A 110,599-nucleotide genomic window follows, 5' to 3' on the forward strand; every position below is an offset into this window, starting at 1 on the left:
TCGCCGCCCGGTCGGTGACGTTCGCGCACCAACGGGTGCGGATTCGAATAAAGGGTGCGGCTGGGGTTTGTGGTCATTGGGGGGCCTCGGCGGAGATGCGGTCGATGACGGGTTGGAGGTCTTCGGCCAGGAGGGGGCGGAGGTAGACGGCCGCGACGCGGTGGGCGCGGTCGAGGACGAGGGTGGTGGGGATGACGCTGGTGGGGAATTTGCCGCCCAGGGCGAGGAGGCTGCGCATCTCGGGGTCGTAGATGGAGGGGTAGCCGATGTGGTTGCTGATGACGAAGTCGCGGGCCTTGTCCTGCCGGGTGTCGCGGACATTGATGCCGAGCAGGGTGACGCCGCGGGCCTTCGACTGTTCGTAGACCTTCTCCAGCGCGGGGGCCTCGGCGCGGCAGGGGCCGCACCATTGGCCCCAGATGTTCAGCACCACAACCTGATTCGGGAAGTCGTCGACGGAGACCGTCTTGCCGTCGGTCATGAGATCGGGCCCGGAGAGGTGGCCGATGGTCCCACGGGAGGCGGGCGGGTCGTAGAAGATCTCGGTCTTGCCGCCGGGCGAGACGAAGTCGAACGTGCCGCCGGTGGCGACGGCGTCCTTTCCGGTGGAGCAGCCCGCCAACACGACCACGAGGGCGAGGCAGGCGACGAGAAGGGCGGGCACCCGCCGGGATCCGCGGGCGTGCACCGCGGCGACCGACACTCGCCGCGCGGCAGTTCCCCGCCGCGCGGACGACCCGACGCCTCCCCCGTTCACGCCCCCGTCACCCGCGGATCCGAACCCCCCGCGGGCTCGGAATAGACAATATCGATCAACGTATCCCCTTGATACACAAGGGAAGTCAGCGAAGCCAGCGAGCACTGCCGCTGCCGCGGATCGTGCCAGAGCCGCTTGCCCTCGAGGAAGCGGCGCAGCGTCCAGACCGGCAGTTGATGGGAGACCAGCACGGCCTCGTGCCCGGCGGCCTCCACGCGGGCCTTGTTGACCGCGGCCAGCATGCGATGCGCGATCTGGAGGTAGGGCTCGCCCCACGACGGGGTGAACGGGTCGCGCAGCTTCCACCAGTGCCGGGGTTTGCGCAGCGCGCCGTCGCCGACGGAGACGCGCAGGCCCTCGAAGGTGTTGCCCGCCTCGATCAGGTTGTCGTCGGTGCGGACGATCAGTTTGTGTTGTCCCGCAACGGCTTCCGCGGTCTCCTGGGCGCGTTGCAGGGGGGAGGCCACCACCAGGGTGACGTCGTGGTCGGACAGGGCGCGGGCGACGGCGGTGGCCTGGGAGCGGCCGCTGACGGACAGGCCGAATCCGGGCAGGCGCCCGTAGAGAATGCCCTTCGGGTTGTGCACCTCGCCGTGCCGCATGACGTGCACGATGGTCTCGGGGGTGGATCCGGTTGCGTCCGGGGATGATTCGAGCTGCTGCGGGTCGCTCACGCGCTGGGTCCTTCGGGTGTGGCGGCGGCCGCGGCCGCTGCGGCGGCTGGCAGGGCGGCGGCGATTCGGTCGAACGCGTCCTCGTCGAGTGCGGCCGAGACGAACCACGCTTCGAACGGGCTCGGCGGCGCGTAGACGCCGCGGTCGAGCAGGGCGTGGAAGAACGCCGGGAACCGCCAGGTCTGGGAGCCCTTGGCGGCGGCGTAGTCGGTCACCGGACGGTCGGCGAAGAACACGCTCACCATATTGCCCGCGAATTGCACCACGTGCGGGACCCCCGCGGCCGACAGCGCCGCGGTGAGCAGACCGCCCAGGCGATCGGCATTGCGATCGAGCGCGGCGTACACCTCGTCGTCGGCGGCGCGCAGCGTGGCGAGCCCGGCCGCGACCGCGACGGGATTCCCGGACAGGGTTCCGGCCTGGTAGACCGGGCCGATCGGCGCGAGGCGGTTCATGATGTCGGCCCGGCCGCCGAACGCCGCGGCGGGCAGACCGCCGCTCATCACCTTGCCGAAGGTGTAGAGGTCACCGGCGACGCCGTCGAGCCCGTACCAGCCCGCCGGGCTGACCCGGAAGCCGGTCATCACCTCGTCCATGATCAACAGCGCGCCGTGCTCCTCGGTCAGGCGGCGCAGGCCCGCGTTGAATCCGGGCAGCGGCGCGACCGCGCCCATGTTCCCGGCCGCGGCCTCGGTGATGACGGCCGCGATCTGGCCCGGGAATTCGGCGAAGGCGGTCTCGACGGCGGCGAGGTCGTTGTACGGCAGCACGATGGTGTCGGCGGCCTGCGCGCCGGTGACGCCGGGCGAGGTCGGCAGGCCGAGGGTCGCCACGCCCGAACCCGCGTCGGCGAGCAGCGCGTCGACGTGCCCGTGATAGCACCCGGCGAATTTGACGATCTTGGCGCGTTCGGTGAAGCCGCGCGCCAACCGGACCGCGCTCATGGTGGCCTCGGTGCCGGAGTTGACCAGCCGCACCCGCTGCACCGGCTCGACCCGCGCGGCGATCGCCTCGGCCAGCTCGATCTCCGCCTCGGTCGGCGCGCCGAAGGACAGGCCGCAACCCGCGACCCGGCGCACGGCCTCCACCACCTCCGGGTAAGCGTGGCCCAGGATCATCGGACCCCACGAGCAGACCAGGTCGACGTAGTCCTTGCCATCCGCGTCGGTCAGCGCCCAGCCGCGGGCCGAGGTGATGAACCGCGGCGTTCCCCCGACCGATTTGAACGCCCGGACCGGCGAGTTCACCCCGCCGGGAATGACGGCGGCGGCGCGATCGAACAATCGGGCGGAGCGCGGGGAGGAACTCACGGCACCCAGTGTCGCAGCCCCTCGGACACCGGTCGACGACAGGGTGTAGTGCGGTGAGCCACCCCACATCCGCCGCCGCGAAAACCACAGCGGCCGAACGCAACCGCAACACGCCGGGAGCGGTTTTCGGCCGCTTCGGCACCGGATCGATCACCGGTGCGTACGCTCGGGCAGTCAGACGTCCACGGCCGGGAGGGAATTCATGCGGACCATCCTGTTCAGCGCCACCCTGATCACCATCGCGGCCGCCGCGACCGTGGGCGGTATCGGCACCGCCGCGGCCGCCACGCCGATCGCGCAGCCCGAGGAGGGCCGGATCGGCCTCAACCTCTCGCACGAGGAGACCGCGGCGCTGGCCGACGGCCCGCTGCCCGCGCTCGTCGGCATGGTCGTGCCGCCCAGCCGGATGGGTGCGGGCCTGCGCCCGGATACCCAGCTCTACAAGGACGAGAACGGCGGTATCCACGCCTCGCTGCGGCAGGTGATCATGGAGGCCGCCGATCACCCCGACGGCTCGGTCACCGTGTACGTCAACGTAACCGGAGCCCACGGCCCGCGTCTGGTGGACATCTACCAGCGCTGGAACTGAGCGCTCAGTCCGCCCGCCGCGCGCAGCGGACCACCAGATCCACCACCGCCAGCCCGGCCGCCGCCACCAGCAGGGCGGCCAGCCCCAGCCACGGCCCCGAATAGCGCGTCGCCTCGAAGGCGGGCAGATCGCCCGAGGCCGCGAAGGCCGTGGTATGCACGCCGTGCCGCCAGCTCGGCACCGCCGCGCCGACACAGAGCACGATCAACACCAGATCGACGACGATCCACACCCGCCGCATCACCACGCCTCCTGATCCTCGCCGAGCAGCGACTCCGAAACCGCGCACGGCCGCCTCACCGCGCCCCATCTCCATCGGGCAGCCGTTCCAGTGCCGCGCTCAGTTCCTCCCGCAACCGGTGGTGGTCGCGGGCCCATGCCTGGACGATCGCGCCGTCGCGGAGTTTCAGGCCGATGCCCTTGCGACGGCGGGGGACGCCGGTGAGTTCGCCCAGGGCGCGGGCGGATTCCCAGTCCTCGTCGTCCCAGGCGTCGGGGTCGCGTTCGGGGAGGACCTCGGCGATGTCGCGTAGCGGGAGGACCTCGGTGCCCTCGCGGAGGGTGGTTCCGGTGAGTTCCACGCTGACGTGGCGGCGGCCCGCGATGACCTGCAACCAGACGAATCCGGCCAGCAGCACGGCACAGAAGGCCAGCCCGAACCAGTGCACCGGGGCGCGCAGCGCGAGTTCGAGGATCAGCACGACCAGGCACAGCAGCGGGCCGTAGGCGATGCTGCGCCAGCGCGCGCCGGGCTCGGCGAACAGAACGGTGGGCTCGGTATCGGTCAAACGAGAGATCTCAGGCGATCACGCTGGGAATCAGGAGTCCCGCGAGGGTGAGCAGACCGAACAGGATGAGCAGACTCAGCACGAGCACATCTCGCCGAAGGCTTTGCGGTTGCTGAATCACCACTCGCATCGATGCCTCCGCTCCTCCGGAGCGAGTACCGACACGAGATCGAAAGACCAACGTGCGAACCACAACTCCGTGTTCCCAAGTCCGCTGTGACAACCCTCACGATACATCCTGCCGCGCCCGGGACAAATTCGGCCCGTGTCTCACCGGACGTTCCCGCGGAAGTGAGGTTCGGATTCGCCTCGGTGACAAAGGAATACGGCCCCGGCGGCGAGCACCGCCTGTAGGATCGCCGCCGCGCCGGCGAGCAGCTGCGCGGTCCCCGTCACCGCGCCCAGACCGAACAGCGCGCCGAGCGCCCCGAACACGAGCACCATCGCGGCGACGTCGAGCAGCGCCCGCGCCCAGAGCCGCCCGCGCCGCAGCTGATGGACCACGGCCACCGCGCCCGCGGCCAGGCCGAGCCCGAACACGACGATCACGACCTCGAGCAGCGCGACCATCATCTCGATCTCGGCCAGCCCGACCTCGGGCTGTTGCGCGTGCAGCTGGTCGTAGAGGCGGCGGGTCAGCTCGTGCCGATCGGCGAACTGACCGACGGCGGTGACGAGCAGCCGCAGCACGCCCAGACCGATGACGCCCCACCACAATTGGGACGCGGTGCGCACATCGGTCGGCACCGCCACCGGGCCGGGCGGCGGGCCCGGCGGAGTCCACGGATTCACGACAGCCAGTGCGCGGCCTCGGTCGCCCAGTAGGTGAGCACGATGTCCGCGCCCGCCCGGCGGATGCCCATGAGCGATTCCAGGATGGCTCCACGCCGATCGATCCAGCCGCGCTCGGCGGCCGCGGTGATCATCGAGTACTCACCGGAGATCTGATAGGCCGCGACCGGCACGTCGGAGCGGTCGGCCACCTCGCGCAGGATGTCCAGATACGACATGGCCGGTTTCACCATGACGATGTCGGCGCCCTCGGCCAGATCCAGGTCGAGTTCGCGGAGCGCCTCGCGGCGGTTGGCCGGATCCTGTTGGTAGGTGCGGCGATCGCCCTGCAACGAGGAGGCCACCGCCTCGCGGAACGGGCCGTAGAACGCGGAGGCGTATTTGGCGGCGTAGGCCAGGATTCCGGCGTCCAGCAGCCCGGCCTCGTCGAGCCCGGCGCGGATCGCGCCGACCTGGCCGTCCATCATGCCGCTGGTGCCGAGCAGATCCGCGCCCGCCTCGGCCTGGGCGATCGCCATCTCGACGTAGCGGTCCAGGGTGGCGTCGTTGTCGACCGAGCCGTCGGCCGCGAGGACGCCGCAGTGGCCGTGGTCGGTGAATTCGTCGAGGCAGGTGTCGGCCATGACGACCGTCGCGTCGCCCACCTCCTCGGCCAGCGCGCGCAGGCCGCGGTTGAGAATCCCGTCCGGATCGCTGGCCCGGCTGCCGATCGGATCCTTGTCCTCGGGCTTGGGGACGCCGAACAGCATCAGACCGCCCACGCCCGCGGTGACGGCGTCGACGGCCGCCTTGCGCAGCGAGTCCATCGAATGCTGATGCACACCGGGCATCGAGCCGATCTCGCGCGGTTCGCCGAGCCCGTCGGCGACGAACATCGGCAACACCAATTGCCTTGGTTCCAGCGTCGTTTCGGCTACCAGACGACGCAGGGCGGGGGTACGACGCAACCGCCGCGGGCGGTCCATTCCGGTCATGAACCGCACGATACGCCGCGTCCGGACGCACGTCTTCGCCGCCTCGGCCAGCCGAGCGGGACCGAGAACGGCATACTCCGAACGAGGACTGAAACGGGAGCGAACATGTCCGATCGCGAGGAACGACAGTACGGGGTGGACGACGAGGCCGCGGTGCGCGCGCTGCGCGCGGCGGCGGAGCGGGGTGATCTCGCGGCCGTCGAACTCCTGGCACAACGACTGGGGGAGGCGGGTGAACGGGCCGAGGCCGAGCGCTGGTTACGCCGGGCGGCGGAGCTGGGCAGCGTGGCGGCGCTCGGGCGGCTGGGCGAATCGGCGTGGCAGGACGGGCGGGTGGCCGAGGCGATGGAATGGCTCGAACAGGCCGCCTACGCCGGGCTGACCTCCGCGGAGTACCAGCTCGGCGCGATCCATCTGGAACGCGGGAATCTGGACGCGGCCGAACCGTGGCTGCTGCGCGCGGCGGAGGCCGGGCTGCCGGAGGCCATGTGCAATCTGGGCGCGCTGGCCGATCGGCGCGGCGAGGACGAGCGGGCCGAGCAGTGGTACGAGCGCGCGACCCTGGCCGGAAACGCCACGGGCATGCGCAATCTCGGCCTGCGCTACGCCCGGCGCGGCGAGATCGACCGGGCCACCGAACTTCTGGTGGAGGCCACCCGTCGCGGGCGCACCGACGCGTACGCGGTGCTGGGCGCGGTCTGCCTGGAACGGGATCGGGCCGAGGACGCCGAACGCTGGCTGCGGCGCGGCGCGGCGGTCGGCGACGCGGAGTCGATGTTCCACCTGTCGCAGTTCCTGGAGGCGGAGCCGACCACGCCCGCGGCACAGGCGGAATCGCGCGAGTGGCTGGAACGATCGGCGGCCCTGGGACATCCGCGCGCCCTCGATCTGCTGCACGGAATGTGAGCGCGCGGAACGGTTTTCTGTCGGTACCCCTCGGTAGAATCGAAGATGTGTTCGAGGAACTCCGGTTCCGATCCGAGGGGAGGATCACGTGGCCACCACAACCACGCTCATCGACCGACCGTACGTCCCGCTCGAGAAGCGCCGCCTGCCGCCGGGGCGCCCGCGGTCGTGGTACGTCACCCACAACCGACGGCTGAAGGCCATGCGCCTGGCCATCGCGCTACTCGACTCCGGCGTCTACCGCGCCGCCCTGGCCGACAACGAAACCATCCGGCGCACAGCCGATCTCGTGGGCATCCGCCCGCCGTCGGACAAGACGTGCCGCCTGGTCCGTGACCTCATGCGCGCCCGGCGCTGAGTCACACCCGGCGGCGGCTCTTCTTGCGCGGCGGGGGCAGCAGGCCCTCGGCGCGCAGGTGGGCGGCGTGTTCGGCGAGGGCGTCCACGAGGGGGCCGACCTGGGCGATCTCCGGCTGGACGTCCACGCGCAGGCCGAATTCGATTGCCGTCTCGGCGGTTTTGGGGCCGATGCAGGCGACGATGGTGCGCGCGTGCGGCTTTCCGGCGATGCCGACCAGGTTGCGGACCGTCGAGGACGAGGTGAACAGGACCGCGTCGAAGCCGCCGGTCTTGATCATCTCGCGGGTCTCGGCGGGCGGCGGCGAGGCGCGCACGGTGCGGTACGCGGTGACGTCGTCGATCTCCCAGCCGCGATCGCGCAGGCCCTCGGCCAGGGTCTCGGTGGCGATGTCCGCGCGCGGCAACAGGACCCGGTTGACCGGATCGAAGACGTCGTCGTAGGGCGGGAAATCGGCCAGCAGGCCCTCCGAGGACTGCTCCCCGCTGGGCACCAGTTCGGGGTTGATGCCGAACGAGCGCACCCGGTCGGCGGTGGCCTCGCCCACACAGGCGATCTTCACCCCGGAGAACGCCCGGGCGTCCAGGCCGAATTCGCCGAACTTCTCCCAGACCGCCCGCACGGCGTTGGTGGAGGTGAACACCACCCACTGGTAGCGGCCGTCGACCAGGCCCTTCACCGCGCGTTCCATCTGGGCGGGGCTGCGCGGGGGCTCGACCGCGATGGTCGGCACCTCCATCGGGATGGCGCCGTGCATGACGAGCTTCTCGCTCATCTCCCCGGCCTGCTCCTTGGTGCGCGGCACGAGCACGGTCCAGCCGTACAGCGCGCGCGACTCCCACCACGACATCTTCGAGCGCTTCTCGACCTCCTTGCCGACCGTGACCACGAGCGGTCCGACCAGTTCGGAGGCGGCGCTGTTGAGGGTGGCCAGCGTCGCCTCGATGGTGCGCTGCTGGCGGGTGGTGCCGCGCACGGTCACCGCGACCGGGGTCTGCGGGGCCAGACCGTGTTCGACCAGGGCGCTGGCGGTTTCGGCGAGATGACCCGAGGTGGCGTGCAGCACCAGCGGGCCGGGCGCGGCCGCGACCGACGCCCAGTCGACCTCGCCGCGCACGTCGACCTCGGTGTGCTTGGAGCCCAACGCGATTCCGGCGTAGGCGGGCACCGTCGTGCCGGACGGCAGGCCGGGCAGCACCTCGAACGCCAGATGCGAGCGGGTGACGGCGTTGACCTCGGCGATCACCGAATCCGTGGTGAGCGGATCGCCGGACACCAGCCGCACCACGTCGTTGCCCGAACGGGCCTCGGCGACAAGGGTTTTGGCCACCTCGGCGGGTTCGCCGAGCGCCGGGCGGACGTCGACGGCGGGCTCGCCGTCGGGGCCCGCCTCGACCGCGGTGCCGACCAGCGCGAGCACGCCCTTGTCGACATCGGGATCGGTGAACGCCAGCGTCGCCCGGCCGAGCACCTGACGGGCCCGCACGGTGAGCAGTGCCGGGTCACCGGGTCCGGACCCCACGAACAGGATCCGACCAGGGTGCTTCTTAGTGGCTCGGCTCATTATTCGTTCTCCATCGGGCTGGGATCGGGCAAGTCGGAGGGCGACGGGTTCACCGCCCGCGCGGGTTGGCCGAGCAGGTCGCGCGCCCCCAGCTCCAGGAGCTCACGCGCCAGGCCGCGGCCCAGCCGCTCGGCGTCGGCGAGCGCGCCGACCGCCGAGGCCCGGATCACATCCGAGCCGTCGACCGCCGCCGCGCAACCGCGCAGCGACAATTCCTCGACCACCCTGCCGTCGTCGTCGAGCGACTCGACCACCTCGGCGAGCGCGCCGACCGGTGCGGTGCATCCGGCCTCGAGCTCGGCCAGCAGCGACCGTTCGGCGATCACCGCGGCACGGGTGCCGGGATCGTCCAGGGTGGACAGGATGGTCACGAGATCGCCGTCCTCGCGGCGGCATTCCACCGCAAGCGCGCCCTGCGCCGGTGCGGGCAACATCTGCACCGGTTCCAGGGCCTCGGTGACCGCGTCGAGGCGGTCGATGCGGGACAGCCCGGCCCGCGCGACCACCACGGCGTCGAGTTCACCCTCGGCGACCTTACGAAGTCTGGTATCGAGATTGCCGCGCAACGGCACGACGTCGAGCCCGAGCCCGAGCGCCCGCAGCTGGGCGGCGCGGCGCGGCGCGGAGGTGCCCACCCGCGCGCCGGGGGGCAGCTCGCCGAGCACCAGTCCGTCCCGGGCGACGACCGCGTCGCGCGGGTCCTCCCGGCCGGGGATGGCGGCGATGGTGAAGCGCGGATCGGGTGCGGTCGGCAGATCCTTGTACGAGTGCACCGCGATATCGATCGCGCCCGAGGCCAATTCGTCGCGCAAGGCGGTGGTGAACACCCCGACGCCGATCTTCTCGACCGGATCGGACGACTTGTCGCCCGCGGTCTTCACGATCACGAGTTCGGCGTGCTGGCCCACCCCGATCAGCGCGTCGCGCACGGTTCCGGCCTGGGTGAGCGCCAGCAGACTGCCGCGCGTGCCGATGCGCCAGGGCAGGTCGGCGCTCCCGCGTCGAATGTCGATGTGCTGCCGCACCGTCGCCTCCGTCATGCGTGGCGCCCCTGTTCGTCGGAGTGGATGTGGCCGGGCGCGAAGTCGTCGGCGAGTTCGCCGCCCAGGGCCGCGATCTCCATCGGGGCCGCAACCGCTTGGGCCGCACCGGGTTTCAGTTCGAAGAGTTCGCGCAGCGCCTCGGCGTAGCTGCCGCCGCCGGGGGTCGAGGCCAGTTGCTTGACCCGCACGGTGGGCGCGTGCAGCAGTTTGTCGACCACGCGGCGGACCGTGCGGGCGACCTCCTCGCGTTCGGGATCGCCCAGGTCCGGCAGCTTCGACTCGAGCCGCAGCAGTTCGGCCTCGACCACGTCGGCGGCGCGCTGGCGCAGCGCGGCGACGGTCGGCGTGACCTCGGCCATGCGTTGTCCCGCAAGGTATTTCGTGAGTTCCTCGGCGACGATGGCGCGGGCCGCGGTGGTGTCGGCGGCGGCCGCCAGCGCGGCGGGATCGCGTTGCAGGGTCTCCATGTCGATGACCGTCACATCGGGCAGGCCCGCGACGGCGGCGTCCACGTCGCGCGGCAGGCCCAGATCGCAGACGACCAGCTGATGCCCCGGCCGGGAGGCGTTGAGCGCGCGATGCGCGTCGGCGAGGGTGACCACCGCGCCGACCGACCCCGTGCTGGTGATGATCAGATCGGCGTCGGCCATGGCCTCGACCAGACCCGACAAATCGGTGGCGGTGGCGGCGACGCCGTGCATGTCGAGCGCCGTGCGGGCCAGCCGCCGCGCGCGCTCGAGCGTCCGGTTCACCAGCACGATCCGCTCGACGCCCGCGCGGGCCAGGTGCGCGACCGCGAGCCCGCCCATCGCGCCCGCGCCGACCACCACGGCGGTGCGGCCGGCCAACTCGCCGAGCACGGTGCGCGCCCGCTCCAGCGCGACCGAGACCACCGAGGCGCCCGCCCGGTCGATGCCGGTCTCGGTGTGCACCCGCTTGCCGACCCGCAGCCCGTGCTGGGCCAGTTCGTGCAGGGTGCGCCCGGCGGCCTGCTGGGCGTCGGCGGCGGCGTAGGCCGCGCGGATCTGGCCGAGCACCTGCTGTTCGCCGACCACCATCGAATCCAGGCCGGAGGCCACCGCGAACAGGTGTTCGGCGGCGGCCTCGCTGTAGCGGACGTAGGCGTGCCGGGTCAGTTCCGGCAGCGGCAGGCCCGAGTGCCGGGCGAGCAGATCGCCGACCTCGGCCAGGCCGCCGTGGAAGGCGTCGACCACCGCGTAGATCTCGACCCGGTTGCAGGTGGAGACGATCATCGCCTCCGAGATGTGCTGCGATTCGAGCATCTTCTCGGTGAGCTTGGGCCGATCGTCCTCGGTGACCGCGACCTTCTCCAGCACCGCGACCGGCGCGCTGCGATGCGAAATACCGACTAGAAGCACGCTCATGGTGCGACCACCGATCCCTTGCTGGTTGGCTCCGTTGCCGAAATTCCCACGTGTGCGGAGGCCGAGCGGTTCGCCAGCCGCCGGCCGATGGGAGTGGAGACGGCGTGCACGGTCTCACCGGCCGCCACACCGCGCTCCTCGCGCGCCTCGGCCTCGGCGATCCGGGCCCGCTCGAACGACAGCATCTGCATCTCGACGGCCAGATCCACTCGCCGCACCTCCACCGCGGGCGGGGCGTCGAGCACGACCGGGGAGAAGCTCAGGATCGACCGCACCCCGGCCGCGACCAGTTCGTCGCACACGGCCTGGGCGGCGTCGTCGGGCACGGTGATGACCGCGATGGTCGGCTGGAGTTCGGTCACCGCCGCCGCCAGCCCGGCCACATCGCGGATCTCGATGCCGTCGATGGTCTCGCCGATCAGCCGCGGATCGCGGTCGAAGACGCCGACCATGCCGAAACCGCGCCGCGCGAAGCCGCCGTAGCCGACCAGCGCCCGGCCCAGATTCCCGGCGCCGACGAGGATCACCCGGTGCCCGTCGGACAGGCCGAGCACGTCCTCGATGCGGGCGCGGAGTTTGGCGACGTCGTAGCCGACGCCGCGAACCCCGTTGGGGCCGAGGAAGGATAGATCCTTGCGCAGCTTGGCCGAACCGACACCCGCCGCGACAGCCAGTTCCTCACTCGATACGATGAGCACACCCTCGTCGGCAAGGACGGCGAGGACACGCAGATAGGTCGCCAGCCGCGCGACGGTGGCCTGGGGAATGTCCTTCTGCTGGGTCGGACGCAGAGCCCTGCCGGAGACGCCGCCTGGCGTCTCATGCTGCTCTGTCACGTCGTTCGGCTCCTCGTCCGGCCGGGGATAGGTGTCCGGTATCGCTTGTCGACCGTCGGCGCCCGGGCTGGCACCGGTAGCGGCTCGACAGGGTTCGGGGTAGCTCCGCTGCCCGAAGCAGCGGGTTGCGTGTCACCACCGTAACCGCTTGTGAAGCCCTGCACAAAGTCGGTGAATTCGGTCACGCGCGGGTAGCCCGGCCCGGCCCATTGAACCCGCAATAGCCGGTGATATTCCACACAACGCGCCGCGCGCCCGCGGGTACGCCGGTCAACGCGACAAATCGGCCCGCAACCGGGGCTCGTCGACATCGAAATAACTGTGTTCACGCCCGTCGAGCAGCACGACCGGGAGCCGATCGCCGAATTCCGCGCGCAGCGCCGGATCCGTCGCGGCCGCCTCGTCCACGTCGATCGTGCCCGGTTCGATCCCGTAATCGGCACAAATCGCGCGCAGTTGTTCCAGGGCCACACCACACAGCCCGCATCCCGCGCGCGTCAACAGGGTCACCGAATGGGAGGAGTCGCTCATGTGTCAATTAAACGGGTCGGCGCCCTGGGCTAGTGTGGGTGTGTTCGCGCGGACAGCGGAGGTACTGGTGCCGGATCGATCGAAAGAGGCGAGGACCGGGTTCATCGCGGGGAGGTTCGGCGAATTCCCGGCGCGCTGGAGTCAGGGGCTGTCCGATCAACTGACCCGCATCGCCCGCAGCCCGTTCGGGCCCAGCGAGGAGGAGGTGCGCGCCAACCTCGCCGGTGAGGCGAGCGCCGACGCCGCTCTCGCGCTGCACGACGCCGAATTGGCGGAATCCGGTGTCGGCGATACCGATTCGGAGATTCCGCGCGATCTCACCGCGGCCGCGTTCTTCGATGTCGACAACACCATGGTGCAGGGCGCGTCGATCGTGCACTTCGCCCGCGGGCTGGCCGCGCGCAAGTACTTCAAGACCTCCGATCTGGTCGACATCGCTTGGAAGCAGGTCAAATTCCGGGTCACCGGCAAGGAGAGCAAGGGCGATATGGCCAGCGGCAAGGAGAAGGCGCTGTCGTTCATCGCCGGCCGCTCCACCGCCGAACTGGCCGCGCTCGGCGAGGAGATCTACGACGAGATCATCGCCGACAAGATCTGGCCGGGCACCCGCTCGCTGGCCCAGATGCATCTCGATGCGGGACAACAGGTTTGGCTCGTGACGGCCACCCCGGTCGAACTCGCGCAGGTGATCGCCAAGCGGCTCGGGCTCACCGGCGCGCTGGGCACGGTCGCCGAGAGCGTCGACGGCGTGTTCACCGGGCGGCTGGTCGGCGACATCCTGCATGGGCTGGGCAAGGCGCACGCGGTGCGCACGCTGGCCATCCGCGAGGGCCTGAACCTCAAGCGCTGCACAGCCTATTCCGACAGCCACAACGACGTCCCGATGCTCTCGCTGGTCGGCACGGCGGTCGCGATCAACCCGGATTCGGATCTGCGCGAGGTGGCCAAGAACCGGGGCTGGGAGATCCGCGATTTCCGCACCGGCCGCAAGGCCGCCAAGATCGGCGTGCCGACCGCACTGGCCCTCGGCGCGGCCGGGGGCGCGGCGGCCGCGGTGTTGACCCGCAAGCGGGACGAGAAGGGCTGAAGCCGGGGTGGACGAGAAGGGCTAACCGGTGAAGGGATTGCGCCGCCGGGCCAGCAGTTTGTAGAGCGTCTGCTGGATCGTCTCGCGCACCTGATCGGTGACCTCGAACATTGTCATCGGATCGTCGGCCGCCTCCGGCTCGAACGCGCCCGTGCAGATCGGCGTGCCGAATTCGATGTACCACTTCGACGGCAGCGGCAGCGCGCCGAGCAGGCCCAGATGCGGAAACAGCGGCGTCACAGGGAAATACGGCAGGCCGAGCAGCCGGGCGAGCGGCTTCAGATCGGCGAGCTTGGGGTAGATCTCCTCGGAGCCGACGATCGAGACCGGGATGATCGGCACGCCCGTCTTGACCGCGGCCGAGACGAATCCGCCGCGCCCGAACCGCTGCAACTTGTACCGCTCGCCGTAGGGCTTGCCGATGCCCTTGAACCCCTCCGGGAACACCCCGACCAGTTCGCTCGCGCGCAGCAGCCGCTCGGCGTCGGCGGGGCAGGCCAGGGTGTGCCCGGCCTTGCGCGCGAGCCCGCCCACCACGGGCATGTCGAAGACCAGATCCGCGGCCAGCAGCCGCAGCGCGCGATGGCCGGGATGCTCGTCGTGCACGGCGAGTTGCAGCATCAGCCCGTCGAGCGGGAGCACGCCCGCGTGATTGGCGACCAGCAGCGCGCCGCCCGTGGCGGGCACGTTCTCGATACCGCTGACCCGCACCCGGAACCACAGCTCCGACAACGGCCGCAGCGCGGGCAGGATCACCGACTCCAGCAGATGTTCGTCGAGGCCGAACTCGTCCACGCGATAGTCGCCGGTGAGCCTGCGGCGCGCGAAATCGGCTGTGCCACGGATGCTTTCGGCGAGCTTGCCGCGCAGCAGATCGGCGAGGCCGACCGGTTCGGGGGGCGTCGCCTCGGCCAGCCGCTCGGTCAGCGAGGTGACCGGGGTCGGCGCCGTCTCGCCCGGCCAGCGCCGGGACTGCGGTCGCTGCCGCGCCTCGAAGTCGATGTCGTGCAGTTGGATGACCTTGGCCACGTCATTCATCGGTTGCTCCCGCTCCGGCCCCGATCAGGCCGAGAAGTTTGGTTTCAGCGGTGTCGATCCACCGTGGATCGATGACGGGTCGCAACGCTGCGCCCCCAACGAAGTCGTCGAATGCTTGCACCGTGGTCCAGCGTGGCTGGAAACCCAGTTCGCTGCGCATCCGGGTGGTGTCCAGACCGCAACCGAAATGGAAATAGTCGATCTGTTCGACCGTGAACTCCCGCATGACCGGACCCATCAGGGACCTGCCCACGGTGCGAAAGGCCGCGTACGGCACCGGGATCGCGATCCGGCCCGCGCGGCGGATGGCCTGCGACAGCGCCAGCGCGCCGTCGCCCGCGACATTGAACGTGCCGCCCGGCGCGTGCCGCGCGGCGTGCACGAGCGCGGCGATGCCGTCCTCCTCGTGCAGCAGTTGCAGCCGCGGATCCCGGCCGAAGATGGTCGGGGTGATCGGCGACCGCAGATAGCGCACCCCGCGTCCGGCCAGCCGGGGGCCGACGATCGGCGGGAAACGCAGGATGGCCGTGGCGATGTCGGGCCGACGGCGGGCCAGGCCGCGCACGTAACCCTCCACCTCGATGAGATCGCGCGCGTATTCGCCGCGCGGCGGGGTGCGCGCGCTCATCTCCTCGGTGAAGCGCGCGGGATCCTTGGCACTACAGCCGTAGACCGCCGAGGACGACCGCACCACCACGCGCCGCACGCTGGGCGCCTTCTGACAGGCCGCGACCAACTGCATCGTGCCGAGCACGTTGAAGTCCTTCATGACCGCCCGGCCCCCGCTGGACGGCGGGCGCGACAGCATCGCCGAATGCACCACGGTGTCGACCTGGTTGGCGTCGATCACCTTGCGTATCAACGGGTTTCGAATGTCGGCGCGGACGAATTCGGCGCGGCCCAGGCGGCGGGTGAGATCCCGGTCGGGCATCCGCGTGTCGACGGCGACGACGCGCTCGACGGCGGGGTCGGCCGTCAGCCGCGCAACGGTGTCACCGCCGAAGAAGCGGCTGGCGCCCGTCACCAGCACGACCTTGGGGCTATGCCCGTCCCGCACGCTCACGCCCACGCCGGATCCCGCCTGTACAGCCCCCCTCCACCAATTCCCGCATTCCAGCGTAGCCCCTGACATCGGCGGATCAACGGCTTTAACCCGGATCCAACAATGACTTCCACCACTGGTAACACGAACCTTTAAAACGGCTCGATTTCAAAATGAAAGGCCCGGCACCGATCCGGTGACGGGCCCCGAGCCTCGGACCTACTTGCCGAGTTTGCGACGCTGCACGCGAGTGCGGCGAAGCAGCTTGCGGTGCTTCTTCTTCGACATGCGCTTACGGCGCTTCTTGATCACAGAACCCATAGGGTTTCCTCGCGTTCTCTCTCTAGCTCGGCGCGCACGCCGGTTACGTACGCCCAGTCGTGTTCGGCGGCCTGCGTCCACGTCCGTCGCCAGTGCCCGCCTGCCGGTGCGGCCCGCGCCACCGGCAGGCAACACAACGGTGGTTCATCGTACCGGGCCGACGGTCGGCGAACGAAAACGGGCACCCGCGCGGGCGCCGCGAGCAGGCTGGATCGACCGGCCGGACACGCCGCCCGGCCGGTCGATCCTCGGGCTCGGACTACCCGGCGTCGAAGTAGGACGTCTGCAGATAGTCGTGCACGGCCTTGGCGTGCACCCGGAACGACCGACCCACGCGAACCGCGGGCAACTCGCCGGAATGCACCAGCCGGTACACCGTCATCTTGGAGACCCGCATCAGCTTCGCCACCTCGGCGACGGTGAGGAACTGGGTCCCTCCACCGAATACGGGATTGGAACTCGCAGAGCTGTTTCCAGACATCATTGCGCCACTGACCTCCGGCACGTCCGCGCCGCCGGCTTCCCCACCGGCGGAACAGACACGCACGTGCTCCTTGCAGCTTAGCGGGACCAGTGGGATTACTGCGACGGGTGGGAGAAATAGGATTCGCCGCGCCGGAACCTCCCGGTCAGACTGCGTTCATCGGCGGCACGATCCTCAGACCTCCGGACCGCCCTGTTCGGCCGCGCGGCGCTGGGCCGCGTGCAGCGCCTCGATGAAGGCCGAACGGACCCCGGCCCGTTCCAGTTCGCGCACCGCGGCGGCCGTCGTCCCGGCGGGCGAGGTGACCGCCGCGCGCAGTTCGGCGGCGTCCTGTTCGGACTCCTCGAGCAGCGCGGCCGAGCCGAGCATGGTCTGCACGACCAGCTGCCGGGCCACGTCCCGGCTCAGCCCGAGCCCGACCCCGGCCTCGACCATGGCCTCCACCACCAGGAAGAAGTACGCCGGACCCGAGCCGGAGACCGCGGTGATGGCGTCCAGCTGCGCCTCGGCGACCGTGACGACCTTGCCGACGGACTCGAGCACCTCGGTGACGAGTTTCAGCTCGTCCTTGCGCGCGTAGCGGCCCGGGGCGATCGCGCTCATGCCCTGCCCGACCAGCATCGGGGTGTTCGGCATGACCCGCACGACCGGGAAACCCGCGGGCAGTTTGGCCTCGAGCCGGGTCGTCGAGACGCCCGCCGCCATCGACATCAGCACCTGATCGCGATCGCTGTCCGGATCGGCCTTGCCCAGTTCGGTCAGGACGGCGTCGACGTCATGGGGCTTGACCGAGACGACCAGCAGATCGGCTCCCGTCGCGGCCTCCGCGATCGAATCGGTGACCCGGATCCCGAACCGCTCGGCCAGGAACTCCGCCCGCGCGGCCATGGTCTCCACGACGACCAGATCCTTGACGGCCTGCCCCGACTCCAACAGCCCGGCGATCAACGCCTCCCCGATCCGCCCGCCACCGATCACCGCAATTCTCGTCATGGCGCCAAGGCTATCGGCCCACCTCCCGCTGTCGCGGGATCAGGGCCATCGACCCACCTACCGCTGCTGCGGGATCAAGGCCGACCAAAGCCATCGCCCACCTACCGCCGCTGCGGGATCAGGGCCAGCTGCCGCGATTGGGCGACCACCGCGCCGGTCGAGTCGAGCACGAGCTGGTCCTCGTCGAACATGCGCTCGCCGACCGCGTGGGTGGTCGCCACGACCCGGAGCCAGCCGGGCGCGGGCCGGCGCCGCAGGTAGGTCGTCATCTGCACGGTGGGGGCCCAGCCGACCTGGCCGAGGTTCATCGGGACCGGCGGGCTCATATCGGCGGCCATCATGGCGAACCAGGAGGCCACCTCCGGATCCCGCTCGTCGCCGGGCCGGGGCCGGATCCACAGCCGCAGCCGCGGTTCGCCCGTCTCGCCCGTCAGGAACCGCGCCCAGGCCGGATCGATGGCCACCGACGCGCCCCGCGCGACGTGCACGAACTTGCCCATCGGCGAATCCGGGGTGTAGCCCAGCGCCTCGGGCGACGGTTCGGCGGGCAGATCGGTGTAGCTGCCGGGCGCGTAGATCGGCGCGGTGTCGTCGAGGTGGCCGAAGGTGAGGGCGGTGTGGACCAGCGTGCGCCCGTCCTGCACCAGCCCCACGTCGACCAGGCAGATCTGGCGGCCGGTCTTGCGGATGCGGACCTCGTAGTCGACCTCGCCGGGCGCGGGCGCGCCGAGGAAGTCGGTGCTCGCCGAGATGGCGAACATGTCCCCGGCCTCGGGGTGCCGCGCGCGCAACCAGCGGGTGGCCGCCGCCGCGCTGCTCGCGACCATGGTCCCGCCGTGCACCTTCGGGCCGATGGTCCAGATCGGGTCGATCGTGCCCCGATAACGCCCCACGTCCCCCGCGCCGCCCGCGTCGCGCAGATCGCAGACGCGGGCGAAGGGCGCGTCGTCGCGGGCGTCCTCCGCCCGTCCGGTCTCGATGGCCAGCTCCGTCACGAGCCGCTCCTTCCGTACAGTCCGCTCTACACTGTATAACGGACCGGAACGAGCACCTTCCCAGCCGCCATCGTAACCCCGAAAGCCTTGCGCCCCAACGAGTTCGGTGCGACCGGGCACGATCTATCGGAACCGTTGCGCCCCGGTCGTTTCCGGCGCGCCCCGGCCCGCGCGGGGGCCGTTGAGATGGGTCCGCGCGAAGGTGAGCGCGCGATGCAGCATGGCCGCCCGGTCCAGCGTGGTGCGGGCGTTCTGGGTGTTCACCTCGATGACGGCGTGACCGCGGAAACCGTTGCGCGCCAATCCCGCACACACCTCGGCGCACGGCTGGGTGCCCTCGCCCGGAATGAGGTGCTCGTCGTGCGCCGCGCCGCGCCCGTCGGCCAGGTGCAGGTGGGTCAGGCCCGCGCCCATGCGCTCGGCCAGGGCCAGCGCGTCCGCGCCCGCGGTCGCGGTGTGCGACAGATCCAGCGTGTAGTGCCGGAAACCGGTGTCGGTCGGATCGTAGGACGGGCTGAACGCGGTCAGCGAAAGGCCCGGTCCGCCACGGCGTTCCAGCCGCCGCGCCGCGCCCGAGCGCCGCCCGAACAGCGTGTCGGCCCGCATCGGGAACATGTTCTCCACCGCGACGGCCACCGCGCTGGTCTCCTCGAGCTCGGCGACCTGGTCGGCGAAGCCCTCGGCGTAGCGGCGCTGCCAGCGGAACGGCGGATGGATCACCACCGTGCTCGCGTCCAGCGCCTCGGCGGTGTGCACGCTGCGCTCGAGTTTCGCGGCCGGATCCGCCCCCCAGACCCGTTGCGAGATGAGCAGGCACGGCGCGTGCAGCGCGAGCACCGGCATTCCGTAGCGGCGCGTGTAGCTCTGCACGGTGGCGATGCTCTGACTGGCCGGTTCCGCCCAGACCATGAGTTCGACGCCGTCGTAGCCGAGTTCGGCCGCGTACCGGAACGCGGCCTCGGTGTTCTCGGGATAGACCGAGGCCGTGGACAATCCGACCCGGATGACGTTGCCCGACTGCTCGTTGTCCACCGCGGCTCCGGTCAATTGGTGCTGAGCAGGAACGCCAGCGGTCCGAGCGTCACGAAGATGCCCACGACGACCGCGATGACGGTGCTGAGGATGTCGTCGGTGCGGCGCAGCACCCGGACCAGGGCCACCAGCCCGAGGATGACCACCATCGCCAGCAGCAGCGCGACGAACGGCAGCAGATCCCACATCTTCTCGAAGCCCTTGAACAGCACCATCCCGCCGATCGCGGCGCCCGCGGCCTGGCCGCCGAGGATCATCCACTGTTTGCGGTTGGCGTCCTCGTCGGCCTTGCGCGCGCCGCGAGAACGCTTGGGCGCGAACGACGTTCGGGCCCGGCGGCGCGGAGTGGGCTCGTCGAGTTCCTCCTCGTCGTCGAGATCGTCGAGGGGTTCGTCCAGATCGTCGTCGAGCGGCCGGAGCAATTCGGTGCGGTGCTCGGACTCCGGGAGCGGCCCGCCACGCCGCGCACCCCGGCGGTCGCGTTCGTTCGCCTCGCGCAACAGATCCCCGGCGACCGTGGGCCCGGACACCAACTGCTGATCGCGCTCGGCCAGCGACCACACCGCGGTCTGCGCCCCGACCTCCTCGGGCGCGGCACGCCCGTTCCGGACCGGGAGCTCCTCGGGTGCCGCCGCACGGCCATTGCGGAGCGGGGGCCGATCCGGCTGCGCCCCGAGGTCCTCAGGGGCCGCACGCCCGTTGCGGAGCGAGGGACGGTCCGGCTGTGCCCCGATCTCGTCGGGTGCCGCACGGCCGTTGCGGAGCGGGGGCCGATCCGGCTGCGCCCCGAGGTCCTCGGGGGCCGCACGGCCGTTTCGAAGCGAAGGCCGTTCGGGCGCGGGCGGTTCCGGTGGAGTGCGTCTTCGGGCCGACCACGCGGGCAGGCCGCCGGGGGGCGGCGGCCCGTCGGGGCGCCTGCCGTTGCGCGGCGGGCCGCCGGGCTCGCCGCGATCGAAACCGGGTTCGCCGAACTGCCGCTGCGGCGGGCTCGGTTCGGGGGGACGCGGGGGCGCCCACGGCGCGGTGGGCGGGCCGAGATCCTCGTTCTGCGGCAACGGACCCCGGTACGGCGAGACCTCGGTGGTCTCCTCGTCCGGCTCGCGCCGCCGTCGCCGACCGGAACGCGGCGGGTCGGAAGCCGGTGCGGGAGCGGCCAGATCGGCCACCGACAGCCCCTCGGCCTCCTGTGCCAGCGCCTCCATTCGCTCGCGGCGCGCCCGGCGGCCACCCGTGGGGGCCTGCGCGGCCGGGGAGGGGGGCCAGCCGAACTCGGGCGTGGCGCGCGGCTCCGGCTCGGGCGGCGGATACGAGGGTGGCTCGAAGGTGGGGGGCGCGAAGGAGGTCGGCTCGAAGCGCGGCGGATCGAAGGCGGGCGCCTCGTAGACGGGCGCGGCGGGCGGATCGTAATTCGGTGCGGGCGCGGCATTTCGGGCCAGCGGATCGTAGAAGGAGATGGGCCCGGAGGCCGGGGAGTACGAGGACTCCTCCGGTTCGGGGGCGGCGTGCGCCGAGGAGCCCTCGGGCACGGCGGGTAGGTCGCCGGTCAGATCGGTCACCGCGATGCCGCGGCCACCGCGCCGACGCCGGCCACCGCCGGTGGTCGGAACACCCTGCCCATTGCGGGCGAGTAGTTCGGCGACCGACAGCTGGGTCGATTCGTCACTCATCGCGACACCGTTTCGGTCGGGCCCGGAACCCCTGTGGGGCGGCCGTTGTCGGCACCGGGTTCGTTCTCGAGGTCGGTATCCAGTTTGCGCAGGATCAGTCCCTCCCGCAGCGCCCATGGGCAAATCTCGAGAGTATCCAGCGATAACGCCCGCATACTCGCCTCCGCGACCAATGCGCCGGCCACCAGTTGCTGTGACCGATCGGAACTCACGCCCTCCAATTCTGCCCGGTCGGCGGCGGTCATTCGGGAGATGAACGCGATCACCTGCCGCAGGCCGGAACTCGTAAGGGTACGCCGCGCGCGCGGTCCTGCCGAGGAGGGGGCCGCGCCGGTGAGCCGGGCCAGCGTGCGGAACGTCTTCGACGTGCCCACCGCGAGATCGGGGCGGCCGGGCTCGAGCAGCCGCCGGGCCGGATCGACCAGTTCCGCGTCGAGCCAGTCGCGCAGCACGCTCACCCGCCGCTTGCCCGGCGGGTCGGCCGAAAGCCATTCGCGGGTGAGCCGCCCCGCGCCCAGGGGGAGTGACAGCGCGACGTCGGGCGCCTCGTCCGCGCCGTTGCTCATCTCCAGCGAGCCGCCGCCGATATCGAGATTGAGGATGCGCCCGGCACTCCAGCCGTACCAGCGCCGGACCGCGAGGAAGGTCAGCCGGGCCTCGTCCGCACCCGTCAGCACCCGCAGATTCACCCCGGTCTCGGTGCGCACGCGGGCGAGCACCTCGTCGGAATTGGCGGCCTCGCGCACCGCGGAGGTGGCGAAGGCCATCAACTCCACGCAGCCGGAAGTCTTTGCGATACCGGCGAATTCGCCGACCGTCCGGGTCAGGCGCTGCGCGCCCGCCGGGGTGATGCAGCCGTCGTCGTCGATGTTCTCCGACAGACGCAGCGCGGCCTTGGTCGAACTCATCGGCATCGGGTGACCACCCCGATGCGCGTCCACCACGAGCAGGTGGACGGTATTGCTTCCCACATCGAGCACACCGAGCCGCACAGGGACACGGTACTGGGTCCACCCCGACCGCCGGGCCACGAACCGTTCATCCCGATTTGCTGTTAGCGTCTGGCGATGTGACGGCAGGAGCATCGGCGAGCGGTCCGACCGGGCTGCGACCAGCGGCGAAGATCGACCCCGCACCCGAGGTGGATCTCGACTTCCCCCGGGAGTGGATCGAATTCGTCGATCCGGCTAACGACGAGCACACCATCGTCGCCGACCTCACCTGGCTGCTCTCGCGCTGGACGTGCGTCTTCGGCACCCCGGCCTGCCAAGGCATCATCGAGGGCCGCCCCGACGACGGTTGCTGCTCGCACGGCGCGTTCCTCTGCGACGACGACGATCGCCGCAAACTCCAGAAGGCTGTGAAACTGCTCACACCCGAGGACTGGCAGCTGATGGACGAGGCCCGCGACGAGTCGGGCAAGGTCCGCAAGAAGCTCTACCTAGAGGAGGACGAGCTCGACGACGAGCCCGCCCTGCGCACCCGCCGCTACGACGGCGCGTGCATCTTCCTCAATCGTCCCGGTTTCGCGGGCGGCATCGGCTGCGCGCTGCACACCATGGCCCTGCGCCGGGGCCTGGAACCGCTGACGGTGAAACCCGAAGTCTGCTGGCAACTTCCGATCCGCCGCACCCAGGACTGGGTGGAACGCCCCGACGGCGTGGAGATCCTGCGCACGGTCATCACCGAATACGACCGCCGCGGCTGGGGTCCGGGCGGCCTGGACCTCAACTGGTATTGCAGCGGTTCGCCGGACGCGCACGTCGGCACCCGCCCGGTCTGGCAGTCCTACGCCCCCGAGCTGATCGAACTCATCGGCGCCCCGGCCTACGAGGAACTGGCCCGGCACTGCAAACGCCGCGAGGGGCTGGGTCTGGTGGCGGTGCACCCCGCGACGGCGGTCGCGCGCCCGCTCACCCCCTGACCCGCGGAATACCGCGCGCCCGCGCGCTCTTGCACGTCCCGTGAGCGTTCGCGTCCTGATGATCTCCGGCAGCACCCGCCCGGGTTCGACGAATACCGCCGCGCTGCGGGCCCTCGAATCCCGTTCGGGGGACGATATTCTCGCCGAGTTGTATACCGGGCTGGAGAATGTGCCCGCCTTCGTGCCCGGGGACGATCCCGATCCGCCCGCGGTGGCCGAATTACGCGAACGGCTGGCCGCCGCGGACGCGGTGTTGTTCTGCGCACCGGAATACGCCGGGTTGATTCCGGGCAGCCTGAAGAATCTGCTGGAGTGGACCGTGGGCGGGGCCGACCTCCACGAAAAGCCGGTGGCGTGGATCAATGTCGCCGCCGAGGGCCGGGGCGAGGGCGCGGTGGCCTCGCTGCGCACGGTGCTCGGATATCTCGGCGCGACGATCGTCGAATCGGCCTGCCGTCGAATTCCGGTGAGCCGCAACGATATCGGCGCGGACGACCGAATCGCCGAGCCGGGCGTGCGGAACGAATTGCGGGCCGCGCTCGCCGACCTGGCGAGAAATTCGGTCCATTGACCAATTTGGACCGGCGGAAGTGGTACTTCTTACAAGACACCGATCCGCCATGCGCGATTCACCTGGCGATGGTAGGTGTCTTACCCATGATGAGGAAATTCTTGGCAACCGCCGTGCTCGCGGCCGGCGCCGCGCTGGCTCTCGCCCCCGTCGCGCAGGCCGACCCCGCCGTCACCCCGAACGACTACTCGCTGATGAACGACAACTTCGTCGTCTACACCGATCCGGCCGCGCTGAACGCCCAGGCGGACGGCAAGCAGGTCATCGTCAGCCCCTACGGCACCTCCCGGCCGATCGCCTGCCGCGACAACACCAATCCGGTGGACGACTGCTGGCAGAAGGACGACTTCGGCTGGTTCCCGTTGCAGCGCCAGGAGCTGCCGCAGATCGGCACCGCCTGGGTGCACGTCGTCTAGTTTCCCCGGGGGCCGGTCGCGCGTTGGCGACCGGCCTCGGCGTTTCGCGCGTAGCGGGCCCCTTCCGGGGAGCGATGATCCACCCATGATGAAGCGACTCCTCGCCGCCGCGGTACTCGCCGCGGGCGCCGCCCTGCTCGTCCCGCAGGCCGCGAACGCCGACCCCTCCCCCGACGATCCGTACGGCTGGAACGCCTACCGCGACCGCACCGACGCCTTCGTCTCCCCGCTGGATCCCGGCGCGTATTTCGATCCGACCAAGGTATTCAAGTACCTGCTGGTCAGCCCGTACGGCAACGGCCACTCCATCGAATGCCGCGGCGACGGGCACTACGTACAGATCCACGACTGCCGTCAATACGACGACAACGGCAATCCGCACGCCCTCACCGAGATCACCAATCCGCTGCGTCGGCTGTTCGTGTACAGCTGATCCCGAAAGTCGTTGCCGCGGAATCGAGGCCGCGCCACCCGATCCGGGGGCGCGGCCCGTCCGTCCGATCAGGCCTCGAGCTTGTAGCCCAGCCCGCGCACGGTCACCAGATGCTCCGGCTTGGCCGGATCGGTCTCGATCTTCGAGCGCAACCGCTTGACGTGCACGTCGAGGGTCTTGGTGTCGCCGACGTAGTCCGCGCCCCACACTCGATCGATGAGCTGCCCGCGGGTGAGCACGCGCCCGGAGTTGCGCAACAGGTACTCCAGCAGATCGAACTCCTTGAGCGGCAGGGTCACCGGCTTGCCGTTGACCTGCACGGTGTGCCGGTCCACGTCCATGCGCACCGGACCCGCCTCGAGCACGCCGCTCTCGCTCGACCCGTCGATGTCCTCGCCCGCGCCGCGGCGCAGCACCGCGCGGATGCGCGCGATCAGCTCGCGCGAGGAATACGGCTTGGTCACATAGTCGTCCGCGCCCAGTTCCAGCCCGACCACCTTGTCGATCTCGCTGTCGCGGGCGGTCACCATGATCACCGGCACGCTGCTGCGGGTCCGCAGCTGCTTGCACACATCGGTTCCGCTCATGCCGGGCAGCATGAGGTCGAGCAGCACGATGTCGGCGCCCGAGCGGTCGAATTCGGCCAGCGCGGACGGTCCGTCGCCGACTACCGTGACCTCGAACCCCTCCTTGCGCAGCAGGAATGCGAGCGGATCGGCCAGCGACTCCTCGTCCTCGACGATCAGCACACTCGTCATCGGGTTGCCTCCACACCGTTTGGTCTGGCCCGCCCTGCCGGGCGCGGGCCGGTTTCCTTCTTGCCCACCTGGATGGCGGTGGGACTCTTCTTCTCCGCCGGGTCGGCGGAACTCCGGTCGTCGGTTTCGACGGCGGGTATGCGCAGCGTGAACGTCGAGCCGGTGCCCAGTTTGCTCCACAGGGTGATCTCACCGTTGTGGTTGGCGGCCACGTGTTTGACGATAGCCAGCCCGAGTCCGGTCCCGCCGGTGGCGCGCGAGCGGGCCTTGTCGGCGCGGAAGAACCGCTCGAACACCCGCTCCTGATCCTCCTTGGCGATGCCGATGCCGCGGTCGGTGACCGCGATGTTCACGTACCCGCCGCGCAGCGACCGGCTCACCGAGACGTGCGAACCCTTCGGGGAGTAGTTGATGGCGTTCTCGACCAGATTCGACAGGGCCGTCATGAGCAGGGTCTCGTCGCCGAGCATCTCCAGACCGCTGTTGCGATCGGTGCTGACGGTGATGCCCGCGGCCTCCGCGGCCGTGCGGGACCGTTCGATGGCCGCGTTGACGACGGTGTCCACATCGACGGCCTCGAGCTGCGGCAGCTTCTCCGCGCCCTGCAGGCGCGACAGCGCGATCAGCTCGGTCACCATCTTGCCCATCCGGCTGGACTCGACCAGCAGCCGCTCGCCGAAATGCCGCACCGAATCGGGATCGTCGGCCGACTCCAGCAGGGCCTCGGCGAGCAGGCTCATCGCGCCGACGGGCGTCTTGAGTTCGTGGCTGACATTGGCCACGAAATCGCGCCGGGTCGCCTCCATGCGGGCCTGCTCGGAATCGTCGTCGGCGAAGAGCACGACGAAGCTGCTCTCCTCGCGCGACAGCGGCCGGGCCACGCCGCGCACGGCGATGCGGCTGCGGCCGGGCACGGGATTCTTGGCCGTCAGATCGAAGTCCACGCTCTCGCCGGAGGTGATCACCTTCTCGACCGCGGCCCACGCGCGCTCGTCGAGCAGCCGCTCGCGGACCAGGCCGAGTTCCTCCGCGCGCGGATTCACCAGCACCACGTCCCGGTACTCGTCGACCACCGCGATGCCGCTCTCCGAGGCGAGCACGATGAGGTCGAGGACCTGGGACATGGTCAGACCGGAATCGGCCTCGCGGCGCTGCGCCTGCCGGGCGTTCACATACGGAATGAGCAGACCACCGACGGCCAGGCCAACGACGGCCGCGAGTACTGCCAGCAGCACGGCCTGGGGAACGCTCACATCTGAATCGTACGATCGCGGACGCGTCCACCATGCCCCGGTCCACGAAGTTTCGCGCAGGTCATGGGCGCTTACGCACCCGTTAGCCGAGCGTTTACGCAGAGTTCGGGCCGCCCGGCGATGTCGTCGCCCGCGTCCCCGCGCACCGGGACTACGATGCCGCGCGCAGCTTTCCTTGCGGCGCCGCCCATCTCACGGATGCGCGACGGGCAGTCGAACTCTCGTCCATTGTGCCCGCGGACGGTGGCCCCGACCGCATCCGCGAACGAGTGTGACATGCGACTCACGCGAGGCGTCGGCGGGTCCGCGGCAACAGCGTCGGCCCGCCCCGGAACGCCCACAGCGCGATCACCGGATCGCAGATCGCGCAGCCCAGCGAGGAGTCGTGCGCGAACGGGATGATCGGATGGCCCTTGAAGTGATGGGCCAGATCCCAGCCGGTGTGCAGCAGCCACGCGACGCCGATCCAGTTCCAGGACCGCAGTCCGCGATAGGCGCACCAGGTCGCGGCCGCGGTGAACACGAACTCCCAGCCGCCGAAGCCACCCCCGCTCAGATACGCCGCGCCCGCGCCCGCGACGAAGATCGCGTTGAACTGCAACCGCCGCGGTTCGGGAATCAGCGACAGCAGCACCACGAGGACGCAGCCGACCAGGATCGGGAGCACAAAAGCCATGCGCCCCAAGTTAATTCGGAACCCACCGTCCGGAAAGACGCATTCCCGCCGACTTCCGACGGGAATGCGCCACGGCTCACCAGCCCGGGTTGCCGCGCACCGGGATGTTCACGAAACTCGGCGTGTCCGGGTCGAGGCGCAGATGTTCGGGCAGCAGACCGGTGTCCACGAGCATCGGCGTGATCGGCAGCCCCTTGGGGAAGTTGCCCGCGAACACGTCGATCCGCAGCCGATGACCGGGCCGCAGCACGGCCTGCGTTCCGGCGAGGGCGATGTCGAGGGTGGTCGCCTCACCCGGGGTGGTCGGCCGCCGCCGATCCAGCGAGTTGTACGGATGCGGATCGGTGTAGTCGCCGTTGGCCGAGCGCGCGCTGGCCGCCTCGTCGATCTCGCGCATCGACGCCATCAGCTGCCCCGAGGACAGCACCGTCGACTGCCCGTCCGGCGCGACATCGTTCACGGTGACGGTCCAGTACCCGTCGGCCGCGTCCTGAATCGTGTTGAGCCGCACCGCGATCGGGCCGGAGATGGTGGTCTCCTCGGCGACCGGCGCGCTGGTGAAGGTGAGGCCGTTGGTCTCGGCGATCCGCGCATCCTTCGCGCAGCCGTCGAGGACCGCGAGCACGCCCGCGGTCGCCTGCGCGGCGTCGTTGGAGCACAACGTGGTCAGGCCGGGCGCGACCGTGAGTCGCGCGGGTTCGGCATCGGGTTCGACGGTCAGCGAGCCGTCGTACAGTCCGTTCGAGGTCCCGCTGCGGATCGCCGAGAGGTACATGCGCCGATACTCGCTCGCCTCGGTCGCGGGCGCGGTGGTCCCGAAGCCGCTCTGGGTGACCCAGCCGCCGCTGCCCTGGTTGTACAGGGTCACCGGACCGTAGCCGTCGACGCCGTTGTCGATTCCCTTGAGCCACTTGTCGAACCACGCGCGTTGCAGCACGTCCAGCCGCGGCGGCAGGCCCGGTCCGCCGTACTCGTTGCCGGAGCTGAGGTGATAGGTGTTGCCCATCAGCAGCTGCTTGCGCCCCGGCGGCAGCGGAATCTCGTTGTAGATCTTGGACTCCGAATAGGTGAACAGGTCGTGCCATCCGCCGACCACGAACGTCGGCACGCCCACCCGGGACGGATCGCCCAGCCACGCCTGCCGCTCGGCCGAGAAGTCGGTGAGCATCCCGCGCACCCGTGGATCCAGATCCTCCATCCGCACACTCGCGTACGCGTTGAGCAGCACATCCATGTAGGTCAGCGGACTGGCCGCCCGATCGTTCAGCCATTGGGTGTCGAACCGCCCCTGCACCAGCGACTGCACGTCCGGAATCCATTTGGTCGCGTTGATCGCGGTGAGCCACAACGGAATGAAGTTGAACCCGAACCCGCTGCCCGGATCGAGCACGTCCTGCACGAGATCGCTGCCCGGCACGACGGGGAAGATCGCCTTCAGCGCGGCCGGATGCTTCTCGGCTGCCTGCACCTGATTGATCGCGGAGTAGGACAGGCCGTTCATTCCGACCTTGCCGTCCGACCACGATTGGGCCGCGGCCCAATCGATCACCTCGACGGAGTCCTGCTGTTCGCGGTCTCGCAGCATGTCCCACTCGCCCTGGGAGAATCCGGTCCCGCGCGCGTCGACCACGACCTGGGCGTACCCGCTCCTGATCAGCTGCCGGTCCACGGAGAAGTTCCGTAACTCGCCGCCGCCGAATGCCTTTGTCAGATCGGTGATTCCGGACAGCGGGGTTCCGGACAGATCGGTCCGGCGGAACAGTTCCAGCAACGCGTCCGACAGTCCCGGCACCGACTGGGCGTGGTCGGCGAGATTGCTGACGAGTTTGGTGTAGGGCGTGATGTTCACGATCACGGGCGTCCGCGTGTCCACGGGCCGCCCGGCATCGTCGGCCGGCCGATAGACATTGGCCTTCAGCACCGTTCCGTCACTCATGGTGATCGGCACGTCCCACTCGATATTGATGTTCGGATACCGCTGCGGCCCGTCCTCGGCCGCGGTCCAGCTCGCCCCCGCCGCACCGCCGTCCGGCCCGCTCGCGACCGGCGCCGCGCTGGCGGACCCGGGTCCGAGGAACGGAAAACTGACGGTCGCGGCGACCGCGAACACGGTGACGCGCAGCGCGTACTTCATCGGACGTGATCCATCTCTCGAGCTGGTCGAATGTCCGGAAGTGTAGCTAGTGGGGGGTTAGTTGCAAACTGTTGGTTACAGTTAATGGGGGAGAGAAAGTTTCAGGGGGTCAGTTTCTCAGAGGGGTGGGGTGAGCTGGGGGGTTGTTGTGGTTCGGGTGGGGGTAGGGGGTTCTAGCGGGGGTTATGTGACTGGGGGCACTGGGTATTTTGTTGTGGGGCAACGTGATAGCTACGGAGGCGTAGACGTGATGAGGGTCACGGGACGCGAACGTTCGGCGGGCTCACGGAATGCGGACGCCGAATCGGCTTACCGGATGCGAACGGCGACTCGGGCTCACCGGATGCCAACGCCGAATCGGCTCACCGGATGCCAACGCAGAATCGGCTGACGGCCGGGGAACGCCAAATGGGCTCGCGGGACGCGAACGCCCAAAGGACTCACGGGACGCGAACGCCGAATCGGCTCACCGGACGCGAACGCAGAATCGGCTGACGGCCGGGGAGCGCCGAATGGGCTCGCGGGACGCGAATACCCAGAGGACTCACGGGACGCGAACGCCGAATCGGCTCATCAGACACAAACGCAGAATCGGCTGACGGCCGGGGAACGCCGAATGGACTCACGGGACGCGAATGCCCAATGGACTCACGACACTTCGAGTCGCGATCACGACCGGCTTTGCGGCGCGTGATCGCGACTCGTCCTCGTAGGTCAGATCAGCCGGAACCCGGCGCCCGGCCCGGCCTGACGGTCGATGTCCCGCAGCACCATCTGAATGTCGGTGGCGGCGTCGGGCTGGTGGATGACGTCGCCCGCGCCCTGGCAGGACGGCAGCGGGACGGTGATCGGCCCCACCTGGAAGTCCTTGCCCGCCACGACCATTCCGATCAGCTGATCGCCGCGCAGCACCGGCGACCCGGAGTCACCGTGATCGGCACACACATGGCTGGCGAACCACGCCGGATGCGTCTCCCACACGATGCCGCAGGTGAAACCGGTCGTACGACCGTTCTTGCAGACATTGTCACCGACCCCCGGCGCGCCCCCGACGCCATTGATCTCCGATTGGGTCACCCGACGCGTCGGCACCACCCGAGCCGGATCGAATTCGATCACGGCCCAATCCATTTCCTCGCTCTTGGCGGTGATCCGACCGACCACACCGGCCTTCGGGTCGTACTCGGCCAGCAACCGCGACCCGACCTGCCCGCAATGCCCCGCGGTCAACCCGACGAGCCGATCCGCCCCGTCCCGCCCCACCGCCGTCAACGTGCAATCCGCGGCCATCCCCGGATCATCCAACTGCTCCACGATGATCCCCGACCCACCCCCCAACGTCACCGGATCCGCCGCCCCGGCACTCCCACCCCCGACCAAGCTCCCGGCCACAGCCGTAACCGCCACAACACCCCACCCGAAAACCCGCCCCACACCGAACATATCCATCTCTTTCCACAACCGATTCCGACCATCGCCGCACAACCCCGAGCTCCCACGCAATGGTTCGAAACCGCCCCTGGCAGAAAGCATTCCAGCATGCCGCAACGCTGAACGGCCGAACATTACCAGCAAACCCACCCCACCCGCACCCCCCAAAAACCACTCCCCCAGGACCACCACCTTCAGCCACAAACCCACTCCCCAGGCGCCCTTCGGAAACCCGCTCGCCCCGGACTACTCCCCACACCCGCTCAACCCCACTCCCCTCGCCCCCTTCCAACCCCCGCTACCCACAGGTTCACCACCCCAGCCGCACCCCTTATCTGGATCCGCACCCCCTGCAAGGTGTGCGAATCCCAACAAGGGGTGCGGCTGGGGTTGCCGAACACAGCACAGCCGCACCCTTTATCAGGATCCGCACCCTCTACAAGGTGTGCGAATCCCAACAAGGGGTGCGGCTGGGGTTGCCGTACGCAGCACAGCCGCACCCTTTATTTGGCGTCGCACACCTTGCAGGGGGTGCGTTTACCGAGAGGGGGTGCGGCTGGGGTGGGGGTTATTTGCCGCCCTGGCTGGCCACCGCGGCGGCGCCGGCTGCGGCGGCTTCCGGGTCGAGGTATTCGCCGGGGCCCGTGGGGCGGAGGTTCTCGTCGAGTTCGTAGCGGAGGGGGATGCCGGTGGGGATGTTGAGGCCGGCGATGTCGTCGTCGGAGATGTTCTCCAGGTGCTTGACCAGGGCGCGGAGCGAATTGCCGTGGGCCGCAACGAGAACCGTCCTGCCCGCGCGCAGTTCGGCGGAGATGGTCGACTCCCAGTAGGGGACCATGCGGGCCACGACGTCCTTCAGGCATTCGGTCGCGGGGACCTCGTCCGCGGCGTACCGGGCGTCGCCGTCCTGGCTGTACTCGCTGCCGGGCTCGATCGGGGGCGGCGGGGTGTCGTAGCTCCGGCGCCACAGCATGAACTGCTCATCGCCGTACTTGTCCCGTACCTGAGCCTTGTTCTTGCCCTGCAACGCGCCGTAGTGCCGCTCGTTGAGACGCCAGTCCCGGATGACGGGAATCCAATGCCGGTCGGCGGCGTCGAGGGCGATATTGGCGGTGCTGATCGCGCGGCGCAGCAGCGAGGTGAACACGATGTCGGGGAGGATGTTCCGCTCGGCGAGCAGCTCCCCGGCGCGCTTGCCCTCGGCCCGGCCCTTGTCCGTCAGATGCACATCCACCCAGCCGGTGAACAGGTTCAGGGCGTTCCATTCGCTCTCGCCGTGGCGCAGCAAAACGAGGGTGTACGTCATGCGGTCATCCTGCCACGGAGCCGATGCCGCTGCTCACCGGCCTACGCGGGTTCGGCCTCGGTGAAGCCGACGACCACCTGGTGCCGACGGTCACACACGGAGACGACCAGACGTAGCTCCTCGCGTTCGGCGTCGACCTCCCGCACCACCCCGCAGACTCCCTGGAACGGTCCGCTGGGCACGAAAACCACATCGCCAGGACAGAATTCGGCAGGCACCCGAGTCACGCTAACCGAGCGGAGTGACGCGAGCCACGCACCGCGCGCGACGAATTTCGCCCGGGCGCGTCGTCGTCACGAGCATGAGCGACACGACCCCCTCCCCCAAGGGCCCCGCCTCCTACTTCCCCTCGATCGAGAAGAAGTACGGCCGCCCGATCGCCGAATGGCTGGAGCTGATCCGAACCTCGGAACTCACCAAGCACGGGGAATTGGTGGCCTGGCTGAAGAGCGAATACGGCCTCGGCCACGGTCACGCCAACGCCCTCGTGGCCCACGCCCGCGCCGCCTGACTCAGTCGTACTCGTCGGCGGTCGCGTGCCCGGCCGCCAGCACCCCCGCGCCGACGAGCGTGGCGCCGTTGGTGATTCGCGACTTGACCACCCGCAGCTCCCGTGTGAATCCCAGCCGCGCGTGCTTGGCGATCACGGCCCGCAGCGGATCCCACAGCGGCGCACCGGATTCCGCGAACCCACCGCCGATCACCACCCGATCGATGTCGAGCAGCGCCGCGGCGGACGAAATCGCCTGTCCCAGAGCGGTTCCCGATCGAGCCAGCGCGGCGAGCGCGATCTCGTCCCCCGCTCGCGCCGCCTCCGACAACTCCACCCCCGTACTCCCGCCCCACCCCCGCGACCGCGCCCACCGCACCGACGACATCCCGCTGGCCACGGCCTCGACGCAGCCCACCCCGCCGCAACCACACGGCTCGTCCCACCCCGGCACCACGATGTGCCCGATATGACCCGCGTTTCCCGTGCGCCCCACCGCGACTCGGCCATCGATGATGATCCCGCCCCCGATCCCCGACGACACCGTCATCGCCAGCCCGTCCCGCAGCCCCCGCAACCCGCCGAGGTGATGCTCGGCCAACGCCAGACACGCCCCATCGATCGCGAACCGAATCACCGCCCCCGGGAACAACTCCTGCACGGCGGCCACGATCGGAAACCCACCCCGCCACTCCGGAATGTTCAACGGCGACGCCACCCCCGACCGCACATCCACCGGCCCTGCCGACCCGATCCCCACCGCCGAAACCCGTTCCGCCCCCGCCACCTCCACCAACAACCCGCGGCAAGCCTCCCAAACCCCCTCCCCCGGCACCTTCACCTGCCGAACCTCCCGCACCGCCCGCCCCCCGTGCACCACCCCCGCCGCCAACTTCGTCGCCCCGATATCGAGAGCCAGCACGGCCATGGCATTCACCTTCCCTCGTCGTCCGGCCATGAGCATGCCGGTACCCGAGACCGATCGCCAGCACCGCAACCCCAGCCGCACCCTTTATTCGGATCCGCACCCGTTGCATGGCCCTGCAAGGGGTGCGGATTCGAATAATGGGTGCGGCTGTGTTCGTCGGCCTGGGGGTCAGGCGTCCTCGTCTACCAGGTGTTCGAAAGCCCGGAGGTTTTTGAGGGATTCGCCTCGGGAGACTCGCCATTTCCATTCTCGGCGGATGGATTCGGCGAAGCCGAGTTCGAGGAGGACGTTGAAGTCGGCGTCCACGGCCTCGAGGATCTGGCCGAAGATGCGGTCGAGTTCGTCGGGGGTGATGGCGTGGGTGGAGGTGCGGCCGACGAGGTAGATGTCGCCCACTCGGTCGAGGGTGTAGGCGACGGCGTAGAGGCGGCGGTTGCGGCGGAGGAGGAATTTGTAGACGCCCTCGAAGTTCTCGTCGGGTTTGCGGCAGACGAAGCATTCGAAGCGGGCGCCGTGTTTGCCGACCGTGAGCATGACGGTCGTCTTGAGTTTGCGTTCGCCGGGGAGGACGACGATGAAGGTGTCCTCGCCCTCGCGGGTGTATTCGATCTCGCGGTCGCGCAGGGTGTCCTCGACGAGGTCGGGGATCGTGTCGTCGCTCACCGGCGCACCGCTCCTGTCCGGCGCCGCCACAGCGCCCGCGATCTGGCTTGATTGCTCTCCGAGAGCAACGTACCCGGCCCGCGCGAGCGCACACCTCGATACCGGGCCAGCGCCTCGGCGTAGCTGTCCAGCAAACCCTCGGCGGTGTGCTCCCAGGAGAATTCGGCGGCGTGGTCCACCGCGGCGATGCCCATGTGCCGCAAGCGAATCGGATCGTTCAGCAGGCGGCGCAGCGCCGCCGCCCACTCCTCGGTGGAGTGGTTGGGCACGAGCAGGCCGGACACACCGTCGCGCACCGCCGTGCCGAGACCGCCGACGTGCGCGGCCAACACCGGCGTCCCGCTGGCCTGCGCTTCGATGGCGACCAGGCCGAACGATTCGTTGTAGCTGGGCACGGCCACCAGATCGGCGGCGCGGTAGATCCGCACCAGCCGCTGCGGCGGTTGCGGCGGCAGGAAGGTGACGCGATCGGCGATGCCGAGTTCGGCCGCCAGCTCGATGAGCGCGTCGGGCCGTTCCAGCCCGGTGCCGGACGGACCCCCCACGATCAGCACCCGCAATGCGCGACCGGGCTCCTCGGCCAGTACTCGCGCGGCCGCGCGGACCAGCACATCGGGGGCCTTGAGCGGCTGGATGCGGCCGACGAACGCCACGACCTGCTCGTGCGGGAGCAGGCCCAGTTCGGTACGGGCGGCAGCTCGGTCGCCGGGGCGGTAGCGGGCGAGATCCGCACCCGGCAGGACCACATCTATGTGTTCGGGATTCGCGCCGTACAGCTCGGTCAGCTGCCGGGCCTCCTCGGCGGTGTTGGCGACCAGCCGATCCGCCTCGGCGGTGATCTGCTTCTCGCCGACCTCGCGGGCGGGCGGTTCGGGGACGTCGCCCTCGGCGAGGTAGGCGTTCTTCACCGCGGCCAGGGTGTGCGCGGTGTGCACGAGCGGCACCCGCCAGCGGTCGCGGGCGAGCCAGCCGATCTGGCCGGACAGCCAGTAGTGCGAGTGGATGAGGTCGTAGTGGCCGGGCAGGTGCCGGGCCTCCTGGCGCAGCACCTCGGCGGCGAACGGGCACAGCTGGGTGGGCAGATCGTGTTTGTCCAGGCCCTCGAACGGGCCCGCGACCACATTGCGGACCAGGACGCCGGGCGCGGCCTCGACGACCGGTTCGTCGTTGGAAGAGGTGGCTCGGGTGAAGATCTCCACCTCGACCCCGCGGCGAGCCAGCTGGATGGCGGTCTGCAGGACGTAGACGTTCATCCCGCCCGCGTCGCCGGTACCCGGCTGCGCGAGGGGCGAGGTGTGCACCGACAACACGGCGATCCGATTCGGCCGTAGGTCCGCGCGTTGACTCACTACTCCAGTGTGCACGTCCGAGGGAATTGCCCGATGCGACCTCCACCACCTAGTGACACCCATCACAAGCCGGGCCGAGCGCCGAATGGGCACGCCCGCACCGAGCTTCCGGCGGACCGACCGGCAAATCCGCAGCGACACAGCGGCGGCCGACGTGCCCGTCCGCGAAACCGGGCTTCGCTCAAGACCTTCGGTGTGTCGGCTCACACCTGTCGAACGATGTCGCGGGGGTCCTGGTTCGAACCGGACCGGCCACGGGCAAAACCTCAGTTCAGCGCGTCGACGAAGCCGCTCACCTCGGCGACGAATCGGTCGGCGTCCTCGATGAACAAGCCGTGCTGCGCGCCCTCCCAGTAGGAGGCGCGCACGTCGGGGGCGGTCGCGGCGATGTAGCGGCCGTTGCCGATCGGGACGACCGGATCCTCCGTGCCGTGCAGCACGAGCACCGGAATGTCAAGGGCGCGAAGGGTTTCGGTGTTGTCGACGGTGCGGTAGAACAGCGCCTTGCGGACCCGGGGCGGGGTCGAGAGGCTGCCGCCGAAGAGCCGTTGCGCGTCCGGACCCTTGTCGACGCCGCCGCCGGTGCCCGAACTGCCGAAGGCCGACAGGCCGCGCACCGCCCGGCCCGCGCGGTCGGAAAAGGCGTCGGGAATGGCCTGCCGCATGGCCGAACCCATCTCGGCCCCGGGGACGTCGCGGCCGATATTGGCCTGGGACCCGCAGTAGACCACGCCCGCGACCGCACCCGTCCCGTAGGCGGTCAGATAGTCGGTGAGCACGATGCCGCCGTAGGACCAGCCCAGCAGCACCGCGCCGGTCTCGATACCCTCACCGGCCAGCACGGCCGCGACGTCGGCCGCCCAGTTCTTCGGGTCGTCGTAGCCGGTCTCGGGAGCGCCCGAGTAGCCGTGGCCGCGCAGATCGACGGCGACGACGCGATAGCGCTGTGCCAGCTCGGCGGCGGCCGCGCCCCAGTTGAGCAGGTTGCCCGCCCAGCCGTGCAGCAGGATCAGCGGACGCGCGTCGGCCGGTCCGGTCACGCGGTAGACGATGCTGGTTCCGTCGGCGCTCACGACTTCCCGAATCATGCCGAATAGGCTAATCGGGACGGGAAACTTTAAGCTCGGGCGCATGAGCACTCGTACCGCTGTCGTGACCGGGGCCAGTTCGGGGATCGGCGAGGCCACCGCCCGTGAGCTCGCGAAACAGGGCTGTCATGTGGTGGTCGGCGCGCGGCGGGTGGACCGGCTGGAGCGGTTGGCCCGCGAGATCGGCGGGACCGCGCTGCCGCTGGACGTGACCGACGAGGATTCGGTGCGGGCGTTCGCCGACGCGGTCGAGCGGGTCGATGTGCTGGTCAACAATGCCGGGGGCGCGAAGGGCCTGGCGCCGGTCGCCGAGGCCGATCTCGACGACTGGCGCTGGATGTGGGAGACGAATGTGCTCGGCACCCTGCGCATGACCAAGGCGCTGCTGCCCAAGCTGATCGACTCCGGCGACGGCCTGATCGTCACGGTCACCTCGGTGGCCGCCCTCCAGCCCTACGACAACGGTTCCGGCTACACCTCGGCCAAGCACGCCCAGGCCGTCCTGCACCGCACGCTGCGCGGCGAACTCCTCGGCCAACCGGTCCGCCTCACCGAAATCGCCCCGGGCGCAGTCGAAACCGAGTTCTCCCTGGTCCGTTTCGGCGGCGACGCCGACCGCGCCGCCAAGGTCTACGAGGGCATCGACCCGCTCGTCGCCCAGGACATCGCCGAGATCATCGGCTTCGTCGCCACCCGCCCCGCCCACGTCAACCTCGACACCATCGTCGTCAAGCCCCGAGACCAGGCCGACGCGGGCCGCTTCGCCCGCCGCAGCTGACCCGCTCGCTTCGCTCGCGGGTACAAGGGGTGGTGCGCCGGTACAAGGGGTGTCGCGCCTGTACAAGGGATGTTGCGCCGGTCCGAGCGGCCGGGTCAGTTCCCCCCGCGCACCGGCCCCGGCGGCACCGGCGTCGCCGAGACCACCGACGACGGCTCCCCGTGCAAGGCGGACATCGTCTGCCAGGTTTCCCAGTCGATCGTCCAGTCGTAGATGTCCCCGTCCGCGGCGGAGAGGGCGATGGAGGTGCCGGTGACTTCGACCGGGTCGCCGTACATGGCGGTGGGGAAGTACTTCTGGGCGTCGGTGGTGCTGAGGTTGATGCAGCCGTTGGTGACGTTGGAATTGCCTTGGGCGGAGGCGGATTCGGGGTTGGCGTGGATGAATTCGCCGTTGTTGGAGATGCGGACGGCCCAGCGTTCGCGGACGTTGGTGTAGAAGGGCGGGTTCGACATCATGAAGTCCTCGTATTTCTCGGTGACGACGTGGATGCCGGAACGGGTGACGTTGCGGGCCTCGTTGCCCTCGCCGTAGCTGCAGGCGAAGTCGAAGATCGTGTCGCCGTCGCGGACCACCTGGACGCGGTGGCTGGGGGCGTTGCCCTTCACGATCTGGGCGCGGCCGATCTTGAACTGCGAGGTGAGGTCGGAGTCGCCGAAGACGCCGTCGGCCAGTTGCAGGCCGTAGAGCTTGGCGGACAGGCTGACCTCGGTGCCGGGGGCCCAGTAGTTGCGGGGCCGCCAGTGGGCGCGGGAGCCGCCGTTCTCGTCGGGCAGCCAGGCCCAGCCGCCCTCGGTGGGCGGGGTGGTGGTGACCGTGAGGGCGCGTTCGGCCGCGGCCTTATCGGCGACGTGCTGTTTGAACTGCAGGATGATCGGCGCGGCGATGCCGACCTCCTGACCGTCGCCGATATTGATGGTCGCGGGCACGGTCTGCTTGGGCGACACCGTGGTGAACTTGCCCTCGATCGGCACGGACTTGTTGTCGGTGCCGACCGCGGTGCCCGACCAGGTGTAGGTCACGCCGTAGCCGAGCGGCTCGGTGATCTTGAAGCCGGTCTTGTCGGGCGAGAGTTCGCCCTTGACCTGTTTGCCGTTCGGATTGTTCAGCGCCACCTGGTCGATCCGGCCGTTGGCGACCGAAACCGACACGGGCGCAGTGGGATTGATGTCCGTGCCGCCGTTGCCGGGATCGAACGTGACCTTGGCCACGGGCGCCTTGTCCTTCGGCGCTGCCTTGTCGCCCCCGCCGTTGCCGCTCGAACATCCGGCGACCAGGGCGGCCGTGGCCAGCTGGGCCATCCCGACCAGCAGGGCACGTCGACTGGTGACTTCTCGAATGCTCACTTCCTCGAATTTACCGTCAGAGCGAGACTCCGACGGTCACGGGCTCGGGCTCGAGCCGGATGCCGAACCTCTCGGCGACCCCGTCGCGCACCGCGCGCGCCAGCTCCACGAGGTCGGCGGCCGTGGCCGCACCCCGGTTGGTCAGGGCCAACGTGTGTTTGGTGGACAGTCGCGCGGGCGCGTCCGGCCCGGGGAAACCCTTGGCGAATCCGGCCCGCTCGATCAGCCAGCCCGCGGAGAACTTCACACCCCCGGCCGCGGGATAGGTGGGAACGGTGACGTCGCCCACGTGCGCCGCGATCGCCGCCCGCACCTGCGCCTCGCGCTCGAACGGCACCACGGGATTGGTGAAGAACGAACCCGCGCTCCAGGTGTCGTGATCGTCCGGATCGAGCACCATGCCCTTGCCCGCGCGCAGCCGCAGCACCGCCGCGCGCGCCTCGGCCGCCGGACGACTGTCGCCTTCGGCCGCGCCCAGCGCCTGGTACAGCTCGCGGTAGCGCAGCGGCGCGCTGGAACCGTCGGTGCGCAGGGCGAATTCGACCCCGAGCACCACCGCGCGGTCGCTGTGCTTGAGAACCGAAGTGCGATAACCGAATCCGAGTTCGTCGGGCGTCACCCAGCGGACCTCGCCGCTCGCCCGGTCCAGCAGCCGCACCCGCAGCAGCAACTGCGCGACCTCGACGCCGTAGGCGCCGACGTTCTGCACCGGCGTCGCCCCCGCGGACCCCGGAATCCCGGACAGGCACTCCAGCCCGCCGAACCCGGCCTCGACGGTCGCGGCGACCACCGCGTCCCAGTTCGCGCCCGCCTCGGCCACGACCCGATCCGGCTCGATATCCACCGCACCGGCCGTGATCCGCACCACGACCCCGCCGAATCCGCCGTCGCCGATGAGCAGATTCGACCCGCCCGCCAGCAACAGCACCGGAATCCCCGCCGCGTCCAGGGCGCGCACGGTGGCGACGAGCGCGTCGATCGAGTCGCAGTCGGCGACGGTCGCCGGGCCGCCGACGCGCAGGGTGGTCAGGTCCGCGAGCGGCACCGAATTGCGCACCCGCGCACCGGTTGCCGTGAGCAGCGCGCTCACTTCCTCGAACGGCACCACCTGGGATGTACGCACGAGCACAGACGGTACCGTGTTCGGTCATGGCGACACCCCTGGCGTACACCGCTCACTACTCGCATCCGGCCGCCGCCGTGCGTGCGGCGATCGCCGACGAGCAGTATTGGAAGGACCGCCTCGCCGAGGTCGGCGGCCCCGGGGCCCGCCTGGACGGATTCGAGTCCGACGGCGAGCGGCTACGGGTGCAGATGGTCCAGTCCATCCCGGCCGCGGAACTGCCCGACGCCCTCACCACCGTGCGCCCGGGGGATCTGATCATCCCCCGCACCGAGACCTACGAGGGCAGTTCGGGCGTCTTCGAGGCCCACGTCGAGGGCGCGCCCGCCCAGCTGCGCGGCACGGTGACACTCACCGGCGACGACAGCTCGGCGACGATCGTGGTCGACGGCTCGGTCGAGGTGAAGGTGCCGTTGTTCGGCAAGAAGATCGAGGCCGTGGTGGCCGAGAAGCTCACCGAACTGCTGGCCTCGGAGGCGGAGTTCACCGGCAATTGGATCGCCGCGAATCGGTAGCGATCGCGCATGACCGGAGCGGCGGCCCGGATCGTGCCGATCGGGCACGGTACATTCAGCGCCCATGGCCCGTCGACTGGACTACTCCGCTCGCTACCGGCTGCACACCACCAAAGAGGTGTACGCGGCTCTCGCCGACCGCGCCTACTGGGACGCGCGCATGGAGGAGATGCGCAAGTACTCCCCCAACGACGTCGTCGCGCTGGACGCCGGGGACGGCGGCATCGAGGTCGTGCTGCGACATGTGCTGCCGCGCGAGATGCTGCCCGACGCGGCGCGGGCGGTGATGCGCAAGGACATGGTGATCACCCGCAAGGAGACCTACGGGCCGTTCGCGCCCGAGGTCACCGGCGAGTACAGCGCGGCGATTCCGGCGGGCCCGGGCAGTCTGGGCGGCACCATGCACCTGTTTCCCACCGACACCGGCTGCACGCTGCGCACCTCCTCGACCGCCAAGGTGTTCATCCCGCTGCTCGGCCCGAGACTGGAGCAGCTGATGTTGATCAATCTCGTCGATCTGCTGCGCGCCGAGGCGGAGTTCACCACGCGCTGGCTCGACGAACGGAATCCGACGGCCTGACCCGTCCGGTGGCATGCGCGATCACGGACAGACCCGGCCCGTCGGGGCGATCACCCGCGGCACCACGGGGCGAAATCGCCTGCGCCGCAGCGACAGATGGCTGACACACCACGACCTCGTGACCGCCCGGCTGCACGCCGCGACCGATCCGCTGGTGGTGGATCTGGGTTACGGCGCGAGTCCGGTGACCACGCTGGAGCTGGCCGCCCGGCTGCGGCGGGTGCGCCCGGACGTGCGGGTGGTGGGGCTCGAGATCGATCCGGCGCGGGTGGTGCCGGGCCGCGACGGCGTCGAATTCGCCCGGGGCGGTTTCGAATTGGCGGGGCTGCGCCCGATTCTGGTGCGGGCGTTCAACGTTCTGCGGCAGTATCCGGAAACGGCCGTGCCCGAGGCGTGGTCGACCGTGCTCGCGGGGCTGGCGCCCGGCGGCCTGCTGCTCGACGGCACCTGTGACGAGGTGGGCCGCCGCTGCGCCTGGGTGCTGCTCGACCGCTCCGGTCCGCTGTCGCTGACGCTGGCCTGGGATCCCTTCACCGTCGAGCGGCCGTCCGATCTGGCCGAACGGCTGCCGAAGGTGTTGATCCACCGCAATATTCCGGGTGAACGCGTGCACGCGCTGCTCGCCGCGGCCGATCGGGCCTGGGCGCACGCCGCGCCGCTGGCCCCCTACGGCCCCCGGGTACGGTGGCGCGCGGCGGCGGAACTGTTGCGGCAGCGGGGTTTTCCGGTGCACGACCCGCGCCGCCGCCTGCGCGACAATGTACTGTCGGTGCCGTGGGCGACCGTCGCGCCGGGATGAGACTCACACCCGTTCGAGCGCGTGCCGGATGCGCAGGGCACTCCGTTGCGGCAGAGTCATTGCGGCCGAACGCAATTCGTTGCCCGCGCAGCGGTTGATGGCGACCGCGTCGGCCACCACCTCGTCGAGCGCGGCCTGCCCGATACCGGTCTCGGCGAGATCGAGGACGGTTCGCAGCGGCGTGGTCACCAGAAACGTTCCGGCGGACTCGACCTCGTCGCCGCGCAGCACCCGGCGCAGCACGACCAGCTTCGGGGCGCTGGGGACGCGGCCGCCCGCCGCGGACAGGTGCACGAATCGCGGTCGCAACCGGCCGATTCCGTGCAGTTCGGCGGCGCTGTGGTGGGAGACGGCCGCCTTGCCCTCGAACCAGGCCGACCACATGGCGAATTCGTCGAGCGGGCCCTCGGGCCAGTCGGCCATCCGCAGCAGGCCCACGCCCGCCCGGAGCACCCGACCGTCCTCGAGGGCCGAGCGGATGCGCTCCTCGCAGCCGGTGCGCAGCACGAGCCCGATGGTGAAATATCCGGCGTGCCGTCCCGCGAGCCGCCGCAGTATCGACCAACCCCGTTCGGGATCACGAATACTGCTGGCGGCGGCTTCCCCGGACATGTGATCCAGGCTACGCCCGGGGTTGTGCGGAATGTCACAATTCGTCCGGCTTCGTCGAATCCCTTCACCAGCCCCACAGAACCGGCTCAGAAAGCTCGGGAAGAATCGCTGCCATGAGTTCGACTCCCCCTGAAGGACGCCCGCGCAACGTGCGACGGATCGTGCTGATCCTCGGGCTAGTCGTCGTGCTCGCGCTGGTCGGCACGGCCGCCGCCGCGGAGACCTACTTCCGCCGCCAGAGCTCGAATTGCATCTCCGCGCAGGTGGAGAAGGAGCTGGGCTCCAAGGTCGACATCCACTTCGGCCCGAAACCACTGCTGCTCACCGCCGTCGACCACCAGGTCCAATACGTCGAATTGACCAGTGACGACGCCAGTTTCGGCCCGGCCCAGGACATGCGGGTGCGCGCCCGGCTCAACGACATCAACCTCATCGACAACGGCCGCGGCGGCGCCACGGTCGACAACTCCAGCGCCGACGCGACCTGGAGCAACGAGGGTATGGCGAAAACGTTGAGCGGCTTGGTCTCCGGCGTCCAGTCCGATCCGAGCACCGGCACCCTGGATGTGAAGGTGCTGGGCGGGCTGGCCGATCTGCGGCTGCTGCCGCGCGTCGTCGGCGACCAGATCCAGGTGACCACCCAATCGGCGCAGCTGTTGGGCCTGGGCCTGCCCACCGATCTGGTCGACGGCATCGTGCAGACGATGACCGAGAGTCTCCAGAGCTATCCGCTCGATCTGAAGCCCACCGACGTCAAGGTCACCGACACCGGCATCGAGGTGAAGCTGACCGGCGGCGCGACCAAGCTGGAGGGCGGCGACGGCCGCTGCTGATCAGGCCGGGAAGCCGTCGAGCACCGCGGCCGAGCGGGACAGCCCGAGCCGGGTGGCGCCCGCGGCGATCAGTTCGGCGGCGGCCTCGGCGGTGCGGATGCCGCCGCTGGCCTTGATGCCCAGCCGCCCGCCCACGGTCTCGGCCATCAGGCGTACGGCGTGCACGCTCGCGCCGCCCGCGGGGTGGAAACCGGTGGAGGTCTTGACGAAATCGGCCCCGGCGCGTTCGGCCGCGCGGCAGGTCTCGACGACGGCCGCGTCGGGCAGCGCGGCCGCCTCGATGATCACCTTGAGCAGGGCCAGGTCCCCGATCGCCTCGCGCACGGTGACGATATCGGCCAGCACGGCGTTGTAGTCCCCGGCGAGCGCGGCCCCGACGTCGATGACCATATCCACCTCGGCCGCGCCCTGATCCACCGCCAGCCGCGCCTCGGTGCCCTTGACCAGCGAATGATGTTTGCCGGACGGGAAACCCGCGACGGTGGCGACAACCAGGCCCGGGGCGCGGACCGGCAGCATCGACGGCGACACGCAGATCGCGTACACGCCCAGGCGACGGGCCTCGGCGATCGTCTCGTCCACCTGTTCGCGGGTGGCCTCGGGCGCGAGCAGGGTGTGGTCGATGATCGCGGCCACCTCCCCGCGGGTCGGCGCGCGATTCCCGGATTCGCTGGAGGTCTCCGCCATGGGGCAGAGTCTGACACATATGCGTTGCGAGCGGCCTCGGCCGTCCCGCACACTCGAAGCAGAGACGGCCCCGGGCGGGCCCATCATCGGGGAGGAGAACGACACGGTGCTGATTCGTCGGGAACGGACCGGCGACATCCCCGCTGTCGACGCGGTCCATCGCGCCGCCTTCGCATCGGGCGGACCGGCCGAACCGGCCGAGGTCGCGCTGGTGCACCGGTTGCGCGGCGATCCGGCCTGGATGCCGACGCTGTCGATGGTCGCGCAGCTCGGGGAGACCGTGGTCGGACATGTGTGCCTCAGCCGCGCCGGAGTCGGGCCGTTCCCGGTGCTGGCGCTCGGGCCGATCGGGGTGCTGCCCAATCGGCAGGGGGCGGGGGTGGGATCGGCGCTCGTGCACGCGGCCCTCGGCGCGGCCGACGCCCTGGACGAACCCCTGGTCGGACTGCTGGGCAGCCTCGACTACTACCCGCGGTTCGGATTCGTGCCCGGCGCGCGGCTGGGCATCGTCCCCGACGAACCGAGCTGGGCGAGCCATTTCCAGGTCCGGGCGCTGAGCACCTACGAGACCGGCATCGTCGGCGAATTCCGTTACGCGGAGCCGTTTTACGCGCTCTGACCCGGCCTCGCCCGGTCGCGCCCGTTCCACCTGCGAGGATGGGGGCCATGAGTGCCCTCCCCGCCGACTCCGACGACCGTCGTTACACGCTCGCCCTGGGCTGCCCGGACCGGCCGGGCATCATCGCGCGCATCACGTCCTTCATCGCCGAATTCGGGGGGTCGATCGTGGAGGCGGGGTACCACTCCGATCCCGAATCGGGCTGGTTCTTCACCCGGCAGGCGCTGGCGGCCGCCACGGTCCCGTTCGGGCTCGACGAGTTGCGCGCCCGGTTCGCGGCCGTCGCGCGGGAGTTCGGGCCGCAGACCGAGTGGCAGCTGCTCGATTCGGCGGTGCGCCGCCGGGCGGTGCTGCTGGTCAGCCGGGACGGGCACTGCCTGCACGATCTGCTGGGCCGCGCGGTCAGCGGCGAACTTCCGGCGACCATCGAGGCGGTGATCGGCAATCATCCGGATCTGGCCGCGATGACCGAGGCGCACGGGGTGAAGTTCCATCACGTGCCGTTCCCGAAGGATCCCGCCGAGCGCGGCCCGGCCTTCGCGCAGGTCCGCGAACTGGTCGACGCGCACGAGCCGGACGCGGTGGTGCTGGCCCGGTTCATGCAGGTCCTCCCGGCCGAGCTGTGCGCGCACTGGGCGGGACGGGCGATCAACATCCACCACAGCTTCCTGCCGTCGTTCGTGGGGGCGCGGCCGTATCACCAGGCGTTCGCGCGCGGGGTGAAACTCATCGGGGCGACCTGCCATTACGTGACGGCGGAACTGGACGCGGGGCCGATCATCGAACAGGACGTCATCCGCATCGACCACGGCGACACCGTGCGCGACATGGTCCGCCAGGGCCGCGACATCGAGCGGGTGGTGCTCGCGCGCGGGCTGCGCTGGCATCTGGAGGGGCGGGTGCTCGTGCACGGCCGCCGCACGGTGGTGTTCAGCTGAGCGGCAGGCCAAGACCGGGCGCCCTTGACCGGCCTTGGCTGGCAACGCGGTCGCCCGTGCTGCCGCCCCGTCCCCCGGCTGACGTCGGGGAAGTCTGCTGCCTCCAGTGTCCGCTTCTCGGACACCGTACGCCCGTTACGATGCGGCGGCACCGCCCGGACGCATCCGCGGCACGGTCGTCTGGGCGACACGGATCAGGCGGCGCAGCTCGGCGTTGAACGCGTCGGGCGCCTCGATATTGGGCAGATGCCCGGTCGGCAGGACGGTGAAGCGGTCCAGGACTCCGTTGGCGGCCAGCAGCTCCGCGATCTCCTCGGAGTGGACGCGCGGCAGCAGTTTGTCGTGCTCCCCGGCGATCACACTGGTCGGCACGGTGATATGGGCGGCGGCCTCGGCGAGGTCGAGGGTGGTCAGATCGCGCGCCACCGCGCCGCGCACCATCGGGTTGCAGGAGCGGATGATCGACAGCCCGAACGCCGCCGCCTCCGCCTCGGCGGTCGGGCCCATGATGCGGTTCTTGAACAGTTCCCGCACCGCGACCGATCCGGGCAGCGGCAGCGGGGCGCCGAACAGCGCCTGCGCCAGCCACACCGGCGCGGGCACCACCTCGTTCAGCAGCGGAATGATCTTGGCGCGCCCGGTGATTCGGCCCGCGGCGGTGGTGGCGAGCATGATCGCCGAGGCGCGCGTGGCGACCTGCTCCGGAAACCGTTGCGCCCACGCCTGAATCGTCATGCCGCCCATGCTGTGGCCGACCAGTACCGCGCGCCGCCCGGGCGGCAGCACCGCGTCCAGGACGGCGGACAGATCCTCGGCGAGCCGGTCCGGGCCGAAACGCTCGGTGCCCGAGGTGGATTCGCCGTGCCCGCGCTGGTCGTAGGCGACCACGCGATAGTCGGCGGAGAATTCGTTGATCTGGGGGTTCCAGTACTCGATGCAGCACGACCAGCCGTGGATGAGCACGATCACATCGCCGTCCGCGGGACCGTAGGCGTGCACCCGCAGGCGAGCCCCGTCGGCGGTGGTGACGGATACGACGTCCGGCGACGGCGCCACGTTCAGCGCGGCCGTGGCGTAGGTGCGCGACCGCAGCCGCGCGCTGTAGGCGGCGTTGAGGGCGTCGACCCCACGGCGGATGCCGGTCCCCGGCAGCTTCACCAGCATGAGCACTCCTTTGTGTCCTCGCGCACACTACCGCGCTAGCCGTAGTGCTTGCTAGTGCAAGCGACAAAAAGATCGTTTCGCCGCCCACATCCCGCTTCCCCCGAATACCCGATCACCGCAAGGCAATTCGCCGGCATCCCCCGGAAGGACGGAGAAGTTTTGTTATCTGGAACACATATCGGAGCGGACCCGGGCGACGCTACGGGCCTCCCCGGTAACGAATCGCGAACGATCGCGGCCGCTGGAGTGGCTAGGCCGTGGCCTCGCGCACCGGCGCGAAGGTCGCGTCGAGCACCTCGCCGAGCTCCTGGTTGAACCGTTCGTACTGCTCGACATTGCCCAGATGTCCGGTGGGCAGGACCACCAGCTTCACGAATCCGCCCGACTCCCGCAGCATCTCGACGATGCGCTCGGAGTGCACGACCGGGGTCATATCGTCGGCGGAACCCGCGATGACGGTGGTGGGCACGGTCAGATTCACCGCCGCGCGGCCGAGGTCGAGTTCGGCGAGCAGGATGCCGAACTTCGCGCGCACCCGCGCGGGACAGGACCGCACGATGGCCATGGCGAAGTCGGCGACGTCCCCGGTCGAGGCCAGGCTCATGATCTGGCGGCGGAACACCCAGCGCACCGCGCGCAGCGGCGGGAACGCCAGCGGCGCGCCGAGCCCGAGGCGACCGAGCAGATCCGGCAGCGCGACCAGGCCGCGGTTGAACAGCGGCACCACGGTCGTCTCGGCGATCAGGCCGTGCGGGGCGGTGTTGGTGAGCACCACGGCGGCCGCGCGCTGGGTGACCTGTTCGGGGTAGCGGCCCGCCCATGCCTGAATCGTCATGCCGCCCAGGCTGTGCCCGACGAGCACGGCCCGCTGGCCCGGCCGCAGCGTCGCGTCGAGGACCGCGGACAGATCGTCGGCCAGCAGATCGGTGTCCACCCGGCCGTCGCCGAATTCGCTCTCGCCGTGGCCGCGGTGGTCGTAGGCGATCACGCGGTAGCGCCCGGCGAACTCGTTGATCTGGGGATTCCAGTACTCGAGGCAGCAGGTCCAGCCGTGGACCAGGACGATCACGTCGCCGTCGGCGGGACCGTAGGCGTGCACCCGCAGCCGTACCCCGTCGACCGCGGTCACGGGCACGACCTCGCGGGGCGCGGTCGGGGGGTTCAGCGCGGCGGTGGCGTAGACCCGAGTGCGCAGGCGGCCGCGATGGACGAGCATGCGCTCGTGCACCCGACGCGCGAGACCCGCGAACGGGTTGGGCGGCGTTGCCGACATCGGGCACTCCTTTGTGTGTTACTCACTGCCACAGTAACTCAAGCCCGAAGTGCTTGCTAGTGCTAGCAGGAGTCACCAGCGCGGCCCGCGCTGGATCTCGTCCACCTTGGGCCGCACGTCGGCCAGGTAGACGCCGGTGGCGACGACCGCGGCGATGCCGATCAGACCCACCGGGGTGCGCGCGAGGAACAACAGTCCCAGCGCCACCGCGAGGATGGTCACCCAGATCGGCTTGGTCAGCTTGTCCACGGCGGTGAAGGCGTCGGCACGCTGCCGGATGGCGTGGACCAGCGCGAAGATGGTCGCCCCCATAGCCGCCAGCCACAGCAGCCAGATGATTGCACTTGTCAGCTGGTACACACTTCCCATGATAGAAGCAACGCCCCCGCGCGGAGTGCTCGCGCGGGGGCGGTAGGGGTCACCCTTTGTTCGCCGTTACTCGGCGGGGGTGGTCTTCTTGGCCGCGGGGGCCTTCTTGGCGGGCGCCTTCTTCGGGGCGGCCTTCTTGGCGGGCTCGGTCTGCTCGGTCACCGAGACGACCTCGGCCTCGACGGCGTCGGCGGCCGCGTCGGCCTCCTCGGCGGCCCGGCCCAGCAGGCCGCGGGCCTGGACGGTGACCTTGCCCAGGATGTCCTCGACCCGGCCGAACTGCTCGTCGAACGCGGTGTTGGTCTCGCGCAGCTTGCCGACCCGCACCTCACCGCGCCCGGCCAGATCCTGGTACAGGTCCAGCAGCTGGTGGTAGTACTGGTCGACGACCCGGCGCAGCTCCTCGGGGGTCAGCTTCTCGCGCAGCTCGGCGACGTCGTCGGGCAGTTCGGCGGGCAGGGCGGCGAGGCGCTGACGCAGCGTCCCGAACTGCTCCTGGGCGTCGGCGGGCAGGTTGGCGAGCCGCTCGCGGGCCTCCTCGACCCGGCCGGAGACGTCGGCGGTGGCCGCGCGCTCCCGGAGCCGGTCGACGGCCTCGGTGACGGCGTTGAACAGGGCGTCGCCCGCGCCGACGGTGGCGTAGAGCGGCTTGGTGACGGTGGCGTTGGCTTGGGTCATGATGTTCCGTCCTCCTGGCGTGGAACTTCGGTCGGTGTGCCATGGGTGGCGTGCTGCGGAACCTCGTTGTCCCTGTCTCCCCCGGGAACGCCCCCCGCCGATTCCGGCGCGTCCCCTCCGAGGCCGTTCCCCGCGTTCTCGCGACGGAACGACTCGTAGATGTCCAGCAGGACCTGCTTCTGCCGCTCGGTGATTCCCGTTTCGGCCAGCAGGGCGTCCCGGACCGGGCTGTGCGGCCTCTGCTCGAGATAGCCCGCCCGCATGTACAAGACCTCCGAGGAGACCCGCAGACCCTTGGCGATCTGCGCGAGCACCTCGGCGGACGGGTTGCGCAACCCGCGCTCGATCTGGCTGAGGTACGGATTGCTCACCCCCGCCAGCTGAGCGAGCTGGCGTAGCGAGACCTGCGCGGCTTCCCGCTGCGCACGGATGAAGCTTCCGATGTCGTGCGCCGCGTTGGCTACGCGGGCCACCTTCGGCTCGGAACCCTCGGCATCGTCTGCCATCACTCACCTTCCGGCGGTTGTACTGTCGAGTCTAGGGCGTGGTGCTAACTCTTGCAAGCGCCCTGCTAGCACTAATTTCGATCGGATTCTCGGACTACGCCGACCAACCCGGGAACAGCAAATGCGAAACGGCGTAGATCGCCAGTCCGGCCAGCGAACCCACCACCGTTCCGTTGATGCGGATGAATTGCAGATCGCGACCGGCCTGCAATTCGATCTTGGAACTCGCCTCGTCGGCATCCCACCGCGCCACCGTATCGCTGATCAGCGTCGCGATCTCGGAACCGTAGTTCGACACCAGATATCGGACGCCGCGTTCGGTCCAGCCGTCGATCCGACCGCGCAGTTCCGGCTCGTCGACCAGCCGCTGGCCGAGTTGCTGCACGTTCTCGGTGATCTTGCGGCGCAGGGTGCTGTTCGGATCGTCGGCCGATTCCAGGATCATCCGCTTGGCGGCCCGCCAGGTGGCCTGGGCCATGCCGGTGATCTCCTCGCGGCCCATGATCTCGGTCTTGACCCGTTCGGCCTTCTTGATCATGGCGTCGTCGTACTGGAGATCGTGCGCGAAATCCTCGAGGAACCGGGTCGCGGCCAGGCGCACCTCGTGATCGGGCTGGGAGCGGACCTTCCAGGTGAATTCCACCAATTCCCGATAAATGCGCTCGGACAGCAGGACGTTGACGAATTTCGGCGCCCACGACGGCGCGTCGCGCATGACGATCCGGTCGATCGTCTCCTGACTGCCCAGCGCCCATTGATGGGCCCGCTCGGCGAGCAGATCCAGCAGGGGGGCCTGGCGGTTCTCGCCGAGCAGTTCGGCGAGCACCCGGCCGATCGGCGGACCCCACAGGGGTTCGGCGATGCGTTTCACGATGGTGTGATCGATCACCTGCTCGACGTCCTCGTCGCGCAGCGCGCCGATCACCGCGCGCAGCAGCGTCGAGGTCTCCTCCGAGATCCGGGCCGCGTGCGCGGGCTGCGCGGTCCAGCGTCCGAGCCGCAGCGAGATCTGGGCCGAATTCACCTTGGCCACAACGGTTTCCGGCGACAGGAAGTTGGTTCGCACGAAGTCGCCGAGGCTCTCGCCGAGCTGATCCTTCTTCTTGCGGATGATCGCGGTGTGCGGAATCGGCAGACCCAGCGGATGCCGGAACAGGGCGGTCACCGCGAACCAGTCCGCCAGCGCGCCGACCATGCCCGCCTCCGACGCCGCGCGCACGTATCCGACCCAGCCGCCGCCGATTCCGCGCGAACCCAGCCAGCAGCACACCAGATAGATCACCGTCGCCGCGAGCAGGAATCCGGTCGCGACGGCCTTCATCTTGCGCAGGTCACGCCGTTTTCCGCTCTCGTCCATGAGATCGGCGAACGAGCCCGCCGACACCGCCGGGCGCGTCTGGGTCGCAACGGGGACACTGCCGGGAGATTGCTCCATAACCCCATTCTGCTGGCTCGCCGAACCTCCCTCGCTTCTTCCCTGCGCGCGCGGAAAAAGACTTAAGCTGGGAGCGGCCCGCACACCCCCCGAGGGAGGAGTCCGCCCTGTCCACCGAAGACCTCGTCGAAGTCGAGGAACGAGCCGCACGCCCCGGCGCGAGCGCTCCGGCGCGCACGGGCCGAGTGGACGGCCGCAAGCGGCGCTGGCATCAGCACAAGATCGACCGGCGCGAGGAACTCGTCGACGGCACCCTGGCCGCGATCCGCAAGCGCGGCGGCGATATCGGCATGGACGAGATCGCCGCCGAGATCGGCGTCTCGAAAACCGTGCTGTACCGGTACTTCTCGGACAAGAGCGATCTGACCCGAGCGACCATGGAACGCTTCGTGGAGACCACGCTGATGCCGCGCATCTACGAGGCGATCAGCGACGACCTCGACGAATACCAGCTGGTGCGCAACACCCTCGCCGCCTACGTGCACACGGTCGACGCCGACACCGACGTCTACCGCTTCATCATGGGCAACGGCTCGAGCACCGACAAGTCGACCCTCGCCGACTTCGAGAAGCTGTTCGCCGACGTGGTCGCGGCCGTGCTGCGGGACAAGGCGTTCGACCGCGGCGTCTCCACCGAGGGCGTCATGCTCTACTCCTACGTCCTCGTGGGCGGCGTGCAGCTCGCCACGGACTGGTGGATCACCAACCGCGCCATGACCGCCGACAAGATGCTCGACCACATGACGATGATGGCGTGGAGCGCGATCGAGGGCATGGTCCGCGCGGGCGGCTCGCCCGAGGAGTTCAACGCCCAGCCGCACGCCCTGCCCGCGCCCCGCGGCTGAATTCGCCGCGCGGACGATCCCGCCGGTCGTATTCCGCGCCGCAACATTCCGCGCCGCGGTAATCCGCGGTGCGCGCATCCCGGCAACCCTTGACCCGGGCTGCCATATTCGGCAGCCTGTTAGCAGACTGCAAACGCTGGTCGAGGAATACGCAGAGAGGCGGAGTAGCTCTCCATGGCGAAAGAGTTGCCGACGTCCCGACTCGCGCGCGGAACGAAGCTGGGGGTGGCCGTCGCCGGTAACGTCATCCGCGCCCAACGGACCCGGCGCTCGATGCGCGGCCGCTCGGAGGCCGTCCGCGCGCGCATGGCCGAGGAGTCGATGATCCGCTCGACCGAGCAGATGGTCATGGTGCTGGGCACCATGAAGGGCGTGGCCATGAAGCTCGGCCAGATGCTGTCGGTGCTCGATCTCGATCTCGTCCCCGCCGAACATCGCGAACGCTTCCAGCGCCGACTGGCCGTGCTGCGCGACAGCGCGCCGAAGGTCTCCTTCGAGACCATGTGCGCGGTCGTCGAGGAGGATTTCGGCCGCCCGCTCTCCGAGGTCTTCGCCGAATTCGAGGCCGAGCCCATCGCCGCGGCCTCGATCGGCCAGGTGTACCGGGCCCGCCTGCACGACGGGCGGCAGGTCGCGGTGAAGGTGCAGTACCCGGGCATCGATGTGGCCGTGCGCGCGGACCTGAAGAACCTGGCCATGTTCCGTCGCATCCTCCAGTCGGCGATGCCGTGGGTGACCCCGGCCGTGCTCGACGAGTTGCGGCTGAATCTGGAGAGTGAACTCGACTACGTGGCCGAGGCGCGCACCCAGTACGAGATCGCGACCCTCTACGCCGACCATCCGTTCATCGTGGTGCCCAAGACGATGCCGGAGCTGTCCACCACCCGCGTACTGGTCAGCGAGTACTTCCCCGGCCACGGGTTCGACGAGATCCGGGCCCTGCCCGCCGCCGAACGCGATCGGGTCGGGGAGATCATCTACCGCTTCTACGTCGGTTCGCTGTTCACCTTCAACGAGTTCTGCGGCGACCCGCACCCGGGCAACCTGCTGCTCGGCGACGACGGGCGGGTGGCGTTCCTGGACTTCGGTCTCTACAACCGCATGGATCCCCAGCACGTGCAGGCCGAGATGGCCGGCATCCGCTACGCCGCCGAGGACCGCGCCGAGGAGTTGTGGCGGCTGCTGATCGACCGCGGCGTGATCGAGGAGCCCGACGAGGTCACCCCCGAGGAGGCGCTGGAGTACGTGCTGGCCGCCTGCGAATGGGTCGTGGTCGACGAGGAGCTGACGATCACCCCCGAATTGGCAAGCGGCGCTTTCGTTCTCGCGGTCGATCCGCGCGCGGCGGAGTACGCGGGCATGAAACAGCAGAACCTCCCCCCGGAGCATCTGTTCTCCCGGCGCGCCGATTTCCTCACCTTCGGCGTGCTCGGCCAGCTCGAGGCGACCGCGAACTGGCATCGCATCGCCCGCGAATGGCTCTACGGTGACCCACCGGTGACCGAATTGGGCAAGCTCCATCATTCGTGGCTGGCGCAGCACCCGCAGACGAAGAAGAATTCCTCCCGGGCGGGCACCGCCCGCAAGAAGTCCGGCACCACCAAGCGGCGCAAGGCGTAGCTCCATCCGGCCAGGCCCGCCGTCAGGAGATATCCATGGCAGACAGGGAATTCGACCTCGTGCTGTTCGGCGCGACCGGTTTCGTCGGCGGGCTGACCGCGGAGTATCTGGCCGGGGCGGCGCCCGCGGACGCGCGCATCGCGCTGGCGGGCCGATCCCCGGACAAGCTCACCACCGTGCGCGACGGCTTGGGTCCGGTGGCCGCGAATTGGCCACTGCTGGTTGCGGATTCGTCGGATCAGGCGGCGCTGGACGCGCTCGCCGCGCGCACGCGGGTGGTCGTCACGACGGTCGGCCCGTACCTGCGCTACGGCCTGCCGCTGGTCCAGGCGTGCGCGCAGGCGGGTACCCACTACGCCGACCTGACCGGGGAGCCGCCGTTCATCCGCGAATGCATCGATCGGTTCACCGAGCAGGCCGCGGGCACGGGCGCGAAGATCGTGAATTCCTGTGGCTACGACTCGATTCCGTCGGATCTGAACGTCTACCAGCTCTACCGCCGCTCGGTCGAGGACAACACCGGCGAACTCACCGACACCACGATGGTGGCCTGGCTCAAGGGCGGGGTGAGCGGCGGCACCGTCGACGCCCTGCGCGCGATGATGGAGTCGGTCGCCGCGGACCCGGCCAACGGCAGGATCATGACCCATCCGTATTCGCTCAGCCCCGACCCGGCCGTCGAACCCGATCTGGGCCGCCAGTCCGATCAGGCGCTCATGCGGGCGTCGGCCATCGATCCGAGCCTGCACGGCTGGGTGGCCACGTTCATCATGGGCCCGCACAACACCAAGATGGTGCGCCGCAGCAACGGGCTGCTGGGCTGGGCGTACGGCAAGAACTTCCGCTACCGCGAGGTGATGAGCGCCGGTTCGTCGCCGGTCGCGCCGCTGGCCGCGGCCGGGCTGGCGGGCGGGATCGTGGCGGGCGTCGCGGCGACGGCGGTGCTGTCGCGGGCCGCGGCCGGGCGGCGGCTGCTCGATCGCGTGCTGCCCAAGCCGGGCACCGGGCCGAGCGAGAAGTCCCGGCGCAACGGCTGGTTCACCTCGAAGACCTTCACCCGCACCACATCCGGCGCGAAGTACGTCGCCACCTTCTCCGGCACCGGCGATCCGGGCTATCAGGCCACCGCGGTCATGCTCGGCGAGTCGGGCCTGTGCCTGGCCTTCGACGACCTGCCCGCGCTGGCCGGGGTGCTCACCCCGGCCACGGCCATGGGCGACGCGCTGATCGAACGGCTGCGGGCGGCCGGGATGACCGTCGAGGTCGACCGGGCCTGAGCTATATCTGTGACAAATCGTTACAGCTAGGATGACCCTGTGAATCTCGCCCGGCGCACGATGAACAACCCGGCCTTCGCCCTGGTCTACGAGCGGGCCTGGCGTCCGGCCGCGTTCTTCCTGGCCACCGGCCGGACCATGCGGGCCGATCGGCACGACGCCGCCCGCACGCTGCGGCTGCGGCCCGGCAGCCGGGTCCTCGACGTGGCGTGTGGACCCGGCAACATCACCGGCTATCTGAGCACCCACCTGGCCGGTGACGGCTACGCGGTCGGCATCGACTTCTCCGGTCCGATGCTGCGCCAGGCCCGCGTCGACAACTCCGGTCCGCGGGTCGGCTACGTGCGCGGCGACGCGCGCCGATTGCCGTTCGCGGACGGCACATTCGACGCGGTCTGCTGCTTCGGCGCGCTGTATCTGATCCCGGATCCGCTGGTGGCCGCGCGGGAGATGATCCGGGTGCTGGCCCCCGGCGGCCGGATCGCGATCAGCACCAGCCATCGCGACGACACCTGGTTCGGCGCGGTGAGCACGCTGGTAGGCGGCGCGGGCGGGCTGCGGGTGTTCGACATCGACACCTTCCCGGACCTGTTCGAGCGGTCCGGCCTGACCGAGATCCGCCAGGAGGTGCACGGACTGCTGCAATACGTGAGCGCCACCTGCCCGGCCCGGTGACGAAATCGCCTCGGGCGCAAGCACGATCCCAACTCCGGCCCGAATATCGTGTGTCGGCTCACAGCGGCGAGGATCGGCGGCGACGTGCGCGATCCGGTAGATTCGCCAGACGGGGTCGGGGTCGGTCGTAACCGGAAGGGGAGCAGCAGTGCGGGTTCCGGACACCGGACAACAGGCCGCTCGCGAATTATATGCCGCGGCAACGGATCCGGGGGGCGCGGTCTTCGAGATCGCCGAGGATGTGGCGCGCAATCTGGCGGCGGCCTGCGATCGGCTGGTGGCGGATCTCCAGCACGCCCGCCGCGCCGATCAGCCGGTCACCGAGGTCGGCGGATTCCCGAATCTGCCCTCCGGACACGCCCTCACCCGCGGGTTCGCCGCGAAGGGCCGCGAATTCCACGACACCATCACCGCCTTCCAGCAGACCGCGCTGCTGTTCAAGGCGGCGTATCTGGCGGCGGGCAAGCACTTCGACGAGGCCGAGGCCGCCAATCGCGCGGCGCTGGAACTGATCACCGCGCGCTCCGAGGACGTGCGGTGACCCCACCCCCGGAGACCGATCCGCCGTTCGTGCCGGACCGGGAGGTGTTCGGCGCCTTCACCCATCAGGAGATCTGGGATCAGGTGCACGAGTCGCTGGATCCGGGCGCGCTCGGCGCGGTCGCGGACTCCTGGCGGCGGCACGCCGAACTGGTCGGGGAGGCGTTCCGGGTCTTCTCCGATTCGGTGAACGTCGAGTTCACCCGCTGGCGCGGCCGCGCCTACGAGGCCGCCCTCCAGGCCACCCGCGATTTCGTCGGCCGGGGCCTGGCCCTGCCCGAGGTGTGCGACACCCTGCAACGGCTCATGGAGTCCAATGCCGAAGCGGCGCAATCGATTCGGGACGCCATCCCGCCGCCGCCCCAGCCCTACCGGCCGCTGCCGGATCCGGCGGCCGAGGCCGTGCACGGCGGCCAGCGCCGCATGGACCACGATCTGGCCGCCGCGTCCGCCCTCGCCGACGCCCGCGACGTGCTCAGCTACGTCTACAACCAGACCCTGCCCGCCTCCGGCGATCGCGTCCCGCGGTTCACCCCGGCGCCGAGCGGGGGGCCGGAGTAGTGAAGTGGGTGCTCACCCCCGACGAGTTCACCCACGTCTGGGCCACCGAGACCGGGCTGGACCGGCGCCCGTACCCGGTGAACATGATCCCGGCAACCACCGCGCGCACCGAATCCGAGTACGCCGCACTGGGTTTGCGACATCGCTACGCCCGCAACACCGATCCGGACCTGACCGCGGCGCTGCTGTTGTGCGCGCGCGGCGACGCCACCACGATCACCATCTCCGGGGAACGAACCGGCGCCGAACCAGAACGCGTCCTCGCCTTCGCCGCCGTGGTCCATCAACACGCCGGAATCCTCATCGCCAAACCCGACGCGGTGGTCGTGCTGGTCTGTCACGCCCGCGCGCTCGGCGCGAAACTGGTCGAGGTGATCGGCTCCGCGCCGCCCGGTCAGCAGGGCCCGTTGCGCGAGCCGCAGGAGGCGGTGCTCGAACTGGAGGGCATGCCGCCCTATTCGGGTCCGAGCCATCGCGGCGCCGCCCGGTTCCGCCGCAAGCTGCGCGAATCGGTGGACTCGCGCGGTTTCATCACCGTCACCGTCGCCCCGGACAATCCGATGTCGCCGCCGACCCGCTACCGCACCTGGCTCGACTTCACCGGCGACGGCCGCTACCTGCTCACCACGGCCGCGGACCTCATCCTCAGCCCGGTCACCGACGCCGAGCTCGCCGCCCAGCTGGCCCGCCTGGCCTGCATCCAGTGAATCTCGGCCCGCGCGAGCCATACTCGCCGCATGGCAAAATCCTCCGACTCCCCGTTTCCCCCGGCCCTGCGCGCCGACGGCGTGCAGGTCGCCGACATCGACACCTCGGCCACGCCCGGCTTCGACGGCGACAAGGCGACCGGCGCGAAGCGGCTCGTCGAGCGCCAACAGGTGCTGTCGGATCTACAGGAGAAGCTCTACGCCAACGGCCGTTCCGGCGACCCGCGCAGTGTGCTGCTGGTGTTGCAGGGCATGGACACCGCGGGCAAGGGCGGCATCGTGCGGCACGTGATCGGATCGGTGGATCCGCAGGGCGTCGACCACGCGGCCTTCGGCGTGCCGACCGAGGAGGAGCGGCGCCACCACTACCTGTGGCGGATCGAGCGAAAGTTGCCGCGCGGCGGGCAGATCGGCGTGTTCGACCGCTCGCACTACGAGGACGTGCTGGTCGTGCGGGTCCACGAGCTGGTCCCGCGGCAGGTGTGGGCCGCCCGCTACGACGAGATCAACGAGTTCGAACGCGGTCTGGTGGAGGCGGGCACGACGCTGGTGAAGGTCGCCATGTTCGTCTCCCTCGACGAGCAGCGCAAGCGGCTGGCCCGGCGCCTGGAACGCCCGGACAAGTACTGGAAGTTCAATCCGGGCGATATCGACGAGCGGGCGTACTGGCCCGCGTACCAGGAGGCGTACCAGGCCGTCCTCGACCGCACCTCGACCGACTACGCGCCCTGGTACGTCGTTCCGGCCGACCGCAAGTGGTACGCCCGGCTCGCGGTCACCGAACTGCTCATCGACGCCCTGAGCGGGCTCGAACTGAGCTGGCCCGCACCCGCGTTCGACGTCGAGGAACAGCGCCGCCGCCTCGCCGAGTCCTGACGGGTTCTGTCCGGACTCTCAGGTTCGACCGGTATTGATGTGTGCGGGCGCGGCACGCGCGCGGGCCGCCCGTACGATCGGGGCGGCACGCACGGGTGTCCGGACGAGCACAGGAAGGCGTGGTGAACTCGAAGGTGAGCAACAATCCGCGGGGCAGGAACGCGCTGGCGGCGGTACAGCGGACCGATCGCAGGCGGACCATCGCGATCCAGGTGGGCGTGGCGGTCGTGCTGATCGGCCTGATCGCGGCCATCGGCATCAGCATCGCGGTGCGCCAGTCCGACAAGAACGACGCCGGGGCCGCGCCGACGATCACCACCAAGCCCCCGGCCCCGGACGCCGTCACCGGTTCCATCACCGACAACGGCTCGATCCGGATCGGCAAGCCCGGCGCCAAGGCCACGGTCCGCTTGGTCGCCGACCTCCAGTGCCCGGCCTGCCAGGTGTTCGAGGCCACCAACGCGACCGTCCTCGAGGACGAGGTGAAGGCCGGGACCGCGGCCGTCGAGTACAACATCATCGCGTTCCTCGACCGCGCCTCGGGCGGCGCCCGCTACTCCTCGCGCGCGGCCAACGCGGCCTACTGCGTGGCCGAGAACGATCCCGCCAAATTCCAGGGGTGGGTGGCGAGCATGTACAAGCAGCAGCCCCCGGAGGGCTCCGGCGGCCTGCCCAACGAGAAGCTGGTCCAGATCGCGCAGGAGGCCGGGTACACCGATCCCGTTGTGGCCCAATGCATCAACGACGACAAGTACGACTCGTACGTGCAGAAGGTCACCAAGGACGTGCTGAACAGCGGCATCCAGTCGACGCCGACCGTGTTCGTGAACGGGCAGCAGCTCGCCCCGCAGGACATCGCCGCGCCCGACGCGTTCCGCCAGAAGATCGAGGCCGCGGCGAAGTGATCGCGGCGCCCGTTCGTTCCGCCTGGTTGCTGCTGATCGCCTCGCTGGCGGGCTGGATCGCGGCGGTCACCCTGACCGTCGAGCGGTTCAAGCTGTTCATGGATCCGAACTATCGGCCGTCGTGCAGCATCAACCCGGTGTTGTCGTGCGGGTCGGTCATGGCCACCGATCAGGCCGCCGTCTTCGGCTTCCCCAACCCCCTGATCGGCGTGGTCGGCTTCTCGGTGGCGGTCACCCTCGCCGTCCTGGCCGTCGCGGGCGTCGGGCTGCCCCGCTGGTTCTGGGCGGGCCTGTGGCTGGGCCTGCTCCTCGGCATGGTGTTCATCGGCTGGCTGATCTTCCAGAGCCTCTACCGCATCAACGCCCTGTGCCCCTACTGCATGGTCGTCTGGACCGCCACCCCCCTCATGCTCGCCGTCACCACCGACCAACTCTTCGGCGGTTCCCGCGGCCCGGCCCGCATCCTCGCCGAATGGCGCTGGACCGTCGTCGCGGTCTTCTACGCCGTGGTGATCCTGCTGGTGTTCCTGCGGTTCCAGGACTACTGGCTGTCGCTGGTCTAGTTCGGCGGGCCCGACGCCAGGACCACGGGCAGGGTGCGGTGGGTGCCGTCGGGGTCGGTGAGGTCCAAACGCACTGTGTCCGAAGGCTTTCGGGTGTTCAGGGCGGCCTTGAGGCTCTGGACCGAGGTGATGGTGCGGCCGTCGACGGCGGTGATGACCTCGCCCACGAGCAGGCCCGCGGTGTAGGCGGGCTGGCCGTAGAGGGTGACGTCGACGCGGGCGCCGGGCGGTTGGCGGGCGTCGGAGGTGAGGACGCCGAGGGTGGCGGTCGGGCCGACGTGGACGGTGTCGGTGGGGATGCCCGAGCGGATCTGGCGGACCACGGTCATGGCCGTATCGATCGGGACCGCGTAGCCGCTCGCCCGGCCGGCGGCCCTGGCGACCTCCCCCGACGCGGCGGTGATCACGCCGACCACCGCGCCGTACCGATCGACCAGCGCCCCGCCCGACTGCCCCGACGCCACCGGCGCGGCCACCTCGATCATGCCCGCGAGCGCCTTGCGGGACAGGTCCGCGGCGTCGCGGGCCACGATCGAACTGCTCAGCGACGTCACCGAACCCGGTGTGACAGTGGGTGATCCGGTGCCGCCCGCGTTGCCGATGGCCAGGATCTCGTCGCCCAGCCGCAGCGCGGCCGAACTGCCCACCCGCGCCACCGGCAGCCCGAACGCCCCCGACAGCGACAGCAACGCGATATCGCTGGTCGCGTCGTAGCCGAGCACGACCGCGGGATAGGCGCGGCCGTTGCCCAGATCCCCGACGGTGATGACGTCCGCCCCCTTCACCACGTGATGACTGGTCAGCACCTGCCCGTCGGCGGTGAGCACGATGCCCGATCCGGCGGCGCTGATCCCGCTCGGGCGGATCGAGACGTCGACATTGACCAATTCGGGTTCGACGTCGGCGGCCACCAGCGCCGCGTCCAAGGGCGGCAGCGGCGGCCCGAGCAGTGTGGTCGAGCGGTCGCCGGATCCGAATGTCAAGCGCGGCAACTCGTTTCGATAACCGAACAGCACCAGGGCCGTCAACAGCACGGCGAGTATCAGCGCGGCCGTGCGACCGGCCCGTCCGACCCGGCGCGGCCGCGCCCGGTCCACATCGATATCCGTGCCGTCGTACATGACACTCCCGCCTCGTACGCGCCCGCGGGCTTCGGCGATTGTGCTTCTATGTGTACCAAAACAACCCGAGCGTGTCGCGGGATCAGTGATTCAGCGCGGAAACACCGAACATGAGCCCCGCACCCCCGATCGTGCACGCCAGCACCAGCCGCGACGGCCGCCCAGCGTGCGCCTCCGGCAGGATGTCCCCGGTCGCCAGGTACAGCAGGAACCCCGCGAAGTAGCCGAGGTAGAGCCCGGCCAGATTCGCGGGTACGCGGACGAGCGTCCCGATCAGCGCGCCCACCACCGGCGCGATCGCGTCCAGCACCAGCAGCACCACCGCCCGCCGATGCGCGTTGCCGTACAGCGTCGGAATGGTGAACGCGTTGAACCCGTCGGCGAAGTCGTGGCAGATCACCGCGATCGCCACCGACAGGCCGAGCGCGGTCCCGGTCTGGAACCCCACCCCGATGCTCAGCCCGTCGAGCATGCTGTGGAACACCAGCCCGCAGGCCGCGATCAGCCCGACCGACTGGAAGTCGTGGCTGTGCGCCCCGAACTCGTTCTCGTGCCCGACGTGCACGGCCATCTCCTGCTCGATGATGTGCACGGTGAAGAACCCGACCACCCCCGCGATCAACGCCCCCGGCACCCCGGCGACCTCGTAGTGCGATTCGGCCAGCGCGTCGGGCAGCAGATCGAAGGCCACCACCCCGAGCAGCACGCCCGCGGCCAACCCCAGCACCAGCCGTTTGCGCTCCCCGATCCGCGCCGCCACCAAGCCACCCAGCAACGTCGAGCACATCGAGACCAGGGCCAGCAGAATCGCCATCCGCACAGCATCGGCCACCAACCGCGCGACCGTGCGGCAAACCGCGCGGCGAGTTGGCCGAGGAGTTGCGCATTTCCGCCGCAACCACGCGGCGAGTTGGCCGGGGAGTTGCGCACTCCCCCCGGCAACCGCGCGGCGCGTTGGCCATCTCTCGATGGTTTGCGTCGGTAACTATGCGCGGGTAGGCATGGAAGCATGACCACTGCCGCCGCGTATGCCATCGACGCACCCGACGGGCGCTTCGCCAAGACCACGATCGAGCGACGCGAACTCGGCCCGAACGACGTACTGATCGACATCAAGTACGCGGGCATCTGCCATTCCGACATCCACACCGCCCGCGACGAGTGGCACGGCACCGCCTATCCCTGCGTGCCCGGCCACGAGATCGCCGGGATCGTCGCCGCCGTCGGCTCGGGCGTCACCAAGCACAAGGTCGGCGACCGCGTCGGCGTCGGCTGCATGGTGGACTCCTGCGGCGAGTGCTCCTCCTGCCTGGCGGGCGAGGAGAGCTACTGCCTGCGCGGTGCGACCATGACCTACAACGGCCGCGTGCCCGAGGAGGTCCAGCCGGGCGGCGTGACCTTCGGCGGCTACTCCACCCAGGTGGTGGTGACCGAGCACTTCGTCCTCTCCATCCCGGACGGCATCAGCCTGGAACAGGCCGCGCCCCTGCTGTGCGCGGGCATCACGCTGTATTCGCCGCTGCGGCACTGGAACGCCGGACCCGGCAAGCAGGTCGCCATCGTCGGCATGGGCGGTCTCGGCCACGTCGGGGTGAAGATCGCCAGCGCGCTGGGCGCCGAGGTCACCGTCCTCAGTCATTCGCTGAGCAAGGAGGCCGACGGCCGCCGCTTCGGGGCGCGGCACTACTACGCCACCAGCGACAAGCAGACCTTCCGCGAGTTGCGCAGCCGCTTCGACCTGATCCTCAACACGGTCTCCGCCGATCTGCCCATCAACGACTACATGCGCCTGCTGGCCCTGGACGGCACCCTCGTGATGCTGGGCCTGCCCGACAAACCCGTTGCGGTGCAACCGTTCACGCTGACCGGCCGCCGCCGCTCGCTGGCGGGCTCCAATATCGGCGGCATCGCCGAGACCCAGCAGATGCTCGACTTCTGCGCCGAACACCACATCGGCGCCGAGATCGAGGTCATCTCCGCCGACCGCATCGATGAGGCGTACGAGCGGGCCATCGCCAGCGACGTCCGCTACCGGTTCGTCATCGACACCGCCACCATCTGAGCGGAGGTCCGCCGCAACAGCCCCGAAAGCGCTTGGCGCACTTCGGACATCCGCGCCCGGCCGCGCTCGGTCGTATCGTATTCGAGCTGGATGGTCAGGCGGTCGCCCACGGTGAACACGGTCAGTTTCGGCGGCATCCCCGGGCCCATGGCGAAGACGTCGGTGCGGAGGTAGCGCAGCCCCGCCGGGAGTACATGCGCCGGGAGGCGGCCCACATTGGACAGGGCGAGGGTCGGCGGTGAGCTGAACATCGCCGCCGTCGCCTCGTCCCGAATGTGCCGCGGCAGCAACGCGATCAGGGCCGGAAGGCGGGCCTCGCGTGCCGCGCGGACATCGGCATCGATGATCCGGCCGAGTTCGACCGGATCCGGTGTGGCGGGCACCGACAGCGGTGTCCCGAATCCGGCCGCGCAGTTGAGCACGAGGCTCTCGGGCACGGCCGGGTCGAGGGCGCCCCGGATATCGGCCGCGTAGCCGCAGACCATCGGCAGCGGATCGGCGTCGTCGAACCGACCGCGCACCGCCGCCAGCGCGCATCCGCTCAACAGGCTGTGCACCGTCAGCCCGGCCGCTCGCGCGGCGGCCGCGAAGCGTTCGGTCTCGCCGGGGTCCAACTCGATGCGGTCCAGGGCGTAGCGGCCGCGGGGGTCGTCGGGAACGCCGTCGAACGGCAGCGTACGAGGCGGTTCGGCGAGGACACCCCGCATGGCGTCGAGCAGTCCGAGTACCGCCGAGTCGGGGATCACCGCGGCCAGCCGATCGTCGATCGCCTCCGGAAGATCCTGCGGCACATCGGAAATCGGGAGTGGATCGCCCTGCACGCGGGCCGTGTAACGCCGCCACATCTCACCCAGCAACGCGAAAGCCGAACGGCCGTCCGCGATTCCGTGATGGATGACCAGCACGACCCGGCTGACCGCGCCGTCCCGCAGCACGACCGCGCGGAACAGGCCGCCGGTCCAGTCCTGCGGCCGATTCACCAGGCGCAGGTACTCCTCCTCGCCACCCTCGACCACCTCGACCGGCGCGCGGTACCCCTCGACCCGGCGCAGCGTCGGCACGTCCGCGTCGGGCACGTACCGGCAGCCGAGCAGCGGATGGCCCGCGACCAACTCGTCCAGCACGGCCGCCAGGACGGCCGGGTCCGGCTCGCCCTCGACCGTCGCGCCGATGAACAACGCCATGCCACCGACGGGCACCGAGCCCAGGTGCGCCTCGGCGCGGAAGAAGCCTTGCTCGAACGGGGATATCGGGCGCTGCACGACCATCGCGGGCCTGCCTCTCGTCTCGGGGGTCACCTCCGAAAGCATACAGGCGTTTCAAACACCTGTCAGAAACAAATGTATGAAACGTTCGTCAGCCACCGCTTGCTACCCTGCTGACGTGGGAACTCGTGACGATCTCCTGTCCGCGGCAAAGGAGTGCCTCGCCGAACGCGGCTACGCGCGGACCACGGTGCGCGACATCGTCTTCCGCTCCGGGAGCAATCTGGCCGCGATCAACTACCACTTCGGCACCCGCGACGCCCTGCTCGAGCAGGCGATGATCGAATCGACGACCGACGCGGTCCAGCACATCCTCGACACCTTCGGCGACACCGCCGAGGACCGGCCCTCGGCCCGGTTGCAGGCGTTCCTGCAACAGTTGATCAAGACCTTCACCGAGGACCGCGCGCTGTGGGCGGCGAATATCGAAAGCCTCGCGCAGGCACTGCATTCCGGGGAGGTCCGCGACGAGATGGCGGCCAAACAGGAGCTGGCCCGCCAATCCCTGGCCCGCATGCTCGTTCCCGGCGATCGCGCCGACGACGCCCTCGGCGCGGTCCTGCTCACCCTGCTCGACGGCCTGCTCATCCAGTGGCTGCTCGCGCCCGCCGGGGCGCCGACGGCGAGCACCATCGTCACCGGCCTGCGCACCCTCGCCCACGCGCTGGACGGTTAGGCCCGAATCACCGGTATCCGGCGAAGAATTCGGCGATCTCGGTCGCCATCAGCTCCGGCGCGGCGTGGTGCAGATAGTGGGTGAACACGTCGTGGGTCTTCCACTCGACGATATTCGCGTGATCGCGCTCGGCGAAGCGCCGGATGCCGTGGAAGTCGCCGTTCGATCCGACCAGGGACAGCGGAACCGTCGTCGGTTCGGTCGGCCGTGCGGCGGCGGCCTTCTCGAAGTAGTGCCGGATCGCCGAGCCCGCGCTGCCGGAGAACCAGTGCAGGGCGATATTGGTCAGCACGAACTCGTCGTCCAGATCGGGGCCGAGCAGCTGCGCGTTCCAGCCGACCAGGCCCGCCGGGGAGTCCATGAGCGCGTGCGCGAGCGTCTGCGGCTGCTGGGACTGCAGGATGTTGAAACCCATCTTGTTCTTCACGAACCAGTCCAGCGTCGCCAGCGACCGCCGCTCGTCCTCGGTCAGGTCGGTCAGTTCGGCCGGATCGCCCGAGGGGAACGAGTACACCTGCGAAACCTGCACCGCCACAACGTGTTCCGGGGCGACCCGGCCGAGTTCGGGGGAGATCTGCGCGCCGCCGTCGTTGCCGACCGCGCCGTAGCGCTCGTACCCGAGCCGCGCCATGAGCTCGGCCCAGGCCCCCGCGATGCGCTGGTCGTTCCAGCCCGCCTCCCGGGTCGGCCCGGAGAACGCGTAGCCGGGCACCGACGGGATCACCAGGTGGTATCCGGCCCGGGTCAGCGGTTCGATCACGCCGAGGAACTCCACGAACGTGCCCGGCCAGCCGTGGGTCAGCACGAGCGGGAAGGCGTCCTCCCGCGGCGAGCGCACATGCAGGAAGTGGATGTCCTGCCCGTCGATCTCGGTGACGAACTGCGGGTAGGCGTTCAGCCGCGCCTCCACGGCCCGCCAGTCGAATCCGTCGCGCCACAGGTCGACCAGATGCCGGACCCGATCGACGCCGACGCCGTAGGTGTCTCCCGAGCCGGGGATCTGGTCGGCCCAGCGGGTGCGGTCCAGGCGGTCGCGGAGGTCGTCCAGATCGGCCTGGGGGATCTCGATGCGGAAGGGGCGGATGGCGGTCATATCGATCTCCTTGAAACGGAATGCTTCGTTCTGTTCAGACTCTAACAGAACAGATCATTCCGTTTCAATAGCCGAGTTCGGCCTTCACGTCGCGCAGGTCAGCTCCCCGAACGCGGGATCGAGCGCGTGCTTCACCAGCCGGATGACCGTGGGCGATCGGGGCAGCGAGCCGTGTCCGGAGGTATCCGCCGGGCAGAACGACTGCACCCACAGGTTCTCCACCCGCGACGCCGGACCGGGCCGCAGGAACGCCGACTCCGGCGGCGTGGTGACCTGGTCCACGCGGGTCGCGATGACGGTGTAGCGGATCCCGGCCTCGGTGTCGCCGCCCGCGTTGAGCCGCTTCAGGAATTCGCTGCCGACAACCTGTTGCGCCGCGGCCGTGCCGAGCACCGCGCCCACCATGCGGTCCGCGGGCCCGTCGGAACTGCCCAGATGCACGAGCCGGCCCATGTCCAGCGCGGTGGTGCCGTGATTGGTCGCGGCGATCATCACCACGTCCCCGACCTTGTTGCGGGACGGATCGGCCGGATCCGCACCGCCCTCGAAGCGCAGATACTGCCGCGTGACCACACCGCCCTGCGAATGCGCCACGATATCGACCCGGGCCGAATTCGTCGCCGCCCGAACCCTTTCCACGAACGCGGCGAGTTCCCGGGCCGACGCGCGCATATCGCCCGTGCCGTACACGCCGGGCCGCACACCCCAGACGCTGGAGGTGTCGCGGCCGTAGTTCAGCGAGTAGACGCAGTACCCGGCCGCGCGCAGGTCCGGCGCGAGCACATCCCAGGCGTTCTGGTTGTCCCAGGTGCCGTGCACCAGGACGACCGGATCCGGATGCGCGGCCGCGGGTACGCATTGCCAGTCGTTAGCCCCCGGCGGCGAGGAACTTCCGTCGGCCGGATGTTCCATCGCCTCGACCGGATCGGCCGCCGCCGCTCCGATCCCGAACACCGTGCAACAACAGAGGGAGACAAGGTAAACCGCCAGCGCCCGCATCGACTGTCCCTTCCCTACCGAAGAGAAGTAACGCTTCGTTAGCCGATGCTAGGCCCGACCCCTCCCGAAACCGCGCAGGCAGCGCCCGGGAACGTCGTGGAATCTAGTCCGCGGATTCCGCTCGACGCCGCACGCGCCGGGCCGCCGCGACCATGTTCCGCAGCGACGGTTCCAGCTGCCAGTAGTGCCGGGTCTTCAGACCGCCGTCCGGATTGGCCCACAACCGTTCCGGCGTGACGGCCGCCGCCGCTGCCGTGAGGGCCGCGTCGAGTTCGTCGATGTCGGGGATGCGCGCCGACCGGCTCTCGTAGACGCCCGGGCCGACGCCGTGGGACAGGCCGTGGCCCTCCTCGGCGTCCTCGGCGAGCGCCTTGAGCACCCATTCGATCGAGCGGCTCGCGACGATCGCGGTCACGTCGGCGTCGAGTTCCTCGATGGCACGGACGATTTCGGCGCGGCTGGAGTAGGCGATGTGGGTGTGGATCTGGGTCTCCGGCCGCACGCCCGAGGTGGCCAACCGGAATGCGTTGACCGCCCAGCGCAGGTACTCCGGCCGTCCGGTGGGCCGCAACGGCAGCAGTTCGCGCACGGCGGGCTCGTCGACCTGGATGATGGCGACGCCGGCCTTCTCCAGATCGGCCAGCTCGTCGCGGATGGCCAGCGCCACCTGATCGGCCGTCTCGTACAGCGGCTGGTCCTGCCGCACGAACGAGCGCGCGACCATCGTGACCGGCCCGGTGACAATGCCTTTCACCGGTTTGTCGGTCAGCGACTGGGCGTAGGTGATCCAGTCGACGGTCATCGGTTCGCGCCGCGCGACGTCGCCGTAGAGGATCGGCGGGCGCACGCAGCGCGAGCCGTACACCTGCACCCAGCCGAAGTGGGTGGTGGCGAAGCCGTCGAGGAGTTCGGCGAAGTACTGCACCATGTCGTTGCGCTCGTGCTCGCCGTGCACCAGCACGTCCAGGCCGATGTCCTCCTGCAGGCGGATGGTCGCCTCGATCTCGGCCTCGATGCGCTTGCGGTAGTCGTCGAAGGACAGCCGGCCCTCGCCCAGGTCGTAGCGCGCCTGCCGGGCGCCCGCGGTCTGCGGGAAGGAGCCGAGGGTGGTCGCGGGCACCACGGGCAGATTCAGCTTCTGCCGCTGGGCCTCTCGGCGCACCTCGTACGGTTCGCGCTCGCGCATCTCCGGCGTGATCGCGTAAACCCGTTGGCGCACCGCGTGTTTCTGCTTGAAGTGCACCTCGCTGGGCCGCTTGCGCCAGTTCTCCGACGGGCCCTCGGTGAGCGCCTTGGCCAGCGAGACCACCTCGAGCACCTTCTGTTTGGCGAAGGCGAGGCGGTCGGCGACCGGACCCTCGAGGTCGTATTCGACGAGCAGGTCGTAGGGCACGTGCAGCAGCGTGGTGCCGGTGGACACGATCAGGTCGGGGCAGACCTTCGCCAGCTCGTTGAGGTAGGTCAGCGTGACGTAGCGGTCCGCGCGCCACACATTGGTTCCGCTGATGACGCCCGCGTACAGGCGCTTGCGCCGGATGCCGGGGATCTCGGCCAGTTCCTCGGGATGCATGCGATAGCTGGACAGGTCCAGTCCGATCGCCTCCACCGCGGTCTGCGCCAGAATGCGCACGGCCTCACCGAAATCGCCGTACTGCCCCGTGACGAGGATGCGCGGGCGCAGCGGCGCGGTCGAAAGTCGTTGGTACGCAAGCTCGAACGCGGCCAGCTCCGCGGGCGTGCGCTCACTGGTGAAGCAGGGTTCGTCGAGTTGCACACAGGTGGATCCGCGCTTGGCCAGGATCTCGAACAACTGCTCGTAGACCGGAAGCAGCTTGTCCAGCAACGACAATCGATCGAATTCGTCCTCGCCGGGCACCTGCCCCGCCTTGGACAGCAGCAGCAGCGACAGCGGCCCGAGCACCACCGGGCGCAGTTCGATGCCGCGCTCCTTGGCGCGATCGAATTCCTCCAGCAGCGCCTCGGGATGCAGCGAGAACTCGGTGTCGGCGTCCAGCTCCGGCTGCCGGTAGTGATAGTTCGTGCCGAACAGCCGCACCAGCTCGAGCGGCGGCAGATCCGGGCGGCCGCGGGCCATGAGGAAGTAGAAGTCCAAGGGGTGCAAGCCTTCTCGATACGGCTCGAACCGCTTGGGGACCGCGCCGAACAGCAGCGCGTTGTCGAGGATGTGATCGTAGAAGGAGAAGGTGTTCCCCGGCACCTGCGTCAGCCCCGCCGCGTGCAGCTCGGCGAACTGACTGTCCTGGATCTCCCGCCCGACCCGCAGCAGCTCCTCCCGGGACACGCTCCCGTGCCAGTACCCGTCCAGCGCGCGCTTGAGTTCCCGGTGCGGGCCGATCCGCGGATACCCGAGGATGCTCGATCCGAAGCCGTCGGTGACATTGACCATGAGCGGAACTCCTTCCGAGCCGCCGGTTCGGCCCGATCCCTCGCAGCCTATGCCCGGCCCATCATTTCTTTCCCGTTCCCGCGGTTGCGGCCCCCAGGCCGCGACCGCGGGACGACGTCACTTCCCGTACTGGTAGAACCCGGCCCCGGTCTTCTTCCCCAGCAGCCCGGCCTCGACCATGCGCATGAGCAGCGGCGGCGCGGAGTACAAGGGCTCCTTGAACTCCGCGTACATGGAGTCGGCGATGGACTTGACCGTGTCGAGGCCGACCAGATCGGTGAGCGCCAGCGGGCCCATGGGGTGGGCGCAGCCGAGCACCATGGCCTTGTCCACGTCCTCCTTGGTGGCGAAGCCGGATTCGACCATGCGGATGGCCGACAGCAGATACGGCACCAGCAGCGCGTTCACGACGAAGCCGGAGCGGTCGGCCGACCGCACGACCTGCTTGCCCAGCACGTCGGAGGCGAACGCCTCGGCGCGCTTGGAGACGGCCTCGCTGGTCTTGAGCGTGGTCACGAGCTCGACCAGCGGCAGCACCGGAACCGGATTGAAGAAGTGCATGCCCACGACCCGCTCGGGCTGGGTGGTGGAGACGGCGACCTTCATGATCGGGATGGAGGAGGTGTTGGAGGCCAGCACGGCGTCGGGATCGGTGACGACCTTGTCGAGCTCGGCGAAGATCGAGGTCTTGACCTCCTCGTTCTCCACGACCGCCTCGACCACCAGCTGGCGGTCGGCGAAGTCGCCGAGATCGGAGGTGAAGCGCAGCCGCCAGGCGGCCTGTTCGCGCTCCCGCTCGGTGATCTTGCCCGAGGACACGCCGCGATCCAGCGACCGCAGGATGCGGGCGCGACCGGCGGCGGCCAGTTCCCGCGTCTGCTCGAACACGAGCACGTCGACGTGCGCCCGCGCGCACACCTCCGCGATTCCGGCACCCATCTGTCCGGCGCCGATGACACCGACGCGTTGAATCTTCTCGCTGCTCACGTCCCGCTCCTGTGGTCTGCTGTCGGTGATTGTCGGTAGGGACGGTATCGGCTCTCGTAGAACCTCGCGCCCTCGACGGGAAACGTTATAGGGATGCCCTTCCCGCCGGGGCTGTTCAGCGGGAAGGGCCGATGTGCGCCCTATGTGGACGGCTGTTGGCTTGTGTCCGAGGCGTTTTCACGCCCCGGGAAGGCCGGAGCCCGGGTGATGCGGACCGGGCTCCGGCTCATGCGCCACCTCGGTGGAACTGGTCCACTTCGGTGGAACTCTCACGCCACCTCAGTGGAACTCGTCCGCTTCGGTGGAACTCATGCGCCACCTCAGTGGAACTGGCCCTCTTCGGTGGAACCCTTCAGCGCGGCGGTCGAGGTGTTCGGGTCGACCGTGGTCGCGATGGTGTCGAAGTAGCCGGCACCCACCTCGCGCTGGTGCTTGGTGGCGGTGTAGCCGCGCTCCTCGGCCGCGAACTCGCGCTCCTGCAGGTCGACGTAGGCGGTCATACCCTCGCGGGCGTAGCCGTAGGCCAGGTCGAACATCGAGTAGTTGAGCGCGTGGAAGCCCGCCAGGGTGATGAACTGGAACTTGAAGCCCATCGCGCCGAGCTCCTTCTGGAACTTCGCGATGGTCGCGTCGTCCAGGTGCTTCTTCCAGTTGAAGGACGGCGAGCAGTTGTAGGCCAGCAGCTGGTCGGGGAACTCGCTCTTGACCGACTCGGCGAACTTGCGGGCCAGCTCGAGGTCCGGGGTGCCGGTCTCCATCCAGATCAGGTCGGCGAAGGGCGCGTACGCCTTGGCCCGCGCGATGCAGGGCTCGATGCCGTTCTTGACGTGGTAGAAGCCCTCGGCGGTCCGCTCACCGGTGATGAACGGCTGGTCGCGCTCGTCCACATCGGAGGTGATCAGGGTGGCGGCCTCGGCGTCGGTGCGCGCGATGACCACGGTCGGGGTGTCGGCCACGTCGGCGGCCAGACGCGCGGAGTTCAGGGTGCGGATGTGCTGCGAGGTCGGGATCAGGACCTTGCCGCCCAGGTGGCCACACTTCTTCTCCGAGGCCAGCTGGTCCTCCCAGTGGGTGCCCGCGGCGCCGGCGGCGATCATGGCCTTCTGGAGCTCGTAGACGTTCAGCGCGCCACCGAAACCGGCCTCGCCGTCGGCGACGATCGGCACCAGCCAGTTGTCGACGGAGTTGTCGCCCTCGACCTTGGCGATCTCGTCGGCGCGCAGCAGCGCGTTGTTGATCCGGCGGACCACGGCCGGAACCGAGTTGGCCGGGTACAGCGACTGGTCGGGGTAGGTGTGGCCGGAGAGGTTCGCGTCACCGGCGACCTGCCAACCGGACAGGTAGATGGCCTTCAGGCCGGCGCGCACCTGCTGCACGGCCATATTGCCCGTGAGGGCGCCGAGGGCGTTGATGTAGGGCTCGTTGTTGACCTGCTCCCACAGGATCTCCGCGCCACGGCGGGCGAGGGTCTGCTCCTCGACCACGGTGCCCTGCAGCTTGGCGACCTGCTCGGCGGTGTAGTTCCGGGAGACGCCCTTCCAGCGAGGGTTGGTGTCCCAGTCCTTCTGGATTTCAGCAGCGGTCCTCGGGGTGCCGGTCTTCGACATCTCTGACTCCACTTCTCAGTTCGTCTGGTGCCCCATCTGCTGGAGCGGCAATTTGCAGGCTTGCTAGGCCCATCGGGTGTACTTTCACACGATGGCACAACCAAAAAGTGCCGTCTACCTGTTGCTAATGCGAATCTCCGCTAGCTTTGTCCGGTTCTCTGCTAATCCTGCAAAATTTGCGAGTTAATAGCACGGACGAAATCTACTCACGCGTAGGGCTGACCTGCGGTTTAGCGTAACGCTCGTACTGTTTGAGTGACGACTACCACTCGCGCCCCCGGACCACACGCCACGCCGCGTGTGACGACTTTCACAGCACGGGTGCGCCGCGGCGCTGTGTGCCACACCACTCCAACGGCTCCTGACAGACTGTCCGGTACCCGGGGGACCCAGCCGGAAAGGAAGACCATGCGAAGTGTGTGGATCGCCGTCGCGCTGACGCTCGCCGCCGCGGCGAGCCTGTTCGACGTCTCGCCCGCCCGGGCCGAACCCCCTCTCGGGGCGGTACAACGGACCGAACCGCTCGCGCCCGCGGCGACCCTCCCGGGTTCCGTGGACGCCGAACGCATCCTGTACTCGACCACCACGGTCGGCGACCGGCCGACGGTCGCCAGCGCCGCGGTCTACTTCCCACCCGGCGAACCGCCCGCGGGCGGCTGGCCGATCGTCGCGTGGGCGCACGGCACCGTCGGCCTGAGCGCCGACTGCGCCTACAGCGTGGCCGGACCCGCCGAGGTGAACCGCGACTGGAACTACCTCGGCACCTGGCTGCGGCAGGGCTACGCCATCGTGGCCGCCGACTACGCCGGACTCGGCACACCGGGCGAGCATCCATATCTGAACGGCACGGTCGAGGCGCACAACATCGTGGACGCGGTGCGCGCCGCGAAGGACCACTACCCGACGCTGTCGAACAAGTGGGTGGTCATCGGCCAGTCCCAGGGCGGCGGCGCGGCCGTCGCCACCGCGCGCCGCGCCACCGAATTCGGCGGCCCGGAGCTGGACTACCGCGGCGCGGTGGCCACCGGCACCCCCGCCTACATCGAGGACGTGCTCGTGGCCCTGGGCCCGGGCGTTCCGCCGGTTCGCCTGTCCCCCAACCTCAGCGCCTACACGGTGTACTTCCTCAACGGCCTGGCCGCGACCTACCCCGAACTGGACGTCGACTCGTTCCTGACCGACGCGGGCCGCTACTGGGTGGAGCGGGCCCGGCACGAGTGCGTGGAACCGCTGGGCGCGGAGATGGTCGCGAACAATGTCGTGCTCGGCACGCTGATGGCCCGCCCGCTGACCGAGGTCCCCGACATGCACGGGCTGCTGTACCGCTACCTGGGCCTCCCCGAAACGGGCTACGACCGGCCGCTGTTCCTGGGCCAGGGCCTGTTCGACACCGATACGGTCACCCCGGAGACGCTGCGGTTCGCGGCCACCCTCCAGGCCAACCGCGAACCGGTCACCGTCCGCACCTATCCGACGGACCACAACGGCGCGGTGAACGGCTCGCTGGCCGATTCGGTGCCGTTCGTGCGCGCGCTGTTCGCCTGACGCAACAGTGCCCAGAGGCGGTCGGCCGTGAGCGGTAACGCGTACGGCCGCACGCCGACGGCGTCGCGCACGGCGTTGGCCAGGGCGGGGGCGACCGGATTGTAGGGCGATTCGCTCATCGACTTGGCGCCCAGCGGCCCGAACGCGTCGGCGGTGTCGGCGAAGTACACCTCCGTGCGCGGCACATCGGAGTAGCGCGGAATGTGGTAGTGCCGCAACGTTTTCGTGACCACGACGCCGTTCTCCACGCGCATGTCCTCGTACAGCGCGCCGCCGAGGGCCTGCGCCACCCCACCCTCCACCTGCCCGCGGCACTGCCGTTCGTCGAGGACGGTTCCCGCGTCGGCGGCGTGCACCGAGCGCAGCACCCGCACCCGCCCGGTCTCGGGATGCACCGCGACCCGGAACGCCTGCACATCGAAGGCGACCGACCGCTGCCCGCCGTCGTAGTCGGCGCTCGCGCGTAACGGCCCGGCGGACAACAACTTTCGCGCGTCGGCGGTGCCCAGCGCCCCGGCGCGGCCGTCGATCAGCTCCCGCAACCGGACGCAGGCCGCGTACACGACCCGGCCCGCCACCACGATCCCGGTCGAACCGAACGCACCGGTGTCGTGCCGGACGAGATCGGTATCGGCGTGCCGGACGCGGATCCGGGTCGGCTCCACCCCCAGCGCGGCCGCCGCGAGCCGGGCATGGACGGTGGTGGTCCCATTCCCGAATTCGGCTGTGCCCACCCGGATTTCGAACGACCCGTCGGCCAGCAGCTCCGCCTCGGCCGTGGCGTGATGTCCGCGCGGCGGAACGGTGGCGATCATGGCCGCGGCCATCCCCTCCCCGACCCGCCAGCCCGCCTCCGGACGGTCGCGGCCGCGGTCGCGGGCCAGCGCCCGCTCGGCGAGATCCAGGCACTGGTCCAGGCCGTAGCTGCCGATCTCCAGATCGTCGTCCTCGGCGCAGGGCCCGCCGATCAGCGCGTCCCCGGGAACGATCACATTGCGGCGTCGAAATTCGAAGGGACTCAACCCGATTCGCCGCGCCAGCTCATCGAGCGCCGATTCGATGCCGAAGCCGACCTGCCCGAGGCCGTAGCCGCGGAACGCCCCCGAGGGCACATTGTTGGTGTACACCGCCCGCCCGTCGACCCGCTTGTTCGGGCAGCGGTACAGCGCCACCGACTCGTTCACCCCGTGGAACAGGACACCGCCGCTGTGGTTTCCGTACGCGCCCGCGTCGGCGAGCACGTCGACCGCCAGGGCCGTGAGCCGACCCGACGCGTCCGCCGCGGCGGTCACCTCGATCCGCATGGGATGCCGGCAGGTCGCGGAGGTGAACTCGTCGGCGCGGGTGAACTCGTAGGCCACCGGCCGACCGGTCCGCAGGACCGCCAGGGCCACAAGGTCTTCCGAGAGCATCTCCTGTTTCGCCCCGAACCCGCCGCCCGCCCGCGCGGCGAGAACACGGACCCGTTCGCGCGGCAGCCCGAAGAGATGACACAGTTCGTCCCGAACCAGGAACGGCACCTGCGTGCTGGTGCGGATCACCAGCCGACCGCTCGCGTCGAGCCACCCCACGCTGCCGTGTGTCTCCAGATGTACGTGCTGCGCCCGCGGCGTGTGCCACACCCCGCGCACCACCGCTGCGGCGGCCGCGATCCCGGCCTCCACATCGCCGAACCGCCCGTGCACCTCCGCCACCACATTGCGCTCCCGATCCGCGATGCGCGCCGAATCCGGTTTGTCCCCATGCAGTTTCGGCGCGTCCGGCGCGAGCGCGGCGGCCGGTTCGAAGACCGCGGGCAGCGGCCGGTACTCCACCCGCAGCGCCCGGCATCCCGCCCGCGCGATCTCGAGCGAATCGGCGACCACGGCCGCCACCCGTTGTCCGGCGAACCGCACGACGCGATCGAGCACCACGGTGTCGTCGGGATCGTCCGTGCGCTGCTCGTGCCGGGCGGTGGAGTAGGCCACGCCGGGGCTGTCGGCGTGGGTCAGCACCGCCCGCACCCCCGGAATCGCCTCGGCCGCGGCGGTATCGATCGAGACGATCCGGGCGTGCGGATGCGGACTGGTCAGCACCGCGAGATGCAGCGGCGCCGACGGCGGTGCCGCGTCACCCTCGGACGGCGCGAAATCCATGGTGAACGGCTCGGTCCCGGTGACCACCCGCACCCCGACCGGGGTGACGGTCGCCGACTCCGACGCGCTGTCGGTGAGCGCCTCCCCGATCGCGCGATATCCGGTGCAGCGGCACAGATTTCCCTTCAACAGTTCCGGCAGCTCCTCGGGTTTCGCGCCGCGATCGCACGCCGTGACCACCATTCCGGCCGTACAGAACCCGCACTGGAACCCGCCCGCGGTGACGAACCGCCGCTGCACCGGATGCGGATCGTCGACCGTGCCGAGCCCCGCGGCCGTAGTGACCGAACGGCCCGAAACCCGGTGTGCGGGAAAGACACACGAGTGCACGGCCTGCCCGTCCACGAGCACCGTGCAGGCGCCGCAGTCCCCCGCATCGCAGCCCTTCTTGACCGCGAACCGCCCGTGCTCGCGCAGCAGCGTCCGCAGGCACTGACCGGGCCGGGGCCGGATCTCGATCGCGACGCCGTCCACCTCGAACTTCACCGGCCCACCTCCCGCAGTTCCGCCAGCACCTCGCGCCCCAGCACCGCCGAGACATGCCGCCGCCAGGCCGGGCTGCCGTGCGGATCGTCGAACCACACCTCCGCGTCGAGACCCGCGACGGCCGTGGTGAATTCGTCCGCCCCGGGCAGCGCCGCGAATTCGAGCACCACCGGTCGTACCGTCGCCGCGCTGACCGTCACCGCGCACCGCCCGTCGCCGTCGAGCCGACCGATGACCACCGATCCGGAGCGCCCCAGCGGCGCCCGGGCGATCTTGCGAAATGCCGTGCGCGAGGTCAATTTCGAAACATCGATGTGAAAGGAACGCACGACCTCTCCGGAACGCAGCACGGTTTTCCCGGGACCGAGCACGAATTCGCGCACCGGCATTTCCCGTTCCGCCGCGCCCCAGATCAATATCGTGGCGTCCATCGCGACGAGCGCCGCGAGCACCGCTCCGGCGGGCAATGCGAGACAGACATTTCCGCCGACCGTCGCCGTCCGCCGAATCTTGTGCGAGGCCAGCAGTGCCCGGCACGCCCACGGGAACACCGCGGTCGCGGGCCACTCCGCCCGCACCGCCGCCTCGAATTCGGCCAGCGTGCAGGTCGCCGCGATCTCCAGCCCCGCGTCGCCCGGGACCAGCGCGGGCCAGCCCAACGCGGTGATGTCGACGAGCCGCTCGAGCCCCTCCTGCGGTTCCGAGAACAGCCACGTCCCGCCCGCGAGCACCGCGCTGCGCTCGGTCAGCCCCCGCAGATCATTGCGATCCCGGGCCACCACCAATTCCCGAATCGTATCCAGATCCACGCCACACCTGCTTTCACCCGGAGCCGTTTCCAGGCTAGGAGTTCGGGATTGCGCGCGGATGTCGACGCTATTTCAGCTGCCGCGATAGGTCGAGTACGCGAACGGCGACAACAGCAGCGGAACGTGATAATGCCCGCTCGCGCCGACGCCGAACGCGATGGTCACCTCGGGATAGAACGTCTCCTGCCCGCGCGCCGCGAAATAGGCCGCGGTATCGAAGCGCAGCCGATACGTGCCCGCGGTCAGGGTCGCGCCCAGATCCGCGACGCGGCCGTCGGCGTCGGTGGTCGCCGCGCCCAGCGCCGTCCCGTCCGCGGCGAACAGCGTGACCGCGATCCCCGCCGCGGGCGCCCCGCGCACCGCGTCCAGAACATGCGTGCTCAGCGTGGTCATCGGGCCTCCTCCGCGGGATCGCGCAGCAACCGCCGCAACCGGATTCGATTGATCTCGGCCAGTTCGCGTCGCACCACCGCGCGTTCGGTGCGCGGATCGTTGTGCAGGCGTTTCATGAGGATATCGAGCAGTTCCCCGGCCGAACGGCCCGCCGCGCGCACGAGATAGACGTGCCCGAAGCGGGCCTCGTACTCCCGATTCCACGCGGCCAGCGCCGCGCGCACCTCGTCGCCCGCGCTCGCGACGGCGGCCTGCTCGCGCGCCGAGGACGGATGCGAGGTGGTCGCGCCGATGCGCGGATGCCCGCCCAGCGCCCGATCCAGTTCCTCCTCCGAGACGCCCGCGAGCGCCCGGTCCGCCGCCGCGAGCACCTCCTCGATCGTGGTGTACGGCCGACCCGCCGCCACCTCCCGCGCCCAGGCCGGTGACGTGCAGCAACTCAGCAGCAGCGCGACGGCCTCGGAGTCGGGCAGCGCGTCGAACGCGCTCAGATCGATCGGATCGGTGGTCACCGTCCCCAGCATCGACGACCCGCTGCCCGGATGCCAGTCGGACGGCGAAGATCACCACCGCGGGCTACCCTCGCGGCCATGGACGACGGACGCTGCGCGGGCCTGCTGCTCGCCGCGGGCGCCGGTACCCGCTACGGCCGCCCGAAGGTGCTGGCCGAGAACGGGGCCTGGTTGCGCGGGGCGGTCGCGGCGTTGCGCGGCGGCGGCTGCGATCCGGTGCTGGTGGTGCTCGGCGCGACCGGCCCCGCACGGCCCGCCGACTCCGGCGAGCTGCTGGTCTGCGCCGCGCCCCGGATCGCGATTCCGGCGGGCGCGCAAGCGGTCTGGGCCGCCGACTGGGCGGTCGGCGTCGGCGCCTCGCTGCGCACCGGTCTGCGGGCCCTCGCGGGCGCGCCGGTGGACCGCGTCGCCGTGCTCCCGATCGATACCCCGGACGTGGGCGCCGACGTCGTCGCGCGGGTGCTCGCGGCGGCCCGCGACGCGCCAACGGGCTTGGCGCGCGCGATATTTCACAACCAACCCGGCCATCCGGTTGTGCTATCTCATGAACATTGGGCAGCGGTCGTGGAAACTGCGCAAGGAAATTCGGGCGCTCGCTCCTTTCTGTCCGAAAGAGGCGATATCGTGGCCGTCACGTGCGACGATTTGGCGACGGGTCGAGACCACGACTACCCGCCCACCCCCGCACGCTGAGCCGGGAGCAGTGTGATGCGCGACATCGTCGATGACCTCTTGCGGGTGTGGAACAGTGGCCGGACGGGGGGCCTGGCGACCTTGGTGCGCACCTTCGGACCCTCGCCGCTGCCGGTGGGTTCGACGATGCTGGTGGACCCCGACGGCGGGGTGCACGGTTCGGTGTCCGACGGCTGCTACGAGAAGGCCGTCTACGAGGCCGCGCTCGACGCCGCCCGCACCGGCCGCCGCGAACTGCGCCGCTTCGACGCGCAGACCGGACTCGAGGTGAGCGCCGACTGCGGCACCATGGACGTGTTCGTGGAACCGTTCTCGCGCGGCCACTTTCCCGAATTCGCCTCCGTCGCAGCCGATATCGCCGCCTACAAACCGGTCACGGTGTTCACCGTGGTGTGGCACGCGGACCCGGAGGTGATCGGCCAGCATCTGGTCACCGACCGCCGGCACAACACCGAGATGGTGTCGCTGCCGGAGTCGGACATCTTCGTGTCCTCCTACACCGCGCCGCCGCGGCTGATCATCTTCGGCGCCAACCCCTTCGGGGCCGCCCTCGCCGTGCAGGGCCGGTTGCTCGGTTACCGCGTCACCGTCTGCGACGCCCGCGAGACCTTCGCCGCCACCGCGACCTTCCCCGGCGCGGAGGTGGTGGTGGACTGGCCGCACCGCTACCTCAACGCCCAGGCCGCCGCGGGCGAGATCACCGCGGATACGGCCCTGGTCGTGGTGTCGCAGGATCCGAAGTTCGAGATCCCGCTGCTGACGGTCGCGTTGCGACTACCGGAGTTCGGCTACCTCGGCGCGCTGGGCTCGCGCGGCGCGCACGCCAACCGGGTGGAGGCGTTGCAGGCGGGCGGTTTCGACGAGGCCACCCTGGCCCGCCTGCACGCCCCCGCCGGACTCGACATCGGGGCGCGCACGCCGATGGAGACCGCCATCGCCGTCGCCGCCGAACTCGTCGCGGCGCGGGCCCGGGCGCGGGCGGCCGTACCCGTCTCGTAAACCGTTGCGGCGGAGCCTATTTCAGCTCCGGCTGCGCGGCGAACAGTTCCTTGAGCACCGACATGTCGAACAGTTGCTCGGCCTTGATGGCGATCTTGGCCTTGCCGAGCGCCTCGATGTTCTGGGCGATGAGCTTGTCGCTCATCAGGAACAGCCCATTGGCCTTGGTGTCGTCGGAGACCACCAGATCGTTCTGCGCCTTCGCCTCCTGGGTCTGCTCGGCCAGATCCAGACGCTGGTCCTTGCCGTAGACCTCGACCGCGAGCCGCGCGCCCTCGGCCGGATTCGCGACCGCGTCCTTCCAGCCCTTGATCTCCGCGGCCAGGAACGCCTTCAGCTTGTCGCGCTCGGAGTCGATGGTCTGCTGCCGCACGGTCAGCGTCTCGGCGGTCAGCGGCAGGCCGTAGTCGGCGAACAGGAAGTGCGCGGTCTGAAAACCCTTGGCCGCCAGCGTGATCGGCTCGTTGGTCACATAGCTGACCCAGCCGTCGACCTCGCCGTTGGCCAGCGGGGTGGGATCGAACTGCGCGGGCACGATCTGAACGTCCTTGGGCGTCATATTGTTCGCCGTGAGCAGCGCCTCGAAGATGAGCTGATTGGTGTCCTGCACGCCGATCTTGCGGCCGCGCATCTCGATCGGGGAGGTGATCGGTTTGGCGGCGGAGCTGACGATGCAGAACGGGTTCTTCTGATAGGTGGTGCCGATGATCTTCGCGGGCAGGCCGCCCAGCACCGCGGGCGCGGTGGTCTGCGGCGCGGACATGCCCAGCCAGATCTTGCCGGTGTCGAGCCCGGCCTCCACCGAGGTGCTGGCCGCGCCGCCCGCCACGAGGTTCACGTGCCCGAACCCGGCGTCGCGGAAGTAGCCCTTGCTGTCGGCGAAGTACTCGCCCGCGAATTCGATGTTCTTCAGCCAGGACAGTTGCACGGCGACCGTGCCGTATTTGGAGCCGTCGGGCGTGGAGCCGTTGGCGTTCCCCGAGGACGAGTCCTTGCCGCAGGCCGCGAGCACGCCCGCCCCGCCGAGCACGAGCCCCGACAACGCCGAGTAACGAAGGAAGGACCGTCGGTCCAGGGAAGGCTTCCGGGCCGACGAGGGGCCTGTCACGCGAGTCATGTCGGAAATCTAGGGCGTCTCGATTGCGTTTTCTTTGCTTTCGCCGGATCGAATGTGTGCGACAGGTTAACTTCGCCGCTCAGCCGCGCCCGGCGTCGGGTCCGAACCGGGCCAGCACCACGTTCTCGACCACGCCCACGATCGCGTACAGCAGCACCGACACCACCGTGACCACGGCGATCGAGGCCCACAGCTTGTTGTACTGGAAGGTGGGGATCGCGCGGATCAGGCTGGCGCCCAAGCCCGCTCCGCTGCCCAGCCACTCGCCCAGCAGCGCCCCGATGAGCGCGCCCGGCACCGAGATCCGGGCGGCGGCGAACACCGACGGCAGCGCCGCCGGAACCGCCACCAGGCGCAGCCGCGTCCATCGCGAACCGCCGTAGGCCGCAACGAGTTCCATCGCCTGCGCCGACGCCGACCGCAGCCCGGTCGAGATCATCACCAGCGCCGGGAAGAACACCACGATCGCGGCCAGCACCGTCACCCCGACCAGCCCGCGCCCGAACACCAGCACGATGATCGGCGTCAACGCCACCAGCGGCACCGACCGCAGCAGCATCGCCACCGGCAGGAACGACTGCTCGACCGCGGGCAGCGTCACGAACAGCGCCGCCATGACCAGCGCGGCCAGCATCCCCACCCCGAACCCGATCGCCGCGTCGCGCAGGGTGAGCTGGAGATCGGACACGATCGCGGTCCGCGCGCTGTCGCTGCCGGACAGATAGGTCCACACATCGGTGGGCGTCTTCCCGACCCGCGGACCCACCTGCGGGAAGGCCGCGAGGAACGCGTACCAGATGACGACCATGAGGATCATCGAAATGGCAAGGGGGAAAAGGAATTTCCCGATCCGCCGCAGCGCGTTCACGAGCGCGCCCCCTGCCCCGTCCACGGCGCCACCAACCGCGCCACCAGCGCCACGACGGCGTAGCCGAGCCCCGCCAGCGCCGCCGCCGCCAACGCCATCCCCCAGGTGCGCGGCACGTTGTAGGAGGTCTGCGCCGCCGTCAGCGCCACCCCGATACCGCTGTCCACCCCGCCGAGATACTCCCCGATGATCGCCCCGAGCACCGCCGACGGCGCCGCGATCTTCAACGCCGCCAACGTATTCGGCACCGCGGCCACCACCTGCACCCGCCACAACCGCTGCCACCGCCCACCCCCGTAGGCTCGCACCAGATCCAGACTCGTCCGATCCGCCGACCGCAACCCCGCGACCGTCCCCACCATCGTGGTGAAGAAGCAGTACATCGCCGCGAGAAACACCGTGGGCGTGCGCCCCCCGAACACCACCAGGATGATCGGCCCCAACGCGAGCAACGGCGTGCAATAACTCAGAATCGCCAACTGCGTCGCCAGCGATTCGATCGGCGGCACCAACATCACCAACAGGGCCAACGCGATAGCCAGCCCGTTACCCCAGACGAATCCCTTGAGCGCCCCCCACGCGGTGATCCGGAAATTCGGCCCGTACAGCGCCCAGCCGTCGGTGTACATCGTGTGCACCACCGTCCACGGCCCCGGGACGGTCCCACCCGCGACTCTCAATTCCGCCAGCGCCCACCACAACACGATCAGCGCCAGAATCCCCAACGCTCCGACCAACCGTTTCACCGCTCCACCCCCGCTTCGCCGCTCCGCCCCGCCAGCTCGCCGTCGCCGCGACCCCGCGACTCCGCCTCCCCCTCATCGCCGCCGTTACCGCTGTCTCCCAACGATCCCGCCTCCCCCGCACTGCCGCGTCCGGTCGGCTCCGCGACCCTCTCGTTGCTGCCGCCGCCGTGCTCCAGCAGCTCGGCCTCTCCCTCGATGCCGCCGCTTCCGCCGCGGCCGAACAGGAGTTCCGAGAGGTAGTCGTGCAGCCGGTGGAACTCCGGGGAGCGCATCATCTCCGGGGTGCGGGGGCGGGGGAGGTCGATCTTCACCATCTCGACCACCCGGCCGGGGCGCGGGCTCATCACGGCCACGATATCGGAGAGGAAGACCGCCTCGGCGATGCCGTGGGTGACCATGAGCGTGGTGGCGGGCTTCTCGGTCCAGATGCGCAGCAACTCCAGATTGAGGCGCTGCCGGGTCATGTCGTCGAGGGCGCCGAACGGTTCGTCCAGCAGCAGCACGGTCGGCTTGACCACCAGCGCGCGGGCGATCGAAACCCGTTGTCGCATACCGCCGCTCAGCTGAGCGGGTTTGGCCTTCTCGAAACCCTCGAGCCCGACGAGGGAGATCAGGTCCGCGATCAGCCCGGGCTCGGCCTTCAGCCCCGCGACCTGCAAGGGCAACCGGATATTGGATTCCACACTCCGCCACGGCAACAGCGCCGAATCCTGGAAGGCGATGCCGAACGCGTGCCGCCGCCGCAGCTCCGCCGGGGTCGCCCCATCGATGCGCGCGGTCCCCGCCGTCGGCGTCTCGAGCCCGGCCAGAATGCGCAACACCGTCGACTTCCCGCACCCCGACGGCCCCAACAGCGACAGGAACTCCCCCTGCTCGGTGTGCAGATCCACCGAGTCCAGCGCCCGCACGGTCCGCCGCCCGACCCGGAACGACTTGGCGAGCCCGCTGATGTGGATCCCGGTCGCCGCGGCCTCAGTACTGCTCATATCGGTCACCCTAGGAGCAGCCGGTTGCACGGGTATTGCGAATCGGCCCACCATATTTCGGCCGCGTTACCACCCCGGTTCGAACCACCGCCGACTCGACCGCCGAAACAGCAGCACGATCATCACCAACGAGGCCGCGGGCCCCAGCCACCCCGGCGGATGACCTGCGGTGATCGACGGAATCGTCCACAACATGTTCAGCCCCGACAGCAGAATCGCCGCCACCCGAATGCTGTCCCCCTCCGCCCCGAACGCCAACGCCAGCCCACCCAGCAACCACGCGGGCACGAACGCGAGCCCCGTCACGAACGCCAGCCTCCCCCCGAGCAACCACCCCGCCGAGGCCGTACACACGATCCCCATCCCAGCCATCCCCAAAGCCACCAGCTGCGCCACGCGCACCGGCCCCGGCATCCGCTGAGCCCCGACCTCACCTTCGGACATCACCCCGAACTGTACCGCCCGGTCGGATAACAACCCCGCCACCACGCCGTCACAGTTCCCCACCGACCCCCGCCCACCCCCTCGAAAACCACCCCTGACATGGGATAATCCATCCCGAAGGGAGCAAGAATGGCACGAGGCACGTTCACCTACATCGACACCGAAGGCACCCCCCAAACCCTCACCAACCCAGTCGACACCATCGCCTACAACGTGCAACTCTGGCCCAACACCCCCCTCACCAACAACACCGACACCACAGCCTGGCTACACCCGGAGGAAGACGGCGAAGGCCCCGCCCATCCCCTCCCCCCAGGCCACCAATCCCATCCCACCCACGTCGCCAGCATCATCTTCACCTAACCCCAGGTACACGAACCCAGCCGCACCCTTTATTCGGATCCGCACCCCTTATAGACCCCCGAAACGGGTGCGGATCCGAACAAGGGGTGCGGCTGGGTTCGTGGTCGTGGGGTGAACCTCGTCAGGCCCGGATGGAACCAGTGAGCCTTCAGAGGCGTCAAAGCCACTGTAGGTAGCAGTACGGGGGGATCCGTTGCAGTCGAACAGCTTCCCCTGTCGAACGACAGGAATGGCAATGAAAGCATTGGTAATGGCGGCGATCAGACCAGCTTCCGCTTTGATCGCCGGTCTCGCCTTCGCGGGACTCGTCGCCGGTCCAGCCCAGGCTGACTATCCCAAGAGCCCCGACCAGGCGAGGACCTGGGGTGCCTGCCCGGCAGTTGCCGCCGACAGCCATTCCGACAAGGTCGTACGGGATTACAACGAGACCGCCAACCACGCGGTTCTCAAGTGCGGCAATGAAAGATGGGGATACTGGCACATCTATAAGCGCCACGTTTACGACAATCCGGAGTGGTCGAATCTTGCCGACATCGAGGGTGTGAACTGGCGTCAGGTGGTCGATATGGCCATCGCGAAGTCGTTGGATCAACCCGAGGTCAGCGGTCAGGGCCCCAACGGAACCTGGTGCTACTCGGGTCAGATATACCTGGTCAACAAAGCTACCGGTCAGATCGCGAAGACCGTGGAGCCGACGGTGATCGTGGCCCCCGATGGTCGCGTCGTCACCGCGTTTCCGGGTGGACGCTGCCAGCACATCAACCCCGACGACTAGGATCTGGTGACCCGCAATCAGAGAGGGCCGGTTATGGTCGAACCGACGGTGTCCGAGCTGATCGAATCGGTGATCGAGGCCGGGCGGGCGATGGGGCTGCAAATCACTTCCGTCGAAGGCGTTTTGACTCTTGTCGCGCGGCGGGGCAGGGTGCTGGACCCGCCCGTGGCGTTCATGATCACCGACGAAGCGTTGCGCGAATACTTCCGAGGTGTCGCCGCCGACGCGGGCGAGGCGAATGCGTGGGAGGAGTGGCGGATGCTGATGTCCACCCACCTGGCCGAGTCGCTGTACGAACTCGACACAATCGGTGGTCAGGCCGCTATCGTGATCGACGCGAGCGGGTTTCGGGCCGTGTCGACTACAGACCCACGGGCGAATGCGGGCCACTGATCCCGGCCTGCCTCCGCCCCGGAGCTACACGAGCAGTCGGAGCAGTCGTTCGACCTCGGCCCGGACAGCGGATCGTCCGGGCCCCAAGTACTTTCGCGGATCGGACAACCCATCGACGGAGCCGAGCGTCCCTCGAACCGATTCCGCCAGAACGATATTCAACCGAGTCGCGATATTGATCTTGGTCATGCCGTGCACGACCGCCGAGCGCAGGCCCTCGTCGGGAACACCCGACGAGCCGTGCAGGACCAACGGAACCGGAACCTTCGCGGCCAGCCGCGCAATCAACTCGTCGTCGAGGCGGGCATCTCGGGTGGACATGGCATGGGAGGAGCCGACGGCCACGGCCAAGGCGTCGACCCCCGTCGCGGCGACGAATGCGACCGCTTCGTCCGGGTCGGTACGGACCCAGGGGGCGTGGGCGCCGTCCTTCCCCCCGATCTCACCGAGTTCAGCCTCGACGAAGACGTCGCGCTCATGGCACCAGCGGACGATTTCGGCTGTGCTGGAGACGTTTTCGGCGTAGTCGAGCGCGGAACCGTCGTACATGACCGAGGTGATCCCCAATTCCACGGCCGCCTCAATCAACTCGCGCTCAGTGGCGTGATCCAAATGCACCGCCAACGGCGCCGAACTATCCTCCGCAATCGCGAGGCACGCCCGCACCAAAGGCTTCACCGAACCGTGGTACCGCACCGTATTCTGCGAAATCTGAAGCACCGCAGGCCTTCTCACCGACTCAGCCGCCGCCGCAATCGCCTCCGCATGCTCGAGTGCGATCACATTGAACGCCCCCAAACCACCGGGCCGAGCGGCGGCGATCAGGTCGGGGACAGGCAGCAGGGTCATGCGAGTTCTCCTAGGTAATGCTCAATTCGGTGATCACGACAGTGGGAGTCAGGCGGGTCCGTACCGTGCGGTCGATCTCGCCGGCGACGGGGATGACCACGGCCGCGGCGGAGGTGGCTACGGCGTCGATCAGTAACCGCGGCCAGTCGGGTTTGTCGTCGGCGGCCAGGGCGCCGATGACGGCGGCGGCCGCGGCGTCGCCCGCGCCCGTGGGGTTTCCGGCCATGGGTTCGGGGATCGAGGCCGACCAGGCGCGGTCGGCCGTGACCGCGACCATGCCCGCGCCGCCGCGGGTCGCGACCACCGCGCGCACTCCGCGCTCGAGCAGCGGCCGTACCGCGGCGACCACCTGTTCGGGCGTGTCGGCCGCGACGCCGGTGAGTTGGTGCAGCTCATCGCGATTGGGCATCAGCACCACCCCGGGCACCTCCGACGCCAGCTCCAGCGCCCGGCCGTCGACGTCGCAGATGGTCGGCACCCCGGCGGCCAGCGCGGCGCGCGCCAGCTTGGCGGGCACCTGCGGACCGACCCCGCCGGGCAGCGAGCCCGACACCACCATGCCGTTCGTGTCGGGCAGCAGCCCGTTGACCCGGACCATGAGTTGATCCACCGCGTACGGATCGCTCACCCGCGCACCGGGTTCCCACAGCGAGGTCGCCGTGCCGTCGTCGGATTCGCTGATCACGAGCGTGCGGCGCACCCAGGGCAGCGCGTGCACGAAGTCGACGGGCAGTTCCAGCTCGGCGGCCGCGGCGAAGGTGAAATCGGCGAAACCCGTTGCGCGCGCGTACCTTCCGAGCTGATTGAGCACCCGGGCGACATTGATGCCCTTGCCCCCGATACGTTGTTCGACCGAGAGCACCCGGTGAACCTTTCCGCGTTCGAACTGTTCCACGCGGTAGGTCATGTCGTAGGCCGGGTTCATGGTGACGGTGAGGATCACGTCAACCACTGTCCCTGACGTAGCACACGACGCAACCCCAGTTGGTCGTCCACCACTACCGCATCGGCGAACATGCCGGGCCGCAAATCGCCCACATCGGTCAGACCGAGTGCCGCGGCGGGCGTCGCCGTCGCCGCGCGCACCGCGTCCACGAGCGGCACACCGCATTCCCGCACGGCCCAGCGCAGGCAGCGCAGCAGCGTCGAGGTGCCGCCCGCGATCGAGCCGTTGGCGATGCGGGCGGTCCCGTTCTCGACCCGTACTTGTTGCGTACCCAATCGGTAGTCGCCGTCGGGGAGGCCCGCGGCCTGCATGGCGTCGGTAATGAGCGCGACGCGTCCGCGCGCGGTGGCGAAGGCCAGGGCGCCGAAGCCCGCATCGACGTGGACACCGTCGCCGATCAGTTCGACATACACGTCCGAGTCGGCGGCGGCGACCAGCCCAGCGGCCGCCGGTCCCGGAGCGCGATGATGCATCGGTGGCATGCCATTGGCCAGATGGGTGACGACGGCGCCCGGTCCGTCCGGCCGCAACGCCGCACGAAACTCGGCGTAGGACGCGTCGCTGTGTCCCAACGCGACGACCACACCATTCCCGGACAACACCCGTACCGCCTCGCCGAACCCCGCGCGCTCCGGCGCCAATGTCATCATCCGCACCGCGCCGTCCCCCGCGGCCAACAACCGTTCGATCAACCCGATGTCGGGATCGATCAGAAACCGCGGATCCTGCGCCCCGCACCGCGCCACCGAGAGAAACGGCCCTTCGGCATGAATTGCCGAAACATCCCCGCTCGCAACGACTTCCGCCAGCACCCGAACCTGAGCCACCATCTCGTCCCCCGGCCCGGTCACCACGCTCGCCACCACGCTGGTGGTCCCCTCCCGATGGTGAAATCGCGCCGCCGCCCGCGCCTCCTCCGGATCCCGGGTATCGAATCGAGAACCGAAACCACCGTGGTTGTGAATATCGACCAGACCCGGCAGGACGGTCCCGAGAAACGGTGGAATCTCCGAGCCCGCCCGCCCCGCGGCCCACTCCGCCAGCGCCTGCACGGCGACAACCCGCTGCCCACGAACTGTCACCACACCGTCATCGACGACCCTGCCCCCGGTGACGATCCGCCCTCGAAGCACCAGCTCGTTCACACCCACCCACCTTCCGCTCTTCCCGATCTCCGGCCGCAAGCTTGCCCGACCGACCACGGAACGCATGACCCGAGAGCGTCCCGACGCGAGCAAGGCCGTAAACCCCGGGCCGGAAATTCCTCCGGGCACAAGCGCGACCTCCAGGTGACATCGCCCCGGGCGAACGAACCGGCACGCGAGCGAATGCCCCTCATACCAACCTTCCCAACCGCGCATACCGCGCCGCTCCCACCAAACCCGCACGAGCCCCGTACTCCCCCAGTACCACCCGAGGCACCCCCGCCACCCGCACCAGCCGATCGAACCGCTCCTGCACCGCGTCGACCAGCACGGCCCCCGCCCCCGCCAGCCCGCCGCCGAGCACGACCACACTCGGGCAGGACGCGTGAATCACCCCTAACAGCCCCTCGGCCAGTGCGTCCACCGCGTCGTCGACCACCGCGCGGGCATCGGGATCGGCGTCGAGGACCGCGAAGACGGCCTCCGCTCCCGACACGGTCCGACCGGTGCGAGCGGTATACGCCCGAGCGATGGCCGCTCCCGAGGCCACGGTCTCCACACAGCCGAAACTGCCGCAGGGACAAGGCAATCCGTCCCGATGACGCACGGGAATGTGCCCGTACTCGCCCGCCTGCCCCGCCGCCCCGCGCACGAGTCGCCCATCGACGGACAACGTCCCACTGATCCCCGTCCCGAGAATGACCACGCACACATCGTCGAACCCCCGCCCCGCCCCGAACCGCCACTCCGCCCACCCCGCCACCGCCACGTCGTGCTCGATCAACACCGGCATCCCCCACCGATCCCGAAAGCGGTTCCCCACCAACACATCCCGCCATCCCACATTGCTGCTGAACACCGCCAGCCCCCGCTCGGGATCGACAATGCCCGGCAACACCACCGCCGCCCGCACCACCGGCCCGTGTTCGGCCGACACACCGGACAGCAACGCCGCCCCGAGATCACCCACGGCATCGAACGCCGCCGCCCCGCGCGGAGTCGCCACCGTCCCCGAATACAACACGGCCCCAGCGGAATTCGTGATCTCCCCTTTGATCGTCGTCCCCCCGACGTCGACAGCCAGCACCAACCCGTCCCCGGCAACCTCGTCCCCGCTCGCCCAAGCGTCACCGACCGATCCCCCAGTCGCCCCGCCACCGGCCCGACCTCGAGCTCCAGCCGAATCACCCGCTACCCGACCACCACCGGCCCGATCCCGAGCCCCAGCCGAATCACCCGCTACCCGACCACCACCGGCCCGACCTCGAGCCCCAGCCGAATCATCCGTTACTCGACCACCACCGGCCCGATCCCGAGCCCCAGCCGAATCATCCGCTACCCGACCACCACCGACCCGACCTCGACCTCCACCCGAGCCATCCGTTACCCGACCACCACCCCCCGCCGAACCGACACCCCGCCGACCCGCCCGCCCACGCCCTTCCCCACCCACGGCGCTCACCACCGCCCCGTCACTCGAGGATCACCGACCGGTTCAACCCGCGCGGATGATCCGGATCCAACCCCAGATCCGCCGACCGCAACACACACAACCGATGCAACCGGACAAGATCGGCCATCGGATCGATATCGCGCCGCTCGAAATGCGCCCCCGCAGCCCGAACCTCCTGCGCCAGCGAAGGATCCACCGACCCGAATGCCCACACCGCCCGCCCCGGCGCGGCAATGCTGATCGGCCCGTGCCGATATTCCGTAGCCAAATAGCTCTCCGCCCACGATTGGCAGGATTCCCGCAGCTTGAGCCCGGCCTCCTCGGCAATGGCCGCGGCGAATCCCAGGCCCACGAAGGTGATCTGCTGGGCATGCCGGACGTCGGCGAGGGCGACGGCCGGATCCTCGGCGAGCACCTCCCGCGCCTGGGCCACGGCCGGGGACAGATCCTCACCCAGATGCCACCGCAGGATCGCCAAAGTCGTTGTGGCGAAACGGGTCTGGACCACCGAGCGCTCATCCACGTCGTCGATGAGGATCGGATCGCCCAGCTCCAGCACCGGCGTGCCGGGGCTCGAACAGATCACCGTGCGCGGCACCCCGGCGGGGATCGCGCGCATGGCGTCCACCACCTCCGTGGTGGTGCCGGAACGGCAGATCACCAGATACCGGTCGTACTCGCGGTCGCGGACCGCGCTGGCAGGCCAGGCGTCGGTGAGTCCCTGCCCGGACGATTCCCGTAGCTCGGCAATGGCACGGGACATGAAAAGCGAGGTACCACAGCCGATGACGGCGACCCGCTCGCCGGGACGCGGCAGGAGCGTGGCGTGCTCGGCGGCGACGGTCGCGGCCCGGGTCCAGTCGTCGGGCTGGGTGGCCACCTCGGCGGCCAGGTGGGTTTCGGGGATGCGGTCAGCAGAGGTCGGCACGTCCCCAGGATCAACCCGAATGATCGTTCATGTCAACTTAACAACCAAAACGGTCACATTCGATCACTCCAGGCGCTACATTCCTTTCAAACGGATTGTTCATTGAAAGGTCTCGCTCGTGAAACGTCCACTCCGCGGCGCTCTTTCGTCGTTCGCGCTGCTCACCGGCCTGGCATTGGCGGTGTCCTCCTGCGGGTTCGGCGGCTCGAAGTCCGACGACGCCGACCCCAACTCCCTGTCCTTCCTGGCCCCGGTCTACAGCGACGGCACCAAGTCGGAATGGGACAAGATCATCTCCGACTTCCAGAAGCAGAATCCGGACATCAAGGTCAATCTGCAGACGGAGTCCTGGGATTCGATCAACGACGTGGTGCGCACCAAGTTGCAGAGCGACTCCACCACGCCGGACATCCTCAATATCGACGCGTACTCGAGCTTCGCGACCGACGGCAAGCTGTATCCGGCGACCGACATCGTCGAGCAGTCGGTGCTCACCGACATCCAGCCGGGCTTCGCCAAGAACGCCTCCATCAACGAAACCCAGTGGGCGCTACCGCTTTTCGCCTCCACCCGCACCCTGTTCTTCAACACCGACCTGTTCACCCGCGCCGGGATCGACGCCCCGCCCAAGACCTGGGCCGAGCTGACCGACGACGCCAAGAAGATCCAGGCGCTGGGCGGCGGCGTCTCCGGCTACGGCCTGCCGCTGGGCAGCGAGGAGGCGCAGGGCGAGACCTCGATCTGGACCTTCGGCGCGGGCGGCAACTGGTCCGACGGCGACAAGATCACCGTCGATACCCCGCAGAACCGCGAGGGCGTGCAGGCGATGAAGGCACTCGCCGAATCCGGTGCGACGCAATCGAATCCGGGCGCGACCAACCGCGCCGACGTCATCAACGCGTTCATCCAGGGCAAGATCGGCATGATCGAGGGCCTGCCCCCGACCATCGGCCAGATCGCGCAGAAGAATCCGGGCCTGAAGTACGCGACCGCGCCGTCGCCGACCAAGACCGGTGAGCATGTCACGCTCGGCGTGGCCGATCATCTGATGGCGTTCAAGAAGGACGGCAAGAAGCAGGCCGCGATCAAGAAGTTCCTGACCTACTTCTACTCCCCGCAGGTCTACGCCGACTTCGTGAAGGCCGAACATTTCATCCCGATCACCAACAGTGGCGCGCAGGCGCTCGCCGAGGATCCGGTCACCAAGGCGTTCGGGGCGACGCTGCCCGCGGCGCGGTTCTACCCGAGCAACAACCCCAAGTGGGGTGCGGCTCAAGGCGCAATCCGCCAACAGATGGGTACGGTCGCCCAGGGCGCCGATCCGGGCGCGGTGCTGGGCAAGATCCAGCAGGCGGCGAGTTGAGAGCGCTGCGCGCGCTGCCGTGGATCGGCCCGGTACTGGTGCTGATTGCCGGCGTCGTCGCCTTCCCGGCCGGGTACATGGTGTGGACCAGCACCCGCGATCTGAGCCCGTACGGGCAGGATCGCGGCCCGGCCGGGCTGGCGAACTTCCGCAAGCTGTTCGCCATCGACGAGTTGGGCTCGATTCTGCTGCACACCGTCGTGTGGGTGGTCGCGGTCGTGCTGCTGACGTTGGTGTTCTCGGCGGCGCTGGCGCAGTTCCTGAACAAGGATTTCCCGGGGCGCACGCTGGTGCGGCTGGCGATCCTGGTGCCGTGGGCGGCGTCGGTGGTGATGACGACGACGATCTTCGCCTACCTGCTGGACCCGGATGTGGGCATCGCGAACCGGTTCCTCGTCGACATCGGCGTGCTGGACCGGGGTTTCGGGTTCACCAAACAGGCGGGTCCGGCGTTCCTGGTGGCGATCGGGGTGGCGGTGTTCGTCTCGGTGCCGTTCACGACGTACACGATTCTCGCTGGGCTGCAAGGGATTCCAGCGGAGATCGAGGAGGCGGGCCGGGTCGACGGGGCGGGCGCCTGGCAGCGCTACCGGCATCTGACGCTGCCGCAGTTGCGGCCGGCGATCGCGGTGGCGACGATCATCAACATCATCAACGTGTTCAATTCGCTGCCGATCCTGCAGGTGTTGACCGGCAGCATCGCGGGTTTCGACGCGGATACGACGACCACCCTGACCTTCAAGCTGATTCGGCAGAACCAGCAGGTCGCCACGGCGGCGGCCATGAGCGTGCTCAACTTCGTGCTGATCGTGGTGATCATCGCGGTGTATGTGCGGCTCACCCGCTCGGCGCGCGAGGAGGCGCGATGACCGCATCCAATCCCGTCACCGTCGAGCGGGCGGCCGACGAGCTGGTCGCGGAAAGTGTTGCGGCGCCGCGCCATTCGTCACGGAAGACGCGGCGCCGCTGGGATCTGACTGCGGTCGGCGTCGTGCTGGCGGCACTGTTCCTGATCCCGTACCTCGTCATGGTGCTGGGCTCGCTCAAGCCGAGAGCGGAGATACTACGGATTCCGCCGACCTATTTGCCCGAGCAGTGGCGGCCCGGTAACTACGCGACCATGTGGCACACGCCGGAGACGCCGCTGCCGTTCAATCTGGTGAGCACCCTGATCATCTCGGTGTGCGCGACGGCGGTGGTCCTGCTGGTGGCGATCCCCGCGGCGTATTACACCGCGCGGCGGCGCTTTCCGGGCAAGGCCGCGTTCCTCGGCCTGGTGCTGGTAACCCAGATGTTGCAGCCGGTGGTGCTGGTTACGGGTTTGCTACGGGAATTCTTCACGCTCGGCATCAACGACACCTGGCTGGCCATGATCCTGGTGAACGCCGCGTTCAACCTGTCGTTCGCGGTCTGGATCCTGCACAGCTTCTTCGCCTCGATCCCCGTCGAGATCGAGGAGGCCGCCCAACTCGACGGCCTGAGTCGCCTGCAGATCCTCACCCGGGTGAGCCTGCCGCTGGTCTGGCCCGGCATCGTCACCGCGACCATCTTCGCGTTCGTCTCCTGCTGGAACGAATTCGCCGCCAGCCTGGTGATCCTCACCACCCCCGAGAACCAGCCGCTCTCGGTCGCCCTCACCAAGTTCGTCGGCCAATACGACACGGCTTGGCAATATGTCTTCGCCATCTCTACCGTCGGCATCGTGCCCGTAGTGATCCTGTTCGCCCTCATCGAGAAACGCCTGGTAGCCGGACTCACCGCCGGAAGCGTCAAATGACCTCCGCCACAGACCGTTCCGTGCGCTGGACACGGCTGCTGGAGTTGCTCGCCGACAGCGGGCGGTTGTCGGTGGAGGAGGCCGCCGAGCGGTTGGGGGTGTCGCCCGCGACGGTTCGGCGGGATTTCACGGCGCTGGCCGATCAGCAGTTGGCGACGCGGACGCATGGGGGCATCGTGGCGACGTCGGTCGCCTACGACCTGCCCGCCAGGTATCGAGGCGCGGACGCGGCCAAGCAGCGAATCGCGGAACACGCCGCGAGCCTGGTGAATCCGGGTGAGGTGGTCGGGATCAACGGAGGGACGACCACGACCGCGGTCGCGCGCGCCCTGGCCGGGCGCGCCGACCTGGCGGAGTTGACCATCGTGACCAACGCTTTGAATATCGCTGGAGAGATGGTGCTCCGCCCGCACCTGCGCACGATTTGCATCGGTGGGCAGGCGCGGCGGGAGTCGTACGAGCTGCACGGACCGTTGGCCGAGCGCGCCATGGCCGAATTGCGTTTGGACACTTGCATTCTCGGTGTCAACGCGATCACGGCCGAGGGCGGTGCGCAGGGGCGTCATCTGGACGAGTCCGGGATCAATGCGGAGATGGTACGGAGAGCGGATCGGGTGATCACGGTGGCCACGGCCGACAAGTTGGAGAAGACGGCGTTGGCTCGGATTTGCCCTATTGGGGATATTGATGTGTTGGTGATGGATACGGCCGCCGATCCGGAATCTGTTGCGGCTATCAGGGATGCGGGGGTGCAGGTGGATCTGGTGTAGTGGTCACCCTCCGCGCACCAGACCCAAAAGCATTCTCCTGGAGTCGTTTTCGTCCAGCGCGACCCTTCGAAGTTCCATCAGCACTGTCTCGTAGCCGCGAACTTCCTCCGAACGTTCCAAATACAGTTCACCAACATACTCTTCGATATAGACGACCGGTGGTTCGATGAACTTCGTCTGGGACAGAAGCGGAAATCGCATGAGCGAGAAGGATCCGACAACCGCTCCGATATGATTGCGGGCGTTGAAGGGGACCACGCGAATCGAAATATTGGGTCGCTCACCGATCTCCGCCAGATACCGCCGCTGCTCGTCCATCACCCCGGCTCCACCCAGTTCTTCGCGGACCGCGGCCTCCGACAAGAGGATCTCGACGGTGAAGTCTGGATCGTCCAAGCGCCGCTGCCGTTGCGTCCAGTATTCGATCCGCTCCTCGATCTCACCGGTGGGTACATTGGGTGATCTCGTCCACTCTACTGCGCGCTGGTATTCCACTGTCCGCACAATCTCGGGTAGGAGGATGACATGCCATGTCGTCAAGCGATCAGCAGCCTCTTGCAGGACTGGAAGATGATCGAAGTGGTCGGAACTCCTGTCCAGATTTGGACGCCACCATCCACCCCCCTGCTTCGCGGTGACTCTCACCTCGTGCGCGAGAGCCAAAATCAGCCGCCGCGTCGCATCGGAGACCTGGTAGCGATCGCACAGCGTATTCATATACAGGTCGGAGGCCGACCGAACCGACAACCCTTCCTCCAGTCGGCCCATCGTCTGTGAAGAAATACCGAGAAAGCTGGCAGCCCGCGCTTGACTTATCTCGACCTTTGCCCGGAGCTCATTCAACTTTCGGCCCAGCGCACGTCGCGCGAGCGTAGAACCTTCGGCAACCATTTGAATACCTCGCTTTCGAAGGGGTTTCAGGGGATATGAAAAGAAGTCCAGTAGTCGTGCCGTACCGCGTTCCACACCGCTTCGTAGCGCGGCCACTTTTCACGTGAGAAGGCCAGATCGGGCTCGTGGCCGGGTGTGAAGGACAGCACGAAGGCGCCTGTCGAAACGTCGCGGACCGAGATGATCGTGAGCTGGTGACGGTCGGGCTCGACTCGCCAAGTCACCTCCAATTCTCCCGCTACCGAGCATCGAGGGGAGTTGGCCTCGGCACCACACATGAGAATCAGTTCCCCGCGTCGATGAACGACGATACGATGTGCGTTCCCTCGACGTCGGCGAGTCTCTCCAGCACCCTCAGCAATGTTCGAAAATACGGACTCATCGGTGCCGAAAAATCGTCGTCGAGGGCTGGGAAGACTATTCCGCGTGCAGCGGCCCGCTCACGTGGCGAAAGCGAGGGCGGCACGATCCTGCCCGCACGAACGAGACAGCCGAACGCTGCTGCCTTCATCGGACACCAGACAGCACGGCAAGCTCGGTGTTGCCGCATGATTCGATGGGCTTGCTCTACCGAGATGGAATGGTCGAGCAACACGGCCTCTCCTCCGATCGAACATGCCGCGTGCCGATTCCGGACGTGATACTCAGTCGGTTCCATGTCTTCCTTTCGGCGATTCGAGACGGGCTGCGCTATGTACCATTTCGACGATTCCGTGTTCGGCTTGTTCGGACCAGGCACCAGCGGGGTACCGAAGAGGTACTCTCGGTGCACTCAACCTGTTGATCGGGGGCTCAACGGATGAATGCCTGCATGAAATGGACCGGCCGCGAAGCAGCTGCCCTGCGGGAAGCCACCCGGCTCGGACAGGAGAGATTCGCGGCGTGGGCCGGAGTATCGGTCGAGGCTGTGAAGAAGTGGGAGCGCCGCAAGGAGAGCATCCGGCTCACCCCGCGCTACGCCTTGCGGATGGATCACAAGTTGCGACAGTCCGATCCCGTTGTGGTGGAGCGGTTCTGGTCGATTCTCAATGGTCCGGCTACCGTGAAGGTGGAGACCGCGCACGAGCTCGATGCGCTGCTCGGCTCCGGCATCGACAGCGAGAGTGTGTGGGTGCCGAAACGAACCGTCACGGGAGAGGTGGTGCTGGTGCCGGTCCCGCGCCGCGATTTCGTCCTCGGCATCGGCGCCGGAGTGGCCGGTGCGACTCTGTCCTCCCAACCCTTGGCCGCGGTCTTCGCCGACACGAAGGTGGACCACATTCGGCACTTCACGGACAAGCGGATGACGATCATCGAATCCGACAATCTGTACGGAGCCAGACACACTCTGCCCGAGGTACTTACGGCGATTCAACGGATGCAGGCCCTGCGTCTCGCCAAGACCGTCGACGCGCAGGCCCTTCTCCGACTGCTCGTGATGTATGCCGAAACCGCCGCCTGGCAGTTCCAGGATCAGCGGATGTTCTCGCAATCTCGGCATTGGGCGGAGAAGGCGCTGGCGTGGTCACACCAACTGGGAGACGACTACTGCATCGGGCTGTCCCTGGTGCGAATGAGCCAATTGGCCTGCGATATGGATGATTTCACCGGAGGAAAGGCATTCGCCGAGGGAGCGCGACGGACGGCACCGCCGAATTCCCTCTTCGCGGCGGCCGCCGTCACCTTCTGTGCGCACGCCGAGGCTTTGGCGGGCGACAGGAGCGCCAGTGCGCGCAGTTACGATAAGGCACGATCTATGGTCAACAGGGCGGAAGCGGATCCAGTGTGGGGCTTCTTTCTCGACCACTCGTACATCGACGCCTATCAAGCATTCAGCCTCGCCGAAATTGGCGAAACTCGTTCCGCCACAGTCTTGTTCGCGGACGCAACCGCCAGAATGCAAGCGGGCTACCCACGAGACCGGGGGCTCTATGTGGCCCGCACGGCTGTCGCACACATGCGGACGGGAGATATGGAGCCGGCTGTCCGGCTCGGCCTCGAGGCGTTGCGCATAGGGTTGGGCACCGAGTCCGGTCGGATCATGGCGAAGGTGGGAGAGCTGAGGAGAGCCGTAGACCCCGGTAGCAAGGAACCTGGTGTCGACGAGTTCGTCACTGCGTATCAGGAATGGAAGGACTTGGGATGCCCCGACCATACGTAGTCCTGTCCGTAGCCGTCAGCGTCGACGGCTACATCGACGACCTGGTGCCCGAGCGGCTCAACCTCTCCAACCCCGAGGACTTCGACCGGGTGGATCAGGTGCGGGCCGAGTGCGATGCGATTCTCATTGGGGCCGAGACGCTTCGGCGGGACAATCCGCGGCTGATCATCAAGAGCGAGGCTCGGCTTTCGGCTCGGGTGGCCGCGGGTAAACCGGCTCATTTGCAGAAGGTCGTCGTCTCCGCGTCGGGAGAGCTCGATCCGGAGGCCAAGTTCTGGCATCACGGGGTCGAGGACCGGCGGCCGATCGTCTACACCACCGATACCGGGGCGAAGGCGCTGCGCGATCGTCTCGGCGAATTGGCGACCGTGGTCTCGCTCGGGGAGAACGTCGAATTCGGTTCTCTGCTGGACGATCTGGGGCAGCGAGGTATCGCTCGGCTCATGATCGAAGGGGGCACCAGCATCCACACCGCGGTGCTTTCCGCCGGTCTCGCGGACGAACTCCACGTCGCCATTGCACCTCTCCTGATCGGCCAAGCCGATGCGCCGCGATTCGTGAATCCAGCGGAGTTTCCGGGTGGTACGCGGCGTCGGATGCGGTTGGTGGACACCACACGGATCGGTGATGTCGTGTTATTGCGGTACTTTCCGAAGGAGGAGAGCGCGGAGTAGGCCGTGACCGGCCCCATGAGTATCGCGGCGACTACGGTGTGCTCGCATGTACGACGGGACATCGGAGTTGTCCACAGCAGCCAGGCGGGAATCCTACGGACCACTGGCCGAGCGGCGGCAGACCCTACTTCATGTGAGGAACGATCCGTTCTTCGGTCCGTCGCACAGCCTCCCGCAAGGCGGACTCTGCTTCCCTGATCGACCGCGCGACAACGTGTTCCGCGCCGTATCGTTCGCGGATGTCCGCCAAGCGGGCCGAGAAGGTCGTATCGCGACCATCGGCTGTCGTGGTCATGTCGGCCCACCACAGAGCGTCCCGCAGCGGCGTGAATTCGTCGGACCAGTCATCGATGTGAAGCTGTCGGTTACGCGCCTCGACCCAGGCGCACGAGTGATGCGCCACGAGTGCGCACAATCGTTCCGGCGCGCCCGATTCTCGCAGGAACTCAGCGCCGTCAATGGGATGGAAACCCGTCCGAATCAGGTGCGGCGCGTAGCCGATATCGTGCAGCCAAGCAGCCGCCACGAGCAACCCCGGATCGTCCACCACCTCGGCCGCGAGGGCTGCCCGGCGAGCTACCCCTTCGACGTGGGCCGTCCGCCGAGGCAGGCGCGCGAGGTGTTGCCGTGCGAGATCGGCTGCCCAGCTCACGAGGTCGGTCGACATACGTCCACGGTATGCACGATGGCCCGCATGATCACGTTGTTCCGCTGGCCTAAGCGCCGACCGAGGGGACGAGGTTTCAGGTATGCAGGTCATATGGGCAGGGACCGGCGCCACAGCTCTGCTCGACAAGTGCCGCCAACGGATGTGTCCTCGTTGATGTGATGGTGTAGGAGGATCGGAAATTGCGAATAGGCGTGACCGGGCACATGAACATCACGGCCGAAACGGTGCCCCTCGTGTACAACGAGATCGTGCGGAGACTACCCAGGGCAGACGCCACCGATCTCGTCGGGGTGAGTTGCATTGCGCGCGGCGCGGATTCGGTGTTCGCCCAAGCCGTCCTCGATTCTGGAGGCCGCCTCGAGGTCGTGCTCCCGTCGCGGAACTATCGGGAGCGGAAGGTGAAGCCCGACCACGCGCCGAAGTTCGATGAATTCGTACAGCGAGCCGCCGAGGTTCGGGTCATGGATTTCGACGAGGCGCATGCCGACGCTTATGAGGCGGCGAATGAGGCCGTACTCGGAAGCTGTGACCGATTGATCGCCGTGTGGGATGGGCAGGACGGTGAGCGCAGCGGCACGGGGAGCGTGGTGGCCTTGGCGCGGGAGAAGGGGATACCTGTCGAGGTGATCTGGCCGGACGGCGCTGCGCGCACGTGATTCGCGACGAGGGCCGTCTCCCAGGCGTCTTCGACTGGCTGGGAGCCGACGCTCCGTGAGGCTTGACCGCGCTACAGATCGAGATGCAAACGCAGGGCTCGATCGATCGCGTCTACAACGACTTCTGGCAGTTGACCCAGAGCCGGGCCGATACGGTCGACGGCGATCGAGCGTACTTGTTCGGCCTGCGCCTTCGAGTTCACCTTGATGCCGGAGAGCTCTTTGCTCAAGAACACCTGAAACGGATAGACCCGCGCGGTGTTGCTGGTGATCGGTACGACGGTGATCACGCCTCGTCCCAACTGCCGAGCTGTCTCGTTGGCGCGATCGTTGCTCACGATCACGGCGGGTCGACGTTTGTTCGTCTCGGCGCCCCGCACAGGTTCGAAATCGACCAGCCGAATCTCTCCCCGCCGCACTCAGGACAACCCGTCGCCGGTGGCCTCGTCCCATAGTTCTTGATCTTCGGACGTCTCCCACTCGGACCAAGCCGCAGCGTACGCATCCGACAGCCCAGATTCGCGAAGTAGGCGAATCGCCTCCTGCAACGCCGCCGAACGCGATGGGAGACCCCGCTCTCGCGCTACCTCGTCGAGTAGGGCCACATCTTCTTCTGGCAGACTGACACTCAACTTCACACCCTCAATGCTACCCGTAGTAGGAACGCTCATCCTACCGAGGTAGACTACGTGTTGGTCGAGGCCCGTTCGACGTGGCGCACAAGACTTGCCGTGGCTATCACACTCACCGATAGGCATCCGAACGCTTCGCCACCATGAAGATCGTGATCACCCGCGCGTCGTCGTCAATGCTGTACACAATTCGGTACTGCCCGAAGCGAATTCGCCAATCGCTCGCGCTACCCACGATCTTCTTCACACCCGGTGGGCGGGGCTCATCGGCCAGGTCGAGGATCATGCGCAGGGCGGTGCCGAACGCCTCTCGGGGGAGGCGTTGGAGTTGTTTCAGGACCTCGGGGTGGAACTCGATGCGCGTTCTCGTGGTCACGAGGCGAGGAGCTCGGCGGGGTCGACGCCGAGGGAGTCGAGCATTTCTCCCATGGTCATCGTCTTGAACCGTTCGCCGCGGAGGTCGCGCAGCCGCAGGGCGTCGAGGAGGTCGGCGTGTTCGTGAAGGCGTTCATAGTCGGCCATGGAGATGATGACCGCGATTTCGCTGCCGCTGTCGGTGATGATCGCTTCCTCACCAGTGGCCGCCACCCCCCGCACCACCGCGCCGAGTTGAGCACGGAGTTCTCGCAGGCTGTGTGTACTCATGTTCAACATATTAGTTGTTCGGAGGCGGCCACCGGGAGGATGGGTTTCAGTGCGTCGCGTACGAGCCACCGTTGACGTAGATCGTCTGGGCGGTGATGTGCCGAGCGCCCGGGGATGCCAGGAAATACACCGTCTCGGCGATATCGGCCGGTTCACCGGGACGTCCCGTTAATGTGTTGCCCACCAACGTATTCCGCCGCTCCTCCGTCAGTTTGTCCCGGAAGAACTCCGTATCCGCGATGTACCCCGGCGCGACCACATTGGCGGTGATTCGGCGTGGGCCGAGGGTTCGGGCCAGGTGGATGTTCCAGGAGGCGAGGGCGGCCTTGGCGGCGCCGTAGGAGTCGGAGCCTTGGGGGGCCGCGATGGAGCCCAGGCTGATCACCGAGCCGCCTTCGGGGAGGCGGTCGGCGACGGCGTTGGCCGTGAGCACCGCGCTGAGGAGGTTGGCGTTGAGATTGGACCACCAGCGGTGGGCGAGGTCGGTCAGGGTCTCGGCCGCGGGGAGGTCGAAGCCGGTGTTGCCGCCGGCGTTGTTGACCAGGACGTCGAGGCGGTCGGGCAGCCGGTCGACCAGTGCGGCAACGGCTTCGGGGTCGGCGTGGTCGCAGGTCAGGGGGTGGGCGGTGGGGCCGAGGGTGGCGGCCGCCTTTTCCAGGACCTCGGTTCGGCGGCCGGTGAGGTAGACCGTGTCACCGTCCGCGACGAAGCGTTCGGCGGTGGCGTAGCCGATGCCGGTGCCGCCGCCGGTGACCAGGACTGTGCGTGCCATCAGAGAGCCTCCGATAGGGTGTTTAGGTCTAAACGTACGACAGCAACGATAGTCGTTTAGGTCTAAATCGCAAGCGGAGGGTTCGGATGGAGCACACCGACGGGGCCGATGAGATCGCGGCGGCCTGGCAGCGGGAACGTCCTGGGACGCCGACGGATTCGATCGGGGTCGTCACGCGGCTGTGGCAGCTGGCCAAGCTGTTCGGTGAGGAACGCCGCCGGGTGCTGGCGGGCGCGGGCGTCGACACCGCGACCCTGGATCTGCTCAGCGTCCTGCGGCGCAGTTCGCCCCCGTACACGCTCAGTACCCGCCAGCTCGCCGAGCGCACGCTCGTCACCCCGGGCGCGATCTCGCAGCGGGTCGCCCGCGCCGAGCGCGACGGGCTGGTTCGCCGCCGCACCGACCCCGCGAATCGCACCGTCTGGGTCGAACTCACCGACGCGGGCCACGAATTGGTCGAGCGCACGGTCGATTCCGTGCTGCATCGCGAACTCGAGCTGCTCGACACCCTGAGCCCGGAGCAACGGCACGAGCTGGCCGAGCTGCTGCGGGTGCTGCTGCGAGATGTTCAGGCGCGCACCGGGAATCGTGGCATCTCACAGGTGGGCGACACCCCGATGTCGTGAACGATCAAGATCACAGTGGCCGAATCGAATTCCGTTGCCGATCAGAGATATCGGAGGGGCAATATTGCGGCCGTGGTATCGCTCCCCCCGAAAGACCTTCTGCTGCAAGCGTGCCGGGGGCTCGAGCCCGGCGATCACTTCGTGCTGCGCTGTGCGCGACGGCTGGCCGAACTGCACGAGCGGCGGCTCGCCGCGGCCGAGACCGCCGAGATCGATCGCGAACGCGCGCAGCTGGTGCACGAGATCGATCGGTGGGTGATCGCGAAACTGCCGCCCGCGCCCGGGGGCGCCCGGCTGCACACCGAGACCGTGGGCACGGTCGTCGACCGGCTCGCGCAGTTCTCCGCGCTCGCCTATCTCGCCCTGACCAGCACGCCGGATTGGCTGGCCCATGACGCCTGGCGGCGGCTGTCGGAACTGGCGACCGCCTACGCGGACCTGGTGTCGGAGATCGACGCGGGCCGCTGCCGACTACCGCGACTGAACGAGTACGAGTACTGAGAGGGCTGCCTGGCGTGTACTGAGGGGGCGCTGCCTGGCGAGTACTGAGAGGGCGCTGCCGGGCGAGTACTGAGAAGGCCCCCTCCAGGCGAGCACCGAAAAGGGTGCTGCCAGGCGACACGCAGGGGGTAGCGTCGCCTGGCAGCGGGCAAAATGGTTCGGGGTTCTCGGTACCCAGTGTGCGCCCGGGAAGCGGGCCGTTTGCCGCGATGCGCCTGAGAAGTCGCTGAGTTTCCGAACCCACGGCGACGCCGCGAGGGTGGCGCCGCCGCGGCTCGAGGATGGATCAGGGCAGTTGATCCATATCGGGACGAACCGACTCCTCGATGGTGGGCGCCGAACCTCGAGGTCGTCCGCGACGAAACTGTGAATCGGCTGTCAGCGCGCCCCGGACGGTAACAGCGCGCGCACCGCGTCGATGGTATCCGCGTCGGCGGCCTCCTTGTCGGGCCGGTAGCGCACGACGCGGGCGAAGCGCAGCGCGACGCCGCCGGGGTAGCGCGGGCTGGTCTGGACGCCGTCGAGGGCGATCTCGACCACCAGCTCCGGCCGCAGGTAGACGGTGTGCTCGTCGCGGGTGCGTTCGTGGCGCGGGAATTCGGCTGTCTGCCAGGCCAACAGCGCGTCGGTGAGGCCCTTGAACGTCTTGCCCACCATGATCGGGTCACCGCCGTCCGGGTCGCGCGCGCCCAGATGCAGATTCGACAGATAACCCGTACGGCGGCCGTAGCCCCATTCCGCGCCGAGCACGACGAGGTCGAGGGTGTGCGCGGGTTTGATCTTCTGCCAGGCGCGGCCGCGCCGCCCGGCCGCGTAGGGCGCCGACAGCGATTTGACCATCACGCCCTCGTGCCCGGCGGCCAAGGCGCCGTCGAAGTATTCGGCCGCGGCCTCGGCGTCGGGGCGGATGAGGGCCGGAATGCCGTGCGCGCCCGCCACTTTCGTGAGCGCGGCGCGCCGCTCGCTCAGGGGGGCGTCGAGCAGGTCGACGCCGTCGAGGTGCAGACAGTCGAAGAAGTACGGGTGCAGCAGCAGTTCGCGGGTGGAGTTCACGGCGGGGGGCCGCAGCGCCGGATCGACGGTGGCGAAGCGGCTCATGGTCTCCTGGAACGGCCGCGGCCGCCCGGCATCGGTCAAGGCCAGCGTCTCGCCGTCGAGAACCACACTCTCGCAGGGTAATTCGGTGACCAAGCGGACCAGTTCGGGCACGCCGGAGGTGATGTCGCGCAGCGTGCGGGTGAACACCCACACCCGGGAACCCTTGCGGTGCACCTGGATTCGCGCGCCGTCCATCTTGTGCTCGACGCTCACCTCGCCGTCGAATTCGGCGAGCGCGTCGTCGAGGGTCGCCCCCGGGGACGCGAGCATGGGCTGGATCGGCCGCCCCACCTCGAGCCGGAACTCCGCCAGCGCCGCCACCCCGCCGGTCAGGGCCGCGACCGCCGTCACCGGCAGCTGACCGGAGAGCATGTAGGCGCGGCGCACCTGCTCGACCGGCACCTCGGCGGCGCGGGCGACGGCCTCGGCGACGATCGCGGTCAGCGCGCCCTGGCGCAGCTCGCCGGTGAGCAGGCGCAGCAGGAATTCGCGTTCGTCGGGAGTGGCCGCGCCGAACAGGGCGGTCAGCAGCTCGCGCCGCCGGGCCGCCGAGCCCGAACCGGCGGTCGCCGCGAGTTCGCCGAACGCGGCGTCGACCGCGGCGACGGTCAGCGCGGGTTCGGCCGCCGGGGCGACGTCGAGGCTCGTGAGCGTGCGCCAGCCGGTGCCGATGCGGCCCTGCACGAGCTCACCCGACACCCACGCGACGACCTGGGCGAGCTCCTCCGGCCCCGCCTGCGCCAGCAACTCGGCGAGCGTGGCGATCTTGGTCTTGCGCGAGGTCGTCGCCCGCACTGCCTGCGACGCCTCGACGACTCGGGAGAACAGCACGCGTCCGACCGTAACGCGCGGGTGTGACACATCGCGCAACAGACCTGCTAACTTCTGGTTGGCACCCCTGTGAAACGTCCATAGACTCGGCATATGGCCAAGACGTACGTCGGGGCGCGGCTGCGTCAGCTGCGCACCGAGCGGGGGCTGAGCCAGGTCTCGCTCGCCAAGAAGCTGGAGATCTCGGCGAGCTACCTCAACCAGATCGAGCACGATGTCCGCCCGCTGACCGTGCCGGTGCTGCTGCGCATCAGCGAGATCTTCGGCGTGGACGCCAGCTTCTTCTCCTCCCAGGACGACACCCGGCTCATCGCGGAGTTGCAGGAGGTCGTGATGGATCAGGAGTTGGGCATCGAGGCCGACGCACAGGAGATCGCGGAGATGGTCTCGGCGCATCCGAGCCTGGCGCGGGCCATGGTGAACATGCATCGCCGCTACCGCAACACCACCGCCCAGCTGGCCGCCGCGACCGAGGACCGGTTCTCCGACGGCAGCGGTTCGGGCGCGATCTCCCGCCCGCACGAGGAGGTCCGCGACTTCTTCTACCAGCGGCAGAACTACATCCACGAATTGGATACCGCCGCCGAGGAACTCGCGACCCGGATGCGGTTCCACGGCGGGGATCTCAAGCGCGAGATCGCGCGTCGGCTCACCACCGCGCACGGCGTGCAGATCGTCGAGCGCATCGATCTGGGCGACGGTGTGCTGCACCGCTTCGACGCCGCCGAACGTCGCCTGGAGATCGCGCCCTATCTGTCCGGCGGGCAGCGGGTGTTCAAACTCGCCTCCGAACTGGCCTATCTGGAGTGCGGCGACCTGATCGAAAAGCTGGTCGAGGAGGCCGCTTTCGCCTCCGAGGACACCCGCAAGCTCGCGCGGCTGGGGCTGGCCAACTACTTCGCGGCCGCGACCGTGCTGCCGTATTCGACCTTCCACGAGGTGGCCGAGGACTTCCGCTACGACATCGAGCGGCTCTCGGCGTTCTTCACCCAGAGTTACGAGACGGTCTGTCACCGGCTCTCGACGCTGCAACGGCCGAAGCTGCGCGGGGTGCCGTTCTCGTTCGTGCGCGTCGACCGCGCGGGGAACATGTCGAAACGCCAGTCCGCCACCGGTTTCCACTTCTCCTCCGCGGGCGGCACCTGCCCGCTGTGGAACGTCTACGAGACCTTCGCCTCGCCGGGCCGGATCATGACCCAGATCGCGCAGATGCCCGACGGCCGCAAGTACCTGTGGATCGCGCGCACCGTCGAGCGCCGCGCCACCCGCTACGGCGAGCCGAGCAAGACCTTCGCCATCGGCCTGGGTTGCGAACTGCGCCACGCCGGTCGGGTCGTCTACGCCGACGGCCTGGACCTCAACGACCCCAAGGCGACTCCCATCGGCGCGGGCTGCCGCGTCTGCGAGCGCGCCAACTGCCCGCAGCGCGCGTTCCCCCCGCTGGGCAAATCCCTGGACATCAGCGAACACCGCAGCTCGATCTCCCCGTACGTCCTGCGCTGACCCGGGGCGAGTCCACCTCGATCACCCCTACGTACAGCGCTGGCGCTCCGCAGAATTCACAGCGACGAAACATTCGAAATCGGGCTGTCACCGAGAAATATTCAGCGGCAACACTTCCCGCCTACTCTTCGGCGCACGCGGATACACCCGCTGTATACAGAAAGAAGTTCTGCCCATGTCTGTCTCTCGTGTGATCGCGGTGCCCACCGCCCTCGCCCTGTCGGCAGTGTTGCTGTCCGGCTGCGGATCTCGCGACGATTCCGGTTCCGGAACGAGCGCGGCGTCCTGCGTCGACACCTCCAAGGACACCATCAAGGTCGGTTCCCTACATTCGCTGACCGGGACGATGGCCATCAGTGAGGTCACGGTCGCCAATTCGACCAAGCTGGCGGTCGATCAGATCAACGCCGCGGGAGGCGTGCTGGGCAAGAAGATTCAGGTGGTCACCGAGGACGGCGCCTCGGATCCGAAGACGTTCGCCGAGAAGGCGGAGAAGCTGATCAGCTCCGATTGTGTCGCGGCGGTTTTCGGCGGCTGGACCTCGTCGAGCCGCAAGGCCATGAAGCCGAAGTTCGAATCGCTGAATTCGCTGCTGTTCTATCCCGTGCAGTACGAGGGACTCGAGGACAGCAAGAACATCTTCTACACCGGCGCGACCACCAATCAGCAGATCGTCCCGGCCCTGGATTATCTGAAGCAGCGCGGCATCACCTCGCTGTATCTGGTCGGCAGCGACTACGTGTTCCCGCAGACCGCCAACCGGGAGATCAAGGCGTACGCGGCGGCCAACGGCATCGAGATCAAGGGCGAGGACTACGCCCCGCTGGGCTCGACCGATTTCTCCACGATCGTGAACAAGGTGCGAAATGCCAAGGCGGGCGCGGTGTTCAACACCCTCAACGGCGATTCCAATGTCGCGTTCTTCCGCGAATACGCCAACGCCGGACTCAAACCCGCCGACATGCCGGTCGTCTCGGTGTCCATCGCCGAGGAGGAGGTCGCCGGGATCGGGCCGCAGAACATCGCGGGACAGCTGACCGCGTGGAACTACTACCAGACCGTCGACTCCCCGCAGAACAAGGCGTTCGTCACCGCCTACAAGGCCGCGTTCGGCGCGGACAAGCCCACCTCCGACCCGATGGAGGCCGCGTACACCTCGGTCTTCCTGTGGAAGAACATGGTCGAGAAGGCGAAGTCGTTCGCGGTGGGCGACATTCAGAACGCGGCCGACGGGGTGAGCTTCGACGCCCCCGAGGGACCGGTCACCGTGACCGGCGCCAACCATCACATCACCAAGACCGCGCGGATCGGTGAGATCCACCCGGACGGCCTGATCTACACGGTATGGGATTCCGGCAAGCCGGTGACGCCGGACCCGTACCTGAAGTCCTACGACTGGGCCAAGGGCCTGAAGTAGCCACGGGCCGACGATGAGGGGCGGCCGGTGGGGGAAACCCCACCGGCCGTTGCGAATTAGGGAGTTACCAAATGGAAGTGGCGATCGGGCAATTGTTCACCGGGCTCAGTCTCGGATCGATCCTGCTGCTGGCCGCGCTGGGCCTGTCGCTGACCTTCGGTCAGATGGGCGTGATCAACATGGCCCACGGCGAATTCATCATGGCGGGCTGCTACACGACGTATCTGGTCGAGCAGTACATCCACGCGACCGGGGTGGCGTTGATCGTCGCGCTGTTCGCCGGATTCCTCGTCGGCGGGCTGCTCGGCGTCGCGCTGGAGACGCTGCTGATCCGCTGGATGTACGACCGGCCGCTGGACACGCTGCTGGTCACCTTCGGCGTCGGCCTGGTGCTGCAACAGCTGGTGCGCGACATCTTCGGCGCGCCCGCCAAGAACGTGATCGCGCCGAGCTGGCTCTCGGGCGGCCTCACCGTCCTGGGCACGGTCGTGCCCAAGACGCGCATCTTCATCCTGGCGCTGGCCGTGGTCGCGGTCGCGATCCTGGCGGCGGTGCTGCGGCTGACCCCGCTCGGGCGGCGCATCCGCGCGGTCGTGCAGAACCGCGACCTCGCCGAGACCAGCGGAGTGTCCAGTCGCGCAACGGATATCGGCACGTTCTTCATCGGATCGGGGCTGGCCGCGGTGGCGGGAGTGGCGCTCACGCTGATCGGGTCGACGAGCCCGACGATCGGGCAGAGCTATCTGGTGGACGCGTTCCTGGTGGTGGTGATCGGCGGCCTCGGGCAGATCAAGGGCACGGTGCTGGCGGCGTTCGCGCTGGGGCTGCTGAATTCGTTCATCGAGTACTCGACCACGGCGTCGGTGGCGAAGGTGATCGTGTTCGTGCTCATCGTCGTCTTCCTGCAGGTGCGGCCGCAGGGGCTGTTCACCGTTCGGACGAGGAGTTTGGCATGAGTGGGTGGTTGCGGACCGCGGGCGGTTTCGCCGTCGCGGCCATCGTCCTGTTCGCGCTGGCCCCGGCCGTGCTCAGCGACTTCCGGCTGAATCTGCTGGCGAAGTTCCTGTGCTTCGCGATCGTGGCGGTGGGCATCGGATTGGCCTGGGGCCGAGGCGGAATGCTCACCCTCGGCCAGGGCGTGTTCTTCGGCATCGGGGCCTACATCATGGCCATGCATCTGCAACTGGCCGACGCCGCGCACACCCATCAGGACGTGCCGGAGTTCATGCAGATCGCGGGAATCGGCGAATTGCCCTCGTACTGGCGGCCGTTCGCGTCCGCGCCGGTGGCGATCCTCGCGATCCTGGTGCTGCCCGCGCTGGTGGCGGCGCTGCTCGGCTTCGGGGTGTTCAAGCGGCGGGTCAAGGGCGCCTACTTCGCGATCCTGTCCCAGGCGTTGACCGCCGCGCTGGCGATCCTGCTCACCGGGCAGCAGACCATCGGCGGGTTCACCGGGCTCAGCGACTTCCGGGCGTTCTTCGGCTTCCGGCTCAGCGATCCGGTGAACCGGCGGATGCTGTTCTTCATCGCCGCGGCGGCGCTGCTGATCGTGGTGGCGATCGCGCGGCAGCTGATGCGCAGCCGGTACGGGGAGCTGCTGATCGCGGTGCGCGATCAGGAGGAGCGGGTGCGGTTCCTGGGCTACGATCCGGCCAATATCAAGATCGTCGCCTATGTGGTGGCGGCGTTCTTCGCCGGGATCGCGGGCGCGTTGTTCACCCCGATCGTCGGGATCATCTCGCCCGCCGACATCGGTGTGGTGCCCTCGATCGTCTTCCTGATCGGGGTGGCGATCGGCGGGCGGACCACGCTGCTCGGGCCGGTGCTGGGCGCGATCGGGGTGGCGTGGGCGCAGTCCACGTTCTCCGAGCACTTCCCGTCGGGCTGGACGTATCTCCAGGGCGCGCTGTTCATCGTGGTCGTCGGGTTCATTCCCGCCGGACTGGCCGGATTCGGGCCGCTGGCAGCGGATTTCGTGCGGCGGCTGCGCAAACCGGTCGCCGCGACCGCGCCGGTGCCCGACGTGCCCGCCGAGGAGCTGAAAGTGGAGGCGCGATGAACGGCGAATACCTCGAGATCCGCGGGCTGTCGGTGACCTTCGACGGCTTCCGGGCCGTGAGCGAGGTGGATCTGACCGTCCTGCAAGGGGATCTGCGGTTCCTCATCGGACCCAACGGCGCGGGCAAGACCACGCTCATCGACGCGATCACGGGCCTGGTCCCCGCCACGGGTTCGGCGCGCAAGACCGGCACCGAACTGCTGAACCGCAAGGTCCACCAGATCGCCCGGCTCGGCGTGGGGCGCACGTTCCAGACCGCCAGCGTCTTCGAACAGCTCACCGTGTTGCAGAACCTCGACATCGCGGCGGGCGCGGGCCGCTCGGCGCTGACCCTGCTGCGGCGGCGCAGGTCGATCCTGCCCGCTATCGAATCCGCCCTGGAGACAACCGGTTTGACCGCGCTGCGGGACCGGCCCGCGGGCATCCTCGCGCACGGCCAGAAGCAGTGGCTGGAGATCGGCATGCTGCTGGTGCAGAACGCCTCGGTGCTGTTGCTCGACGAGCCGGTGGCCGGGATGAGCGCCGAGGAGCGCGAGGAGACCGGAAACCTGTTGCGCCGCATCGGTTCCGAGCGGGTGGTGGTCGTCGTCGAACACGATATGGACTTCATGCGCGCCTTCGCCGACTCGGTGACCGTGCTCGCCGGGGGCCGGGTGCTCAGCGAGGGCACGGTCGAACAGGTGCAGGCCGATCCGAAGGTCCAGGAGGTCTATCTGGGCACGGCCGCGGCCGTGGAAACCTATCCCGAGGAGGCTGCCGATGCTGGAACTCGTTGACATCCACGCCGGTTACGGACGCACCGAGGTGATCCACGGGGTGTCGCTGACCGTGCCCGACGACGGCGTCGTCGCGGTGATGGGCCACAACGGCGCGGGCAAGACCACGCTGTTGCGGGCCGCGGTCGGGCTGGTGCCGGTGCGCTCGGGGGTGATCCGGTTCGACGGCGAGGCGATCACCAAACTGACGCCCGCGCGGCGGGTGCGGCGCGGCATCGCCTACGTGCCGCAGGGCCAGCAGAGCTTCCCGCAGCTGAGCACCGCCGAGAACCTCCAGGTCGTCGCCGACGGCCGCAAGCGCGGTAAGGCGCTGATCGAGGAGGCGCTCACGTTGTTCCCGGCGCTGCGGGAGCTGTTGCCGCGCAAGGCCGGTCTGCTGTCGGGCGGTCAGCGTCAACAGCTGGCCATCGCGCGGGCGCTGATCACCGAGCCGCGGCTGCTGATCCTCGACGAACCCACCGAGGGCATCCAGCCGTCGGTGGTGGCCGAGATCGAGCGCACCATCATCGGGCTCACCGAGCGGGGCGGGCTGAGCGTGCTGCTGGTGGAACAGCACATCGGCTTCGCGTTGCAGGCCGCGCAGCGG

The 110,599-nt window shown here is 69.0% G+C and carries 122 protein-coding genes and 1 pseudogene (1 of these 123 cut by a window edge); 49 read left to right on the forward strand and 74 right to left on the reverse strand.

What is annotated here, in order from left to right; translation table 11 throughout:
- Window positions 1-73 precede the first annotated feature (73 nt).
- The 3 genes from ACWDSJ_RS29895 to hemL form a co-directional block, all read right to left on the reverse strand.
- Entirely contained in the window at window positions 74-664 is a 591-nt protein-coding gene (locus ACWDSJ_RS29895) for a TlpA disulfide reductase family protein (protein ID WP_387359480.1), read from the reverse strand.
- An 89-nt stretch (window positions 665-753) separates the two neighbouring features.
- The gene (locus ACWDSJ_RS29900) at window positions 754-1,359 is read right to left on the reverse strand and encodes a histidine phosphatase family protein (protein ID WP_450035994.1); all 606 of its coding nucleotides are present in this window, start codon (window positions 1,357-1,359) and stop codon (window positions 754-756) included.
- A 68-nt stretch (window positions 1,360-1,427) separates the two neighbouring features.
- Entirely contained in the window at window positions 1,428-2,741 is a 1,314-nt protein-coding gene (gene hemL, locus ACWDSJ_RS29905) for a glutamate-1-semialdehyde 2,1-aminomutase (RefSeq protein WP_450035857.1), read from the reverse strand.
- 202 nt (window positions 2,742-2,943) lie between these two features.
- Here hemL and ACWDSJ_RS29910 point away from each other — a divergent pair, with 202 nt between their 5' ends.
- Window positions 2,944-3,330: a hypothetical protein gene (locus ACWDSJ_RS29910; protein ID WP_387359476.1), complete on the forward strand. Its 387-nt coding sequence runs from the start codon at window positions 2,944-2,946 to the stop codon at window positions 3,328-3,330.
- Between the two features lie 4 nt (window positions 3,331-3,334).
- Here the strand turns inward: ACWDSJ_RS29910 and ACWDSJ_RS29915 are convergent, their stop codons facing one another.
- From ACWDSJ_RS29915 to hemB, 4 genes are all read right to left on the reverse strand, one after another.
- Complete coding sequence (locus ACWDSJ_RS29915) at window positions 3,335-3,577, reverse strand: hypothetical protein (RefSeq protein WP_450035859.1); 243 nt, start codon at window positions 3,575-3,577, stop codon at window positions 3,335-3,337.
- A 49-nt stretch (window positions 3,578-3,626) separates the two neighbouring features.
- Window positions 3,627-4,118, reverse strand: coding sequence for a hypothetical protein (locus ACWDSJ_RS29920; RefSeq protein ID WP_450035860.1), 492 nt, complete (start codon window positions 4,116-4,118; stop codon window positions 3,627-3,629).
- A 270-nt stretch (window positions 4,119-4,388) separates the two neighbouring features.
- Window positions 4,389-4,910 carry a hypothetical protein gene (locus ACWDSJ_RS29925; RefSeq protein ID WP_387359470.1) on the reverse strand — a complete coding sequence of 174 codons (522 nt, stop codon included), beginning with the start codon at window positions 4,908-4,910 and terminating at the stop codon, window positions 4,389-4,391.
- On the reverse strand, window positions 4,907-5,884 hold the full coding sequence (gene hemB / locus ACWDSJ_RS29930) for a porphobilinogen synthase (protein ID WP_450035861.1): 978 nt from the start codon (window positions 5,882-5,884) through the stop codon (window positions 4,907-4,909). The genes ACWDSJ_RS29925 and hemB overlap by 4 nt, the downstream gene beginning before the upstream one ends.
- 105 nt (window positions 5,885-5,989) lie before the next feature.
- Between hemB and ACWDSJ_RS29935 the strand changes: the two genes are divergently transcribed.
- On the forward strand, window positions 5,990-6,790 hold the full coding sequence (locus tag ACWDSJ_RS29935; RefSeq protein ID WP_450035862.1) for a tetratricopeptide repeat protein: 801 nt from the start codon (window positions 5,990-5,992) through the stop codon (window positions 6,788-6,790).
- Window positions 6,791-6,878: 88 nt separating this feature from the next.
- The gene (locus ACWDSJ_RS29940) at window positions 6,879-7,148 is read left to right on the forward strand and encodes a hypothetical protein (RefSeq protein ID WP_387359464.1); all 270 of its coding nucleotides are present in this window, start codon (window positions 6,879-6,881) and stop codon (window positions 7,146-7,148) included.
- Window position 7,149: 1 nt separating this feature from the next.
- Here ACWDSJ_RS29940 and ACWDSJ_RS29945 read toward each other — a convergent pair whose 3' ends face one another.
- The 5 genes from ACWDSJ_RS29945 to ACWDSJ_RS29965 form a co-directional block, all read right to left on the reverse strand.
- Window positions 7,150-8,712 carry a bifunctional uroporphyrinogen-III C-methyltransferase/uroporphyrinogen-III synthase gene (locus tag ACWDSJ_RS29945; RefSeq protein ID WP_387359462.1) on the reverse strand — a complete coding sequence of 521 codons (1,563 nt, stop codon included), beginning with the start codon at window positions 8,710-8,712 and terminating at the stop codon, window positions 7,150-7,152.
- Window positions 8,712-9,752, reverse strand: a complete 1,041-nt coding sequence (gene hemC, locus ACWDSJ_RS29950; protein WP_387359460.1) for a hydroxymethylbilane synthase — start codon at window positions 9,750-9,752, stop codon at window positions 8,712-8,714. Before hemC ends, ACWDSJ_RS29945 begins: the two co-directional genes overlap by 1 nt.
- Window positions 9,749-11,140 (reverse strand): glutamyl-tRNA reductase, encoded by a 1,392-nt coding sequence (locus ACWDSJ_RS29955; protein WP_450035864.1) that lies wholly within the window; start codon window positions 11,138-11,140, stop codon window positions 9,749-9,751. Before ACWDSJ_RS29955 ends, hemC begins: the two co-directional genes overlap by 4 nt.
- Window positions 11,137-11,976 carry a redox-sensing transcriptional repressor Rex gene (locus tag ACWDSJ_RS29960; protein WP_387359456.1) on the reverse strand — a complete coding sequence of 280 codons (840 nt, stop codon included), beginning with the start codon at window positions 11,974-11,976 and terminating at the stop codon, window positions 11,137-11,139. Before ACWDSJ_RS29960 ends, ACWDSJ_RS29955 begins: the two co-directional genes overlap by 4 nt.
- A 270-nt stretch (window positions 11,977-12,246) precedes the next feature.
- A complete protein-coding gene (locus tag ACWDSJ_RS29965) occupies window positions 12,247-12,507 on the reverse strand; it encodes a glutaredoxin family protein (RefSeq protein ID WP_387359454.1) in 261 nt (86 codons plus the stop codon).
- 67 nt (window positions 12,508-12,574) lie between these two features.
- Between ACWDSJ_RS29965 and ACWDSJ_RS29970 the strand changes: the two genes are divergently transcribed.
- Window positions 12,575-13,594 (forward strand): HAD family hydrolase, encoded by a 1,020-nt coding sequence (locus tag ACWDSJ_RS29970; protein ID WP_387359452.1) that lies wholly within the window; start codon window positions 12,575-12,577, stop codon window positions 13,592-13,594.
- Between the two features lie 21 nt (window positions 13,595-13,615).
- On the opposite strand, the gene ACWDSJ_RS29975 is transcribed toward ACWDSJ_RS29970, so the two are convergent.
- From ACWDSJ_RS29975 to ACWDSJ_RS30015, 9 genes are all read right to left on the reverse strand, one after another.
- Complete coding sequence (locus tag ACWDSJ_RS29975; protein ID WP_387359450.1) at window positions 13,616-14,632, reverse strand: lysophospholipid acyltransferase family protein; 1,017 nt, start codon at window positions 14,630-14,632, stop codon at window positions 13,616-13,618.
- Entirely contained in the window at window positions 14,625-15,695 is a 1,071-nt protein-coding gene (locus ACWDSJ_RS29980; protein ID WP_450035865.1) for an NAD-dependent epimerase/dehydratase family protein, read from the reverse strand. The genes ACWDSJ_RS29975 and ACWDSJ_RS29980 overlap by 8 nt, the downstream gene beginning before the upstream one ends.
- Before the next feature lie 198 nt (window positions 15,696-15,893).
- The gene (locus ACWDSJ_RS29985; protein ID WP_003402602.1) at window positions 15,894-15,995 is read right to left on the reverse strand and encodes a 30S ribosomal protein bS22; all 102 of its coding nucleotides are present in this window, start codon (window positions 15,993-15,995) and stop codon (window positions 15,894-15,896) included.
- A gap of 259 nt (window positions 15,996-16,254) precedes the next feature.
- Window positions 16,255-16,479, reverse strand: coding sequence for a helix-turn-helix domain-containing protein (locus ACWDSJ_RS29990; protein WP_387359448.1), 225 nt, complete (start codon window positions 16,477-16,479; stop codon window positions 16,255-16,257).
- A 174-nt stretch (window positions 16,480-16,653) separates the two neighbouring features.
- Complete coding sequence (gene proC, locus ACWDSJ_RS29995) at window positions 16,654-17,472, reverse strand: pyrroline-5-carboxylate reductase (protein ID WP_387359446.1); 819 nt, start codon at window positions 17,470-17,472, stop codon at window positions 16,654-16,656.
- 101 nt (window positions 17,473-17,573) lie between these two features.
- Window positions 17,574-18,452, reverse strand: a complete 879-nt coding sequence (locus tag ACWDSJ_RS30000) for a thioesterase family protein (RefSeq protein ID WP_450035995.1) — start codon at window positions 18,450-18,452, stop codon at window positions 17,574-17,576.
- A gap of 138 nt (window positions 18,453-18,590) precedes the next feature.
- Window positions 18,591-19,499 (reverse strand): sugar phosphate isomerase/epimerase family protein, encoded by a 909-nt coding sequence (locus ACWDSJ_RS30005; protein WP_450035866.1) that lies wholly within the window; start codon window positions 19,497-19,499, stop codon window positions 18,591-18,593.
- Window positions 19,500-19,510: 11 nt separating this feature from the next.
- Window positions 19,511-21,166: a hypothetical protein gene (locus tag ACWDSJ_RS30010; protein WP_450035868.1), complete on the reverse strand. Its 1,656-nt coding sequence runs from the start codon at window positions 21,164-21,166 to the stop codon at window positions 19,511-19,513.
- Window positions 21,163-22,158 carry a Ppx/GppA phosphatase family protein gene (locus ACWDSJ_RS30015; protein WP_450035870.1) on the reverse strand — a complete coding sequence of 332 codons (996 nt, stop codon included), beginning with the start codon at window positions 22,156-22,158 and terminating at the stop codon, window positions 21,163-21,165. The genes ACWDSJ_RS30010 and ACWDSJ_RS30015 overlap by 4 nt, the downstream gene beginning before the upstream one ends.
- Before the next feature lie 77 nt (window positions 22,159-22,235).
- Here ACWDSJ_RS30015 and ACWDSJ_RS30020 point away from each other — a divergent pair, with 77 nt between their 5' ends.
- From ACWDSJ_RS30020 to ACWDSJ_RS30035, 4 genes are all read left to right on the forward strand, one after another.
- On the forward strand, window positions 22,236-23,090 hold the full coding sequence (locus ACWDSJ_RS30020) for a hypothetical protein (protein WP_387359438.1): 855 nt from the start codon (window positions 22,236-22,238) through the stop codon (window positions 23,088-23,090).
- Window positions 23,091-23,130: 40 nt separating this feature from the next.
- Window positions 23,131-23,661 carry an NADPH-dependent FMN reductase gene (locus ACWDSJ_RS30025; RefSeq protein ID WP_450035872.1) on the forward strand — a complete coding sequence of 177 codons (531 nt, stop codon included), beginning with the start codon at window positions 23,131-23,133 and terminating at the stop codon, window positions 23,659-23,661.
- An 86-nt stretch (window positions 23,662-23,747) separates the two neighbouring features.
- Entirely contained in the window at window positions 23,748-24,077 is a 330-nt protein-coding gene (locus ACWDSJ_RS30030) for a hypothetical protein (RefSeq protein ID WP_387359435.1), read from the forward strand.
- Between the two features lie 85 nt (window positions 24,078-24,162).
- Entirely contained in the window at window positions 24,163-24,510 is a 348-nt protein-coding gene (locus ACWDSJ_RS30035; RefSeq protein WP_450035874.1) for a hypothetical protein, read from the forward strand.
- Between the two features lie 68 nt (window positions 24,511-24,578).
- Here ACWDSJ_RS30035 and ACWDSJ_RS30040 read toward each other — a convergent pair whose 3' ends face one another.
- The 7 genes from ACWDSJ_RS30040 to ACWDSJ_RS30070 form a co-directional block, all read right to left on the reverse strand.
- Entirely contained in the window at window positions 24,579-25,268 is a 690-nt protein-coding gene (locus ACWDSJ_RS30040) for a response regulator (RefSeq protein ID WP_387359431.1), read from the reverse strand.
- The gene (locus tag ACWDSJ_RS30045; protein WP_387359429.1) at window positions 25,265-26,521 is read right to left on the reverse strand and encodes a sensor histidine kinase; all 1,257 of its coding nucleotides are present in this window, start codon (window positions 26,519-26,521) and stop codon (window positions 25,265-25,267) included. The genes ACWDSJ_RS30040 and ACWDSJ_RS30045 overlap by 4 nt, the downstream gene beginning before the upstream one ends.
- A gap of 283 nt (window positions 26,522-26,804) precedes the next feature.
- Entirely contained in the window at window positions 26,805-27,197 is a 393-nt protein-coding gene (locus ACWDSJ_RS30050; RefSeq protein ID WP_387359427.1) for a DUF6010 family protein, read from the reverse strand.
- A 76-nt stretch (window positions 27,198-27,273) separates the two neighbouring features.
- Window positions 27,274-29,331, reverse strand: a complete 2,058-nt coding sequence (locus ACWDSJ_RS30055; protein ID WP_450035876.1) for a CocE/NonD family hydrolase — start codon at window positions 29,329-29,331, stop codon at window positions 27,274-27,276.
- Between the two features lie 714 nt (window positions 29,332-30,045).
- Window positions 30,046-30,723 (reverse strand): S1 family peptidase, encoded by a 678-nt coding sequence (locus tag ACWDSJ_RS30060; protein WP_450035878.1) that lies wholly within the window; start codon window positions 30,721-30,723, stop codon window positions 30,046-30,048.
- A 607-nt stretch (window positions 30,724-31,330) separates the two neighbouring features.
- Window positions 31,331-32,068, reverse strand: a complete 738-nt coding sequence (locus ACWDSJ_RS30065) for a phosphoglyceromutase (RefSeq protein WP_450035880.1) — start codon at window positions 32,066-32,068, stop codon at window positions 31,331-31,333.
- 41 nt (window positions 32,069-32,109) lie between these two features.
- Complete coding sequence (locus ACWDSJ_RS30070) at window positions 32,110-32,286, reverse strand: hypothetical protein (RefSeq protein ID WP_450035882.1); 177 nt, start codon at window positions 32,284-32,286, stop codon at window positions 32,110-32,112.
- Window positions 32,287-32,369: 83 nt separating this feature from the next.
- Between ACWDSJ_RS30070 and ACWDSJ_RS30075 the strand changes: the two genes are divergently transcribed.
- Window positions 32,370-32,579 (forward strand): DUF4287 domain-containing protein, encoded by a 210-nt coding sequence (locus ACWDSJ_RS30075; RefSeq protein WP_450035883.1) that lies wholly within the window; start codon window positions 32,370-32,372, stop codon window positions 32,577-32,579.
- A gap of 1 nt (window position 32,580) precedes the next feature.
- Here the strand turns inward: ACWDSJ_RS30075 and ACWDSJ_RS30080 are convergent, their stop codons facing one another.
- From ACWDSJ_RS30080 to ACWDSJ_RS30095, 4 genes are all read right to left on the reverse strand, one after another.
- Window positions 32,581-33,486: an ROK family protein gene (locus tag ACWDSJ_RS30080; protein ID WP_450035885.1), complete on the reverse strand. Its 906-nt coding sequence runs from the start codon at window positions 33,484-33,486 to the stop codon at window positions 32,581-32,583.
- A gap of 168 nt (window positions 33,487-33,654) precedes the next feature.
- Window positions 33,655-34,149, reverse strand: a complete 495-nt coding sequence (locus ACWDSJ_RS30085) for a type III secretion system chaperone family protein (protein ID WP_387359413.1) — start codon at window positions 34,147-34,149, stop codon at window positions 33,655-33,657.
- Entirely contained in the window at window positions 34,146-35,561 is a 1,416-nt protein-coding gene (gene mshA, locus ACWDSJ_RS30090) for a D-inositol-3-phosphate glycosyltransferase (protein ID WP_450035997.1), read from the reverse strand. The genes ACWDSJ_RS30085 and mshA overlap by 4 nt, the downstream gene beginning before the upstream one ends.
- 203 nt (window positions 35,562-35,764) lie before the next feature.
- Entirely contained in the window at window positions 35,765-36,586 is an 822-nt protein-coding gene (locus ACWDSJ_RS30095; RefSeq protein WP_450035887.1) for an alpha/beta fold hydrolase, read from the reverse strand.
- Between the two features lie 43 nt (window positions 36,587-36,629).
- On the opposite strand from ACWDSJ_RS30095, the gene ACWDSJ_RS30100 reads away from it, so the two are divergent.
- A complete protein-coding gene (locus tag ACWDSJ_RS30100; RefSeq protein ID WP_450035889.1) occupies window positions 36,630-37,364 on the forward strand; it encodes an SDR family NAD(P)-dependent oxidoreductase in 735 nt (244 codons plus the stop codon).
- Between the two features lie 95 nt (window positions 37,365-37,459).
- Here the strand turns inward: ACWDSJ_RS30100 and ACWDSJ_RS30105 are convergent, their stop codons facing one another.
- Together ACWDSJ_RS30105 and ACWDSJ_RS30110 are read right to left on the reverse strand one after the other, a co-directional pair.
- The gene (locus ACWDSJ_RS30105; protein ID WP_387360165.1) at window positions 37,460-38,665 is read right to left on the reverse strand and encodes a L,D-transpeptidase; all 1,206 of its coding nucleotides are present in this window, start codon (window positions 38,663-38,665) and stop codon (window positions 37,460-37,462) included.
- A 61-nt stretch (window positions 38,666-38,726) separates the two neighbouring features.
- The gene (locus ACWDSJ_RS30110) at window positions 38,727-39,815 is read right to left on the reverse strand and encodes a UDP-N-acetylmuramate dehydrogenase (protein WP_450035998.1); all 1,089 of its coding nucleotides are present in this window, start codon (window positions 39,813-39,815) and stop codon (window positions 38,727-38,729) included.
- A 44-nt stretch (window positions 39,816-39,859) separates the two neighbouring features.
- Here ACWDSJ_RS30110 and ACWDSJ_RS30115 point away from each other — a divergent pair, with 44 nt between their 5' ends.
- From ACWDSJ_RS30115 to ACWDSJ_RS30125, 3 genes are all read left to right on the forward strand, one after another.
- Window positions 39,860-40,348, forward strand: coding sequence for a DUF2505 domain-containing protein (locus tag ACWDSJ_RS30115; RefSeq protein WP_450035891.1), 489 nt, complete (start codon window positions 39,860-39,862; stop codon window positions 40,346-40,348).
- 64 nt (window positions 40,349-40,412) lie between these two features.
- Window positions 40,413-40,928 (forward strand): DUF2505 domain-containing protein, encoded by a 516-nt coding sequence (locus ACWDSJ_RS30120; protein WP_450035893.1) that lies wholly within the window; start codon window positions 40,413-40,415, stop codon window positions 40,926-40,928.
- A 13-nt stretch (window positions 40,929-40,941) separates the two neighbouring features.
- On the forward strand, window positions 40,942-41,727 hold the full coding sequence (locus ACWDSJ_RS30125; RefSeq protein WP_450035895.1) for a class I SAM-dependent methyltransferase: 786 nt from the start codon (window positions 40,942-40,944) through the stop codon (window positions 41,725-41,727).
- A gap of 3 nt (window positions 41,728-41,730) precedes the next feature.
- Here the strand turns inward: ACWDSJ_RS30125 and ACWDSJ_RS30130 are convergent, their stop codons facing one another.
- The gene (locus tag ACWDSJ_RS30130) at window positions 41,731-42,339 is read right to left on the reverse strand and encodes a type IV toxin-antitoxin system AbiEi family antitoxin domain-containing protein (protein ID WP_450035896.1); all 609 of its coding nucleotides are present in this window, start codon (window positions 42,337-42,339) and stop codon (window positions 41,731-41,733) included.
- A 113-nt stretch (window positions 42,340-42,452) separates the two neighbouring features.
- Here ACWDSJ_RS30130 and ACWDSJ_RS30135 point away from each other — a divergent pair, with 113 nt between their 5' ends.
- Window positions 42,453-43,172, forward strand: a complete 720-nt coding sequence (locus ACWDSJ_RS30135) for an LmeA family phospholipid-binding protein (RefSeq protein WP_450035898.1) — start codon at window positions 42,453-42,455, stop codon at window positions 43,170-43,172.
- Here the strand turns inward: ACWDSJ_RS30135 and deoC are convergent, their stop codons facing one another.
- Entirely contained in the window at window positions 43,173-43,859 is a 687-nt protein-coding gene (gene deoC / locus ACWDSJ_RS30140; protein WP_450035899.1) for a deoxyribose-phosphate aldolase, read from the reverse strand. It abuts the gene before it with no gap.
- A 106-nt stretch (window positions 43,860-43,965) separates the two neighbouring features.
- Between deoC and ACWDSJ_RS30145 the strand changes: the two genes are divergently transcribed.
- The gene (locus tag ACWDSJ_RS30145) at window positions 43,966-44,478 is read left to right on the forward strand and encodes a GNAT family N-acetyltransferase (RefSeq protein WP_450035900.1); all 513 of its coding nucleotides are present in this window, start codon (window positions 43,966-43,968) and stop codon (window positions 44,476-44,478) included.
- A 47-nt stretch (window positions 44,479-44,525) separates the two neighbouring features.
- Window positions 44,526-45,416 (forward strand): formyltetrahydrofolate deformylase, encoded by an 891-nt coding sequence (gene purU / locus ACWDSJ_RS30150; RefSeq protein ID WP_450035901.1) that lies wholly within the window; start codon window positions 44,526-44,528, stop codon window positions 45,414-45,416.
- 135 nt (window positions 45,417-45,551) lie between these two features.
- Here purU and ACWDSJ_RS30155 read toward each other — a convergent pair whose 3' ends face one another.
- The 6 genes from ACWDSJ_RS30155 to ACWDSJ_RS30180 all read right to left on the reverse strand — a co-directional run bounded on the left by ACWDSJ_RS30155 (window position 45,552) and on the right by ACWDSJ_RS30180 (window position 50,841).
- Window positions 45,552-46,580, reverse strand: a complete 1,029-nt coding sequence (locus tag ACWDSJ_RS30155; RefSeq protein ID WP_450035902.1) for an alpha/beta fold hydrolase — start codon at window positions 46,578-46,580, stop codon at window positions 45,552-45,554.
- Window positions 46,581-46,830: 250 nt separating this feature from the next.
- Window positions 46,831-47,853 (reverse strand): alpha/beta fold hydrolase, encoded by a 1,023-nt coding sequence (locus ACWDSJ_RS30160; RefSeq protein WP_450035903.1) that lies wholly within the window; start codon window positions 47,851-47,853, stop codon window positions 46,831-46,833.
- Window positions 47,854-47,925: 72 nt separating this feature from the next.
- A complete protein-coding gene (locus ACWDSJ_RS30165; RefSeq protein ID WP_387359386.1) occupies window positions 47,926-48,222 on the reverse strand; it encodes a DUF2516 family protein in 297 nt (98 codons plus the stop codon).
- Window positions 48,223-48,288: 66 nt separating this feature from the next.
- Window positions 48,289-48,900, reverse strand: coding sequence for a heparin-binding hemagglutinin (locus ACWDSJ_RS30170; RefSeq protein WP_450035905.1), 612 nt, complete (start codon window positions 48,898-48,900; stop codon window positions 48,289-48,291).
- Window positions 48,897-49,406 (reverse strand): helix-turn-helix domain-containing protein, encoded by a 510-nt coding sequence (locus tag ACWDSJ_RS30175; protein WP_387359382.1) that lies wholly within the window; start codon window positions 49,404-49,406, stop codon window positions 48,897-48,899. The genes ACWDSJ_RS30170 and ACWDSJ_RS30175 overlap by 4 nt, the downstream gene beginning before the upstream one ends.
- A gap of 94 nt (window positions 49,407-49,500) precedes the next feature.
- Complete coding sequence (locus ACWDSJ_RS30180) at window positions 49,501-50,841, reverse strand: DUF445 domain-containing protein (protein WP_450035908.1); 1,341 nt, start codon at window positions 50,839-50,841, stop codon at window positions 49,501-49,503.
- Between the two features lie 185 nt (window positions 50,842-51,026).
- Between ACWDSJ_RS30180 and ACWDSJ_RS30185 the strand changes: the two genes are divergently transcribed.
- The 10 genes from ACWDSJ_RS30185 (at window position 51,027) to ACWDSJ_RS30230 (ending at window position 59,410) form a co-directional block, all read left to right on the forward strand.
- Window positions 51,027-51,686: a TetR/AcrR family transcriptional regulator gene (locus tag ACWDSJ_RS30185; RefSeq protein ID WP_387359378.1), complete on the forward strand. Its 660-nt coding sequence runs from the start codon at window positions 51,027-51,029 to the stop codon at window positions 51,684-51,686.
- Window positions 51,687-51,860: 174 nt separating this feature from the next.
- The gene (locus ACWDSJ_RS30190) at window positions 51,861-53,306 is read left to right on the forward strand and encodes an ABC1 kinase family protein (RefSeq protein WP_450035910.1); all 1,446 of its coding nucleotides are present in this window, start codon (window positions 51,861-51,863) and stop codon (window positions 53,304-53,306) included.
- A gap of 29 nt (window positions 53,307-53,335) precedes the next feature.
- Window positions 53,336-54,583 (forward strand): saccharopine dehydrogenase family protein, encoded by a 1,248-nt coding sequence (locus ACWDSJ_RS30195; RefSeq protein ID WP_450035999.1) that lies wholly within the window; start codon window positions 53,336-53,338, stop codon window positions 54,581-54,583.
- 39 nt (window positions 54,584-54,622) lie between these two features.
- Window positions 54,623-55,258 (forward strand): class I SAM-dependent methyltransferase, encoded by a 636-nt coding sequence (locus tag ACWDSJ_RS30200; protein ID WP_450035911.1) that lies wholly within the window; start codon window positions 54,623-54,625, stop codon window positions 55,256-55,258.
- Between the two features lie 148 nt (window positions 55,259-55,406).
- Window positions 55,407-55,799 carry a hypothetical protein gene (locus ACWDSJ_RS30205; RefSeq protein ID WP_387359373.1) on the forward strand — a complete coding sequence of 131 codons (393 nt, stop codon included), beginning with the start codon at window positions 55,407-55,409 and terminating at the stop codon, window positions 55,797-55,799.
- On the forward strand, window positions 55,796-56,359 hold the full coding sequence (locus tag ACWDSJ_RS30210; RefSeq protein WP_387359371.1) for a hypothetical protein: 564 nt from the start codon (window positions 55,796-55,798) through the stop codon (window positions 56,357-56,359). Before ACWDSJ_RS30205 ends, ACWDSJ_RS30210 begins: the two co-directional genes overlap by 4 nt.
- Window positions 56,359-57,066, forward strand: coding sequence for an ESX secretion-associated protein EspG (locus ACWDSJ_RS30215; RefSeq protein ID WP_387359369.1), 708 nt, complete (start codon window positions 56,359-56,361; stop codon window positions 57,064-57,066). The genes ACWDSJ_RS30210 and ACWDSJ_RS30215 overlap by 1 nt, the downstream gene beginning before the upstream one ends.
- Before the next feature lie 30 nt (window positions 57,067-57,096).
- Window positions 57,097-57,942, forward strand: a complete 846-nt coding sequence (locus tag ACWDSJ_RS30220; protein ID WP_450035913.1) for a polyphosphate kinase 2 family protein — start codon at window positions 57,097-57,099, stop codon at window positions 57,940-57,942.
- A 122-nt stretch (window positions 57,943-58,064) separates the two neighbouring features.
- Window positions 58,065-58,847, forward strand: coding sequence for a DsbA family protein (locus tag ACWDSJ_RS30225; protein ID WP_450035915.1), 783 nt, complete (start codon window positions 58,065-58,067; stop codon window positions 58,845-58,847).
- The gene (locus tag ACWDSJ_RS30230) at window positions 58,844-59,410 is read left to right on the forward strand and encodes a vitamin K epoxide reductase family protein (RefSeq protein WP_450035916.1); all 567 of its coding nucleotides are present in this window, start codon (window positions 58,844-58,846) and stop codon (window positions 59,408-59,410) included. The genes ACWDSJ_RS30225 and ACWDSJ_RS30230 overlap by 4 nt, the downstream gene beginning before the upstream one ends.
- Here the strand turns inward: ACWDSJ_RS30230 and ACWDSJ_RS30235 are convergent.
- Window positions 59,407-60,531: a S1C family serine protease gene (locus ACWDSJ_RS30235; protein ID WP_450035918.1), complete on the reverse strand. Its 1,125-nt coding sequence runs from the start codon at window positions 60,529-60,531 to the stop codon at window positions 59,407-59,409. The genes ACWDSJ_RS30230 and ACWDSJ_RS30235 overlap by 4 nt on opposite strands.
- Before the next feature lie 82 nt (window positions 60,532-60,613).
- Window positions 60,614-61,345: a ZIP family metal transporter gene (locus ACWDSJ_RS30240; protein WP_450035920.1), complete on the reverse strand. Its 732-nt coding sequence runs from the start codon at window positions 61,343-61,345 to the stop codon at window positions 60,614-60,616.
- A 195-nt stretch (window positions 61,346-61,540) separates the two neighbouring features.
- Between ACWDSJ_RS30240 and ACWDSJ_RS30245 the strand changes: the two genes are divergently transcribed.
- Window positions 61,541-62,593: an NAD(P)-dependent alcohol dehydrogenase gene (locus ACWDSJ_RS30245; protein ID WP_450035922.1), complete on the forward strand. Its 1,053-nt coding sequence runs from the start codon at window positions 61,541-61,543 to the stop codon at window positions 62,591-62,593.
- Here the strand turns inward: ACWDSJ_RS30245 and ACWDSJ_RS30250 are convergent.
- A complete protein-coding gene (locus ACWDSJ_RS30250; protein WP_450035924.1) occupies window positions 62,560-63,891 on the reverse strand; it encodes a phthiocerol/phthiodiolone dimycocerosyl transferase family protein in 1,332 nt (443 codons plus the stop codon). The two genes, ACWDSJ_RS30245 and ACWDSJ_RS30250, sit on opposite strands and share 34 nt — an antisense overlap.
- Before the next feature lie 85 nt (window positions 63,892-63,976).
- Between ACWDSJ_RS30250 and ACWDSJ_RS30255 the strand changes: the two genes are divergently transcribed.
- Window positions 63,977-64,534: a TetR/AcrR family transcriptional regulator gene (locus ACWDSJ_RS30255; protein WP_387359354.1), complete on the forward strand. Its 558-nt coding sequence runs from the start codon at window positions 63,977-63,979 to the stop codon at window positions 64,532-64,534.
- A gap of 7 nt (window positions 64,535-64,541) precedes the next feature.
- On the opposite strand, the gene ACWDSJ_RS30260 is transcribed toward ACWDSJ_RS30255, so the two are convergent.
- From ACWDSJ_RS30260 to aceA, 5 genes are all read right to left on the reverse strand, one after another.
- Window positions 64,542-65,627: an epoxide hydrolase family protein gene (locus ACWDSJ_RS30260; protein ID WP_450035925.1), complete on the reverse strand. Its 1,086-nt coding sequence runs from the start codon at window positions 65,625-65,627 to the stop codon at window positions 64,542-64,544.
- Between the two features lie 84 nt (window positions 65,628-65,711).
- Window positions 65,712-66,581, reverse strand: coding sequence for an esterase/lipase family protein (locus ACWDSJ_RS30265; RefSeq protein WP_450035927.1), 870 nt, complete (start codon window positions 66,579-66,581; stop codon window positions 65,712-65,714).
- Between the two features lie 148 nt (window positions 66,582-66,729).
- Complete coding sequence (gene metE, locus ACWDSJ_RS30270) at window positions 66,730-69,033, reverse strand: 5-methyltetrahydropteroyltriglutamate--homocysteine S-methyltransferase (RefSeq protein ID WP_387359348.1); 2,304 nt, start codon at window positions 69,031-69,033, stop codon at window positions 66,730-66,732.
- Window positions 69,034-69,150: 117 nt separating this feature from the next.
- Window positions 69,151-70,020 carry a 3-hydroxybutyryl-CoA dehydrogenase gene (locus ACWDSJ_RS30275; protein WP_387359346.1) on the reverse strand — a complete coding sequence of 290 codons (870 nt, stop codon included), beginning with the start codon at window positions 70,018-70,020 and terminating at the stop codon, window positions 69,151-69,153.
- A 320-nt stretch (window positions 70,021-70,340) separates the two neighbouring features.
- On the reverse strand, window positions 70,341-71,627 hold the full coding sequence (aceA, locus tag ACWDSJ_RS30280) for an isocitrate lyase (protein ID WP_387359344.1): 1,287 nt from the start codon (window positions 71,625-71,627) through the stop codon (window positions 70,341-70,343).
- A gap of 408 nt (window positions 71,628-72,035) precedes the next feature.
- On the opposite strand from aceA, the gene ACWDSJ_RS30285 reads away from it, so the two are divergent.
- A complete protein-coding gene (locus tag ACWDSJ_RS30285) occupies window positions 72,036-73,172 on the forward strand; it encodes a lipase family protein (RefSeq protein WP_450035930.1) in 1,137 nt (378 codons plus the stop codon).
- Here ACWDSJ_RS30285 and ACWDSJ_RS30290 read toward each other — a convergent pair.
- The 4 genes from ACWDSJ_RS30290 to uraD all read right to left on the reverse strand — a co-directional run bounded on the left by ACWDSJ_RS30290 (window position 73,094) and on the right by uraD (window position 77,507).
- Window positions 73,094-75,793, reverse strand: coding sequence for a molybdopterin-dependent oxidoreductase (locus ACWDSJ_RS30290; protein ID WP_450035931.1), 2,700 nt, complete (start codon window positions 75,791-75,793; stop codon window positions 73,094-73,096). The two genes, ACWDSJ_RS30285 and ACWDSJ_RS30290, sit on opposite strands and share 79 nt — an antisense overlap.
- Entirely contained in the window at window positions 75,790-76,602 is an 813-nt protein-coding gene (locus tag ACWDSJ_RS30295) for an FAD binding domain-containing protein (protein WP_450035932.1), read from the reverse strand. Before ACWDSJ_RS30295 ends, ACWDSJ_RS30290 begins: the two co-directional genes overlap by 4 nt.
- A gap of 72 nt (window positions 76,603-76,674) precedes the next feature.
- Window positions 76,675-76,995, reverse strand: a complete 321-nt coding sequence (gene uraH / locus ACWDSJ_RS30300) for a hydroxyisourate hydrolase (RefSeq protein WP_450035934.1) — start codon at window positions 76,993-76,995, stop codon at window positions 76,675-76,677.
- The gene (uraD, locus tag ACWDSJ_RS30305; RefSeq protein WP_450035935.1) at window positions 76,992-77,507 is read right to left on the reverse strand and encodes a 2-oxo-4-hydroxy-4-carboxy-5-ureidoimidazoline decarboxylase; all 516 of its coding nucleotides are present in this window, start codon (window positions 77,505-77,507) and stop codon (window positions 76,992-76,994) included. The genes uraH and uraD overlap by 4 nt, the downstream gene beginning before the upstream one ends.
- 78 nt (window positions 77,508-77,585) lie before the next feature.
- Between uraD and ACWDSJ_RS30310 the strand changes: the two genes are divergently transcribed.
- Both ACWDSJ_RS30310 and ACWDSJ_RS30315 read left to right on the forward strand, forming a co-directional pair.
- Window positions 77,586-78,200 carry a nucleotidyltransferase family protein gene (locus tag ACWDSJ_RS30310; protein ID WP_450035937.1) on the forward strand — a complete coding sequence of 205 codons (615 nt, stop codon included), beginning with the start codon at window positions 77,586-77,588 and terminating at the stop codon, window positions 78,198-78,200.
- A gap of 15 nt (window positions 78,201-78,215) precedes the next feature.
- A complete protein-coding gene (locus ACWDSJ_RS30315) occupies window positions 78,216-79,199 on the forward strand; it encodes an XdhC family protein (protein WP_450035939.1) in 984 nt (327 codons plus the stop codon).
- Window positions 79,200-79,215: 16 nt separating this feature from the next.
- Here the strand turns inward: ACWDSJ_RS30315 and ACWDSJ_RS30320 are convergent, their stop codons facing one another.
- The 5 genes and pseudogenes from ACWDSJ_RS30320 to ACWDSJ_RS30340 form a co-directional block, all read right to left on the reverse strand.
- Window positions 79,216-80,316, reverse strand: coding sequence for an ABC transporter substrate-binding protein (locus ACWDSJ_RS30320; RefSeq protein ID WP_387359328.1), 1,101 nt, complete (start codon window positions 80,314-80,316; stop codon window positions 79,216-79,218).
- A gap of 79 nt (window positions 80,317-80,395) precedes the next feature.
- Entirely contained in the window at window positions 80,396-81,133 is a 738-nt protein-coding gene (locus ACWDSJ_RS30325; RefSeq protein WP_450036000.1) for an ABC transporter permease, read from the reverse strand.
- Between the two features lie 47 nt (window positions 81,134-81,180).
- The gene (locus tag ACWDSJ_RS30330) at window positions 81,181-81,930 is read right to left on the reverse strand and encodes an ABC transporter permease (RefSeq protein WP_450035941.1); all 750 of its coding nucleotides are present in this window, start codon (window positions 81,928-81,930) and stop codon (window positions 81,181-81,183) included.
- A 206-nt stretch (window positions 81,931-82,136) separates the two neighbouring features.
- A pseudogene (locus ACWDSJ_RS30335) lies at window positions 82,137-82,916 on the reverse strand (ABC transporter ATP-binding protein); the annotation flags it as partial.
- Window positions 82,917-82,982: 66 nt separating this feature from the next.
- Window positions 82,983-83,360: a hypothetical protein gene (locus ACWDSJ_RS30340; protein ID WP_450035943.1), complete on the reverse strand. Its 378-nt coding sequence runs from the start codon at window positions 83,358-83,360 to the stop codon at window positions 82,983-82,985.
- Between the two features lie 129 nt (window positions 83,361-83,489).
- Between ACWDSJ_RS30340 and ACWDSJ_RS30345 the strand changes: the two genes are divergently transcribed.
- The 3 genes from ACWDSJ_RS30345 (at window position 83,490) to ACWDSJ_RS30355 (ending at window position 84,891) form a co-directional block, all read left to right on the forward strand.
- Window positions 83,490-83,723, forward strand: coding sequence for a hypothetical protein (locus tag ACWDSJ_RS30345; RefSeq protein WP_450035944.1), 234 nt, complete (start codon window positions 83,490-83,492; stop codon window positions 83,721-83,723).
- Between the two features lie 235 nt (window positions 83,724-83,958).
- On the forward strand, window positions 83,959-84,498 hold the full coding sequence (locus ACWDSJ_RS30350; protein WP_450035946.1) for a hypothetical protein: 540 nt from the start codon (window positions 83,959-83,961) through the stop codon (window positions 84,496-84,498).
- A gap of 48 nt (window positions 84,499-84,546) precedes the next feature.
- Window positions 84,547-84,891 carry a hypothetical protein gene (locus ACWDSJ_RS30355; protein ID WP_387359319.1) on the forward strand — a complete coding sequence of 115 codons (345 nt, stop codon included), beginning with the start codon at window positions 84,547-84,549 and terminating at the stop codon, window positions 84,889-84,891.
- Window positions 84,892-84,915: 24 nt separating this feature from the next.
- On the opposite strand, the gene ACWDSJ_RS30360 is transcribed toward ACWDSJ_RS30355, so the two are convergent.
- From ACWDSJ_RS30360 to ACWDSJ_RS30380, 5 genes are all read right to left on the reverse strand, one after another.
- The gene (locus ACWDSJ_RS30360; protein ID WP_450035948.1) at window positions 84,916-85,740 is read right to left on the reverse strand and encodes a class II fructose-bisphosphate aldolase; all 825 of its coding nucleotides are present in this window, start codon (window positions 85,738-85,740) and stop codon (window positions 84,916-84,918) included.
- A 10-nt stretch (window positions 85,741-85,750) separates the two neighbouring features.
- Window positions 85,751-86,692: a hexose kinase gene (locus ACWDSJ_RS30365; protein ID WP_450035949.1), complete on the reverse strand. Its 942-nt coding sequence runs from the start codon at window positions 86,690-86,692 to the stop codon at window positions 85,751-85,753.
- A complete protein-coding gene (locus tag ACWDSJ_RS30370; RefSeq protein WP_450035950.1) occupies window positions 86,680-87,831 on the reverse strand; it encodes an N-acetylglucosamine-6-phosphate deacetylase in 1,152 nt (383 codons plus the stop codon). The genes ACWDSJ_RS30365 and ACWDSJ_RS30370 overlap by 13 nt, the downstream gene beginning before the upstream one ends.
- A 190-nt stretch (window positions 87,832-88,021) precedes the next feature.
- Window positions 88,022-88,918: an ROK family protein gene (locus ACWDSJ_RS30375; RefSeq protein WP_450035951.1), complete on the reverse strand. Its 897-nt coding sequence runs from the start codon at window positions 88,916-88,918 to the stop codon at window positions 88,022-88,024.
- A 385-nt stretch (window positions 88,919-89,303) separates the two neighbouring features.
- Window positions 89,304-90,212: an SIS domain-containing protein gene (locus ACWDSJ_RS30380; RefSeq protein WP_450035953.1), complete on the reverse strand. Its 909-nt coding sequence runs from the start codon at window positions 90,210-90,212 to the stop codon at window positions 89,304-89,306.
- Between the two features lie 118 nt (window positions 90,213-90,330).
- Between ACWDSJ_RS30380 and ACWDSJ_RS30385 the strand changes: the two genes are divergently transcribed.
- The 4 genes from ACWDSJ_RS30385 to ACWDSJ_RS30400 are packed head-to-tail and all read left to right on the forward strand — an operon-like array spanning window position 90,331 to window position 94,122.
- Window positions 90,331-91,575, forward strand: coding sequence for an extracellular solute-binding protein (locus tag ACWDSJ_RS30385; RefSeq protein ID WP_450035954.1), 1,245 nt, complete (start codon window positions 90,331-90,333; stop codon window positions 91,573-91,575).
- Window positions 91,572-92,444 carry a carbohydrate ABC transporter permease gene (locus ACWDSJ_RS30390; RefSeq protein WP_387359303.1) on the forward strand — a complete coding sequence of 291 codons (873 nt, stop codon included), beginning with the start codon at window positions 91,572-91,574 and terminating at the stop codon, window positions 92,442-92,444. The genes ACWDSJ_RS30385 and ACWDSJ_RS30390 overlap by 4 nt, the downstream gene beginning before the upstream one ends.
- Window positions 92,441-93,352, forward strand: coding sequence for a carbohydrate ABC transporter permease (locus tag ACWDSJ_RS30395; protein ID WP_450035956.1), 912 nt, complete (start codon window positions 92,441-92,443; stop codon window positions 93,350-93,352). The genes ACWDSJ_RS30390 and ACWDSJ_RS30395 overlap by 4 nt, the downstream gene beginning before the upstream one ends.
- A complete protein-coding gene (locus tag ACWDSJ_RS30400) occupies window positions 93,349-94,122 on the forward strand; it encodes a DeoR/GlpR family DNA-binding transcription regulator (RefSeq protein WP_450035957.1) in 774 nt (257 codons plus the stop codon). Before ACWDSJ_RS30395 ends, ACWDSJ_RS30400 begins: the two co-directional genes overlap by 4 nt.
- A 3-nt stretch (window positions 94,123-94,125) precedes the next feature.
- On the opposite strand, the gene ACWDSJ_RS30405 is transcribed toward ACWDSJ_RS30400, so the two are convergent.
- From ACWDSJ_RS30405 to ACWDSJ_RS30415, 3 genes are read right to left on the reverse strand one after another with little or no spacing between them, the layout of a single operon-like run.
- Entirely contained in the window at window positions 94,126-95,013 is an 888-nt protein-coding gene (locus tag ACWDSJ_RS30405) for a Scr1 family TA system antitoxin-like transcriptional regulator (protein ID WP_450035959.1), read from the reverse strand.
- A 26-nt stretch (window positions 95,014-95,039) separates the two neighbouring features.
- On the reverse strand, window positions 95,040-95,237 hold the full coding sequence (locus ACWDSJ_RS30410) for a hypothetical protein (protein ID WP_450035961.1): 198 nt from the start codon (window positions 95,235-95,237) through the stop codon (window positions 95,040-95,042).
- A gap of 59 nt (window positions 95,238-95,296) precedes the next feature.
- Window positions 95,297-95,608: a hypothetical protein gene (locus ACWDSJ_RS30415; RefSeq protein WP_450035962.1), complete on the reverse strand. Its 312-nt coding sequence runs from the start codon at window positions 95,606-95,608 to the stop codon at window positions 95,297-95,299.
- Window positions 95,609-95,824: 216 nt separating this feature from the next.
- Here ACWDSJ_RS30415 and ACWDSJ_RS30420 point away from each other — a divergent pair, with 216 nt between their 5' ends.
- Both ACWDSJ_RS30420 and ACWDSJ_RS30425 read left to right on the forward strand, forming a co-directional pair.
- Window positions 95,825-97,153, forward strand: coding sequence for a helix-turn-helix domain-containing protein (locus ACWDSJ_RS30420; protein ID WP_450035964.1), 1,329 nt, complete (start codon window positions 95,825-95,827; stop codon window positions 97,151-97,153).
- The gene (locus ACWDSJ_RS30425; RefSeq protein ID WP_450035965.1) at window positions 97,135-97,827 is read left to right on the forward strand and encodes a RibD family protein; all 693 of its coding nucleotides are present in this window, start codon (window positions 97,135-97,137) and stop codon (window positions 97,825-97,827) included. Before ACWDSJ_RS30420 ends, ACWDSJ_RS30425 begins: the two co-directional genes overlap by 19 nt.
- A gap of 124 nt (window positions 97,828-97,951) precedes the next feature.
- On the opposite strand, the gene ACWDSJ_RS30430 is transcribed toward ACWDSJ_RS30425, so the two are convergent.
- Entirely contained in the window at window positions 97,952-98,494 is a 543-nt protein-coding gene (locus ACWDSJ_RS30430) for an HD domain-containing protein (protein ID WP_450035966.1), read from the reverse strand.
- A gap of 206 nt (window positions 98,495-98,700) precedes the next feature.
- Between ACWDSJ_RS30430 and ACWDSJ_RS30435 the strand changes: the two genes are divergently transcribed.
- Window positions 98,701-99,153 (forward strand): hypothetical protein, encoded by a 453-nt coding sequence (locus ACWDSJ_RS30435; RefSeq protein WP_450035967.1) that lies wholly within the window; start codon window positions 98,701-98,703, stop codon window positions 99,151-99,153.
- Between the two features lie 71 nt (window positions 99,154-99,224).
- Here ACWDSJ_RS30435 and ACWDSJ_RS30440 read toward each other — a convergent pair whose 3' ends face one another.
- The 5 genes from ACWDSJ_RS30440 to ACWDSJ_RS30460 are packed head-to-tail and all read right to left on the reverse strand — an operon-like array spanning window position 99,225 to window position 101,202.
- Window positions 99,225-99,572, reverse strand: a complete 348-nt coding sequence (locus tag ACWDSJ_RS30440; protein ID WP_450035968.1) for a type II toxin-antitoxin system PemK/MazF family toxin — start codon at window positions 99,570-99,572, stop codon at window positions 99,225-99,227.
- Complete coding sequence (locus tag ACWDSJ_RS30445) at window positions 99,573-99,911, reverse strand: ribbon-helix-helix domain-containing protein (RefSeq protein ID WP_450035969.1); 339 nt, start codon at window positions 99,909-99,911, stop codon at window positions 99,573-99,575.
- Window positions 99,898-100,161 carry a type II toxin-antitoxin system RelE family toxin gene (locus ACWDSJ_RS30450; protein WP_450035970.1) on the reverse strand — a complete coding sequence of 88 codons (264 nt, stop codon included), beginning with the start codon at window positions 100,159-100,161 and terminating at the stop codon, window positions 99,898-99,900. Before ACWDSJ_RS30450 ends, ACWDSJ_RS30445 begins: the two co-directional genes overlap by 14 nt.
- Window positions 100,158-100,430, reverse strand: a complete 273-nt coding sequence (locus ACWDSJ_RS30455) for a type II toxin-antitoxin system Phd/YefM family antitoxin (protein WP_450035971.1) — start codon at window positions 100,428-100,430, stop codon at window positions 100,158-100,160. Before ACWDSJ_RS30455 ends, ACWDSJ_RS30450 begins: the two co-directional genes overlap by 4 nt.
- Window positions 100,431-100,476: 46 nt before the next feature.
- Window positions 100,477-101,202: an SDR family NAD(P)-dependent oxidoreductase gene (locus ACWDSJ_RS30460; protein WP_450035973.1), complete on the reverse strand. Its 726-nt coding sequence runs from the start codon at window positions 101,200-101,202 to the stop codon at window positions 100,477-100,479.
- A gap of 86 nt (window positions 101,203-101,288) precedes the next feature.
- On the opposite strand from ACWDSJ_RS30460, the gene ACWDSJ_RS30465 reads away from it, so the two are divergent.
- The gene (locus ACWDSJ_RS30465) at window positions 101,289-101,828 is read left to right on the forward strand and encodes a MarR family winged helix-turn-helix transcriptional regulator (protein ID WP_450035975.1); all 540 of its coding nucleotides are present in this window, start codon (window positions 101,289-101,291) and stop codon (window positions 101,826-101,828) included.
- Between the two features lie 72 nt (window positions 101,829-101,900).
- Window positions 101,901-102,329 (forward strand): DUF4254 domain-containing protein, encoded by a 429-nt coding sequence (locus ACWDSJ_RS30470; protein ID WP_387359276.1) that lies wholly within the window; start codon window positions 101,901-101,903, stop codon window positions 102,327-102,329.
- A gap of 378 nt (window positions 102,330-102,707) precedes the next feature.
- On the opposite strand, the gene ACWDSJ_RS30475 is transcribed toward ACWDSJ_RS30470, so the two are convergent.
- Window positions 102,708-104,258, reverse strand: a complete 1,551-nt coding sequence (locus ACWDSJ_RS30475; RefSeq protein WP_450035976.1) for an ATP-dependent DNA ligase — start codon at window positions 104,256-104,258, stop codon at window positions 102,708-102,710.
- Between the two features lie 93 nt (window positions 104,259-104,351).
- Here ACWDSJ_RS30475 and ramB point away from each other — a divergent pair, with 93 nt between their 5' ends.
- The 6 genes from ramB to urtE all read left to right on the forward strand — a co-directional run.
- Window positions 104,352-105,761, forward strand: a complete 1,410-nt coding sequence (ramB, locus tag ACWDSJ_RS30480) for an acetate metabolism transcriptional regulator RamB (RefSeq protein WP_387359272.1) — start codon at window positions 104,352-104,354, stop codon at window positions 105,759-105,761.
- Window positions 105,762-105,936: 175 nt separating this feature from the next.
- On the forward strand, window positions 105,937-107,178 hold the full coding sequence (gene urtA / locus ACWDSJ_RS30485; protein ID WP_387359270.1) for an urea ABC transporter substrate-binding protein: 1,242 nt from the start codon (window positions 105,937-105,939) through the stop codon (window positions 107,176-107,178).
- A 71-nt stretch (window positions 107,179-107,249) separates the two neighbouring features.
- The gene (urtB, locus tag ACWDSJ_RS30490) at window positions 107,250-108,134 is read left to right on the forward strand and encodes an urea ABC transporter permease subunit UrtB (protein WP_450035978.1); all 885 of its coding nucleotides are present in this window, start codon (window positions 107,250-107,252) and stop codon (window positions 108,132-108,134) included.
- Window positions 108,131-109,237, forward strand: a complete 1,107-nt coding sequence (urtC, locus tag ACWDSJ_RS30495) for an urea ABC transporter permease subunit UrtC (RefSeq protein WP_450035979.1) — start codon at window positions 108,131-108,133, stop codon at window positions 109,235-109,237. The genes urtB and urtC overlap by 4 nt, the downstream gene beginning before the upstream one ends.
- Window positions 109,234-110,013: an urea ABC transporter ATP-binding protein UrtD gene (urtD, locus tag ACWDSJ_RS30500; protein WP_450035980.1), complete on the forward strand. Its 780-nt coding sequence runs from the start codon at window positions 109,234-109,236 to the stop codon at window positions 110,011-110,013. The genes urtC and urtD overlap by 4 nt, the downstream gene beginning before the upstream one ends.
- Window positions 109,997-110,599, forward strand: the 5' portion of a protein-coding gene (urtE, locus tag ACWDSJ_RS30505; protein WP_387359262.1) for an urea ABC transporter ATP-binding subunit UrtE. It continues 90 nt past the right edge of the window; only the first 603 of its 693 coding nucleotides appear in the window; it begins with the start codon at window positions 109,997-109,999; its stop codon lies beyond the right edge, outside the window. Before urtD ends, urtE begins: the two co-directional genes overlap by 17 nt.

Source organism: Nocardia sp. NPDC003482 (genome assembly GCF_053588115.1).

Coding starts and splice junctions, on each gene's coding strand:
- ACWDSJ_RS29985 (WP_003402602.1), bottom strand. CDS start 15,995: ATGGGTTCTGTGATCAAGAAGCGCCGTAAGCGCATGTCGAAGAAGAAG.
- ACWDSJ_RS30095 (WP_450035887.1), bottom strand. CDS start 36,586: ATGATTCGGGAAGTCGTGAGCGCCGACGGAACCAGCATCGTCTACCGC.
- urtB (WP_450035978.1), top strand. CDS start 107,250: ATGGAAGTGGCGATCGGGCAATTGTTCACCGGGCTCAGTCTCGGATCG.
- ACWDSJ_RS30325 (WP_450036000.1), bottom strand. CDS start 81,133: ATGATCCTCATGGTCGTCATCTGGTACGCGTTCCTCGCGGCCTTCCCG.
- hemC (WP_387359460.1), bottom strand. CDS start 9,752: ATGACGGAGGCGACGGTGCGGCAGCACATCGACATTCGACGCGGGAGC.
- ACWDSJ_RS29965 (WP_387359454.1), bottom strand. CDS start 12,507: ATGAGCGACTCCTCCCATTCGGTGACCCTGTTGACGCGCGCGGGATGC.
- urtC (WP_450035979.1), top strand. CDS start 108,131: ATGAGTGGGTGGTTGCGGACCGCGGGCGGTTTCGCCGTCGCGGCCATC.
- urtD (WP_450035980.1), top strand. CDS start 109,234: ATGAACGGCGAATACCTCGAGATCCGCGGGCTGTCGGTGACCTTCGAC.
- ACWDSJ_RS29990 (WP_387359448.1), bottom strand. CDS start 16,479: ATGATGTCTGGAAACAGCTCTGCGAGTTCCAATCCCGTATTCGGTGGA.
- ACWDSJ_RS30425 (WP_450035965.1), top strand. CDS start 97,135: ATGCCCCGACCATACGTAGTCCTGTCCGTAGCCGTCAGCGTCGACGGC.
- ACWDSJ_RS30125 (WP_450035895.1), top strand. CDS start 40,942: ATGCGCGATCACGGACAGACCCGGCCCGTCGGGGCGATCACCCGCGGC.
- ACWDSJ_RS30080 (WP_450035885.1), bottom strand. CDS start 33,486: ATGGCCGTGCTGGCTCTCGATATCGGGGCGACGAAGTTGGCGGCGGGG.
- ACWDSJ_RS30430 (WP_450035966.1), bottom strand. CDS start 98,494: ATGTCGACCGACCTCGTGAGCTGGGCAGCCGATCTCGCACGGCAACAC.
- deoC (WP_450035899.1), bottom strand. CDS start 43,859: ATGGCGGAGACCTCCAGCGAATCCGGGAATCGCGCGCCGACCCGCGGG.
- ACWDSJ_RS30395 (WP_450035956.1), top strand. CDS start 92,441: ATGACCGCATCCAATCCCGTCACCGTCGAGCGGGCGGCCGACGAGCTG.
- ACWDSJ_RS30245 (WP_450035922.1), top strand. CDS start 61,541: ATGACCACTGCCGCCGCGTATGCCATCGACGCACCCGACGGGCGCTTC.
- ACWDSJ_RS30340 (WP_450035943.1), bottom strand. CDS start 83,360: ATGTCCGAAGGTGAGGTCGGGGCTCAGCGGATGCCGGGGCCGGTGCGC.
- ACWDSJ_RS30400 (WP_450035957.1), top strand. CDS start 93,349: ATGACCTCCGCCACAGACCGTTCCGTGCGCTGGACACGGCTGCTGGAG.
- ACWDSJ_RS30075 (WP_450035883.1), top strand. CDS start 32,370: ATGAGCGACACGACCCCCTCCCCCAAGGGCCCCGCCTCCTACTTCCCC.
- ramB (WP_387359272.1), top strand. CDS start 104,352: ATGGCCAAGACGTACGTCGGGGCGCGGCTGCGTCAGCTGCGCACCGAG.
- hemB (WP_450035861.1), bottom strand. CDS start 5,884: ATGACCGGAATGGACCGCCCGCGGCGGTTGCGTCGTACCCCCGCCCTG.
- ACWDSJ_RS30350 (WP_450035946.1), top strand. CDS start 83,959: ATGAAAGCATTGGTAATGGCGGCGATCAGACCAGCTTCCGCTTTGATC.
- ACWDSJ_RS30035 (WP_450035874.1), top strand. CDS start 24,163: ATGATGAAGCGACTCCTCGCCGCCGCGGTACTCGCCGCGGGCGCCGCC.
- ACWDSJ_RS30405 (WP_450035959.1), bottom strand. CDS start 95,013: ATGGTTGCCGAAGGTTCTACGCTCGCGCGACGTGCGCTGGGCCGAAAG.
- ACWDSJ_RS30175 (WP_387359382.1), bottom strand. CDS start 49,406: ATGGCAGACGATGCCGAGGGTTCCGAGCCGAAGGTGGCCCGCGTAGCC.
- ACWDSJ_RS30260 (WP_450035925.1), bottom strand. CDS start 65,627: ATGACCGCCATCCGCCCCTTCCGCATCGAGATCCCCCAGGCCGATCTG.
- ACWDSJ_RS30055 (WP_450035876.1), bottom strand. CDS start 29,331: ATGAAGTACGCGCTGCGCGTCACCGTGTTCGCGGTCGCCGCGACCGTC.
- mshA (WP_450035997.1), bottom strand. CDS start 35,561: ATGGGTGTCACTAGGTGGTGGAGGTCGCATCGGGCAATTCCCTCGGAC.
- ACWDSJ_RS30180 (WP_450035908.1), bottom strand. CDS start 50,841: ATGGAGCAATCTCCCGGCAGTGTCCCCGTTGCGACCCAGACGCGCCCG.
- ACWDSJ_RS30120 (WP_450035893.1), top strand. CDS start 40,413: ATGGCCCGTCGACTGGACTACTCCGCTCGCTACCGGCTGCACACCACC.
- ACWDSJ_RS30155 (WP_450035902.1), bottom strand. CDS start 46,580: ATGCTGGTGAAGCTGCCGGGGACCGGCATCCGCCGTGGGGTCGACGCC.
- ACWDSJ_RS29955 (WP_450035864.1), bottom strand. CDS start 11,140: ATGAGCGTGCTTCTAGTCGGTATTTCGCATCGCAGCGCGCCGGTCGCG.
- purU (WP_450035901.1), top strand. CDS start 44,526: ATGAGTGCCCTCCCCGCCGACTCCGACGACCGTCGTTACACGCTCGCC.
- ACWDSJ_RS30190 (WP_450035910.1), top strand. CDS start 51,861: ATGGCGAAAGAGTTGCCGACGTCCCGACTCGCGCGCGGAACGAAGCTG.
- ACWDSJ_RS30240 (WP_450035920.1), bottom strand. CDS start 61,345: ATGGCGATTCTGCTGGCCCTGGTCTCGATGTGCTCGACGTTGCTGGGT.
- ACWDSJ_RS30065 (WP_450035880.1), bottom strand. CDS start 32,068: ATGACGTACACCCTCGTTTTGCTGCGCCACGGCGAGAGCGAATGGAAC.
- ACWDSJ_RS30165 (WP_387359386.1), bottom strand. CDS start 48,222: ATGGGAAGTGTGTACCAGCTGACAAGTGCAATCATCTGGCTGCTGTGG.
- ACWDSJ_RS30345 (WP_450035944.1), top strand. CDS start 83,490: ATGGCACGAGGCACGTTCACCTACATCGACACCGAAGGCACCCCCCAA.
- ACWDSJ_RS29900 (WP_450035994.1), bottom strand. CDS start 1,359: ATGCGGCACGGCGAGGTGCACAACCCGAAGGGCATTCTCTACGGGCGC.
- aceA (WP_387359344.1), bottom strand. CDS start 71,627: ATGTCGAAGACCGGCACCCCGAGGACCGCTGCTGAAATCCAGAAGGAC.
- ACWDSJ_RS30310 (WP_450035937.1), top strand. CDS start 77,586: ATGGACGACGGACGCTGCGCGGGCCTGCTGCTCGCCGCGGGCGCCGGT.
- ACWDSJ_RS30320 (WP_387359328.1), bottom strand. CDS start 80,316: ATGACTCGCGTGACAGGCCCCTCGTCGGCCCGGAAGCCTTCCCTGGAC.
- ACWDSJ_RS30465 (WP_450035975.1), top strand. CDS start 101,289: ATGGAGCACACCGACGGGGCCGATGAGATCGCGGCGGCCTGGCAGCGG.
- ACWDSJ_RS30130 (WP_450035896.1), bottom strand. CDS start 42,339: ATGTCCGGGGAAGCCGCCGCCAGCAGTATTCGTGATCCCGAACGGGGT.
- ACWDSJ_RS30030 (WP_387359435.1), top strand. CDS start 23,748: ATGATGAGGAAATTCTTGGCAACCGCCGTGCTCGCGGCCGGCGCCGCG.
- ACWDSJ_RS30460 (WP_450035973.1), bottom strand. CDS start 101,202: ATGGCACGCACAGTCCTGGTCACCGGCGGCGGCACCGGCATCGGCTAC.
- proC (WP_387359446.1), bottom strand. CDS start 17,472: ATGACGAGAATTGCGGTGATCGGTGGCGGGCGGATCGGGGAGGCGTTG.
- ACWDSJ_RS30360 (WP_450035948.1), bottom strand. CDS start 85,740: ATGACCCTGCTGCCTGTCCCCGACCTGATCGCCGCCGCTCGGCCCGGT.
- ACWDSJ_RS30040 (WP_387359431.1), bottom strand. CDS start 25,268: ATGACGAGTGTGCTGATCGTCGAGGACGAGGAGTCGCTGGCCGATCCG.
- ACWDSJ_RS30160 (WP_450035903.1), bottom strand. CDS start 47,853: ATGTCGGCAACGCCGCCCAACCCGTTCGCGGGTCTCGCGCGTCGGGTG.
- ACWDSJ_RS30010 (WP_450035868.1), bottom strand. CDS start 21,166: ATGAGTGACGAATCGACCCAGCTGTCGGTCGCCGAACTACTCGCCCGC.
- ACWDSJ_RS30285 (WP_450035930.1), top strand. CDS start 72,036: ATGCGAAGTGTGTGGATCGCCGTCGCGCTGACGCTCGCCGCCGCGGCG.
- ACWDSJ_RS29910 (WP_387359476.1), top strand. CDS start 2,944: ATGCGGACCATCCTGTTCAGCGCCACCCTGATCACCATCGCGGCCGCC.
- uraH (WP_450035934.1), bottom strand. CDS start 76,995: ATGACCACGCTGAGCACGCATGTTCTGGACGCGGTGCGCGGGGCGCCC.
- ACWDSJ_RS30135 (WP_450035898.1), top strand. CDS start 42,453: ATGAGTTCGACTCCCCCTGAAGGACGCCCGCGCAACGTGCGACGGATC.
- ACWDSJ_RS30435 (WP_450035967.1), top strand. CDS start 98,701: ATGAACATCACGGCCGAAACGGTGCCCCTCGTGTACAACGAGATCGTG.
- urtA (WP_387359270.1), top strand. CDS start 105,937: ATGTCTGTCTCTCGTGTGATCGCGGTGCCCACCGCCCTCGCCCTGTCG.
- ACWDSJ_RS29935 (WP_450035862.1), top strand. CDS start 5,990: ATGTCCGATCGCGAGGAACGACAGTACGGGGTGGACGACGAGGCCGCG.
- ACWDSJ_RS30445 (WP_450035969.1), bottom strand. CDS start 99,911: ATGCCTATCGGTGAGTGTGATAGCCACGGCAAGTCTTGTGCGCCACGT.
- ACWDSJ_RS30315 (WP_450035939.1), top strand. CDS start 78,216: ATGCGCGACATCGTCGATGACCTCTTGCGGGTGTGGAACAGTGGCCGG.
- ACWDSJ_RS30115 (WP_450035891.1), top strand. CDS start 39,860: ATGGCGACACCCCTGGCGTACACCGCTCACTACTCGCATCCGGCCGCC.
- ACWDSJ_RS30235 (WP_450035918.1), bottom strand. CDS start 60,531: ATGTACGACGGCACGGATATCGATGTGGACCGGGCGCGGCCGCGCCGG.
- ACWDSJ_RS30105 (WP_387360165.1), bottom strand. CDS start 38,665: ATGGCCCAGCTGGCCACGGCCGCCCTGGTCGCCGGATGTTCGAGCGGC.
- ACWDSJ_RS29945 (WP_387359462.1), bottom strand. CDS start 8,712: ATGAGCCGAGCCACTAAGAAGCACCCTGGTCGGATCCTGTTCGTGGGG.
- ACWDSJ_RS30050 (WP_387359427.1), bottom strand. CDS start 27,197: ATGGCTTTTGTGCTCCCGATCCTGGTCGGCTGCGTCCTCGTGGTGCTG.
- ACWDSJ_RS30170 (WP_450035905.1), bottom strand. CDS start 48,900: ATGACCCAAGCCAACGCCACCGTCACCAAGCCGCTCTACGCCACCGTC.
- ACWDSJ_RS30100 (WP_450035889.1), top strand. CDS start 36,630: ATGAGCACTCGTACCGCTGTCGTGACCGGGGCCAGTTCGGGGATCGGC.
- metE (WP_387359348.1), bottom strand. CDS start 69,033: ATGGTCAATGTCACCGACGGCTTCGGATCGAGCATCCTCGGGTATCCG.
- ACWDSJ_RS30420 (WP_450035964.1), top strand. CDS start 95,825: ATGAAATGGACCGGCCGCGAAGCAGCTGCCCTGCGGGAAGCCACCCGG.
- ACWDSJ_RS29975 (WP_387359450.1), bottom strand. CDS start 14,632: ATGAATGACGTGGCCAAGGTCATCCAACTGCACGACATCGACTTCGAG.
- ACWDSJ_RS30220 (WP_450035913.1), top strand. CDS start 57,097: ATGGCAAAATCCTCCGACTCCCCGTTTCCCCCGGCCCTGCGCGCCGAC.
- ACWDSJ_RS30455 (WP_450035971.1), bottom strand. CDS start 100,430: ATGAGTACACACAGCCTGCGAGAACTCCGTGCTCAACTCGGCGCGGTG.